Source organism: Methylibium sp. (genome assembly GCF_035762065.1).
GTDB lineage: Bacteria > Pseudomonadota > Gammaproteobacteria > Burkholderiales > Burkholderiaceae_C > Methylibium.
The window spans coordinates 1-99,757 of record NZ_DASTPW010000021.1 but is presented as its reverse complement, the minus strand read 5'-3'; the positions used below and the strand labels follow the sequence as shown (position 1 = coordinate 99,757).

Genomic DNA, 99,757 nt, shown 5'->3' with positions numbered 1-99,757 from the left:
GGCGCAGGACGACATGCGGCGCTTTCGCGTCACCACCGCGAGCAGCGACAACGACCTGATCGACCTGTTCGGCTTCCACGTCGCGCGCGAGCAGATCAGCCTGCGGCCCTGGAGCGGCGAGCGCGTCGCGCCCGGCTACGGCTTCTATCCGAAGGCGCCCGGCTCGCCGGTCCAGGAGGAAGACAAGGGCTGGGGACTGTTCGAAGACGCGCCCGGCGCGCCCGGCACGCAAGGCGCCGCGACGACCGCCGCGCCCGCCGCGGCGCCGGCCGCGGCCGCACCCGCCGCGAACAAGCCGGCTGCGCCGAAGGCCGACGCGAAGGCGCCCGCCGCCGCGCTCGACAACGCGACGATCCGCGTCTCGGTCGAGAAGGTCGACCAGCTCATCAACCTGATGGGCGAGCTCGTCATCACGCAGGCGATGCTGGCGCAGAACAGCGCGCAGCTCGACCCGACCGTCTGCCAGAGCCTGCTGTCGGGCCTGGCGGCGCTCGACCGCAACACGCGCGACCTGCAGGAAGCCGTGATGTCGATCCGCATGATCCCGATGCAGACGGTGTTCAGCCGCTTCCCGCGCATGCTGCGCGACCTGGCCGCCAAGCTCGGCAAGGAAGTCGAGCTGGTCACGCAGGGCGAGGCGACCGAGCTCGACAAGAGCCTCGTCGAGAAGATCACCGATCCCCTGACGCACCTGGTGCGCAACAGCTGCGACCACGGCATCGAGATGCCGGCCGATCGTCGCGCCAAGGGCAAGCCCGAGTGCGGCACGATCACGCTGGCCGCGAGCCACCAGGGCGGCAGCATCGTCATCGAGGTCAAGGACGACGGCAAGGGCCTGTCGCGCGAGAAGCTGATCGCCAAGGCGCGCGAACGCGGCCTGCACGCTCCCGATTCGATGACCGACGCCGAGGTCTGGGGCCTGATCTTCGAGCCGGGCTTCAGCACCGCCGAGGTGGTGACCGACGTCTCCGGCCGCGGTGTCGGCATGGACGTGGTCAAGAAGAACATCGCCGCGCTCGGCGGCACGGTGGAGATCGACTCCGCCGAGGGCTACGGCATGCGCGTCGCGGTGCGCCTGCCGCTGACGCTGGCGATCATGGACGGCATGAGCGTGGGCGTCGGCGGCGAGGTCTACATCCTGCCGCTGTCGAGCGTCGTCGAAAGCTTCCAGACCGAAGGCGAAAGCGTCAAGACGATCGGCGGCTCGGGCCGCGTGGTCGAGGTGCGCGAGGAGTTCATGCCGGTGCTGGAGCTCGAGACGCTCTTCCGCGTGCCGCGCGCGCAGGCCGCGCCGGCGCAGCCGATCATGATCGTGGTCGAAGCCGAAGGCGGGCGCATCGCGCTGCTGGTGGACGAGCTGCTCGGGCAGCAGCAGGTCGTCGTCAAGAACCTCGAAGCGAACTACCGCAAGGTCAGCGACATCTCCGGCGCCACGATCATGGGGGACGGGCGCGTGGCGCTGATCCTCGACGTCGGCTCGCTGGTGCGTCGTTCGCGGCACTGAGCACCCAGCCAAGGCAGCCATGACACGCCGTTTCGATCAGAACGACAAGCCGGTGCTGGCCGCGACGGCCGTCGTCTTCCTCGGTGCCATCGCGTACGCGGCCTCGCTCGGCGGGCTGGCCACGGTCGCGGTGATCGGCCTCGTGCTGCTGGCCCTCGCGACGACGGTCGCCCTGCATTCGCGCGGCGGCCGGGCCGCGATGCTGCTGCTGCCGGTGCTCGGCATGGGCATGGTCGCGCTGCTGATCCACGCGGCGCGTGGCCAGACGGTCGCGCACTTCGCGGTGTTCGCCTTCCTCGCCTGCACCGTCATCTACGGCCACTGGCTGCCGGTGGTGGCGGCCAGCACCGCCATCGCGGTGCACCACCTGAGCTTCAACCAGCTGCAGCAGATGGGCTGGGGCGCGATCTGCTTCGTCGAGCCGGGCTTCGGGCAGGTCCTCGAGCATGCGGCCTACGTCGTCGGCGAAGCGGGCGTGCTGCTGATGCTGGTGGCGCGCCGCACCGTCGACCTGAAGACCGCCTCGGAGCTCACGTCCATCGTCGACCAGCTCGTCGACGAGCACGGCGTGATTCATCTGCGCGAAGCGCGGCCAGCGACCACCGACCCGACCACCCTGAAGCTGATCTCCGCGCTGAATCAGCTCGACGGCATCGTCCGCCAGGTCCTCGACAGCGCGCGCTCGATCAGCACCGCCTCGGCGGAGATCGCGACCGGCAACCAGGACCTGAGCACGCGCACCGAGCAGACGGCGTGCAGCCTGCAGCAGACCGCGAGCTCGATGGAGCAGCTGACCGGCACGGTCAAGCAGACGGCCGACTCGGCGCGCACCGCCAACCAGCTGGCGTCGTCGGCGCAGTCCACCGCCGCCAAGGGCGGCGAGGTCGTCGCGCAGGTCGTCGCGACGATGGAAGGCATCAACAGCTCGTCGAAGAAGATCGCCGACATCATCGGCGTGATCGACGGTATCGCCTTCCAGACCAACATCCTCGCGCTGAACGCGGCCGTCGAGGCGGCGCGGGCCGGCGAGCAGGGCCGCGGCTTCGCGGTGGTCGCCGGCGAGGTGCGCAGCCTCGCGCAGCGCAGCGCGCAGGCGGCCAAGGAGATCAAGGGCCTGATCGGCGCGAGCGTCGAGAAGGTCGAGTCGGGCACCGGGCTGGTGACCGATGCGGGCCGCACGATGAACGAGATCGTGCAGTCGGTGCAGCGGGTGAGCGACATCATCGGCGAGATCACCGCGGCGGCATCGGAACAGAGCGAAGGCATCCATCAGGTCAACGGCGCGGTCACCACGCTGGACCGGATGACGCAGCAGAACGCCGCGCTGGTCGAGCAGAGCGCGGCCGCGGCCGAAAGCCTGAAGGACCAGGCGGCCAAGCTGTCGGCGTCGATGTCGATGTTCAAGATTCCGGCCTGAGTGCCGAAAGACCGTCCGAGAGCCTGCTCCCTCCGATCCGGCCCGTTCCTCCCACGATCTCACCGAGCCCTGCCGCCATGGACACCCTGAAGGACGCCGTCGCCGCCCCCCGCACTTCCGCCGCTGCCGCGCCCGCGCCGCAGGGCATGCGCGCCCGCGCGCGCAGCGAAAGCAAGCCGCAGCCCGGCCGCGAGTACCTGAGCTTCCGCCTCGGCGCCGAGGAGTACGGCATCGACATCCTCAAGGTGCAGGAGATCCGTTCCTACGAAGCGCCCACGCGCATCGCCAACGCGCCGGGCTACCTGAAAGGCGTGATCAACCTGCGCGGCGTGATCGTGCCGATCATCGACCTGCGCCTGCGCTTCGGCTGCGACGCCGAGATCGGCCCGATCACCGCGGTCATCGTGCTGGCGGTCAAGGGCCGCGTGATCGGCACGGTGGTCGATGCCGTCAGCGACGTGCTGCAGCTGCCGCACGAATCGGTCAAGCCGCCGCCGAGCATGGGCTCGGTCGTGGACACCAGGCACCTGATCGGCATCGCGACGCTGGCCGAGCGCATGCTGATCCTGATGGACATCGAATCGCTGATGTCGAGCGCCGAGCTCGGCATGATCGACGCGGTCGTCTGAGCGCGTCGCCGGCGCGCCGGCCTCAGGTGATCGTCGGCGGCTCGCCGCATACCAGGCGCGTCACGTCCTCGGCGATCGACAGCGCGCCGGTGAGTCCCGGCGATTCGATGCCGAACAGCTGCACGATGCCGAGCGCGCCGTGCTCGCGCGGGCCGGCGATCGCGAAGTCGGCGTGTCCGCCCGGCCCGTGCAGCTTCGGCCGCACGCCGGCATAGGCCGGCTGCAGCGCGCCTTCGGGCAGGCCCGGCCAGTAGCGGCGGATCGCCGCCGCGAAGCGCCCGGCGCGCTGCGGATCGACGTCGTAGTCGGGCGCCTCGACCCATTCGACGTCGGGCCCGAACTTGGCCTGCCCGCCCAGATCGAGCGTGAGGTGCACGCCCAGCCCGCCCGGCTCGGGCACCGGGTAGATCAGCCGCGAGAACGGCGCGCGGCCGGCCAGCGCGAAATAGCTGCCCTTGGCGAAGTGCGCGGCCGGCACCTGCGCCGGCGGGAAGCCGTGCATCGCGCGGGCCAGGCGCGGCGCGTCGAGCCCGGCGGCGTTGACGATCGCCTGCGCCTGCAGCGTCAGCACCTCGCCGTCGGCGCTGCGGGTCTCGACGCGGCCGCCACCGGCGTCGATCAGGCTCGCGCCGAGCACCTGCGTGCGCAGGGCAAAGAGCGCGCCGGCCGCTTCGGCGTCGCCTTGCAGCGCGAGCATCAGGCCGTGGCTGTCGACGATGCCGGTGTGCGGGCTCCACAGCGCGGCGGTGCAAGACAGCGCCGGCTCCATCGCGCGCGCTTCGGCGGCGCTCAAGGCGCGCAGGCCGTGCGCGCCGCTGGCGGCGGCGCGCTCGCCGATGGCGTGGAGCGCGGGCGCTTCCTCGTCGCGCGTCGCGACGACCAGCTTGCCGCAGCGCCGGTGCGCGACGCCGCGCTCGGCGCAGTAGGCATACAGCAGCTCGCGGCCGCGCACGCAGTGGCGCGCCTTGCGCGAGCCCGGCTCGTAGTACAGGCCGGCGTGGATCACCTCGCTGTTGCGCGAGCTGATGCCGCTGCCGATGGTGGCCGCGGCCTCCACCACCAGCACCTCGCGACCCGCCCGCGCCAGCGCGCGTGCGCAAGCGAGGCCGACGACGCCGGCGCCGATCACGAGCGCGTCGATGCGGTCCATCGCGGCAGTATCCGGTGCGGTCGGCCCGTCGCGGGGCTGCGGCGGCCTGCGCCTCGGTGTATCTCCGGCCGGCGAATCACGAATTTCTGGAGGCGCTGCCGGGCGCGCGCTGGCTAGAGTCGCGCGCGCTCCGCGAACCCTTGGTGCCGACCGATGAACCCGACCCGCTCCAGCCGCTTCACCCGCCCGTCCCCCGTGGCCGCCGCCGCGCTCGCCGTCCTGGCGGCGAGCGCCGTCGCCCAACAGCCACCCGTGCCCGAGCCGGCGGCCACGACGCTCGCGCCGGTGGTCGTCACCGGCAGCGGCTTCGAGCAGCGCGCCTTCGAGACGCCGTACTCGATCGGCATCGTCGACCAGGAGGAACTGCGCCGTGCCGGCCCGATGGTCAACCTCAGCGAAGCGATGGCGCGCGTGCCGGGCCTCACGGTCGCGAGCCGCAACAACTACGCGCAGGACCTGCAGATCAACTCGCGCGGCTACGGCGCGCGCGCGAGCTTCGGCGTGCGCGGCATCCGCCTCTACAGCGACGGCGTCCCCGCGACCGGCCCCGACGGCCAGGGCCAGGTCTCGCACTTCGACCTGGCCGGCGCGCAGCGCATCGAGGTGCTGCGCGGGCCGTTCTCCGCGCTGTACGGCAACAGCTCGGGCGGCGTCATCGCGCTGGTGAGCGCGCCGGTGCGCGAGCGCTATGGCGAGCTCGGCGTCGACGTGGGCAGCTTCGGCTTGCGCCAGGGCCGCGTCACCGTGCAGGCGCCGTTCGGCGAGGCGCCCGGCAAGGGCTTCGACCTTCGCTTCGGCGCCAGCTACTTCGAGTCCGACGGCTTCCGGCCGCACAGCAGCACCGAGCGCACCCTCGGCAACCTGCGGCTCGGCTGGGGCGGCGAGCGCGACACGGTGATCGTCGCGATCAACGCGGTGGACCAGCCGGCGGAGGATCCGCTCGGGCTCACGCGCGAGCAGTTCAACGCCGACGCGCGCCAGACCGCCGCGGTCGCCACGCAGTTCAACACCCGCAAGACGGTCGACCAGCAGCAGGCCGGCATCACCTGGCGCCACCGCTTCGCCGAGGGCACCGCCTTCGGCCTCGCCGAGAGCGCCGTCAGCAGCTACTACGGGCAGCGCTCGGTGACGCAGTGGCAGGCGATCCCCGTGGCGGTGCAGACGCCGATCACCCAGCCGGGCGGCGTGATCGACTTCGCGCGCGACTACGCCGGCGTCGATGCGCGGCTCGTCTGGCGCTGGGCGCTCGGCGGCGACCGCGCGGCGCAGCTCGTCGCCGGCGGCGCCTACGAGACCGCGAGCGAAGACCGCTTCGGCTACCTCAACTTCATCGGCACCGGCGCCGGCCAGCAGCTGGGCGTGGCCGGCGCGCAGCGGCGCAACGAGAAGAACGAGGTGCGCACCGCCGACGGCTACGCGCAAGGCGAGATCGAATTCGTCAAGCACTGGATCGCGACGCTCGGCGTGCGCTCCGGAAGCGTGCGCTTCGAGAGCCAGGACCGCTTCATCTCGGGCGCGAACGGCGACGACTCCGGCGCGCTGAAGTTCAGCTACACCAACCCGGTCGCGGCGATCCAGTACCGCGGCCTGCCCGACTGGAACTTCTACGCGAGCGCCGGCAAGGGCTTCGAGTCGCCGACCTCGAACGAGCTCGCCTACCGCGCCGACGGCGGCGCCGGCTTCAATGCGGCACTGCGGCCGCAGACCAGCCGCAGTGTCGAGCTCGGCGCCAAGTGGCGCGACGAGGCGCGCGGCCTCAACGCCGAGGCCGCGGTGTTCGACGCGAGCACCTCGAACGAGATCGGCACCGCGACGAACGCGGGAGGCCGCTCGACGTTCCAGAACGTCGGCTCCACCACGCGGCGCGGCGTCGAGCTCGCCGGCGGCTGGCAGGTGCGGCCTTCGCTGCGACTGGCCGCCGCCTTCACCGTGCTGCACGCGACCTACGACGACAGCTTCGTCACCTGCACCGCCGCGCCCTGCAACGCCGCGAACCCCGGCAATTCGGCGGTCGTGCCGGCCGGCAACCGCATCGCCGGCACCAGCCCGCGCAGCGCCTTCGCCGAAGTCGCGTGGAAGCCCTATGCCTCGATGCGCACCGAGTTCGCCGCCGAATGGCGCGCGATGGACCGCATCGCGGTCAACGACCGCAACACCGATTTCGCCAACGGCTGGAGCACCTGGGCGCTGCGCGCGACGCACACCATCCCGCTCGGCGCCGACAGCCGCATCGACGCACTGCTGCGCGTGGACAACGTCTTCGACAAGACCTATGCCGGCAGCGTGATCGTCAACGAAGGCAACGCCCGCTTCTTCGAGACGGGCATGCCTCGGAACTGGCTGCTGGGGGTGAAGTGGCGGCAGGCGTTCTGAACGCGGCGCGCCGCCCGGGCCGCGTTGCGCCCCAGCGTCGCGAGCCTGGCATGAGCGCGGGCGACGGCCTGCTGCGCCGCCGCGGCTTCCTGGCCGCTGCGGCGCTGCCGTGGCTGGCCGCTTGCGGCACGCCCTTGCCGCTGGTCGGGCGGCCCGAGGGCGCCGACCCTGCGGGCGCGGCCCGGCTGCTCGAAAGCGCCCAGGCCCACGGGCTCGAGGCCTACCGCCGGCTCGCCGACATCAACGTGGCGTACGAGGGCGAATGGCGGCCCCTGATCGACCGCATCCAGCCGGTCGTCGTCGACAAGGGCTTTCGCGGCAGCTCGCAGGAGCGCCTGCTTCCGGCGGCCGGCGTGGTCGCGCAGGCCTACACCGGCGCCAGCGGTCGCAAGCAGGTGTTCTGGCAACGCCGGCCGCTGCCTGAACCCGGCGAGGTGGCGGTGTGGTTCAACGGCGCGCGCGCGTCCGACGCCGGCGTGCAGGCCGCGGCGGCGCTGGTGGCCGAGGCTTACGGGCTGTTCCTGCTGGGCCCGCTGTGGATCGCCGGCCGCGCACAGGGCGCGCGGCTCGCGGGCACCGAGCGGGTCGACGGCCGGCTCTGCGACGTGGTGGAGGTGGCGCTGGCGCCCGGCCTCGGGCAGGCAGCGCTCGATCGCGTCGCGCTGTGCATCGATCGCGGCGATGCCGTCACCCGCCGACTGCGCTTCACCCTCGAGGGCTACGCGAACACGCAGGGGGCGGTCGCGGAGGTGGACACCTTCGAGCACGAGCGCCGCTTCGGCGTGCTGTGGCCGCGCCGTTCCTACGAGCGCGTGGTCCATCCCTTGCGGATCCCGGCGCACGACTGGCGTCTGGTCGGCCTCGACGTGAACCGCGGCTACGGCGCCGAAGCCCTGCGAGGGCCGGTCTTCGCAGGCGCCGCCGCCGCGCCGGCCACGCCGCTCTGACGCTCGCTGCGGCCGGCGACGCGCCGGCCGCCAGCGCGACGGGCGAGATGCCGCACGGATACTTTCCGCGTGCCCCTCACCGCCGTCGCGCTCGTCCTCCTCGCGGCCCTCGGCCACGCCCTCTGGAACCTTGCGGCCAAGCACGCCGGCGGCGATCAGCGCTTCGTGCTGCTGACGGCCTTGATCATCGCGGCGATCTGGGCGCCCGTCGGCGTGTGGGCCGGGTGGGACGAGGTGCCGAGGTGGGGCGCGCTCGAATGGGGCGTCATCGCGGCAAGCGCGGTCACGCACGTCGCCTACTTCACCGTGCTGCTGCGCGGCTACCGGGCGTCGGACCTCACCGTCGTCTACCCGGTCGCGCGCGGCAGCGGCCCGCTCGTGAGCGCGATCGGCGCGCTGTGGCTGCTCGACGAACGGCTGGGCGCGCTCGGTGCGCTCGGCATCGCGGCGATGGCGCTCGGCGTGTTCCTCCTCGCCGGCGGGCCGACGCTGGTCGCGGCCCTGCGCGGCGGGGCGGCGCGGGCGGCGATCCCGGCCGAAGCGCGCGCGGCGCGGCAGCGCGTGCGCCTGGGCATCGGCTACGGCCTGGTGACCGGCATCGCGATCGCCGGCTACACGCTGATCGACGGCTACGCGGTCAAGGTGCTGCTGATCTCGCCGCTGCTGGTCGACTACTTCGGCAACCTGCTGCGCATTCCGATCTCGCTGCCCTTCGCGCTGCGCGACCCGGCGGCGACGTTCGCCGCGTGGAAGGCGCATTGGCGCTGGGCGCTGGTGGTCGCCGTGCTGAGCCCGACCAGCTACGTGCTGGTGCTCTACGCGATGACGCTCGCGCCGCTGTCGCACGTGGCGCCGCTGCGCGAGGTCTCGATGCTGTTCGCGGCGATGCTCGGCGGCCGGCTGCTCGGCGAAGGCGATCGCGCGGCGCGCTTCGCCGGCGCGGCCTGCATCGCGCTCGGCGTCACCGGGCTCGCGCTCGGTTGACGCTCAAGGCGCGCCGAGCAGGAAGTTGCCCCGGTCGCCGGCGGCTTCGAGCGCCGCCGCCTGGTCGTCGCGCTCGTCCTTGAGGCCGATGCCGGTGAGCTGCAGGCGCCGCGCGTCGGCGAGCAGCTGGTGCAGCTTGCCGGCGGCCGCGTCGATCGCCAGGCCCGCCGCGCGCACGTTTGAGATGCAGTTGCGCGCCGAGTCCGCGAGCCCGACGCGCGGCGCCCAGCTCAGGTAGATGCCGAGGCTGTCGGGCGAGCTCAGGCCCGGCCGCTCGCCGATCAGCACCGCGACGCAGCGCGCACCGAGCGCTTCGCCGATCTCGTCGCCGATCGCGACGCGGCCCTGCTCGACCAGCGCGATCGGCGCGAGGCGCCAGCCGTCGAGCCGCGCGAGCGTCGCCTCGATCAGCGGCAGCGCATGGCGGTGGATCGCGAGCGCGGAAAGCCCGTCGGCGACCACGATCGCGAGATCGACTTCGCGCTTCTCGCGGCCGGCCAGCGCCGCGCGCGACGCCTTGTCGAGCCGCCGGCCGAGGTCGGGCCGCTGCAGGTAGGCGGCGCGATCCGGCGCGGCGCTGCGCAGCCGCAGCGTCTCGAGCCCCCGCGCCTTCAGCGCAGCGTCGATCGCGTCGATGTCGAAGGCGAGATGCACCGCGTCGCGGGCCTGCGCATGCGCGATCGCGAAGTCGAGCTGGGCGGTCGTCGGCAGGCTGCGCCCGGCGCGGCCCAGCGCGATGCGCGCGTCGGTGTGGCGGCGCAGGAAGCGCCAGCCCTGCGGCGTGACCGGCAGCGTGCGCCCGTCGTCGGCGTCGCTCATGCCGGCCCCTCGATGCGCTTCAGCGCGGCCGCGAAGGCCTCCGGCACGCGCGCCGCGAGCCGCGGCGGCGCGCCGTCGCGGCCGCCGCGCTCGACGATGCCCACGCGCGCGAGCCAGTCCTCGAACTCCGGCGCGCAGCGCAGGCCGAGCAGTTCGCGCATCGCGAGCGCGTCGTGGAAGGAGCTGCTCTGGTAGTTCAGCATGATGTCGTCGGCGCCCGGCACGCCCATCACGAAGTTGCAGCCGGCGGCAGCCAGCATCGTCAGCAGCGCGTCCATGTCGTCGCCGTCGGCTTCGGCATGGTTCGTGTAGCAGACGTCGATGCCCATCGGCAGCCCGAGCAGCTTGGCGCAGCAGTGGTCCTCCAGCCCGGCGCGCGCGATCTGCTTGCCGTCGTACAGGTACTCGGGGCCGATGAAGCCGACGACGCTGTTGACCAGCAGCGGCCGGAAGCGCCGCGCGACCGCGTAGGCGCGCGCCTCGATCGTCTGCTGGTCGCAGCCGTGGTGCGCGCCGGCCGACAGCGCGCTGCCCTGGCCGGTCTCGAAGTACATGACGTGGTCTCCGATCGAGGCGCCGCCGTCCGGTTCGCCGAAGCGCGCGCCGCGCTTCAGGGACAGCGCGGCCTCGTGGGCCTCGCGCAGCAGCGCGAGGTCGATGCCGAAACCGAGGTTCGTGCCCTCGGTGCCGCCGATCGACTGGAACACCAGATCGACCGGCGCGCCGCGCTCGATCGCCGCGATGGTGTTGGTCACGTGCGTCAGCACGCAGGACTGCGTGGGGATCGCGTAGCCCGCGATCACGCCGTCGAGCATCTGCAGCAGGCGCGTCACCTGCGGCAGGTTGTCGGTCGCCGGGTTGATGCCGATCACCGCATCGCCGGCGCCGTGCAGCAGGCCGTCGAGCAGGCTCGCGGCGATGCCGGCGGCGTCGTCGGTCGGGTGGTTCGGCTGCAGGCGCGTGGCGAGCCGGCCGGGCAGGCCGATCGTCGAGCGAAAGCGCGTCGCGACGCGGCACTTGCGCGCGATCAGCATCAGGTCCTGCAGCCTGCACAGCTTGCTCACCGCGGCAGCCATCTCGGGCGTCAGGCCGGGCGCCAGCGCGGCCAGCGTCGTGGCGTCGGCCGCATCGCTCAGCAGCCAGTCGCGCCATTCGCCGACGGTGAGCGAGGCCACCGGCGCGAAGGCCGCGGCGTCGTGCGTGTCGACGATCAGCCGGGTGACCTCGTCGTCCTCGTACGGCACGACGGCTTCGTGCAGGAAGCGCGCGAGCGGCACCTCGGCCAGCGCGCATTGGGCCGCGACGCGCTCGCGCGCGCTGCGCGCCGCGACGCCGGCGAGCTGGTCGCCCGAGCGCAGCGGGCTCGCGCGTGCGAGCAGCGTGCGCAGGTCGGCGAAGACGTGGCGCTCGGCGCCGAGGCTGTGGGCGTAGGGCATCGCGCGGCATCTTGCGCCGGCGGCATGACCGACGGCGCTGCGCGGGCTTCGAGGCGACGCGAAGGCAACATTGCCGCCATGGACCTCTCGACGACGCTGATCGGCGTCGACTTCACCAGCGCGCCGACGCTCCGCAAGCCGATCACCTGGGCGCAGGGCCGCGCGATCGCCAGCACCGGGCTGCTGCGGCTCGAAGGCATCGAGCGCCTGCCGCACTTCGCCGCCTTCGAGGCCGCGCTCGCACGCCCCGGCCCCTGGCTCGGCGCCTTCGACCTGCCCTTCGGCCTGCCGCGCGAGCTGGTCGAGCAGCTCGGCTGGCCGCGCGACTGGGCCGGCTGCATCGCGCACTACCGCCGCCTCGACCGCGCCGAGATCCGCGCGCGCTTCGCGGCCTTCTGCGCCGCTCGGCCGAAGGGCGCGAAGTTCGCGCACCGCGCCACCGACGGGCCGGCCGGCTCGAGCCCTTCGATGAAGTGGGTCAACCCGCCGGTCGCCTTCATGCTGCATGCGGGGGTGCCGCGGCTGGTCGATGCCGGCGTCACCGTGTCCGCGCTGCACGCCGCGGACCCGCGGCGCGTCGCGCTCGAGGCCTACCCCGGCCTGCTCGCGCGCGAGCTGATCGGCCAGCGCTCCTACAAGAGCGACGACCGCGCGAAGCAGACGCCCGAGCGGCTCATCGCCCGCAAGGACCTCGTCGATGCGCTGGAGCAGGGCCGCACGCGGCTCGCGATCCGCCTCAAGCTCAGCCACGCGCAACGCGACGAGCTCGTCGCGGACGCCAGCGGCGACACGCTCGACGCGGTGCTGTGCCTGGTGCAGGCCGCGTGGGCCGCGGGCCAGCCAAACCACGGGCTGCCGGCGGGCATCGATCCGCTCGAAGGCTGGATCGTCACCGCGCCCCCGATCGGCGCAACGCGGTGAACCGACGCAGCAGGAGCCGGCCGGCAGGGCGCTCTGCGCAGCGAAATAAAGGAGGAGGCCCGGTACGCCGGGCCGGGGGACATCCGCGGAGCAGAGTGCCCTACCGGCCGGCTCAAGCGCCGAACGACGACCCCCGCGCCACACCCTCCGCCGAGTCCTCGTCGCCTCGTTGCGTCAGGCCGAGTACCACCGCCTCTCGATCCGCCGCCGGCCGGTTCTGGCTCAGCTTGAACTTGCCTTCGAGCCGCGCGATCGGCAGCTCCAGCCCGACGATCGCGCGGCGCATCGTCGCGAGGTAGTCGGCCGGCGCGTCGTCGACCCGCCACGCCGCCGCCGCATCGACGCCGCGCCGCGCGAGCTGCTCGCGATGCGCCGCCTCGTGGTGATCGGTCAGCCGCTCGACCAGCGCGTGCAACCAGGCGTCGCCCTCGGGCGTGTCGCCGGTGATCCAGCGCGGCGCACCGTGCGCATGCACGACCGCGTAGTTCCATGTCGGCACCACCTTGCCGTGCTCGCGCTTGCTCGCATACCAGTTCGGCGTGACGTAGGTCTGCGGACCCTGGAAGACCGCGATCGCCTCGCCGCGCGCGGCCGCCTGCCACACCGGGTTGGCCCGCGCGACGTGGCCGACGAGCAGCCCGAATTCGGCATCGAGGTGCAAGGGCAGGTGGTTGATCTCCAGCCCCGCCGTCGTCGGCACCACCAGCGTCGCGAACGGGTGGGCCCGCATCAGCGCGTGCAGCGCCGCGATGTCGTCGACGCGAAAGTGGCTCGGCTGGTACATCGTGCGATCCCGACAACGAAGAAGGGCTGCCGAGTTTGGCAGCCCTTCGTTCCGCCCGGGCCTCAGCGCGCGGCCGGCAGCTCCGGCGCGCGGCCGCGCGTCTTGAGCAGCGAGACCACCACGCCGCCGGCGAGCAGCGCGAAGGTCACGCCGAGCGAGATCGCCGGCGGCAGGTGGCCGACCACGCCGACCAGCAGGATCTTCGCGCCGATGAACACCAGCACGAGCGCCAGCGCCACCTTCAGGTACTTGAAGCGATGGATCATCGCGGCCAGCGCGAAGTACAGCGCGCGCAAGCCCAGGATCGCGAAGATGTTCGAGGTGTAGACGATGAAGGGGTCGGTCGTGATCGCGAAGATCGCCGGCACCGAATCGACCGCGAAGATCAGATCGGCGAACTCGATCATCACCAGCGCCAGGAACAGCGGCGTCGCGAACCACACCAGCTTGCCGCTGCCGTCCGGCGCCGGCTGCTTCACCCAGAAGGCGTTGCCCTGCAGCTTGGAGGTGATGTTCAAGTGACGGCGCATCCACTTCAGCGCCGGGTTGCCTTCCAGGTCGAGCGGCTTCTCCTTCACGAACAGCATCTTCACGCCCGTCGCGAGCAGGAAGGCGCCGAACAGGTACAGCACCCAGGCGAACTGGCTGATCAGCGCGGCACCCAGGCCGATCATGATCGCGCGCAGCACGATCACGCCCATGATTCCCCAGAACAGCACGCGATGCTGCAGCTCGCGCGGGATCGCGAAGAAGCCGAAGATCATCGCGATCACGAACACGTTGTCCATCGACAGCGACTTCTCGATCACGAAGCCGGTGAAGTACTGCATCGCCGGGTCGGCACCGAGGAAGCGCCACACGCCCAGGCCGAACAGCAGGCCCATGCCGATGTAGCCGGCCGACAGCAACAGGCTTTCGCGGATGCCGATCTCGCGCTCTTCCTTGTGCAGCACGCCGAGGTCGAAGGCCAGCAGCGCGACGACGATCGCGATGAAGGCCAGCCACAGCCAGGTGGGCGTGCCGAGCAGTTCGGCGGTGAGGAACGTGGTGAGGGCTTCCATGGCTCGAAGATCCGGTCGGTGGTCGAAGCCTGCAGTCTCCGGATTGCGGCGCCTGCCGTAAATTCGTATCTCCCGCGCCGTCGATTCGCAAAAACCGCATCGGCAGTCAGCCGGGGAACCGAGGTCCGGGCCGATGAACTACAAGCACCTGCACTACTTCTGGGTCACCGCCCGGGCCGGCGGCATCGTGCGCGCGGGGCAGCAGTTGCACACGACGCCACAGACGCTTTCCGGCCAGATCAAGCTGCTCGAGGCGCGGCTCGGTCGCGCGCTGTTCCGCCGCCGCGGCCGCAACCTCGAGCTGACCGACGACGGCCGCCTCGCGCTCGGCTACGCCGACGAGATCTTCGCCCTGGGGCACGAACTCGAACGCGCGCTGCGCGGGCCGCAGGCGGCGCTCGCGCGGCCGGTGGAGTTCAGCGTCGGCATCGTCGACTCGCTGCCGAAGTCGCTCGCCTACCGGCTGATGCAGCCGGCGCTCGACCGGCCCGAGGCGATGCGCCTCGTTTGCCACGAAGGCAAGTTCGAGGCCTTGCTCGCGCAGCTCGCCGTCCACAAGCTCGACCTGGTGCTGGCCGACGAGCCGCTGCCGCGGCACGTGAGCGTCAAGGCCTTCAACCACCTGCTGGGCCGCAGCGGCCTGAGCTTCCTGTGCACGCCGGCGCTCGCCGCCTCGCTGCGCCCGGCCGCAGCGCGCGCGCGGCGCGGCAAGGCGCGCGACGACGACCGCTTTCCGCGCGTGCTCGATCGCCTGCCGATCCTGATGCCGGGGCCGCAGACGCCGCTGCGCCGCCCGCTCGAAGCCTGGCTGGCGCGGCACGATGTGCATCCTCGCGTGGTCGGCGAGTTCGACGACTCGGCGTTGCTGAAGGCCTTCGCGGCGCAGGGGCGCGGCGTTGTCGTCGCGCCGAGCGTGCTCGATGCCGAGGTGCGCGCGCAGTACGGCCTGGTGCCGCTCGGCCGAAGCGGCGGCGACGGGGAGGACGACGACCTGCAACAGGACTTCTACGCGATTTCGGTCGAGCGGCGCATCACGCACCCGGGCGTCGCCGCGGTGACCGAGGCCGCGCGCGATCACATCTTCGGCGCATGACCACGCTCCAAGCCGCCGAAGCCTGGTTCGCGCGCCGCGACTGGCAGCCCTTCGCGTTCCAGCGCGAGGTCTGGGCCGCGATGGCCGCCGGCCGCGACGGCCTGCTGCACGCGACCACCGGCGCCGGCAAGACCTACGCGGTGTGGTTCGGCGCGCTCGCGCGTGCAGCCGACGTCGGTCATGCCGGAGCCTCGCCTGCCGCGGCCGGAGAGGGTGGGCAGCGGCGAGCGGCCCTGTCCGCGCAAGCCCGAGCACCGGCCCTGCAGGTGCTCTGGCTCACCCCGATGCGAGCCTTGGCCGCCGACACGCTGAAGGCCATCGCGCTGCCGCTCGCCGAACTCGCGCCGCGCTGGAGCTGCGGCCTGCGCACCGGCGACACGCCGCCGGCCGAACGCGCGCGGCAGGACCGCCGGATGCCGACCGCGCTGGTCACCACGCCCGAGTCGCTGACGCTGATGCTCACCCGCGAGGCGGCGCGCGACGAGCTCGCCGGCATCCACACGGTGATCGTCGACGAGTGGCACGAGCTGATGGGCAACAAGCGCGGCGTGCAGGTGCAGCTCGCGCTCGCGCGGCTGAAGCGCTGGAACCCGCGGCTCGCGGTGTGGGGGTTGTCCGCGACGCTCGGCAACCTCGAACAGGCGGCCGAGGTGCTGTGCGGCCACGCGAACGCGCAGCTGGTGCGCGGGCGCATCGACAAGCAACTGGTGATCGACACGCTGCTGCCGCACGAGCCGGGCCGCTTCTCCTGGGCCGGCCACCTCGGCGCGCAGATGCTGCTGCCGCTGATCGACGAGCTGGCGCAGTGCAGCACCGCGATCGTCTTCACCAACGTGCGTTCGCAGGCGGAGATCTGGTACCAGCTGATCCTGCGCGAGCGGCCCGACTGGGCCGGCAGCGTCGCGCTGCACCACGGCTCGCTCGACAAGGCGACGCGCGAATGGGTCGAGGCCGCGCTGAAGGCCGGAAGCCTCCGCGCGGTGGTCGCCACGTCGTCGCTCGACCTCGGCGTGGACTTCCTGCCGGTCGAGCGCGTGATCCAGATCGGCTCGGCCAAGGGCATCGCGCGCCTGCTGCAACGCGCCGGCCGCAGCGGTCACCAGCCGGGCCGCCCGAGCCGCATCACGCTGGTGCCGACCAACACGCTCGAACTGGTGGAGGCCGCCGCGGCGCGGCATGCGGCACAGGCCGGCCGCATCGAGAAGCGCGAATCGCCGCAGCAGCCGCTCGACGTGCTGGTGCAGCACCTGGTGTCGATGGCCATCGGCGGCGGCTTCGAGGCCGAGGCGATGTACGACGAGGTGCGCGGGGCCCACGCGTACCGGGACCTGCCGCGCGCCTCGTTCCAGTGGGCGCTCGACTTCGTCGAGCGCGGCGGCGCAAGCCTGGGCGCCTACCCGGAGTACCACCGCGTGCGGCTCGAAGGCGGCGTCTATCGCGTGCCCGACCGCGCCGTCGCCCGCCGGCACAAGCTCGCGATCGGCACCATCGTCAGCGACTCCTCGATGCTGGTGAAGTGGATGACGGGCGGCACGATCGGCACGATCGAGGAGGGCTTCATCGCGCGGCTCAATAAGGGCGACTGCTTCGTCTTCGCCGGCAAGCTGCTCGAGTACGTGCGCACCCAGGACATGGCCGCCTACGTGCGCAAGCCCACGCGCAAGAGCGGGGTCATCACCAGCTGGGCCGGCAGCAAGATGCCGCTGTCCACCGAGCTGGCCGACGCGGTGCTGGAACGCATGCAGGCCGCCGACCAGGGCGACTTCTTCGAGCCCGAGCTGCAGGCGGCGCGGCCGATGCTCGCGACGCAGGCGAAGGTCTCGAAGCTGCCGACGCCTTCGACGCTGCTCGTCGAACGGTTCGATTCGCGCGACGGCCACCACCTCTACCTGTACCCCTTCGCCGGCCGGCACGTGCACCTCGGGCTCGCGTCGCTGCTCGCATGGCGCCTGTCGAAGCAGCAGCCGAACACCTTCAGCCTCTCGTACAACGACTACGGCTTCGAGCTGATGAGTGCCTTGCCGATCGACATCGCGAGCGTCCTCGACCATTCGGTGTTCGCGACCGGCGCGCTGCTCGAGGACGTGCTCGCCTCGCTGAACAGCAGCGAGCTGGCGCGGCGGCGCTTTCGCGAGATCGCGCGCATCTCGGGCCTGGTGTTCAGCGGCTATCCGGGCGCGCCGAAAAGCCTGAAGCAGGTGCAGGCCTCGAGCAGCCTGTTCTACGAGGTCTTCCGCAAGTACGACGCGAACAACCTGCTGCTGAGCCAAGCCGAAAGCGAGGTGCTGAGCCAGGAACTCGACATCCGCCGGCTGCGCGCCAGCCTGCAGTCGATGGCGGGCAAGCGCATCGAGCTCGTGACGCTCGCGATGCCGAGCCCGCTGTGCCTGCCCTTGATGGTCGAACGCTTCCGCGAACAACTCACCACCGAGAAACTCAACGCCCGACTCGAACGCATGCTGCAAGAAATGAACGCCGCCATCGATGCCCCGCCGTCCCCGCGCAAGACCGCGCGCCGCAGCGCGCCGCGAAAGGTCGCGCGATGAACCTGCGCCGCCTGCTCGGCGCCGCGAACCGCGCGCGCCTGTCGGTCTACCTGCTCGCGCTGTGGAAGCTGTTCAAGCATCCGCAGACGCCGCGTGCGGCCAAGTGGATCGCGATCTTCGTCGTCGCCTACGCGCTGAGCCCGATCGACCTGATCCCCGACTTCATCCCGGTGCTGGGGATGCTCGACGAGTTGATCCTGCTGCCGCTGGGCGTGGCGCTGGTCGTCAGGCTCACGCCCGCCGCGCTGTGGCAGGCACGGCTCGCCGAGGCCGAGGCCAGCCGCGAGCGGGTGCCACGGCTGCTGTGGGGGCTGGCGATCGTCGTGGCGGTGTGGGCCGTGCTGCTTGCGCTGCTGGGCTGGTGGGTCTGGGCGACCTGGGGCGCGGCTTGAGCCGCGGCCTCGGGCGCGGCGTCCTGCTGGTCGTCGCGCTGCTGATCGGCGCGGCGGCGCGCGCCGCGCCGGCGGAGAGCTTCACCGGCACCGTCACCCACGTCACCGACGGCGACACCGTCTGGGTCCGGCCGGAGGCGTCGAGCGCGCGCTCGAAGCCGATCAAGCTGCGGCTCGTCGGGATCGACGCGCCCGAACGCTGCCAGGCGCACGGCGCCGAGGCCGGCGCGGCGCTGGCGGCGGCGGTGTTGCATCGCCGGGTCGAGATCCGCCGGCGCGCCACCGACGACCACGGCCGTGCGCTCGGCACGCTCTGGCTCGACGGCGAGGACGTCGGCGCCCGGATGGTGCGCCAGGGGCATGCATGGTCGGCGCGCTTCCGGCGCGACGCGGGACCGTACGCCCGCGAGGAGCAGCAGGCGCGCGCCGCAGGCCTCGGGCTGTTCGCGCACGCCGCGCCCGAGTCGCCGCGCGACTTCCGCCGCCGCCACGGGCCCTGCGACGCGCGGCCCTGAGCGGCGCGCGGCGGCTCACGCAGCCGGGCAGCGCGGCACCGCCGCGAACGCCGGGCCGTCGAGCGTCGCCGACCACAGCGCGCGCCACGGTGCCCAGTCGTGGCCGCCGGGCACCGCGAGCACCTGCGGCGCGGGCAGCGCCGCGGCGAGCAGCCGGTGACCTTCGGCCAGCCGATCGCTGCGGCCGTAGCCGAGCCACAGCTCCGGCGCGCGGCGCTCGCCGGCCTGGCCGAGCCAGCGCCACAGCGCGCGGGCGGCTGCGTCGCCGTCGCGCTCGCGCCGGTCGCCGCCGGCCGCGAGCCAGGGCGCGACGCCACCGGCTCCCGCGATCTCGCCGACGAGTTCGCTCGGCCCCAGCCAAGGCGCGAGCGCGACCACCGTGCTCACCCGATCGGGCCGCGTGCTCGCGCACAGCAGCGCGCCGAAGCCGCCGATCGAAATGCCCGCCAGCACGATCGTGCGGTAGCCCTCGGCACGCGCCGGCGCGAGGACATCGGCATCGAGCCGGTCGAGGATGCTGCGTTCGCGGTAGTGGCCGAGGTGGGCATCGACGAGCCACACGTCGAGCACGAGCCGGCGCTGGCGCACCGCCTGCACGAAGCCCTGTCCGACCAGGTCGGCCGGGTCGTCGTAGGCGCCGGGCAGCAGCACCAGCAGCGTGTCCGCGCGCATGGCGCAAGCGGCGCGATCGACGATGCGCGCCATCGGCCCGGCCGTCGAACGCCGCGGCAGGCAGCCGCCGAGCGCCAGCGGCAGCGCAAGGCCGGCGGCCGCGAGCAGCGCGCGCCGGCTCGGCCCGGCGCTCAGATGCGCTCCCACATGGCACATCGCGCCGCGGGCGCCGCAGGCCTGGCGTGTCGCGCCGCAGGCGGCGCCGTGCAGGCATCCGCTTCCGTCATGGGTGCACACGGTCCGGCGCGGTGCACATGGCCGGCCGCTTCAACGCGCCGGCGGCAGCTTGCGCAAGCTCCGCGGGTCGGGCGCGTCGGGGTCGTCGCCGCAGGGCGAGCGCCATTCCCGCAGCAGCAGTTCGAGCTGCGCATCGCCGTGTTCCCGGGCCCGGGCGATCAGCGCCTCGACGTTGTCGTCGGTGACGCGGTCGCGGCCCAGGCCGCGATGCAGGTCGCGGTAGACCGCGTCGATCTGTTCCTCGCGCGACGAGGTGGCCGCGGTGTCGCGCACCGCGTCGCTCATCGCGCGGCCGAGCGATTCGAGCAGGCTCTCGTCGCCCCGCTGCGGCCTGGTCGCGGGGCGGGTGGGGTCGCGGGTCGGGTCCATGCCAGCCATGAGGGTCTCCTGATGCGGCCTGCGACGTCCGCCGCCGTGGCCTTGATCATGGTGCGCGGCAAGGACTGTGCCTCGCGGAACAGGGTGCCGGTATGCCGGTTGCCGCTTGCAGCCCGCGAGCCGGGGCGCATACGGCGCCCTTCGAGCCCGCGACGACCGAAGGACACGCGATGAACGCCATGAACCTGATGCGCCGCCTGCAACTCGCCGACCAGCGCCGCGGCAGCCTGCCCGGCGAGCACTGGGCGACTTTCGGCCTCGGCCTGGGACTGCTGCGCGCGGCGCGGCGCAGCCGATCGCCGCTGTTGCGCGCGGCCGGCTGGGTCGGCGCCGGCCTGCTCGTCGCGCGCGCCGCCAGCGGGCGCGACGGCCCGCTCGCGCGCTGGGGCAAACGTTGATCGCGTCGGCTGCGGCGGCCGCGGGTCGCCGCGATTGCGCGTGACGCAGCGCTTCGACGCGCTGGTTGTCGGCGGCGGCCCGGCCGGGCTGGCCGGCGCGCTCTACCTCGCGCGCTTCCGGCGCAGCGTGCTGGTCGTCGATGCCGGCAACAGCCGCGCCTCGTGGATCCCGCGCTCGCACAACATCGCCGGCTTCGCGGGCGGCATCGCCGGCGACCGGCTGCTGGAGGTGATGCGCCAGCAGGTCCTTGACGTCGGCGGGCGCATCGTCAAGGCGCGCGTCGAGACGCTGCAGGCGGAGGAGGGCGGCTTCGTCGCGCAGGTCGACGCCACCAGCGCGCTGCACGATCTGCACGACCGCATCCATGCGCGCACCGTGCTGCTCGCGACCGGCGCGCTCGACGTCGAACCTTCGATGCCCGACCTCGACCAGGCGCTCGACCGCGGCGCGCTGCGCTACTGCCCGGTGTGCGATGGCTACGAAGCCGCAGGCCAGCAGGTCGGCGTGCTGTGCAACTCGGCGGCCGGCGCGACCGAGGCGCTGTACTTGCGGCACTTCACGCCGCACCTGCAGGTGTTCGTCACCTCGGCCGGGATCGACTTCGCGCCCGAGCAGCTGGCGCAGCTCGCGGCCGCCGGCATCCGCCTGAACGCCGAGCCGGTGCAGCGGCTGCGCCTGGCCGACGGCAAGGTGCAGCTCACCCACGGCGGCCGGCGGACGACCTGCGACTCGGTCTACTCGGCGCTCGGCATCGAGGTGCACTCGCAGCTGGCCGCGACGCTCGGTGCCGAGCTCGATGCGGACGGCTACGTCACGACCGACCGCCACCAGCACACTCGCGTCGATGGACTCTTCTGCGCGGGCGACGTGGCCAAGGGGCTGAACCAGATCAGCGTCGGCATCGGCGCCGCGGCCCTCGCGGCTTCGGCGATGCACCTGCGCCTGGCGGGGCGGCGATGAAGTCGGGGGCCTTGCCGGCGGCCGTCTCGGGCGAGCACGTCCAGTTCGACGGCCCGGCCGGCCGGCTCGGCCTCTACATCGCCGGCGAAGGCGAGCCGCTGCTGCTGGTGCACAGCGTCAACGCCGCCGCGTCGGCCGCCGAGCTGCGGCCGCTGCACGAGCACTACGCGCACGCGCCGCTCGCACGGCGCTGCGTCTACTCGCTCGACCTGCCGGGCTTCGGCAGCGCCGAACGCAGCGACCGCGCCTACACGCCGCGCCTGATGACCGAGGCGCTGCACGCGGCCGTGGAATGCATCCGCCGGCGCAGCCGCTTCAGCGGCGCGATCGATGCGCTCGCGCTGTCCTTGTCCTGCGAATTCCTCGCGCGCGCCGCGGCCGAGTCGCCGGCCGACTTCCGCAGCCTCGCGCTCGTCAGCCCCACCGGCTTCAGCGGCCTGCACCCACGCCGCGGCGCGCCCGGCAGCACGCTCGGCAAGCCCGCGCTGCTGCGCGCGCTGCGCGGCCCGCGCGACCTGTGGGGCGAGGCGCTGTTTCGCGGCCTGACGCGGCCGAAGGTGATCCGCTATTTCCTGCGCCGCACCTGGGGCGCGCGCGAGATCGACGAAGCGCTGTGGCGCTACGACGTGATCAGCGCCCGCCAGCCCGGCGCGCATTTCGCGCCGCTGCACTTCCTCGCGGGTTGTCTGTTCAGCGCCGACATCCAGGCCGTCTACGAGTCGCTCGTGCAGCCGGTATGGATGAGCCACGGCATCCGTGGCGACTTCACCGATTACCGCGGCGCGCGGATCGTCGAGGGGCGCGACAACTGGCAGATCCAGGTCTTCCCGACCGGCGCCTTGCCGCATTTCGAGGTGCTGCCCGGCTTCACGGCGTCGTACGACCGCTTCCTCGCGAAAGCGGGCCGGGTGGCAGCGGTGGAAGCGGCGCGCGCTACCGGCTCGCCCGGCGCGCGGCGGCGAGGCTCGTCGGGCGGGTGAGCGCCCAAAAGAAGACGCCCGGCGCGGGCCGGGCGTCGTCGAAGCGGTTGGTGCCGGTGAAGAGAGTCGAACTCCCGACCTTCGCATTACGAATGCGAGGCGACATGCTGGGACGATCCACACCTTTCAGCGCTCGTCTATGAAAATCTCTCTCGGAATCTACCAAGAGGCGTCGATTCCTATCAAGGATCAGCGCCGTGGCTGTCCCAAAAATGTCCCGGCGCGCGGTCGCCCTAGTGCGACCGCGCGCTGGTGCCGACGGTCGCGGCCCAGTTCGACATCTGTACTCTCATGCGGACCAGATCCGCGGGTAGAACCGCTTCTTCCAGCGAGATCGTTCGGACGCCGAACTGGGTAAGCGTTCGGCGATAAGCCCGTCTGACCTTTGCGAAGTTCGACTTCAGGTTCTCGGGCGCTTTGAAAGTCGGCCAGGGATAGCCGCGCTGAGCCAACGTCACGGCTTGACGCAGGCCGCCCCCGCTCCCAACGAGAAGCAGATTGCGGGCCGTGTCGGACGCCTCGTTGACGTGCCAGCGGCCAGGCCACGACCTAATGCCTTCATCCAAAAGGACGGAAGTCGCCCATCTTGCGGCGGCAAGATCAAGCGCGAACGCGTGCAACAGCGGCGTGTCGAGCTGTTCGGAACGTGCCGCGACCGCTAGAAGGTACTGAAGCACGGTCCAAGGCGCTTCGGGTACGAACTGCATGGAGACGTCGCGACCGACCTTGGCCCCGAACTGCGAGGTTGCTGTTGGACGCGAACTCGACGGTGACCAGACATGCGCGGTGAGCGTCAGTAGGCGCTGCGCAGTAGGTAAGCGCGAGCCCTCCCGCTCGCTAAGCCTTGCCGCAATGTCGAGGGCAGCGACGTGACGTGACCACGAGCCGGCGATCGTCGGCAGATGCGAGTAGTCAAGCGGCGAACTCATGAGGGCGTCCAGAAAGCGGCTGCCGCACGAGGGTAGTCCAAGGTCACGGCCCGACGAAGCAGCGAAGGCCGGTTCGACCGACCTTGCGATCGAGTGCTGCACCCGCTTCTTGAGGTTCGCCCATGCCATCAGCGTCCGCGTGTCGGGCACGCCGTCGTTCGACGCATTCGAGCAGTGTTTCTGCGCGTCGGCTAATGCTGCAGCAAGTGCTGCTGCTTCGTGATGCTCGTGTCGTGGCGAACTCACAAGAGACCGCTTGAGGAAGCAGTACGCGACTCGTTGTCCGACCCAAGCCGCCGGCGACTCTGCGGGACGCGATCGAGGCACGACATGCACGAACGCGCCTCTCTTTCGATCGAGTCGTGCATGTTCGGGCGCGCCCGACGGACCTAGCCTTTCGACATCAAAAGCCATCACGTTGACTCCACGTCTTGCCATGGATCGCATTCTCGTTTTTTCGGAGCTGTGCGACTACCTGCGCATCTCCGCCGCCACGCTCTACAGGCTCGAAGCAGCTGGCGAAGGGCCTCCGGTCGTCCGTCTCAAAGGCGGTAAGCGCTACAGCCAGACGGCGGTCGATCAGTGGTTCTTGGCGCGATCCATGGCCACTGCCCGAGAGCCGGCTCCTACGGAAGAAAGGCCGGCGCAACCACGTCGTGGCAGGCCGCGGCGCGAGCTCAACAGCGTCAGCGATGCGCTGCGCAGTGCTCGGGTTCGGGCATGACCGTCATCCGTGTCGACCTCGGTGCAGGAGGCTGGAAGGCCATCCCGATGGCGCTCGCGCGCAACGAGGAACTCACGCTTCGGGCCAAGGCGTTCGCGTTCCGGCTCGCGATGATGTCGGACGGCTGGGAGGTCGTTGCCGCGGCGGTACCGCGATTTTTGAGTTCGAGGCACGAGACGATCGGGCGCGACCTGGCCCGTGCTCTGATCCGTGAGTTGGAGGATGCCGGTTACCTGCACCGGCGGCGGACGAGAGACGACGCTGGACGATGGAAGTGGGAGTCGGTGTTCACGCCCGTGCCGAGCAGCACCATGCCCGTCGTTGCCGTAGATGGTGAAGCCATGCCCGCGTTTGCCGGGCATGGCGTTGCCGTCGACCGTTGCGCCGTCGGCGGCATGGCCGGCGATCTACAGAAGACTCGAGTTGAACGAAGAGTTGAACAACTTCAGACAACAACGACGACAGACGAGCAGGTCGTTGTCGTAGGGTTGGACGAGCCATCGCTGCTTTCCCACAGAAGCTCGATTCTTCGCTCGCTTTCGGTCTGCCCCTTGGCGCTGAGACAGGCCGTGGTCGACGAAGCAATTGGCATCGCGCGAGCCGGTCGAGTCCGGGCCAACGTGGGCGCACTCGTGCGCAAGCTGGTCGACACCGCGACTGCTGGCACTTTTGAGCCGGCGGCCGGCATCTCTGTCGCGGCCGAGCGAGAGCGATGCGATCTCGAGCGAGAACAACGGGCTGCCGAAGCAGAAGAGCGTCGGCGCCGCAACACCCCGGAGGCACGGGCGGCGTCGAAGGCTGCTGCGGATGCCGCACTTCAACGTTTGGCGGGGCTTCGAACACGCTCGGCTTCGTCGTGCTCTTCTTCCGTAGCAGTCCGATCTGCGTGCGCCGGAGGTGACCAATGAACTGGTCGCTGGTGTTGGAGAGATGGCAGGAAACGTGTGTGAGCGCCATTCGAGTCGATTTGTTCGGCATCCCGAACACTTCGGAGGCGGCATGAAGGAGCGCGTGCAGCTCTACCTCGCATCCGACATGGCCGACCGTCTACGTGCCGGTGCTCGCGTGCGCCGCATCACGGTCAGCTCGGCGGCAAGGAAGGCCGTGATCGCTTGGCTCGCGTCGAACGATACGACCGGGCCGGAACGGCCGCAGGAGCCACGAAACGACGAGCGGGCTCCGAGAGCCCGCCGCCTCCACGTTCGTGTCTCTGACGCCGTTCTGGCGCGTCTGCAGGCCGTCGCCGACGACCACGGGCAGACCGCGGCCGGCTGGACGGCAGCGCTGCTCGCGCACATCCTGCTCGAGCAACCCCTTCAGCGCCGTGACGAGTTGCTCGCGCTACGCGAAGCGACCCGTCAGCTCTGGGCAGCCGGCACGTTGCTCAACCAGATTGCTCGGGCCTGCAACACGCAGGCAAAGACATCCGGGCGGGTCGATGGGAGCACGGTTCCGGCCGAACTTCTCGAGCGCTGCAGTGCCGAGATCCGCTCCACTTCCGCGGCGGCGCATGCGCTCATGGATTCGAACCGGCAGGCGTATCGCCGCGCTGTGGTCGCCGGCACGGATCTGAACCAGGAGGCGCGACGTGCCTAAGTCCGGTCCCTTCAAGGTGCTCGACTTCGAGCCTCTCGTCGGCCTGTCGATTCCGGGCTCGTCCGGCCGGGCTGGGCCGGTCGCCAAGCGTGCGCGCTTCGAGACCCAACGCGCCGTCTACGAGCGCATCGCCCGCAACGTCGGCGGTCATGCGCAGGTGATGGTGAAGATCACCAGCAAGGGCTACAACCACGGCCAGGCGGGAGCGCACGCGAGCTACATCACGCGCCACGGCAAGCTCACCGCGGAAGACGAGCTGGGCTTCGTGCTCGGCGACGCCGCCGCAGTGCGCGAGAAGCTCGATGGCTGGCGCCTCACGCGCGACACGATCTTCCTCGATGGCACACGCAGGCTCAGGCAGACCTTGCACTTCACGTTGGGCATGCCCGCCGGCACTGACCCGTCGAAAGTGCTCGAAGGCGCCAGACGGTTCGCGCAGCGCGAGTTCGCGGGGCATCAGTACGTCATGGTTCTGCATGAGCCGCAGTCCGATCCGAAGCCCGGTGCGCCCGCGCATCCACACGTGCACCTGGCGCTGCGCGCCTTGAGCGAGGACGGGTACCGCATCAGTGTCGACAAGGAAGACCTGCTGTACTTCCGCTCGGCCTTCGCCGAGCAGATGCGCTTGCTCGGCGTGCAGGCGAATGCGTCGCGGCGCATTGAGCGCGGCGAGACGAAGCGGTCGCGATCACGTGCGCTGCAGGAGGTCATTAAGCGCGACAAGACAGCGGCGAAGCTTTGGCGCGCGCGCCGCCTTCCAGACCTGTCGCTCCCGCCGGGCACTTCGATGAATGAAGCGCTGCGTATGGCCAAGGACGACTACCGGCTGGTCGTCGACCAGTTGAGCCGCTCGAACCGCGAAGCCGACCTCCAGTTCGCTCGCGCAGCTCGCCATTGGGTCGATCAGTTTCCGATCGTGCGCGCAACGCGCGAACTGATGGACGAGCGCGCCCAGCTGCTCGAGCAGTCGTTGTCGCAGGAAGCACCATCCCGACGCGCGAAGCGCAACGACGAAAGGAGCCGATGATGAAGATGGCGGAGCAATTGGCGAGGGCGCGTCTGTGCGGCGACCCCCGCGGCGGTTCTCAACCGGTGATCACTGATGCGGAGATCGTGTCCGCAGTGCTGAGGGCGACTGACGTTCAGTGCATCACCGAGGAGATGCGCTTCGCCGGCCTGACGCTGCCTGCCGGCCTGCGGTGCGCCTTCGACTTGTTCGTTGACGGCCTTGCAACGCTCGACCAGGTCCAAGCCTATCTCGATGCCCATCTTTCGGCGCCCGTCGCTTCGCTCTCGCCACCCCAACTCTCGGAGTTCCGCCATGCATAAGTCGCTCTTCTCGTTCGTCTTCGCCGTCCTGGTCGGCCTCGCCCCGATGCACGCCCGCGCGGGCATCCCGGTGATCGACGTGACCGCGGTCGCCAACCTGATCCAGCAGATCGCGTACTGGCAGCAGCAGATCCAGGGCATGACCAACCAGCTCAACCAGCTGCGGTCGCAGTACGCGGCGATCACCGGTGGGCGCGGGATGGAAGCTCTCGTGCCGATGACCAACGCGGCGCGCAACTACCTGCCTCCCGATTACCAGCAGCTCATGGACGTGCTCAACGGCACCTCGAGCGCCTATGCGGGGTTGTCGGGACAGATCCAGTCCGCGCTGAACGCGAACGCCGTGTTGTCGAACGCCTCGTTGGCCAGCCTTTCTCCTGAGCAACGGCGCATCCTTGAGGACGGACGCCGCTCGGCCGCCTTGGCGCAGACCATGTCGAGGTCGGCATACCAGAACACGAGCCAGCGCTTCGCAGTCTTGCAGCAGCTCGTGACCGCGATTGGCAGCGCCGGCGACGCCAAAGCGATCGCCGATCTGCAAGGCCGCATCGGCGCCGAGCAAGCCATGCTGTCGAACGAGCAGAACAAGCTCGCGCAGCTTGCTCAGGTCATGCAAGCCGATCAGCTCGCACAGGCGCAGCGTCGGCGCGAGTTGGCCATCCAAGGCATCGGCGATATCGATGCGCTGCGCCCCGTCAGGTACTAATGATGGGAACGACTCTCAGGCTAGTGATCGCCATCGCTACCGTCGTGGTGCTCGGCGCCGGCGGACTGATGCTGTACCAGAGCCAGCGCATCGAGGTACAGGTTCAGGCGCCGCCGGTGCCGGCCTCGAGCCCCGAGCCGAAGCGCCGCAACATCGGCGACGTCGACTCGCTGCCTCCGGTGGTCTATCCGGACAACCGCACGCCGGCGCAGAAGGCCGCCGATCCCAAGCGCTGAAAGGCGAGCCATGGGCTTCTTCGCTCAGTTCTTCACCTGGCTGCAGGGCCAGCTCGCTGCGTACGTCGGCACCAACGCCGCCGTGGTGGCTGCCGCGATCGAGCCGGCTGCATTCACGCTGGGCACGTGCTACGTGATGATGTGGGGCTTTCTCCAGCTCAGCGGACGGGTGCAGGAGCCGATGTGGGAGGGCGTCAAGCGCATGCTCGTACTGGTGCTGATCTTCGGCATCGCGCTGCGCTTGTGGCTCTACAACGCGGTCGTCGTCGACACGTTCGCCAACGGGCCATCGCAGCTCGCGGCGGCCATCCTTGGGGCTTCCAGCCCGGTCGCGCTCGTCGATCGCATCTGGAGCGACGGCAACAAGGTCGCGCAGGCGCTCACCGCGCAGGGCGGCTTGACCGACGTCAGCTTCTTGCTGGCAGCGGCGGCTGTCTACGTGCTGGTGGGCCTGCTGTGCGTCGCGGTGGCGGCGCTGCTTGCGATCTCGCAGATCGCGGTCGCGATCCTGCTGGCGCTGGGGCCGCTGTTCATCGTCATGCTGCTCTTCGACTCGACGAAGCGCTTCTTCGAGCAGTGGATGGGGCTGCTCACGAACTACGCGCTGATCACCGTGTTGATCGCGCTGATCGCGGCGATGCTGCTCGGTGTCGTGCGGGCACATGCGGCCGAAGCCGTGGCATCCGGCGCGGCCGTGACGATCGCCGAGGCGGCGCGCTTGTGCGTCGTGTGCGTGTTGGTTGCGTTGCTCGTCAAGCAGGTCCCGAGCATGGCGGCGGGGCTCGCCGCCGGCGTCGCGTTGAGCACGTACTCGGCCGTCAGCCGCGGCGTGAGCTGGGGCCTCGGAGCCGCGCGGAGCACCGGCTACCAAGGCATGCGTGGCGTGATGGACGGGCTGCGGGGCGAGCCGACCAGCCGATGGGATTCGCTGCGTCGCAGCGGCGGCAACCTCATCGGCAGCGGCGTGCGCCGGCTGCTCGGCGGCAGCGCCAGGGCCGAGGGCGGCACCTTGGTGCCGAGAGATCGCGCGATGCCGCCGCCACACCGGCGGTGAACAGGAGTCTTTGATGGAAGCGAGCAAGCGCATGAGCGTCACCGCGATGGTGGCGGCGGTCCCTTCGATGCCGATCGTCTGGCTCGTCAGCGTCGGCGCCGTCATCTGCATGTGGCTGCGGCCGGCGACGCGTGCTCGCGGCTGCGCGCAGTTCGCCAAGTGGGGCGGCTGGCGGAACCTGCCCGTCTCAGCGGGCCGGTCAGCCTGGCGATTCCTAAGCGACCAGCCGTATGCGGTACTCATCGTCGCAGGCTTCGTATCGCTGGTGTCGATGCTCATCGGCTTCGGCACGCGGTACCTGACCTTGTCGCTGAGCGTCGCGGTGATCACCGCCATGGTGATACCGACCTTCGAAGACGAGATCACCAGGTGCTTTGGCGAGCGCAACAGTCGTCGACGATAGACCGCGGCTCCCGCGGCTGCTACGGAAGAAGATCAGCGCCGGGCGAGCTGGGCTTGTCGTTGCCGTGGACACTTGGAGCCGGCGATGGCGGCAGCCGTCCCGCACGCACATGCGCCGCATCAGCGTCGAAAGCGGCCTTCGATGCAACCTCGGCCAGCAACTTGTGCGACTGACCGAAGATGGGCGGCAAGCGCTCGCCTTCGGTCGCCGCTGGCAATAGATTCTCGTTTGAAACCTTGCTACGCAATGCGTCGGAGACGCCGAAGGTCGACGAGAGCAAGCTGGGCTCGGACGGTGAGCGTTCGATCGTCATAGCGGCTAATCGTAGAGCCTTCTGCGCAAGCTTGCCGAGACTTGGCTGAAGGATTCCCGGCTCGCTGTGCGCGGACCGATGGCCGCCCGGCGGCAAGCCAGGTTGTTTGGGTGACGGGTCACTGCAAGAAGACGCCAAGTTGCCGCCGGCGGATTCGGGTTGATCGGGTGACGGGTCGAAGCGCCTTTCGGGATGTTTGGGTGACGGGTCAGGGAGTTCGACCCTAGGCGGGGAACTGCGAGTACATCCTTTCGCGTGTCTCGATGCGTCCCCATCGTTTGATTTTCACCGGCCACGGCTCTACAATGTAGAGACTGCGACTACTTGGACCAACCCATGAACGTTGAAATCCAGAAGTGGGGCAACAGCGGCGCGATCCGCTTGCCGGCCGCGATCATGAAGCAACTCAACGTCGCCTTGGGCGACCAGCTCGATCTGAAGGCCGAGGATGGCAAGATCGTCCTCGTTCCCGCCGCGCGGGAATATCGGCTCGAAGAGTTGGTCGCAGGCATCACGACGGCGAATCGTCACGCCGCTGTCGACTTCGGCGCGCCGGTCGGCCGCGAAGCATGGTGACGAGAATGTCACGTCGGTTGGCTGCGCCCGAGCAGGGAGATGTCGTTTGGCTCGACTACGACCCTCAGGCGGGCCACGAGCAGGCCGGCCGGCGGCCATCGCTAGTGCTGTCGCCCAAGGCCTACAACGCCGCGACCGGTCTTATGCTTTGCTGCCCGGTGACCAGCCAGGTTAAAGGCTACCCCTTCGAAGTGGAACTCGTCGGAGTCAAGGGGGTGACTGGTGTTGTTCTCTCCGACCAAGTGCGCAACCTCGACTGGGAAGCTCGCCGCGCCGATCGAGTGGGCAAAGCAGCCGACGATGTGTTGGCCGATGTGGTGGCGAAGGTCACGGTGTTGTTGCCTGTCCGCTGACGTACTGCTATGCCGACTACCGAACAGATTCAGCCTCTCAATTACTGCGCGCACGCGATCGAGGATCTTCTCGAGTTCGCTCGCGGGGTGCAACCGATGGCGCCGAAGTCGGCGCATGTGCACGATCGTCTGGTCGACATGCTTTGCAACAGCGTGAAGTTCCTTCTTCCGAACTGCTGCGATCTGATCGACCCCGACGACATGAAACAGGCGCACCTCGATCTAGTGCGCCTGCCGTTTCCCTGCGTCGCCTTCGAGGCGCCTTGGGACAAGGGCGACGACGGGGTGCTGGACCTCGGCGATTTTCCGCAGACTCCAGCCACCAAGCGCATCGCGCTGTGTTGGGAGGCTCGGCCTGAATACGAGCTGCTGCCTGGCCTGAACGACATCCTCGAAGCCTTTCCCGAGGGCGGCATCTTCGTCATGCCGATCTATTGGGGGCCAGAGTACAAGCGATGGACGGCTGCCTTGGGCGGCTCGTTCGTCCCGTACGACAACGAAGTGCGCTCCATGACACTGGAGCAGTCGCTCCCTGCAAGCCGGATCGCAAACGCGGCGGCGATCGAGGCCGGCTTGGCGAAGCCACACGGCAAGCAGTTCCGTGCTGAGCCCTTCTACCTGTTGCCGGAGTTCTACGAGCAGATGCTCGCCGGCTTCGGCGGCAACCTCGAGAAAGTCTTCGCGCAGATCATGCTCGACTCTCGCGATGAGACGATGATGCTGGTCCAAGCATGCAGCGTCATCAACTGCGCGAACGTCGGGACTGCGACGATCGAGCCGGCCGCCGCTCTCAACAAGAAGCGCCTGGCGAGCGGCAAGCAGCCGTTCTTTACCTACAAAGTGCTTCAGCTAACAGGCGAAGGTAAGGCTGCGGAGCACTCCGGCGCCGGCGGCACTCATGCAGGCCCGCGTATGCACCTGCGCCGCGGCCATCTGCGGCGCCTGCAAAGCAAGGTCATCTGGGTACGCCCCACGATGGTCGGCGCATCGTCTGAAGCAGGCTTCGTTGTGAAGGACTATGCGATCGGCGCTGCAGCAACTTCCCGTAGAGCGTGACCATGGTGCTTTTCGGCCGAAACCAATCTAGAGCTTCGCGGTCGCTCGGCGATGCACAAAGCAATGAGGCTGCGCCTCGCGGCGCAGCCTCTCGAGCGAGCGTAGAACTTGAAGCTGACTCACAGCGACGGCCATGCCCACGATTGAAGACAACGACCAAGCTGTCAGCGAAGTGCCGCGAACCTTGCTCGAAGCGGTGGAAGCGTTGCCCGACACCGGCGACATCGACTACGAGCCACCGAGGATCGACGACTTTCTTCGGCCGGCCGACCTCGCATAGAGGTTAGGTGCATCACCACGCCGGCGGTGCGTACCAGCGCCCTAGGCCGACTCCTCACCCCAGCTTCTTGGCGAGCAGTTCGGCCTGCGCGTGCGTGTAACGCATCAGCATCCGCACGTCCTTGTGCCCCGTCACTGCCGCGGCCTCGAGCTGATGCAGTCCACGATCGAAGAGCCGACTCGTAGCTTCGTGGCGGAGATCGTGGAAGCGCAGATCGGCCAGCGGCGCATGACCATTCGGCGATCGAAGCAAGTCGCCGGTGAGCTGGCTCCGAGCGCGGCTCACGGCTCGCGCGAACGCGCGCGAGACGCTGTCGGGCTGCATCGGAAAGACCAACCCTTTCGGCGCCGTGCCGGCCGCATCGCGCACCTTGCGTAGCAGCCGTACCGCCTTCTTCGAAAGCGGCACATGCCGACCCGTGTCGTTCTTCGTGTCGGGCAGCCACAGCCACTGCTTGTCGAGGTTGACGTTCTCCCAGCGGATCGAAATCAGCTCGCCGCGCCGCATTGCCGACTCGACCGCCAGGCGCACGAGCGCCGCGAGGTGCGGCGATTCGCTCGCCTCGACGATCGCGTCGATCTCTTCCTCGGTCACGCGGCGTGAGCGGCCGTTCGGTAGCTTCGGTTTGCGGACGACCTGCAGGGGGTTCGACAGGTTCTCCATACCCCACTCGCGCCTTGCGACGTTGAAGACGTGCGAGAGGATCGCCAGGTCTCGCTGCACCGATGCCGGCCCGACTCGCTGCAGCTGATCATCACGGAACACGGCCAGGTCGGCGCCGCGGATGCCGGCCATGAACTTCTTGGCCAGCGGGTGCTTCTGCAGGTTGCGGATGCGGCTCGTCTCCTGCACGCGCCCCTTCTTGTGCGGCGTGATTTCGGCCAGGTAGCGTCCGAGGCACTCGTAGAGCGTGGTCTGCTCCGACTCTGCGCGCGAGACGAACGCTCCGCGCTGCATCTCGGATTCGATGTCGGCGGCCCATGACTCGGCGACCCGGCGGGCCTGCCGCAGCGCGGCTTGTGACGACCCGTTGACGTCAAACGAGCGGCTGACCTCGGGGAAGCCGCGCCGGCGGATCTTCACGCGCAGCGTGATGACTTGACCGGCGCGGTCCCGACGTTCTTCGAAGGTAGGCATGCAGTGATCTCCGACCAGGCCAAGGACGTCCGAAGATGTGCCAGGATTGTCCCAAAGTCGTCGATCACCGCCGCCTGACAGCTTGCGATCCCTCGCAAACCCGCTTGTTGACTGGTGCCGGTGAAGAGAGTCGAACTCCCGACCTTCGCATTACGAATGCGCTGCTCTACCAACTGAGCTACACCGGCGTTTTCGTGGACCCTGCGCGCGCTCCCGTGCGGCAGGCGGCGGAGTTTAGCGTCAAGTACCGGTGCGGGATTCGCGGTGGTAGGCCGTGACCCGCTCGACCTCGTTCTTCGAGCCGAGCACCACGCTCACGCGCTGGTGCAGCTCGGTCGGCGCGAGGTCGAGGATGCGCTCCAGGCCGTTGGTCGCGGCGCCGCCGGCCTGCTCGACGATGAAGCCCATCGGGTTCGCCTCGTACATCAGGCGCAGCTTGCCGGGCTTCCTGGGTTCGCGCTTGTCCCAGGGGTACATGAAGATGCCGCCGCGGCAGAGGATGCGGTGGACGTCGGCCACCATGCTCGCGATCCAGCGCATGTTGAAGTCCTTGCCGCGCGGGCCGTCCTTGCCGGCGAGGCATTCGTCGATGTAGCGGGTGACCGGCGCGTCCCAGTGGCGCCGGTTGCTCATGTTGATCGCGAACTCCTTGGTGTCCTCGGGGATGCGCACGTCGATGGCGGTCTGCACCCACGAGCCCTGCTCGCGATCCAGCGTGAACATCGCGACGCCGTGGCCCAGCGTCAGCACCAGCGTGGTCTGCGGGCCGTAGACGCAGTAGCCGGCCGCGGCCTGCTGGTGGCCGGGCTGCAGGAAGTCCTCGGTGCTCACCCCCGGGTGATCGGCCGACTTCTTCAGCACCGAGAAGATCGTGCCGATGCTGACGTTGACGTCGATGTTCGACGAGCCGTCGAGCGGGTCGAACAGCAGCAGGTACTCGCCCTGCGGGTAGCGGTTGGGCACGACGTGGATCGAGTCCATCTCCTCGCTGGCCATCGCCGCAAGCGCGCCGCCCCATTCGTTGGCCTCGATCAGCACCTCGTTGGCGATGATGTCGAGCTTCTTCTGCACCTCGCCCTGCACGTTCTCGCTGCCGGCCGAGCCGAGCACGCCGCCGAGCGCGCCCTTGTTGACGCTGATCGCGATGCCTTTGCAGGCGCGCGCGACCACCTCGATCAACAGTCGCAGCTGCGCCGGGATGTGGCCGTGCTCGCGCTGCTGTTCGATCAGGTACTGGGTGAGGCTGATGCGGTGGCTCATGGCGGTCTCGAAGAAGGGTCAGTCGGCCAGCGCGCGGGTGACGATCTCGTGCGTGTCGTCCGACAGGGCCGGACGCTCGGCGACGCGCTGGATCGCCTCGCGCGCTGCCGAGCGATAGGGCTCGGCCAGGCAGCGCCAACGGTCGAGCGCGCGGGCCAGGCGCGAGGCGAGCTGCGGGTTGAAGCCGTCCACCTCGATCACCTTGTCGGCCCAGAAGCGGTAGCCGGCCGCGTCGGTGCGGTGGAGCGCAGCCGGGTTGCTCAGCAGCAGCGTGGCCAGCACGCTGCGCGCGCGGTTGGGGTTCTTCAGCGAGAAGTCCGGGTGCGCGAGCAGCGCCTTCGCGCGCGCGAACACCTGGCCCGCGCGCGCGCCGAGCGGCTCGCTCGCGCCGGCCTGCAGCGCGAACCACTTGTCGATCACCAGCGGCTCGTCCTTGAACATCGCATGGAAGCGTTCGAGCGCCGGCGTGGCCAGCTCGGCGTCGGCCTGCACCAATGCCGCGAGCGCGCCGAAGCGGTCGCTCATGTTCGAGGCGTCCTTGAAGCGCTGGTACGCGCGGCCGGGCCAGATCGCGTCGCCTTGCAGCGTCGCGTCGAGCACCAGCATCGCGAGCGCCAGGTTCGCGAGCGCACGCTGGCCGCTGCCCTGGGCGTCGGGCCGGTAGCCGCCGGCGGGCTGGTGGGTTTCGAAGGCCCAGGCCCAGTCGTCGCGCAGCGCGCTCGCGAGCTGGCGCTTCATCGACTCGCGAGCGGCGTGCACGCGCTGTGGATCGACGTCCTTGCCGATCCGCTCGGCGACGTAGCTCTCGCTCGGCAGCGTCAGCACCAGCTCCTTGAACGCGGCGTCGAGGCCGGGCTCGCGCAGCAGGCGGCGCAGCGCGTCGAGCAGCGTCGCGTCGAGCGGCTGGCCTTGCACCAGCCGCTCAAGCATCAGCTGCTGCGCGGCCTCCCAGCGGTTGAAGGGATCGCTGTCGTGCGCGAGCAGCGTCAGCCGCTGCGCATCGCTCAGCTCGGCATCGAGCACCACCGGCGCCGAGAAGCCGCGCAGCAGCGACGGCACCGGCTGCTCGTCGAGGCCGACGAAGACGTAGCGCGCGCTCGACCCCTCGAGCACCAGCAGGCGCTCGGTCGCCCGGCTCCCGGTGCTGGCGTCGGCGACCGGACCCGGCTCGCCCTCCAGCTGCAGCGGCAGCGGGCGGCCGTCGGCGCCGAGCAGCGCCATCGCGACCGGGATCAGCCACGGCTGCTTGTCCGGCTGGCCGGGGGTCGGCAGGCCGTGCTGCGCGAGCGTCAGGGTGTAGCTGCGTGCCTGCGCATCGTAGGCGCCGCGCGCGGTGAGCCGGGGCGTTCCGGCCTGCGCGTACCAGCGCTTGAAGACGTCGAGCTTCGCGAAGAGCGCGCTGCGCGGGTTCGCGTCGGCGATCGCCTGCGCGAAGTCGTCGCAGGTCACCGCCTTGCCGTCGTGGCGGTGGAAGTAGAGCTTCATGCCCTTCGCGAAGCCCTCGCGGCCGACGAGCGTGTGCATCATGCGCACGACCTCGGCGCCCTTCTCGTAGACGGTCGCGGTGTAGAAGTTGTCGATCGCCTGGTAGGCGTCGGGCCGCACCGGGTGCGCCATCGGGCCGGCGTCCTCGGGGAACTGCACCTGCCTGAGCATGCGCACGTCGTCGATGCGCTTGACGGCGCGGGCCGACGCGCTGCCCGCCATGTCCATCGAGAACTCCTGGTCGCGAAAGACGGTGAGGCCTTCCTTCAGCGACAGCTGGAACCAGTCCCGGCAGGTGATGCGGTTGCCGGTCCAGTTGTGGAAGTACTCGTGGCCGACGACGCTCTCGATGTTGGCGAAATCGACGTCGGTCGCCGTCTGCGCGTTCGCGAGCACGTACTTGGTGTTGAACAGGTTCAGGCCCTTGTTCTCCATCGCGCCCATGTTGAAGTCGCTGACCGCGACGATCATGAAGCGCTCCAGGTCCAGCGGCAGCCCGAAGCGCGCCTCGTCCCAGGCGACCGACGCGATCAGCGAGTTCATCGCGTGCTCGGTCTTGTCGAGATCGCCCGCGCGCACCCACACCTGCAGCAGGTGCTCGTTGCCGGAGCGCGAGACGATCTTCTGCTCGCGCGCGACCAGCTTGCCCGCGACCAGCGCGAACAGATAGCTCGGCTTCGGGAAGGGGTCGTGCCAGATCGCGAAGTGCTGGCCGTCGGGCAGCGGCCCCTGCTCGATGAGGTTGCCGTTGGACAGCAGCACCGGGTACTTCTTCGCATCGGCACGCAGCATCACCGTGTAGACGGCCATCACGTCGGGCCGGTCGGGGAAGAAGGTGATGCGCCGGAAGCCCTGCGCCTCGCACTGCGTGAAGAAACCGCCGCCCGAGGTGTAGAGGCCCGAGAGCTGCGTGTTCTTCTCCGGCGCGCAGGTGTTGCGGATCTCCACGGTGAACGGCCCGCCCGGCAGCAGCGCGGCGCTGTCGACGACCATCTGGCCGTTCTCGATCCGGAAGCTGACGCTCTCGTTGTCGATCAGCACGCGGGTGACGTTCAGGTCCTCGCCGTCGAGCCGCAGCGGCTGCGACGCGACGCGCGGGTTGCGCTCCATCTGCATGCGGTTGATGACGCGGGTGTTCGCCGGATCGAGGTCGAAGGTCAGATCGACCCGCAGCACCCGGTAGGCCGGCTCGGCGTAGTCCTCGCGGCGGACGATGGGAGCGGTGCCTTCGCGCAGATTCATGCTGTTCTCCTGCTTCTTCGCTTCAAACGCCCTGCTTCAGGCTGGCCTCGATGAACGCATCGAGATCGCCGTCGAGCACCTTCTGCGTCGCGCTGACCTCGACGCCGGTGCGCAGGTCCTTGATGCGGCTGTTGTCGAGCACGTAGCTGCGGATCTGGTGGCCCCAGCCGACGTCGGTCTTGCTGTCCTCGAGCTTCTGCTGCGCTTCCTGGCGCTTGCGCATCTCGAAGTCGTACAGCCGCGAGCGCAGCCGCTTCCACGCGACGTCGCGGTTGCTGTGCTGGCTGCGGCCGTCCTGGCACTGCACGACGATGCCGGTCGGGATGTGGGTGAGCCGCACGGCCGAGTCGGTCTTGTTGATGTGCTGGCCGCCGGCGCCGCTGGCGCGGTACGTGTCGGTGCGCACGTCGGACGGGTTGATCTCGATCTCGATCGAGTCGTCGATCTCCGGGTAGACGAACAGCGACGCGAAGCTGGTGTGCCGCCCGCCGGACGCATCGAAGGGACTCTTGCGCACCAGACGGTGCACGCCGGTTTCGGTGCGCAGGTGGCCGAAGGCGTAGTCGCCCTCGACCTTGATCGTCGCGCTCTTGATGCCGGCGGTGTCGCCTTCGGTCTCGTCCTCGACCGTCGCCTTGAAGCCCTTGCGCTCGCAGTACTTCAGGTACTGGCGCAGCAGCATCTGCGCCCAGTCGCAGGCCTCGGTGCCGCCGGCGCCGGCCTGGATGTCGACGAAGCAGTTCGACGGGTCGGCCGGGTTGTTGAACATCCGGCGGAACTCGAGCTGCTCGACCTGCGCGGTCAGCTCCCGCGTCTCGGCCTGCAGCGCGGCGAGGCCGTCGTGGTCGCCTTCTTCCTTGCTCATGTCGAAGAGCTCGGTGTTGTCGGCGAGGTTGCGATCGAGGCTCGTGATCGTCTCGACCACCGCTTCGAGCGCCTTCTTCTCCTTGCCCAGCGCCTGCGCGTTCTTCGGGTCGTTCCAGACGGCGGGGTCTTCGAGCGCGGCGTTGACCTCGCTCAGGCGGCGCGACTTCTCGTCGAAGTCAAAGATACCTCCGGAGATCGGCCGTCCTGGCGCGCAGGTCGGTGAGCGTCGAGCCGAGGGCGTTGATCTGTTCGGTGTCCATGGGGTGTCCTTCGAAGGCGGTGGCGCGAGCGACGCAGAGCGCGCGTCGCGAAGCCGCGGATTTTCTCACCGTGCGCTGCGCGCGCTCAGTCCCGGTCGAGAAAGGCTTCGAGATGCGCCGCCAGCCGTTCGGGCTGGTCGTGATGGAGCATGTGCGCGCAGTCGTCGAGCACGACGCGCGCAAGACGCGGCACGACCGCGATGCGCGCCTCGAATTCCTCGCGCGGATAGCGGCTGCCCCAGAACTTCGCGACGTCGGTCTGCGCGCCTTCGGCCCACAGCACCGGCGCCTCGATGCGCTGCCAGCAGGCCAGCGCTTCCTCGACCCGGTAGAGCACCGGGTTCGTGCGCTTGTGCGCCGGATCGCCCTGGATCACCCAGCGGCCGCTGGCTTCGTCGAGCCGCGACCAGTGCGGCGCGAGCCAGGCCGCGCGCTCGGGCGAAAGCCGCGGGTTGTTCTTGCGCAGACGTTCGGCCACTTCGTCGAGGCTCGCGTAGTCGCGCAGCCGCTGCGGCGTCTTCAGTTCGTCGAGCCACTGCGCGATGCGTTTCGGCGCGGCCTGCGGCGTGCTTGCGGGCAGGCCGAAGCCTTCGAGGTTGACGAGCCGGCGCACGCGCCGCGGGCGCACGCCGGCGTAGCCCATCGCGACGTTGCCGCCCATGCTGTGGCCGAGCAGGTCGACCGGGGCGTCGGGGCTGACGGCATCGAGCAGCGCGTCGAGGTCGCCGAGGTAGTCGGGGAACCAGTAGGCGTCGGTGCCGGCGGGCGCGATCGAGCCGCCGAAGCCGCGCCAGTCGGGCGCGATCACGTGGCGATCGGCCGCTAACGCATCGACGACGAACTGGAACGAGGCGCCGACGTCCATCCAGCCGTGCGCCATCACGAGCGTCGGTCGCGCGGGCGTCGCGTGGCGGGCGTCGCCCCATTCGTGCACGTGCAGGCGCAGTCCGCGCAGCTCGAAGAACTTCGAGCGCGCGGCGCGGCGTCCGATCGGGGCGCCCGACGCAGCCATCACGCCGGCGGCGCCTGGAAGCCGCCCGCGCGGTAGGTCAGCACCAGCGTGTCGCGCGTGCCGCGCTGGCCGGGTGCTTCGGGGTCGGCCGGCTGGATCGGCGTGCTCTCGTGGATCACGCGCTCGTCGTCGAGCAGCAGGGTCGTCCACGGCTGCTCGAGCGTGAAGCGCACGCCCAGCGGGCCGTCGGCCTCGAACACGCGGCTCTCGCCGCCGCGCACGCCGTGGCGGCCGACGAAGACGACCGCCACGAAATCGACGCCGTCGCGGTGCGCGCCCTCCGGCGTCGGCCGGCCGACGCCCTGCGCGGTGTCGATGCGAAACGGGTGGGCCTCGACGTACCAGCGCCCGCCCTCGGGCGCACGCAGCCGCGCGAACAGCTCGCCGAACTCCAGGATCAGCGCACGCCACGGCGCGGTGCGGACCAGCCCCGGCGGCAGCGGCTCGAACCAGCGCTCCATGCCGCCGTGCAGCGCGTTGTAGGTGGTGGGCTGCCAGTGCGCGCGGTGCGGCACGGCCTGCAGCGCCTGCGGCTCCAGCGTCTGCACGAAACAGCCGTGGCGGCGAAAGCGGTAGGCGCCGCCGTCCTTCAGATGCGCATCGGGGGGCAGGCCGTCCCAGTAGGCGCGCATCGGCTCGAAGTCGTCGATGTCCAGGCCGGTGAGGCTTTCGATCGCGCTCGGCGTCAGCACGCAGAAGCCTTGAGCGCGCAGCCGCTGCAGCGCGGTCGCGCGACCCAGCGGGAGTTCGATGTCGACGTGCATGGCCAGAGAGAAAACGCGGGCGCGGAAGGGTCTCGAGGCAGCCTAGCATGCGTCGCGCAGCCGGCTGTAGACCGACGCTTCCGGAACCGAGCATGAGCGACGAGCCCGACTTCCACGCGCCGGATTTCCATGCGCACCTGCATGCGTCCTTCCGCTGGCGGGTGCCGCGGCACCTGAACTGGGCCGAGCTGTGCTGCAACCGCTGGGCGCGCGATGCGGCCACGCGGGACCGCACGGCCTTGATCTTCGAGGCAACCGACGGCGCCGTCACCCGCCTGAGCTACCGCGAGCTGCAGCAGCGGGCCGACCGGCTTTCGCATGCGCTCGAGCGGCTCGGGCTCGCGCGCGGCGAGCGCATCGCGCTCGTGCTGCCGCAGCGGCCGGAGACGGCGGTCGCGCACATCGCGATCCAGCAGCTCGGCGCGGTCGCGGTGCCGCTGTCGATGCTGTTCGGCCCCGAGGCGCTGCGATCGCGCCTCGCCGACAGCGGCGCGCGCGCGGCGATCGTCGATGGCGCGGCGCTCGACGCGGTGCGCGGCGTCCGCGCCGGCTGCCCGCAGCTCGAACGGCTGGTCGTCGTCGATGCAGCGCAGCCGCTCGCCGCCGACGAGCACGACTGGGCCGAGGCGCTGGCCCGCGAGTCGGCCTGCTACGCCGCGCTCGCCACCGGGGCCGACGATCCGGCGCTGATCATCTACACCAGCGGCACCACCGGAGCGCCGAAGGGCGCCCTGATTCCCCAGCGCGCGCTCGTCGGCAACCTCACCGGCTTCGTCTGCAGCCAGAACTGGTTCGATGCCTCGATCGACGCTGCGTCGAGCAGGCGCCCCGCCCCGGGGCGGCGAAAGCAGGGGTCCGGCGGCATCGAGGCGGGGCGCGGCCCTGCCGCCGGCGAGCAGAAGCCGGAGGTGTTCTGGTCCCCGGCGGACTGGGCATGGACGGGCGGCCTGATGGATGCCTTGCTGCCCACGCTCTACTTCGGCCGCACCCTCGTCGGCAGCGCCGGCCGCTTCGATCCGGTGCGGGCGTTCGCGCTGATGGAGCGCCATCGCGTCACGCACAGCTTCCTGTTCCCCACCGCGCTGAAGGCGATGATGAAGGCCGTGCCGCGCCCACGCGAGCGCCACGTGCTGCACCTGCGTGCGGTGATGAGCGCCGGCGAGGCCGTCGGCGACGCGGTGTTCGCCTGGTGCCGCGACGCGCTCGGGCTCACGGTCAACGAGATGTTCGGCCAGACCGAGATCAACTACGTGGTCGGCAACTGCGGCGCGTGGCGCGATGCCCGGGGCCGCGCCCATCCCGGCTGGCCGGCGCGCCCCGGCAGCATGGGCCGCGCCTACCCGGGCCACCGCGTGGCGGTGATCGACGACGCGGGCCGCGAGTGCCCGCGCGGCACGCCGGGCGACGTGGCGGTGCACCGGCGCGACGTGCACGGCGAGCCGGACCCGATCTTCTTCCTCGGCTACTGGCGCAACGAAGCCGCGACCCGCGCCAAGTTCACCGGCGACCCGGCCGATTCCTGGTGCCGCACCGGCGACACCGCCGTGATGGATGCCGACGGCTACCTCTGGTACCAGGGCCGCAGTGACGACGTGTTCAAGGTCGCCGGCTACCGGATCGGCCCGAGCGAGGTCGAGAACTGCCTCGTCAAGCACGCTGCGGTCGCGAACGCGGCCGTCGTGCCGAAGCCCGACGCCGAGCGCGGCGCGGTGGTCAAGGCCTACGTGGTGCTCGCGGCCGGCGTCGAAGGCAGCGACGCGCTCGCCGCCGAACTGCAGCAGCACGTGCGAACGCGGCTCGCGCCCTACGAGTACCCGAAGGAGATCGAATTCATCGACGCGCTGCCGATGACGACCACCGGCAAGGTGCAGCGGCGGCTGCTGCGGCTTCAGGAAGAAGCAAGGGCGCGGGCGCGCAGCGGCTGAGGCGCGCAGCCCTCACCGCTGTACCGCCGATGCCGCCGCGTCGGGCGATGACGCCTCGGCGCTGCGCAGCCGCTGGCGCTCGCGCTCGTAGCGGTCGTAGGCTGGCAGCGGCGTGGTCTGCGGCACCGCCGCAGCGCCGCTGCGGCGGGCCGCCTGGTCGTTGCCCTGGCGCAGGCCCTCGTAGAAGCCACGTTCCCAGGGGATGCCGGCGCAGGCGGTGCAGGCGAGCGCGAGGGCCGCGGCCAGCGCGGCGGTTTCAGTCAGGCGATGCATCGGGGTCTCCTTGGGTGGAAGCGGGTGGCGCGTCGTCGCCGGCCTCGTAGTCGAGCAGTTCGCCGGGCGTGCATCGCAGTTCGCGGCAGATGCGCGCCAGCGTGTCGAAGCGCACGCCGCGCACCTTGCCGGACTTCAGCAGCGACAGGTTCTGCTCGGTGATGCCGATGCGCTCGGCCAGCTCGCGCGATCGCATCTTGCGGCGCGCGAGCATCACGTCGAGCCTCACGATGATCGGCACGGCACGGGCCTCGCGTTCAGACGAAGCCCTCGTTCTCGCGCTGCAGCCGGGCGCCCTCGGCCATCGCCCAGGCGATGGCCCACAGCAGCCCGCCGGCCAGCAGCAGCGCGTAGCCGTTCGAGCTGAAGCCCAGCACGAGCCGGCGTTGCCCCGGCGGGTTGTTCGCGGTCAGCACCAGCACCACGATGGTCTGCACCAGCGGCTGCAGGAAGGCCGAGGCGACGAGCGTCGCACCGAGGCGGCGAAGTCGCCGAGTCGGCTCGCTGCCGAAGACCACGCCGCGGCCGTAGGCGGCGAACAGTTGCCAGAGCTGCCACAGCCCGTAGAGCCCGAGCAGCACGCCCGGCAGCGAAGCGATCGCTGCGATCCAGTGCATCGGCAGCGGCGGCGTGAACGGCCCGTTGCCCGGCCTCACGCCGTGCAGCCAGGCGAGCACCTGCTGCGGCTCCTGCCCGACGATCCACAGCGGCATGCAGGCGAGCGCCAGCGCACCGATGCCGACGAGCACGCGCATGGCGCGCGAAAGGCGCCGCAGGCGCTCACGCGGCGTGTCGGCGAGGCGGTTCATCGGTCGCGGCATGCGGCGCTCCATCGAATGGCGGGGTGAGCGCGATGCTCGCAGAATTTCGCCGCTCCGGGCAAAAAACTTAACGTCAAACAGCAATTCGCGCTGCGGCAGACTTTCGTGATGCCTCGCAAGGACCACGCCTCCCAGACACCCGCAACCGCCTGGCTCGAGCGCGAGGGCTTCGTGCACAGCGAGCACCTGTACGACTACGTCGAGCGCGGCGGCACCGCCGAATCGGCGAAGCAGCTCGGCGTCGACGAACACGCGGTCGTCAAGACGCTGGTGATGCAGGACGAGCATGCGAAGCCGCTCGTCGTGCTGATGCACGGTGACCGGCAGGTGAGCCTCAAGGCCCTGGCGCGCGAGATCGGCTGCAAGAAGGTCGAGCCCTGTGCGCCGGAAGTGGCGCAGCGGCACAGCGGCTACCCGGTGGGCGGCACCTCGCCGTTCGGCACGAAGAAGCCGATGCCGGTCTATGTCGAGGCGAGCGTGCTCGCGCTCGAGCGCATCTTCATCAACGGCGGGCGGCGCGGCTACCTGGTCGGCCTCGCGCCGCGGCCGGTGCTCGAGCGCCTGGGTGCCCGGCCGGTACGCTGCTCCACCTGATTGCGACGGCAGAATCACCGCGATGGATGCCGCCGCCTCGCCACTGAACCCGCTCGCACTCGCCGTCGCGGTGCTGCTGGCTTACCTGCTCGGCTCGTTGTCGTTCGCGGTGATCGTCAGCCGCGCCTTCGGGCTGGCCGACCCGCGCAGCTACGGCAGCAAGAACCCCGGCGCGACCAACGTGCTGCGATCGGGCAGCAAGCCGGCGGCGATCGCGACGCTGCTGCTCGATGCGTTCAAGGGCGCGCTGCCGGTGCTGCTGGTGCGCGCATTCGGCACGCGCCTCGGGCTCGGCGCCGACACCCAGGCGGCCGAGGCCACCGTCGCGCTGGCGGCCTTCGCCGGCCACCTCTGGCCGGTGTTCTTCGGCTTCAAGGGCGGCAAGGGCGTCGCCACCGCGGCCGGCGCGCTGCTCGCGCTGAACCCGCTGCTCGGCCTGGCGACGCTCGCGAGCTTCGCGCTGATCGTCGCGTTCTTCCGCTACGTCTCGCTCGCGTCGATCGTCGCCGCTGCCTTCGCGCCGTTCTACCAGCTGCTGATCTGGGGAATGGGTCCGCTGGTGCCGGCGATCGTCGCGATGAGCCTGCTGCTCGTGTGGAAGCACGGGCCGAACATCCGCAAACTGCTCGACGGCAGCGAGAACAAGCTCGGCCAGAAGTCCGCTGCCGCCGCGGCGCCAACAAGGAGACCCACCCGATGAACATCCAACGCTTCGACGTCTGCGCGCGCCTGTCCGAGATGGCGGTGCACCACGGCACCGTCTACCTCGCCGGCCAGATCGCGGCCGACGGCACGCAGGACATCCGCGGCCAGACCACCCAGGTGCTGGCCGCGATCGACGCCCTGCTCGCGCGCGCCGGCAGCGACAAGCGCAAGCTGCTGATGGTGCAGATCTTCCTCGCCGATCTCGCCGACTTCCCGGTGATGAACGAGGTCTACGAGGCCTGGGTCCCGGCCGGCTGCGCGCCGCCGCGGGCCACGGTCCAGGCGAAGCTGGCCAGGCCGGAATGGAAGGTCGAGATGGTGGTGACGGCGGCCTTGCACTGAGCCGGCGGCGCGCTCAGGCGAGCCCCAGCGCTGCCGGATCGCCGCGGCCGCGCCGAACCACCGCCGGCTCGTCGCCGCTCATGTCGATCACCGTCGTCGACTGCATCGGGCAGGCGCCGGCGTCGACGACCGCCTGGATCTGCTTCTCGAAGCGCTCCCGGATCTCGTGCGGGTCGTTCAGCGGCTCGGCTTCGCCGGGTGGGATCAGCGTGGTCGCGAGCAGCGGCTGGCCGAGGACGCCCAGCAGCGCCTGCGTCGCCGCGTGGTCGGGCACGCGCAGGCCGATCGTGCGGCGCTGCGGATGCGAGACGCGCCGCGGCACCTCCTTCGTCGCCTCCAGGATGAAGGTGAAGGGCCCCGGCGTCGCCAGCTTCAGCAGCCGGTACTGGCGGTTGTCCACGCGCGCATAGGCGGCGAGCTCGCTCAGGTCGCGGCACAACAGCGTCAGGTGGTGCTTGTCGTCGACGCCGCGCACGCGGCGCAAGGCCTCCGCGGCGGCCTTGTCGTCGAGGTGGCAGACGAGCGCGTAGCTCGAGTCGGTCGGTATCGCGGCGAGCCCGCCGGCATGCAGGATCTGCGCGGCCTGCTTCAGCAGACGCGGCTGCGGGTCCTGCGGATGGACTTCGAAGTACTGCGCCATCTCGTGTTCCGGGCCGCGCGCTGACGGCCGCGCGCTCAGGGCCGCACGACGCGTTCGCCGATCGCTTCCCACACCGGCGTCAGCCGCCCCGGCAACCAGGGCAGCGAGCCGAGGTCGGCGCGGCTCTCGCCGGGCGCGTGGAAGTCGCTGCCGCGCGAGGCCCAGAGGTCGAACTCGATCGCCATGTCGGCGTACTTGAGGAAGTCCGCCTCGCCGTGGCTGCCGGTCACCACCTCGACGCCGCGGCCACCGTGCTGCACGAACTCGCTGAACAGCGCGTACTCCTCGGTCGGCGTGAGCTTGTAGCGGCCCGGGTGCGCGATCACCGCGGCGCCGCCGGCCTGCGTGATCCAGCGCACCGCGTCGCCCAGGCCGGCCCAGCGCGTGGGCACGTAGCCCGGCTTGCCTTCGACGAGGAAGCGCCGGAACACCTCGTGCGTGCTGTCGCACACGCCGCTGTCGACGATGTGGCGCGCGAAGTGCGTGCGCGAGATCAGCTGCGGGTTGCCGACGTAGCGCAGCGCGCCTTCGTAGGCGTCCTTGATGCCCACCTTCGCAAGCTCGGCGCCCATCTCGCGCGCCCGTGCCTCGCGCCCGCCGCGTGTTCGCGCGAGGCCGGCGGCGAGCGCCGCGTCGTCGATGTCGAAGCCGAGGCCGACGATGTGCACCGTCGTCCCCGCGAAGCTGACCGAGATCTCGGTGCCGCTCAACCACGCCATGCCGTGGGCGAGCGCGGCGTCGCGCGCCGCGTGCAGGCCGCCGATCTCGTCGTGATCGGTCAGCGCCCACAGCTGAACGCCGCGGGCCTGCGCGCGCTCGGCCAAGACCGCGGGCGCGAGCGTGCCGTCGCTCACGTTCGAGTGGCAGTGGAGATCGGCGTTGAGCAGGTCGGCGGGCACGGCCCGGATTATCCGAGCCGCTCCGAGGCCGCGCTGCCCGCGGGGCGACGGCGCTTCAGCCGTCGATGCGCAGCACCCGGCCCTCGTCCTCGTCGGTCAGCAGGTAGAGATGGCCGTCGGGGCCCTGGCGCACGTCGCGCACGCGCGCGTCGACTGCATGGCGGTGCTCGCGCACGACGCGGTTGCCGTCGAGTTCAAGCCGCAGCAGCTGCTGAGCCTTCAGGGCGCCGATCAGCAACTGGCCGCGCCAGGCCGGATGCCGGTCGGTGGTGACGAAGGCCATGCCGCAAGGCGCGATCGACGGCACCCAGGTGGCGAGCGCCGGCTCGACGTCGCCGCGGGTTTCGCCTTCGCCGATCTTGAGGCCGGTGACGTACTCGCGGCCGCGCGTGACCACCGGCCAGCCGTGGTTGCGCCCGGCGCGCGCGATGTTGAGTTCGTCGCCGCCTTGCGGGCCGTGCTCGTGGGTCCACAGCTCGCCGGTCGTCGGGTGCAGCGCGGCGCCCTGCACGTTGCGGTGGCCGTAGCTCCAGATCTCGGGCAGCGCGCCGGGCTTGCCGACGAAGGGGTTGTCGGGCGGCACGCCGCCGCTGTCGGTGATGCGCACGACCTTGCCGTGGTGGGTGCCGAGCGTCTGCGCGTCGTCGCGGCGGGTGAAGCGGTCGCCGAGGGTGACGAACAGCGTGCCGTCCTTCGCGAACACCATGCGCGAGCCGAAGTGCGCGCTCGACTCGAACTTCGGCTGCTGCCGGAAGACGATCTGCACCTCGCCGAGCGTCGCCGCGTCGGCGTCGAGCCTCGCGCGCGCCACTGCCGTGCTGTTGCCGCGCTGGCCCTGCGCGGCAGGCTCGCTGAAGCTCAGGTAGACGAAGCGGTTGCGCTCGAAGTCGGGGTGCAGCGCCACGTCGAGCAGGCCGCCCTGGCCGCGGGCGACGACCGCCGGCACGCCCCCGATCGGCTTCGAGATGCGGCCGTCGCGCGTCACCAGCCGCAGCCGGCCGGCCTTCTCGGTGACGAGCATGCGGCCCGCATCGGCGGAGTTCGCCTCGAAGCCGGGCAGGAAGGCGAGCGCCCAGGGCGCCTCGAGCCCGCGTGCGACGACGGTGGTGCGCAGCGGCGTGCTGCTCTGGGCGAACGCGGCGCCGCCGGCGGCGAGCAGGCCGGTGGCGACGAAGAGGCGGCGGGTCGGGTCGAACGGCGTGGTCGGGTGCATCGGCCGCAATGTAGGCCGCGCGCCATAGGCCTGTGGCGCAGTCGGCCGGGCTCAGTCCAGGCGCAGCAGCCGGTCGGCGTTGCCGCCCTGGTCGGTCAGCAGGAAGACATGGCCCTGCGGGCCTTGCCGCACGTCGCGGATGCGCAGGTTCAGGTTCTTCACCAGCGGCACCTCCGAGCAGTTGCTCGGCGCCTGGCCGCCGGGTGGCGTGCAGGCGATGCTGCCGCCGTTGTCGATGTCGAAGCGCCAGAGGGTCCGTCCCGAGAGCGCACCGGCGAACAGCTTGCCGGTCCACGCGCCGAAGCGGCTGCCCGTGTAGAACATCAGGCCGCTCGGCGCGGTCGAGTAGGGCACCCAGTGGGCGAGCGGCTGTTCCATCGCGGGCGCCGACGTGGCGCCGCCCACGGGCGTGCAGCGGTCGGCCGGCGTCGCGCCGTACTCGCAGCCGTGGCTGATCAGCGGCCAGCCGAAGTTGCGGCCGGCACGCACCACGTTCAACTCGTCGCCTCCCTGCGGGCCGTGCTCGACCGACCACAGCTCGCCGGTCGCCGGATGCACCGCCGCGCCCTGCGGGTTGCGATGGCCGTAGCTCCAGATGTCGCTGCGCGCGCCCGCCGTCGCGACGAAAGGGTTGTCGGCCGGGATCGTGCCGTCGGCGTGGATGCGCGCGACCTTGCCGTGGCCGCGCGACAGGTCCTGCGCGTAGCCGCGCTCGCTGTCGTTCTGCCGGTCACCCATGGTCACGAACAGGTGGCCGTCGCGGCCGAAGGCGATGCGGCCGCCGAAGTGGCCGCTGCTGCCGGCGACCTTGGGCGTCTGCCGCAGGATCACCTGCACGTTGCCGACGCTCGCGCTGGCGAGGTCGAGCACGCCGCGCGCGACCGCGAGCCCGTTGCGGCCGGCCTCGGCGCCGCTGCCCGCCTCGTTGTAGCTCCAGTAGATGCGCTGGTTGCTCGCGAAGGCCGGGTCGAGCGCGATGTCGAGCAGCCCGCCCTGGCCGGTGGCCTGCACGGCCGGCAGGCCGCTGATCGTCGTCAAGCCGCCGCTCGTGGAGATAAGGCGCAGCCGGCCCGCGCGCTCGGTGACGAGGAAGCGGCCATCGGGCAGGAAGGCGAGGCCCCAGGGGTGGTCGAGCCCGGAGGCGACGGTCGCGACGGCCGTCGGCGCGCTCGGCGCCTGCGCCGGCGGGGACGGCGACGGGCTCGGCGCCGCCGCCGGCCCGGGGGCCGGCGAGGGCGCGCCGGCGACCGGCGCTGGCGCAGGCGCCGCGGCATCGCCGCCGCCACCGCAGGAGGCGGCCAGGCCTGCCGCGCACAGCGCCAGCCAGCGCAGCCGGCGCTCGGCCGTGCGCCTGCCGGATCGAGGTTCGGGGCTCGCGTTCATCGACATCTCCTTGGCGAAGCGGTCGCAGTCTGAACCCCCGAAGGCCGCGGCGCGGCAACCGGATGCAACCCGCGGCCGCGGCGGCCGGCGCGGCGCCCGGCGGGGGGCGGCGTCACTCCGCGAGCGCCTGCACGATCACCTGCACCCGCTCGCGGCCCTGCCACGCATCGACCGCGAGGCGGAAGGCGAGCCGCGCGCGATCGGGCACCGGCTCCTGGCGACCGAACCAGATCGCATCGCGCGTCTGCTCGGCACACGCGGGGCCCGCATGCCGCAGCCCGAGCTTCAGGTGCTGGCCCTTCGCCGGGTCGCCGACGAGTCGCTGGCTCAGCACCTCGAAGTCGTCGCAGAACAGCGGTGCGTCGAAGGCCTGGCCCCAGACCTCGCGGTCGAGCGCGTGCACCGTCGCGGCGTCGAACCATTGCGCGTCGAGCGCGCCGTCGGTCGCGAGCCGGCGCGCCAGCGTTGCGGCATCGAGCCATTCGCCGGCCACCGCCTCGAAGGCGGCGGCGAAGCGCGCGAAGTCGGCTTCGGCCAGCGTCGCGCCGGCCGCCATCGCATGGCCGCCGAAGCGATGCAGCAGATCCGGATGGCGCTTGCTCACCAGGTCGAGCGCGTCGCGCAGATGAAAGCCGGCGATCGAGCGGCCCGAGCCCTTCAGCAGCCCGTCACGCCCGCGCGCGAATACGAAGGTCGGCCGGTGCAACCGGTCCTTCACCCGTGCGGCGACGATGCCGACGACGCCTTCGTGGAACGCCGGGTCGTAGAGCGCAACGGCGTTCGGCGCCGCGGCCTCGTGGCCGCCCAGCCGCGCGAGCATCGCCTCGGCCTGATCGCGCATGCCGGTCTCGACTTCGCGGCGCTCGCGGTTGATGCCGTCGAGCTGCGAAGCGAGTTCGCGTGCGCGCTGCAGGTCGTCGGTCAGCAGGCATTCGATGCCCAGGCGCATGTTCTCCATCCGCCCGGCCGCGTTCAGCCGGGGGCCGACCGCGAAGCCGAAGTCGAAGGCCGAGGCGCGCGCCGTCTCGCGACCCGCGGCCGCGAACAGCGCCGCGACGCCCGCATGCATGCGCCCGCTGCGGATGCGCTTGAGCCCCTGCGCGACCAGGCGCCGGTTGTTCGCGTCGAGCCGCACCACGTCGGCCACGGTGCCGAGCGCGACGAGGTCGAGCAAGGCATCGAGCCGCGGCTGGTGCTGCGCCTCGAAGCGCCCGCGCGCGCGCAACTCGGCGCGCAGCGCGAGCAGCACGTAGAACATCACACCGACGCCCGCCAGCGACTTGCTCGCGAAGCCGCAGCCCGGCTGGTTCGGATTGACGATCACGTCGGCCGCCGGCAGCCGCACCGCGCCGTCGTGCAGCGCCGGCAGGTGGTGGTCGGTCACCAGCACCGAGAAGCCGCGCGCCTTCGCGTGCGCGACGCCCTCCAGGCTCGCGATGCCGTTGTCGACCGTGACCAGCAGCGCCGACGGCCCGGCGGCCTCACCGGCCAGGTCGACGATCGCCGGCGTCAGCCCGTAGCCGTGGCGTCGGCGGTCTGGGACGACGTAGGCGAGCCTGTGCTCCGCCGCGCCGAGCCGCGCCAGCCCGCGCAGCGCGACCGCGCAGGCGGTCGCGCCGTCGCAGTCGTAGTCGGCGACCACGACGATCGGCCGGTGCTGCTCGATCGCATCGGCCAGCAGCCGCGCCGCGGCCTCGGCGCCGAGCAGCTGCGAAGGCGGAAGCAGCCGCGCGAAGCCGTCGTCCAGGTCGTCGGCCGTCGTGATGCCGCGCGCGGCGAACAGCCGCGCGAGCAGCGGATGCACGCCGGCCTGCTCGAGCGCCCACACCGTGCGCGGCGGCACGTCGCGGACGGTGATCCGCATCGCGCTCACAGCGTCGCGAGCGCGGCGGCGACGCTGCGGTCGTCGCGCCAGCGCTGCGTCATCGACGCGAGCCGCGCGCCGAAGCCCGGCGCGCGGCTGCGCAGCCCGAGCGCGTGGCGTTCGCCGCACAAGGTCAGCTTGACCGGCTCGCCGCGCTTGTCGGCCGCGAGCGCCTCGCGCAGCGGGCCGGCGTCGAGCTCGCGCCAGGCCTCGCGCCACGCGAGCCAGTCGCCGCGCAGCGCGGGTGCGCGCAGCGCCTCCAGCAGCCGCGGCGGATCGCCGCGGTCGAGCTGCGGCAGGCCGCAGCCGCTGAGCCAGAAGCTGTTCAGCGCGAGCTTGCCGGCCGCCTCGCGCGCCGCGTTCCGCGGATGCGTGTGCAGCAGCATCTGCACCTCGCTCTGCAGCCGCTTCACCGCGCGTGCGGCCGGGTGGTCGGGCATCCACAGATCGGGGTTGCGGCCGATCACGCGGTCGAGCGAGGCGGTCGGCACGCCGGCGAGCGATTCATGCTGCACGTACCAGCGCGTCGGCGCGCGCCACACGAAGACCCAGCCTTGTTCGCGAAACAGGTGCTGCACCGCCTCGAAGAAGGCGCGCGACTCGTCGGGATCGAGCTCGAGGTCGTCCGGGTCGCCCATCGTCAGGTGCTCCCGGCCCACCTGCCAGTGCACCGGGCTGATCAGCCCCCAGGCCTTTCGGCTGCGATCGACGTTGACGCCGTCCATCGCCGCCGAGCGCGCGGCCCAGGGCAGCGTGCCGTCCTCGCCGACCCAGCCGAGCGCGAGGCCGAGCACCCGCTCGTGCGGCATCGACAGCCGGTACTCGTCGCCTTCCCAGCGCGATGCGGTCTCCAGGCGGCGCAGCAAGGCTTCGAGGTGAGGCAGCGCGAGCTCGGCCCAGGCGGCCTGGCCGGCCTCGGAAAGCGAGGCGGCGTGCGGGATCAGCAAGTGCATGGGCCGCGATTATCGGAAGCCCGCTGGCATCATCGCGGCCCATGTCGCTCCCCTACGAACTCCAGGTCGGCTGGCGCTACACCCGCGCCGGCCGCGGCGGCCGGCGCAACGCGTTCATCTCGTTCATCTCGGGCGTGTCGATGCTCGGCATCGCGCTGGGCGTGGCCGCGCTGATCATCGTGCTGAGCGTGATGAACGGCTTCCAGAAGGAGGTGCGCGACCGGATGCTGAGCGTGGTCGCGCACGTCGAGCTGGTGCAGGGCCGCGGCGAGGCGCTGGGCGACTGGCGCGCGGTCGCGGCCGAGGCCGCGCAGCATCCGCAGGTGCGCGGCGCCGCGCCCTTCATCGCGACGCAGGTGCTGGTCGCCCGCGGCGACGCGATGCGCGGCGCGATCGTGCGCGGCATCGATCCGGCCGAGGAGCCGAAGGTCACGCCGCTCGCGGCCGAGCTGAAGGACGGCGTGTTCACCCAGCTCCGGCCCGGCGCCTGGGGCATCGTGCTCGGCAGCGAACTCGCGCGCTCGCTCGGCGTGCGCAGCGGCGATGCGATCACGCTGATCGCGCCGAACGGCCAGGTCACGCCCACCGGCGTGGTGCCGCGCATGAAGCAGATGACGGTGCTCGGCACCTTCAGCGCCGGCCACTACGAGTACGACAGCGGCCTCGCGCTGATCCATCTGCAGGATGCCGAGAAGCTGTTCCGCCTCGAAGGCCCGGCCGGCGTGCAGCTGCGGCTCGCCGATCCGCAGGACGCGCGCCAGGTCGGCGACGAACTCGCCGCGCGGTTCGCGAACCTCCCGACCGCGGCGAGCGAGCCGGTCGACGTGCGCGACTGGACCCGCACCAACCGCAACTGGTTCGACGCGGTGCAGATCGAGAAGCGGATGATGTTCATCATCCTCACGCTGATCGTCGCGGTGGCGGCCTTCAACCTGGTGAGCACGCTGGTGATGACGGTGACCGACAAGCAGGCCGACATCGCCATCCTGCGCACGCTCGGCGCGAGCCCGCGCTCGGTGATGGGCATCTTCATCGTGCAAGGCGCGATGGCCGGCGTGATCGGCACGCTCGGCGGCCTGGGGCTCGGCCTCCTGATCGCCTTCAACATCGACGTGATCGTGCCGGCGCTCGAGCGGCTGTTCAACGCGAGCTTCCTGCCGGGCAGCATCTACCTGATCAGCCGCATGCCAAGCGAGCCGCAATCGAGCGACATCGTCCCGATCGCGGTGATCTCGCTGGTGCTGGCCTTCGTCGCGACGCTCTACCCGAGCTGGCGCGCGAGCCGCGTGCAACCGGCGCAAGCGCTGCGCTATGAGTGATGCGCTGGTGCTGCACGCCAGCGATCTCCACAAGCGCTACACCGAAGGCGGCCTCGACGTCGCGGTGCTGCAGGGCGTGAACCTGCGCATCGCGCGCGGCGAGGTCGCGGCGATCGTCGGCGCCTCGGGTTCGGGCAAGAGCACGCTGCTGCACCTGCTCGGCGGGCTCGAGGCGCCCAGCACCGGCCGCGTGATGCTGATGCAGCGCGATTTCGCGACGCTCGGCGCGGCCGAGCAGGGCGTCTGGCGCAACCGGCACCTCGGCTTCATCTACCAGTTCCACCACCTGCTGCCCGAGTTCAGCGCGCTCGACAACGTCGCGATGCCGCTGGTGATCCGCCGCGTCGAGCGCGCGGCGGCGCGCGAGCAGGCGATGCAAACGCTCGCGGCGGTGGGGCTGCGCGAGCGGCTCGCGCACCGGCCGGCGGAGCTGTCGGGCGGCGAGCGCCAGCGTGTCGCGGTCGCGCGGGCGCTCGTCACGCGGCCGGCCTGCGTGCTGGCCGACGAGCCCACCGGCAACCTCGATCGCGGCACCGCCGACGCGGTGTTCGCGCTGCTGCTGGAACTGGCGCGCTCGCACGGCAGCTCGGCGGTGATCGTCACGCACGATGAATCGCTCGCGGCGCGCTGCGACCGCGCGCTGCGGCTCGACCGCGGGCGGCTCGACGGCTGAGGCGTGCGCCGTTTGTCGCGCGCGCAGGCAGCGGCCGGCGCCGCTGCGCGGCGAGGCCGGTGGGCGGCTGCGTCGTCCGGCGCGATCGCGCCGAGCGCTCAGAACGTGCGCCGCAGCGCCAGCTGCACGCCGCCGCTGCGGGTCCGGATCGACATCCGGTAGCCCGAGTCGAGCTGCACGCCCAGCCGCCCGCCGTCGAAGCCGAAGCGCGACTTCGCGACCTTCCACTCGACGCCGGCCTTGGCGTTGTAGCGCGGCAGCTCGTCGTCGCTGCCCCACGGGCGCGCGGCCGTCGCGGCGGCATAGAGCTGCGAACTGCCCGTGACGCGGTAGCGCCATCCGACCGAAACGCTGGGTCGGCTCGGCTGCCAGGCCGCAGCGTCCGACAGCCGCGACACCGGTTCGACCTGCAGCGCCTGCACGCCGAAGCCGACGCCGAACGCGGCGCGCCCCCAGCCCAGCCAGACGCGGTTCGACACGTCGACGAGCGAGGTGGAAAGGCCACCCTGCACCGGCCGCGGGCGCAGCCCGTTCACCGTGCCCGAGCGCCCTTCGAGCGAGAGACGAAGCGCGCCGGGGTCGAGGAGGCGCAGCTCGGCGAGGTTCACGGCCGCGCCGGCTTCGCTCGCCTCGCCTTCGGTCGTGTCGGCGGCGCGAGCCGCTGTCGCGGCAACGCCGCAAGCGAGGACGGCAGCGAGTGCGACGAGTCCGGCGACCATGGCAGCGAAGCGGCGTGGCAGGTATGAGGCGTGGCAGTCGTCGATGCGAGTCACCGCATCGCGACGCGATGGTCCGCAGGCGCCGCGTGCGACGGCATCGGCCGGCGCCGAAGCGCGCTGTCGGACGAAGCCGCATCCGCGCGGGCCATGGCCCGGGGCCACGCGCATCCGTTCGCTGCCGCCAGTCGCGTGCTGCCTCAGCGGCGAACGGCGGCATCCGGTGACGGGCGTGATCGCCAAGCCGCCGAGCGACGACGCCATGGCCCCCTGGGCGTCGGCCCCCGGGGCGTGACCGGCAGCATTTCAGTAGCCGCTGCTGCTCTTCGGCTTCACGCTTGCGAAGTGCTCGTCGTAGCGGTGCACGAAGTCCTTCGCCTGGCCCAGCGGCGCGTGACAGGCCCGGCAGCCGGCCGCCGGGTCGGGCGCCCGGTCGCCGTTGGCGAGGAAGGCCGAGTAGATCCAGTTGCCGTTCTTGAGCCCGTCCGGCACGTCCTGGCCCCAACCGGGGTTCTTGCCCATCACGAAGACGCGCAGCAGATCGCCCTTGACGAGCTTGCCGTCGGCGCCGGTCGCGAGCGTGCCGTCGGTGTTGGCCTTGGCTGCGTAGTTCTCCATCACGAACAGCGTGCCGTTCGGGAAGCCCGCCGCGGCGCTGCCCTTCTCGGCGGCCGGGTTCATGTAGATCTCGCGCACCTGCTTCGCATCGGGGCGCTGCACCGCGCTGAGGAACTTCGGCCAGGTCTTGTAGCCCACCGGCACGCCGAGCTCGCCGTCCTTCAGCAGCGGCGGCGGCGCTTCGCGGGTCGAGGCGCAGCCTGCCGCGAGCAACGCGGCCGCGAGTCCGGCCGCGAAGATGGTCGGGCGTCGGCGAGGCTTGACGGGGATCTCCATCTGGCATCCTCCTCGAGGTGTTCGAACGACGCACGATGCTAGAGCTGCAGCTGCGCGCCGACCTAGCGCTTTTGCAGGCACGGCGCTCAGGGTTTGCGTGGTGCATCCAGCCGATGCCGGGGTGCGTGCGCCGCTTGCCCAGCGCTTGTCGAAAGCCTTGATCGATGTGGATCGACACCCATTGCCATCTCGACGCGCGCGAGTTCGCGGAGGACCGCGACGCGGTGGTCGAGCGCGCGCGGGCGGCGCTCGTGCAGCAGGTGCTGCTGCCGGCGGTCGACCCGTCGAACTTCGACGCGGTGCGCGAGCTGGCGCATCGCCATGGCCTCGCCTATGCGCTCGGCATCCACCCGCTGTGCGTCGGCTCGATCGGCGACGACGCGCTCGAGGCCTTGCGCGCGGCGCTCGAACGCCATCGCGACGACCCGCGGCTGGTCGCCGTCGGCGAGATCGGCCTCGATCACTTCGTGCCGGGGCTCGACCGCGACAAGCAGCAGCGCATCTACCTCGCGCAGCTGAAGCTCGCGCGCGACGCCGGCCTGCCGGTGCTGCTGCACGTGCGGCGTTCGGCGGACCCGCTGCTCGCGGGCCTGCGTCGCGTCGGCGGCATCACCGGCATCGCGCACGCCTTCAACGGCAGCCGGCAGCAGGCGGAGGCCTTCGTCGCGCTCGGCTTCAAGCTCGGCTTCGGCGGCGCGATGACGCACGAGCGCGCGCTGAACCTGCGCCGGCTCGCGGCTGAACTGCCGCTCGAGGCGATCGTGCTCGAGACCGACGCGCCCGACATCCCGCCGGCCTGGATCTACAAGACCGCGGCCGAGCGCGCGGCCGGCGCGCCGCAAGGGCGCAACGAGCCGGCCGAGCTGGCACGCATCGCGGGCGAGCTGGCGGCGTTGCGCGGCATCGCGCCGCAGGCGCTCGCCGAAGCGAGCTGCGCGAATGCCCACGCGGTGCTGCCGCGGCTGCAGGCGCTCGCGGCGTGAGCGCTGCGCCGCGCCATGCCGGCCTGCCGCCGGTGCTCGCCGAGGGCACGCGGCTCGTCGTGCTGGGCAGCTTCCCCGGTGCCGCCTCGCTCGCGCAGCAGCGCTACTACGGCCATCCACGCAACCACTTCTGGCCGCTGCTCGGGGCGCTGTGGGGCATCGACCTCGTCGCGCTCGACTACCCGCGGCGGCTCGACGAACTGCGCGCGCGCGGGCTCGGACTGTGGGACGTCTACGCGAGCTGCGAGCGCGAGGGCAGCCTCGACGCGTCGATCCGCGAAGCGCGCCTCAACGACCTGGCGGCGCTGAAGCGGCAGGCACCGGCGCTCGAGGCGGTGGCGCACAACGGCGGCGAATCGGCACGGCATGCGCGCCACACCGCGGCGCTCGGGCTCGTCGTGCACCGGCTGCCGTCGACGAGCCCGGCCAACGCCAGCTGGTCCTTCGAGCGCAAGCTCGAGGCCTGGCACGCGGTGTTCGCGCAGCACGGGCTCGCGCGATGAGCGCGAAGCCGCGCAGGCAGACGCTGGCCGCGGCGACCGTCGCCGAAAGCGACGGCGTGCGCACGCTGCATCTCGGCACGCCGTGGGTGCAGGGCGCGATGCGCATCGGCAAGCCGCAGGCGATCGAGCTCGAATACGTGCAGCGGATGATGGCCTGGCTGCTGCTCGTGCCGCTGGAGCCGAAGCGCCTCGCGCCGCACGCGGTGCAGCTGGGGCTTGGCGCCGGCGCGATCACCAAGTTCTGCCATCGGCAGCTACGCTGGCGCTGCACCGCGGTCGAGCTGAACCCGACGGTCATCGGCGCCTGCCGGCTGTGGTTCAAGCTGCCGCCGGACGATGCGCGGCTCGCGGTCGTCGAGGCCGACGCGGGCGCCTGGGTCGCCGATCCGCGGCACGCGCGGAGCGCCGATGCGCTGTGCGTCGATCTCTACGATCACCACGCCGCCGCGCCGGTGCTCGACGACGAAAGCTTCTACGCCGGCTGCCACGCGGTGCTCGCCGACGGCGGCGCGATGAGCGTCAACCTGTTCGGCCGCGACGTGAGCTTCGGCCGCAGCGCCGAGCGCATCGCGCGGGTCTTCGGGCCGCAGCGCGTCGCGATGCTGCGGCCGACGCGCGAGGGCAACACCATCGTGCTCGCGTGGAAGGGCGAAGCGCTGCCCGCGCGTGACGAACTCGCGCGCCGCGCCGAGGCCATCGAGCGCGGCCTCGGCCTGCCGGCGCGCAAGTGGCTGAAGCTCTTGCAGAATCGCCCGACGCCCACGCCGACTGCCGCATGAACGCCCGCGCCGCCACCGACCGTGCCACGGCCAGCACCGCGCCTCCCGCCGGGAGCGCCCGTGCCGCGGCGCTCGCCGAGCGGCCCACCGGCGCGCTGCACTGGCGCCAGCTCGTCACCTGGCTGCTCGCCGACGGCGTGATCTCGCTCGACGAAGGCAAGCGCATCGCGCAGCGCTTCGGCGCCGGCGACAGCGCGCAGCACCCGCTGGTGCGCCTGGGCGGCGCCGGCCTCGTGCATGCGAAGACCGGCGAGGTCTTCGACGTCGAGACGCTGACCGAGTGGCTGGCCCGGCATTGCAAGCTGCCCTATCTGCGCATCGATCCGCTGAAGGTGGACGTGGCGCGCGTGGCCGACGTGATGAGCGTCAACTACGCCGAGCGCCGCCACGCGCTGCCGGTGCAGGTCGGCCTCACCGAAGTGGTGATCGCGACCTGCGAGCCCTTCGACACCGCCTGGCTGCCCGAGATCGAGTCGCACACGAAGAAGACCGTGCAGCTCGCGCTGGTCAGCCCGCCGGAGCTTGCGCGCTACACGACCGAGTTCTATTCGCTCGCGAAGTCGGTCCGCTCGGCGCAGAAGAACGGCCAGCTCGCCGGGCCCGCCAGCTTCGAGCAGCTGGTCGAGATGGGCAAGTCGAGCAAGCAGCTCGACGCCAACGACCAGGGCGTGGTGCAGATCGTCGACTGGCTCTGGCAATACGCCTTCGACCAGCGCGCCTCCGACATCCACCTCGAGCCGCGCCGCGAGATGGGCGCGATCCGCTTCCGCATCGACGGCGTGCTTCACACCGTCTACCAGGTGCCGCTGCAGGTGATGGGCGCGATGACGAGCCGCGTCAAGCTGCTCGGCCGCATGGACGTGGTCGAGAAGCGCCGGCCGCTCGACGGCCGCATCAAGACGCGCCGGCCTGTGCCCGAAGGAGGAACACCGGGCGCCACGCGTGACGTCGAGATGCGCCTCTCGACGCTGCCCACCGCCTTCGGCGAGAAGATGGTGATGCGCATCTTCGACCCCGACAACGCGGTCAAGCCGCTCGCAGGGCTCGGCTTCGCGCCGCACGAAGCGCAGATGTGGGAGCAGCTGGTGACGCGGCCGCACGGCATCGTGCTGGTCACCGGCCCCACCGGCTCGGGCAAGACGACGACGCTGTACTCGACGCTCAAGCGCCTGGCGACCGACGAGGTCAACGTCTGCACCGTCGAGGACCCGATCGAGATGATCGAGCCGGCCTTCAACCAGACGCAGGTGCAGGCCAGCATCGACCTCGGCTTCGCCGAAGGCCTGCGCGCGCTGATGCGGCAGGACCCGGACATCATCATGGTCGGTGAGATCCGCGACCTGGAGACCGCCGAGATGGCGATCCAGGCCTCGCTGACCGGCCACCTCGTCTTCAGCACGCTGCACACCAACGATGCGGTCGCGTCGATGACGCGGCTGATCGACCTTGGCGTGCCGCCGTACCTCGTCGGCGCGACCGTGATCGGCGTGCTCGCGCAGCGCCTCGTGCGCACGCTGTGCCCGAGCTGCCGGCAGCCGCAGGACGCCGACAAGCTCGCCGCCGAGCGCGCCTTGCTCGACGAGGCGATCAAGCCCTGGCAGCTGAAGGGCGAGTACCGACCGTACAAGCCGGTCGGCTGCCTCGAATGCCGGCACACCGGCTACCGCGGCCGCGCCGGGCTGTATGAACTGATGGAAGTCGGCGATGCGCTGCAGGGCCAGATCCATCCGCGCTTCGATGCGCCCGGCCTGCGTCGCGAGGCCGCGCGGCTCGGCTTGCAGCCGTTGCGCGTGGCGGGCGCGGCGAAGGTCGCGCAGGGACTCACCACGCTGGACGAGGTGCTGCGCGCGACGCCGCGCTGGGAGTCCTGATCGCCTGGCTTGCACGAAGCCGTCGGACGCGGCGGCGCGCGGGTGTCCTAGGAATTAACCCGAGAGGCGTCGATAGGGCGCTCCCTAGAATTCGCCACCCGCGTGTCTCCACTTCGCGGCTCGAAGAAGCGCATCCCGGCGCGCGACCAGCAGAGGAGAACTCCTTGAAGATCAAGAGTCAGCGCGACTTCGTGTCGGGCTTGATGTTCGTGGCCGTGGGTGTCGGGTTCGCGTTCGGCGCGACCCACTACCAGTTCGGCGTCTCGGCACGGCCAGGACCCGGCTACTTTCCGCTGCTGCTCGGCGTGATCCTCGCGATCCTCGGTGCCGCGGTGCTCTTCAAGGCCCTGACCGTCGAGACCGACGACGGCGAGCCGATCGGCGCGATCGAATGGAAGCCGCTGGTGACGGTCCTCGCCGCTGTCGCGATCTTCGGCTTCCTGCTGCCGCGTGTGGGCATGCTGATCTCGGTGCCCCTGCTCGTCGGGCTGTCGAGCCTTGCCGGCCACGAGTTCCGCTGGAAAGGCGTGGTGATCACCGCGGTCGTGCTGACGTTCTTCAGCTGGCTGGTGTTCGTCAAGGGACTCGGCCTGGTGATTCCCGTGCTGCCGGCGGCCTTCGTCAGCTGAACGAAAAGAGGCTGCGATGGAACTGATCAACAACCTCCTGCTCGGGTTCTCGACCGCGCTGAGCATCCAGAACGTCGCCTACGCGCTGTTCGGCTGCATCCTCGGCACGCTGATCGGCGTGCTGCCCGGCCTCGGCCCGACCGCCACGATCGCGATGCTGCTGCCCAGCATCTACGCGCTCGACGCGACGCCGGCGTTGATCATGCTGGCCGGCATCTACTACGGCGCGCAGTACGGCGGCTCCACCACCGCGATCCTGATCAACGTGCCCGGCGAGAGCAGCTCGGTCGTCACCGCGCTCGACGGCTACCAGATGGCGCGCCAGGGTCGCGCCGGCGCGGCGCTCGCCGCCGCGGGCCTGGGCAGCTTCTTCGCCGGCAGCATCGGCACGCTGATCGTCGCCGGCTTCGCGCCGCCGCTGACCGAACTCGCCTTCAAGTTCGGCCCCGCCGAGTACTTCAGCCTGATGGTGCTGGGGCTGATCGGCGCGGTGGTGCTGGCCTCCGGTTCGCTGATCAAGGCGATCGCGATGATCATCCTCGGCCTGCTGATCGGGCAGATCAACACCGACGTCATCTCCGGCGTGCCGCGCTACAGCTTCGACGTGCCCGAGCTGACCGACGGCATCGGCTTCGTCGCGATCGCGATGGGCGTGTTCGGCTTCGGCGAGATCATCGCCAACCTCGGCCGGCCGGCCGAGCACCGCGAGGTCTTCACCAAGGACGTGAAGGGCCTGTGGCCGACCAAGCAGGACGTGAAGGACGCCTTTCCCGCGGTGCTGCGCGGCACCTCGCTCGGCTCGGTGCTCGGCGTGCTGCCCGGCGGCGGCGCGCTGCTGGCCTCGTTCGCCGCCTACACGCTTGAAAAGAAGAGCCGCGGCCGCCCCGGCGAGCCGGCCTTCGGCAAGGGCAACATCCGCGGCGTCGCCGCGCCGGAAAGCGCGAACAACGCCGGCGCGCAGACCAGCTTCATCCCGATGCTCACGCTCGGCATCCCGCCGAACCCGGTGATGGCGCTGATGGTGGGCGCGATGACGATCAAGGGCATCCAGCCCGGCCCGCAGGTGATGACCGCCAACCCCGAGCTGTTCTGGGGCCTGATCGCCAGCATGTGGCTGGGCAACCTGATGCTGGTGATCCTCAACCTGCCGCTGATCGGCATCTGGATCAAGCTGCTGACGGTGCCCTACCGCTTCCTGTTCCCGGCGATCCTGGTGTTCTGCGGCATCGGCCTGTACACGCTGAACAACAACAACTTCGACGTCTACGTCGCGGCCGGCTTCGGCATCGCGGGCTACGTGTTCTACAAGCTGCAATGCGAGCCGGCGCCGCTGCTGCTCGGCTTCATCCTCGGGCCGATGATGGAAGAGAACCTGCGCCGCGCGCTGCTGCTCAGCCGGGGCGACTGGAGCGCCTTCGTCACGCGGCCACTGTCGGGGGCGCTGCTGCTGGCGGCGCTCGCGTTGATCGTGATCGTCTCGCTGCCGTCGATCAAGCGGCAGCGCGAGCAGGCGTTCCAGGAAGCGGATTAGTGGTTGACCACCCCGTTGCGGCTTCGCCCCTCCCCTCAAGGGGCGCCGCTGGCGGACCGGCGAAGCCGGCTCCGCGGCGGCTGCTGGGTCAACGAGAACGGCCTGCGCGAGCAGGCCGTTTTGCTTGCGGCTACAGATCCCATCGAAGCTCGGCGTGGAAGGTCCGCTGCGGGTAGGGGTGGAAGGCCCAGTAGCTTTCGTCGGTGAGGTTGTCGATGCCGAGGGCCAGCGACCATGGCCCGCCCGGCCGGTACTGCAGGCGCAGGTCGGCGACGGTGAAGCGGCTGAAGCCGGTGTAGGCGAAGTCGTTCGGGTCGCCGTTGTCGAGCGCCCCGAACTGGCGGCCGCCGTGGCGCACCCCAAGGCTGGCGCTCCAGCCGTCGCTCAGCTCGTAGCTCGCGAGAACGCTCGCACGCCATAGCGGCACGCGCGGTTGGCGCTTGCCGACGCTGGCCGGGTTGCCGGCGTTCGCCGCGATGATCGAGTCGGCATAGGTCAGGCTGCTCTGCAGCTCGAGCCCGCGCAAGCCCGCGTCCTCCGCGAGATGCGCGAGCTCGATGCCGCTGGTGCGGATCGCATCGACGTTCTGGACCGTCATCGTCGTCGAGTCGGCGACGCTCGACTGCGAGTACAGCGCGTCCTTCGTGCGTTCGAAGAACAGCGTGCCGCGCAGCAGGCCGGCCGCGCCCAGCTCGGCCTCGGTGCTCAACTCGGCGGTCCAGGACTTCTCGGGCCTGAGGTTCGGATCGGCATTGACGATCGTGCCGCTGCCGGCCACCGAGCCCTGGAACAGCTCGCTCACCGTCGGCATGCGCACCGCGCGGCCGAGCGAGGCCTTGAGCGTCAGCGTCTCGCTCGCCTGGTACGAAAGGGCGGCCTTCGGCGAGGTGGTGGACTCGCTGCGGTCGGCGTAGTCGGCGCGCACGAAGGCGGGCGCCGGCGTCGGTGCGGCCGGGCTCGCGGGCGGCGTGACCGATGCGGCGCGATAGCCGTTGGCGGCTTGCCAACGCTCCTGCCTCAGGCCCAGCACCGCGCGCCAACGCTCGGCGAAGCGCCAGGCGTCCTGCACCCAGAAGCTGGTCAGCGTGGTGTTGCCGCCGAAGCCGGAAACGCTGGCGTCGGCATCGCCGCCGATCCAGTCGGCCGTGCCGTTGACGCGCGTGCGCAGCTTGAACGCATCGCGCTGCAGGCCGAACTCGACGATGTGCTCGCCCCGCTCGCGATTCGCGCCGCCGGGCCGCCAGATCCCCTTGGCCGCGAGCGTGTTCCAGCCGGTGCCCTTGCTGTCGGCGATGGTGCCGGCGCCGCCGGCGTTCGACGCGGGCAGCGGCGTGGTCGCGGTGCGGACCCGGTCGCGCCGGAAGTCGTAGACGCTCGCGGTCGCTTCCCAGTCCCAGCGGCCCGAGCTGTTCGACTTCAGCCCGAGCGCATGGGTCGTGTGGACGAGATCGGCCTTGCCGCGCGCGAAGTCGCTGGCAGCGAGCGTGTAGCTGCGCCCGTCGATGTTGACGGTGCCCGCATACACCGCGTTGCCCGCGGCGTCGCGCAGGAAGGTGTCGTGCCGGCGGTCGACCTCGTTGCTCCACGCGCCGAAGGTGTAGCTCGCGCGCAGCGTGGGCGTCAGGTCGTAGGCGAACTTCAGCTTGGCGTGGTCCTGCTCGGTGCGGGTCTCGTTGGTGGCGCCGAGCAGCAGCCAGGGCTGCATGCGTGGGTTCGCGCCCGGCACCGCGCCGGTCACCGGCGTGCCGGCGTTGCCCGCCGTGCCCTGCGACAGCAGCCGGTTCGCGTAGGTGATGGGCTGGCCGGTGTTCACGAGCCGGTTCACGTTGAACCACCACGAGAAGTCGCCCGACTTCGAGCCGATCGAGGCGCTGCCTTGCCGGCCCGAATAGCGATCGCCGTCGCCGTAGAGCGCGTGCTTCTGCGTGAAGCCGGAGAGCTTCAGGTGCGCTTCGAGCCGCGTCGGCATGCGCGTCACGTAGTCGACGATCGCACCGGCCGAGTTGCCCGAGTACGCCGCGGAGAACGGGCCGTAGAGCACGTCGACACGCTCGATCTCCTCCGGCGTCACCAGCCCCCAGCGCGGCGTGAAGCTCGCACCGTTGCCGAGCAGGTTGCTCAGCAGCACGCCGTCGGCATAGACGAGCGAGCGCGCGCTGTTGCCGGTACCGCTCGCGCGGGTGGCCAGGACCGCGTGGTCGTGGTCGCCGACGTAGCGCTTGCGCACCAGCAGGCTCGGGAAGTACTTGAGCGCGTCCTCGGCGTCGGTCGCGTTGATGCGGCGCTCGATCTGCGCGGCGGTGATGCCTTCGGTGGTGGTCGGGATCTCCACCGGCAGCGTCGAAGGCCGCCCGCCGCGCACGGTGACGCGGTCGAGTTCGGCGCCCTGGTGCACCGCGAGCCGCACCGGCTCGGATTGCGCGGCGGCCGCCAGCGGCAGCGCCGAGCACAACGCGGCCGTTCGCAGCCGCGAAAGTCGAAAGAGGGCAGACACGGGATTCGTCCTGGAACGGGCGGGGCCGGGCACACCGGCCGCAACCCTCGACACGAAGGCGGCGCGGCGCCGCCCGCGAACGCCGCGTCGACGGCGACGGTTTCAGGCGAGGTGCGGCGGGCCGTGCTTCAGCTGCGCGACCCAGGCGGCACAGGCGTCGGGCGCCGGAGGCCGGGGTTGCGCCGGCGTCGGCAGCACGGTGCAGGACTCGAGCGCGAGCCGCCCGGCCGGCGGCGCGTGCGGCGCGCCGCCGAGCAGCAAGCCGCCGAGCGCGCAGTGCTCGGGGCCGTGGGTCGCGTGCTCCGCGGGCGCGGAATCCCCTGCGTCGAGCGCCACCATCTCGACGCCATAGACGGTGCAGACCTCCACCAGCGTGCGGCCCTGCGCCTCGGCCGCCGCGCCGGCCAGCATCGGCACCGCCGCCTTCAGCAGCAGCGCGAGCGCGAAGACCCAGGCGGTCCAGCGTGCGATGGTCGGCGGGCGGCGGCTGCGCATCGGGCGATTTTGCGCGCGGCTTGCGTCGGATCGCCACGGCCGGCCCGTGATCTGCAAGCGGATGCAGCGCAGGTGACTGGCCGCCGCGCCGCGCGTTTCCATAATCGGCCGATGACGCAAGCCACCTTCGACCACCGTCTCGGCTACCCGAGCCGCCGCCTGCCCGTGTTCGCGCGCAACCTGTGCGCGACCTCCCATCCGCTTGCGGCCCAGGCCGGGCTGCGCATGCTCGGCGCCGGCGGCAACGCGGTCGATGCGGCGGTGGCCGCGGCGGCGGTGATGACGCTGGTCGAGCCCTGCTCGAACGGGCTCGGCTCCGACGCCTTCTGCATCCTGTGGGACGGCCGGCAGCTGCACGGCCTGAACGCCTCGGGGCGCGCGCCGGCCGCGTGGACGCCGGACTACTTCCGCCGCCGGCACGGCGGCGATCGCACGGCCCCGCCGGTGCGCGGCTGGGACAGCGTGACGGTGCCGGGCGCCGTGGCCGGCTGGGTCGCGCTGAGCGAGCGCTTCGGCAAGCTGCCCTTCGGCGACCTGCTTGCGCCGGCGATCGAGATCGCCGAGCGCGGCTATGCGGTGCCGGTCGTCGTGCAGGAGAAGTGGGCGGCGGCGGCGGGCGTCGACGAACTCGTGCGCCAACCCGGCTTCCGCGAAGCCTTCCTGCCGCGCGGCCGGGCGCCGGCGGTCGGCGAGCTCTTCAAGCTGCCCGGCGCCGCAAGGACGCTGCGCGCGATCGCCGCGACGAAAGGTGCCGCCTATTACGGCGGCGAGATCGCCGAAGCGCTGGCGCGTGCCTCGAAGGCCGGCGGCGGCGCCCACACGGTGGCCGACTTCGCCGGCTACCGGCCCGAATGGGTCGAGCCCATCTCGACGGCCTACCGCGGCTTCCGGCTGCACGAGATCCCGCCGAACGGGCAGGGCATCGCGGCGCTGATCGCGGCCGGCATCGTCGAGCAGTTCGACATCGCGTCGATGCCGCTCGACGGCGTCGCATCGACCCACCTGCAGATCGAGGCGATGAAGCTGGCCTTCGCGGACGTCTACCGCTACGTCGCCGAAGCGGACTGCATGGAGTGCACCGCGGAGCAGTTGCTCGATCCCGCCTACCTCGCGAGTCGCGCGAAGCTGATCGACCCGAAGCGCGCGCAGGACTTCGGCTGCGGCAATCCTGTCAAGGGCGGCACGATCTACCTCACCGCGGCCGACGCGAGCGGGATGATGGTCAGCTTCATCCAGAGCAACTACATGGGCTTCGGCAGCGGCGTCGTGCTGCCCGAGTGGGGCCTGAGCCTGCAGAACCGCGGCCATGCCTTCAGCCTCGATGCGGCGAGCCCGAACGTCGTCGCGCCGGGCAAGCGGCCCTTCCACACCATCATCCCCGCCTTCCTCACCGACGCCGACGGCGCGCCGCGGATGAGCTTCGGCGTGATGGGCGCGAACATGCAGCCGCAGGGCCACCTGCAGACGCTGGTGCGGATGGTCGATTACCGCCAGGATCCGCAGGCCGCCTGCGATGCGCCGCGCTGGCGCTTCAACGCCGGGCTGGAGATCAACGTGGAGGCGGGCATGCCGCCGTCGACCGTGCAGGGCCTCGCCGAACTCGGCCATCGGATGGAAGTGATCCAGGACAGCTACCAGGACTTCGGCGCCGGCCAGTTCATCTGGCGGCTCGGCGACCCGGCGGTCGAGGGCTACGTCGCGGCGAGCGATCCGCGGCGCGACGGCCTGGTCGCAGGCTCTTGACGACCCGCCCGGTCGGCGCCGGGCTCGCGCTCGCGGCGGCCGGCGCGGTCGCCTTCTCCGGCAAGGCGATCCTCGCCAAGCTGCTGTACCGCGAGGGCCTCGACGCGGTCGCGGTGCTGATGCTGCGGATGCTCTTCGCGCTGCCGTTCTTCCTGCTGATGGCCTGGTGGGCCGGGCGCGGCAAGCCCGCGCTGACGCCGGCCCAGTGGCGGCGGATCGCCGTGCTCGGCTTCACCGGCTACTACCTCGCGAGCTTCCTCGACTTCCTCGGGCTGCAGTACGTCAGCGCCAGCCTCGAGCGGCTGATCCTCTACCTGAACCCGACGCTGGTGCTCGCGATCGGCATCGCCTTCCACGGCTTGAAGGTCACGCGCGGCCAGTGGCTCGCGGTGGCGATCAGCTACGTCGGCGTGCTGCTCGTCTTCGGGCAGGAAGTGGGCGAGCAAGGGCCGCACGCGCTGCTCGGCAGCCTGCTGGTCTTCGCCAGCGCGGTGAGCTACGCCGTCTACCTGGCGCAGAGCGGGGCGATGGTCCGCGAGCTGGGGTCGATGCGGCTGGTCGGCCTCGCGAGCACCGTGGCCTGCGTGCTTTGCATCGGCCAGTACTTCGTGCTGCGGCCGGCCGAGGCGCTGTTCGCGATCACGCCGACGGCACTCGGCCTGTCGCTCCTGAACTCGGTGGCCTGCACCGTCGCGCCGGTGATGATGGCGATCGAGCGCATCGGCCCGGCGCTCGCCGCGCAGACGGGCATGGTCGGCCCGATGAGCACCGTCGTGCTCGGCGTCGTCGTGCTCGACGAGCGCTTCACGCCGGCGATGGCGCTCGGCACCGGCCTCGTACTGGTCGGCATCGGGATGCTGGCGCGCAAGCGCTGAGCTCGCGGGCACGAGAGTCGTCGCGCGTGCACCGCGGCGACAAAGGCGCCGCTGCGCCGAGGACTGTCCTCTTTTGGACCGCTGTTCTGCGGTTGAACGGCCGTCCTGGCTCGCCAGACTCGGCGGTCACATCGTTCCATTCAATGCGGGCCCCGCCCCGGCGGCCCACGACGGGAGTCATCGTGCCCTCGAACCTCATCGACCTTCATGCCGACGCCGCGCTTGCCGAACTGGCGTGCCGGTATGCCGCCGAGCAGCTCCTGCTGATCGCCTTCGACGCCGCCTCGTGCCGGGTGACCGGCGTGAACCGGGCCGTCGAGACCTTGCTCGGCGAGGACGCCGTGGCACTCGCGGGCCGGCCGATGGCGGCCTTGTGCGGCATGAGCGAGGTGGATCTCGCGGCCTTCGTCGACGAGCCGGGCGCGGTGCGCACGCTGGCGCTGCGCGGCGGCGGCGGGCGTCAGCGCTGGGTCGAGGCGCGCGTCGGCCGTGCCGAGCAAGGCCCGCCGATGCTGATGGCACGCGATGTCTCCGACGAGCGCCGCAGCCGCGCCGAGCTCAGCGGCAAGGCCATGGCGATCGACCGTGCGCAAGCCGTGATCGAGTTCGATCTCGACGGCAAGGTGCTCACGGCCAACGACCACTTTCTGCACCTCATGGGCTACTCGCTCGCCGAGGTGAAGGGCCAGCATCACCGGATGTTCTGCGAGGACGCCCTGGCCGACAGCGCGGACTACCAGCTCTTCTGGACGCGGCTGCGCGCCGGCGAGTACGAGAGCGGCGAATTCAAGCGCCTGGGCCGCGGCGGCAAGGAGGTGTGGATCCGCGCGACCTACAACCCCGTGCTCGACGAGGACGGCAAGCCTTTCAAGGTGGTCAAGTTCGCGCTCGACGTCACCGCCTCGAAGGCGCGCAACGTCGAGTTCGAAGGCAAGGTGCAGGCGATCGGCCGGGCGCAGGCGGTGATCGAGTTCGACCTGAACGGTGTGGTGCTCCATGCCAACCGCAACTTCCTCGACCTGCTCGGCTACTCGCTCGACGAGGTGCGCGGCCAGCACCACCGCATGTTCGTCGAGGCGGAGGAGGCGCGCGGCGGCGCCTACCGCGCGTTCTGGCAGAAGCTGGGCCGCGGCGAGTACGACGGCGGCGAATACAAGCGCGTGGGCAAAGGGGGCAAGGAGATCTGGATCCGCGCCACCTACAACCCCATCTTCGACCTCAACGGCAACCCGGTGAAGGTCGTCAAGTACGCGATGGACATCACCGAGTCGAAGATGCGCAACGCCGAGTTCGAAGGCAAGGTGCGCGCGATCGACCGGGCACAGGCCGTCATCGAGTTCGATCTCGAAGGCCGCGTGCTCATGGCCAACGAGAACTTCCTGAAGACGCTCGGCTACACGGTGGACGAAGTGCGCGGCAAGCATCACCGTCTGTTCGTCGAGCCGGGTTATGCGGCGAGCGAGGCCTACCGCGAGTTCTGGCAGAAGCTCTCGCGCGGCGAGTTCGACGCCGGCGAATACAAGCGCGTCGGCAAGGACGGCCGCGAGGTCTGGATCCAGGCGACCTACAACCCGATCTTCGACCTCGAAGGCCGGCCGCTGAAGGTGGTGAAGTTCGCCACCGACGTGAGCGCGAGCAAGCTGCGCAACGCCGAGTTCCAGGGCAAGGTGCAGGCGCTGGAGCGGGCGCAGGCGGTGATCGAGTTCGACCTCAAGGGCAACGTCGTCCACGCCAACCAGAACTTCCTCGACGCGATGGGCTACCACCTCGAGGAGATCCGCGGCAAGCACCACCGCATGTTCTGCGACAAGGTCTTCGCGCAGAGCGACACCTACGCGAACTTCTGGGAGAAGCTGGGCCGCGGCGAGTTCGAGTCGGGCGAGTACAAGCGGCTCGGCAAGGGCGGCAAGGAGGTCTGGATCCAGGCCACCTACAACCCGATCTTCGACATGGAAGGCCGGCCGATGAAGATCGTGAAGTTCGCGACCGACGTCACCGAGACCAAGCTGCGCAACGCCGAGTTCGAGGGCAAGGTCACCGCGATGAGCCGGGCGCAGGCGGTGATCGAGTTCGACCTCGACGGCCACGTGCTTGCGGCCAACGAGAACTTCCTTCGCACCATGGGCTACTCGCTGCGCGAGGTGCTCGGCCAGCACCACAGCATGTTCTGCACGCCCGACTACATCACCTCGGCCGAGTACCGCGACTTCTGGCTGCGGCTGTCGAAGGGCGACTTCCTCTCCGGCCGATTCCAGCGCACCGGCAAGTACGGCCGCGAGGTCTGGCTGCAGGCCAGCTACAACCCGATCCTCGACCTGAAGGGCGAGCCGCTGAAGGTCGTCAAGTACGCCTACGACGTGACCGAGCAGGTCGCGATGGAGCAGCAGATCACGCAGAAGACCGGGACGATGACCGTCTCGGTCAAGACGCTCGCCGAGTCGATCGAGCAGATCACCCAGAGCACGCGCTTCGCCTCCGAGCTCGCGGGCCAGACGCAGCACAACGCCGAGAGCGGCTTCGAGGCGCTGAAGAAGTCGATCGAGTCGATCGGCCTGATCCAGAAGTCGTCGAGCGAGATCGCCGACATCGTCAAGGTCATCGGCGACATCGCGAGCCAGACCAATCTGCTCGCCTTCAACGCGGCGATCGAAGCGGCACGCGCGGGCGAGCACGGCGTCGGCTTCTCGGTGGTGGCCGGCGAGGTGCGCAAGCTCGCCGAGCGCGCCGGCGACGCCGCGCGCGAGATCAGCAAGCGCATCGACGAATCCACCAGCCGCGTGGCGCAGGGCTCGCAGGTGTCGCAGCAGGCGAAGGACGCGTTCGAGCGCATCGTCGCGAGCGTGGGCAAGACGACCGAGTCGATCCGCCGCATCGCCGACAGCACCGAGCAGCAGCAGGCCGCTTCGCGCGCCGTCGCGGAGCAGATCCGCGAGCTCGGCAGCGTCGCCAAGAACTGATCCGCGCCGTGCGATGAACGGCTTCACCGGCAAGCTCGCGGCACCGGCGGGCGCCGACCACAGCTTCGGCGTGCTGCAGCTCGCCGATGCGCAACTCGGCGTGTCGCTCCAGGCGCTGCGCGAGGTGATCCCGAAGCCGGCGCGCTTCGCCGGGTTGCCCGCCGCGGCGCCGGGCTTGTGCGGCGCGGTCAACCTGCGCGGCAAGGTCGTGCCGGTGGTGGACCTGCGCGCGGTGCTCGGCCTGCCTGCCGGCGCGGTGGCGAATCCGGTGGTCGCGATGCTGAGCCACGAGCGGCGGCTGATCGGGCTGCTGGCCGACGGCGTGCGCGGGATCACGCGGCCCGCGCCCGAGGCCGTCTTCCCGATGCGCGCCGCCGGCGGCCTCGTATTCACCGGCGGCTTCGAGCGGCCCGAGGACGGCAGTGTCGTGAGCGTGCTGGATCCCGCCGCGGTGCTCGCCCTGCCCGGCCTGCCGGCGCTGCACGAGCGCGAGGACGAGCGGCACGACACGGCGGCCCAAACGCGCGCCGCGCGCCGGCCGCTGATGCTGGTGCGCTGCGGCGACGTGGGGCTGGCGGTCGACGTCACCGACATCCACACGACGCTGCCGCGTGTCGATCTGAAGCCTTCGTGTTTCGGGGGCCGGGTCTGCCGCGGCGTCGTGGAGCACGGCGACGTCGAGCTGCCGGCGGTAGACCCGCTCGCCTTGCTGGGCCTGGGCGCACTGCCGCACGAGGGCACGTGCCAGGCTCTGCTGTTGCGCTTGCCGGCCGGGATGGTCGCGCTGCTGGTCACGCGGGTGATCGACATCGCGCAGGTCGACGAGTCCGAGCTGCTGCCGCTGCCCGCGGTGGCGCTGCAGCGGCCGGAACTCTTCCGCGCGCTTCTGCACGTGGCGGGCCACGGCGAGCATCTGGTGATCGAGGCGGGCGTGCTGCAGCGGCAGCCCGACGTGCTGGCGATGGCCGGCATGAACACGCGGCGTGCCGGCGCGGCCGCCGCCGAGGAACAGGCGGCGCAGGGCGGGCGGTCGCACGGCCGCCCGGTGATCACCTTCGACGTCGGCGTCGAGGCCGCGACGCTGCTCACCGAGGTGCGCGAGATCGTGCCGCTGCCCGCCGGGCGGCTGCGCAGCGAGGCGCGGCACCCGGCCGTCCTCGGCCTCGGCAGCCACCGGGGCCAGGCGGTGACGCTGCTGTGCCTTGCGACGCTGACCGGCCGCACCGCGGCGCTCGACGAGCACGACGCGCGCGTGCTGCTCGTCGAAGAGGGCGGCGCGATGTTCGGCTTCGTCGTTCCCCGGCTCAGCCATATCGAATCGACCTTGTGGGAGCAGCCGGCACAGAGCGAGCGCGAGGCGCGGCATCCGCTGATCGAAGTGGGCGCGGCAGGCCAGCGGCGCACGCTGGCGCTGATCGACCTGCACGCGATGGCGCGCTCGCTCGCGGCCGGCGACGACGCCGAGGCCGCGGTGGCCTCGGCACGCCGCGGCGCCCGCCAGGTGGCCGCGTTGTCCGCGGTGTGATCGTTCGCTGAACAGAATCGCCGCTCGCGAAGGTCCGGCGGCCTTCGAGAAGGACGGCGATGGCGGCAGGGACACCGAAGGCGGCCGACGGCGGCTCGCATCTGCTCTACGGCGCGCGCGGTTCGGGCTCGGCGGCGATCGAGGCCGCCCTGACGTGGACCGGCGTGCCGTTTCGCATCGTCGAGGGCGCGACCTGGGAGCCGGGCGAAGGCTTCGAAGCGCTGAAGGCGACGAGCCGCCTGCACCAGGTGCCGACCCTCGTGCTGCCCGACGGCACGGTGATGACCGAAAGCGCGGCGATCCTGATCCACCTCGGCCTCGCGCATCCGGCCAGCGGCCTGTTGCCTGCCGACGCACCGCGTCGCGCGCGGGCCTTGCGCGGGCTGGTGTACGTCGCGGCCAACTGCTATGCGGCGATCGGCGTGATCGACTACCCCGAGCGCTGGCTGCCCGCGAGCCGCAAGCCGGCGCGCGACGCGCTGGTCGCCGGCGCGCGCGAGCGGCTGCATGCGCTGTGGTCGGTGTTCGCCGAGACCTTCGTCGAGGGCGATGCGCGCTACCTCGGTGGCGAGGCGCCCGACGCACTCGACCTGCTGGCGGCGGTGGTGTCGAAATGGTCGGGCGCGCGGGCGTACCTCAAGGCCAAGCAGCCGGCGCTTTCGGCGATCGTCGAGCGCCTCGACCAGCACCCGAAGCTGCAGCCGGTGTTCGCGAGGCACTGGTCCTGAAAGCGCGCGGCCGCGGCCCGCGCTGCGGCGCGGCTCAGCCGCGCTTCGCGTGCCGCAGCGCCCAGGCGCGCAGCCCGGCCTCGGGCAGCGGCTCGGACAGCAGCAGGCCCTGGAACTCGTCGCAGCCGAGTTCGCGCAGGAAGCTCTGCTGCGCCCGGGTCTCGACGCCTTCGGCGACCACGCTCATCCCCAGGCTGTGCCCCAGCTCGACGATCGCCCGCGCGATCGCGCAGGCGTCGGGCCGGTGCGGCAGGTCCTGCACGAAGGAGCGGTCGATCTTCACGCGGTCGATCGGGAGGTCCTTCAAGTGGCCGAGCGAGGAATAGCCCGTGCCGAAGTCGTCGATCGCGATGCGGATGCCCATCGCCTTGATGCGACCGAGCGCGGCCTTCACCTCGGCGAGGTCGTCCATCAGCATGCGCTCGGTCAGCTCCAGTTCGAGCGCGGTGCCTTCGACCTGCTCGTGCTCGAGCAACTCGGCCAGCGCCTCGACGAAGCCGCGCTGCTGGAACTGCATGTTCGACAGGTTCACCGCGATCGGCAGGTGCAGGCCCTCCGCCTGCCAGCGCCGCGCGCAGCGCATCGCTTCGCACAGCACCCACTGGCCGATCGGCAGCATCAGCCGGCGCTGTTCGGCCACCGGGATGAACTCGTCGGGCAGCAGCAGGCCGCGCACCGGGTGGTGCCAGCGGATCAGCGCCTCGACGCCCACCAGCGCACCGTCGCTCGCGCGGATCTGCGGCTGGTAGTGCAGCTCGAAGGCGCCGGCTTCGAGTGCGTGGGCGAGTTGGCTTTCCACGACCAGCGCGTCGTAGGCCTCGCTCGCGACCGCGGGGTCGAAGAACTGCACCGTCGCGCGGCCGCGCGACTTCGCGAGGTACATCGCCGCGTCGGCGTGCTGGATCAGCTCGGCCGGCGTGTGGCCGTGCTCGGGAAATACCGCGACGCCGATCGACGGCGACACCGAAATCAGCCGCCCGGCCAGCTCGACCGGCTGCTCGATCGCGATCAGCAGCTTGTCGGCGACCTGCTGGATCACCTCGCGGTCGGCCGCGCCGGTGAGCAGCACCATGAATTCGTCGCCGCCGAAGCGCGCGACCAGGTCGCCGCCGCGCAGGCCCGCGGTGATGCGCGCGGTCACGGTCTTGAGCAGCTGGTCGCCCGCGAGGTGGCCGAGCGAATCGTTGACGCGCTTGAAGTGGTCGAGGTCGATGAACAGCAGCGCGATCGGGGCGTCGCCCGCACGGTGCGTGAGCGTGAGCTGTTCGAGCTGCTGGATGAACGCGGTGCGGTTCGGCAAGCCGGTCAGCGCGTCGTGGTGGGCGAGATGGTGGATGCGCGCCTGCGCGGCGAGGCGCTCGCGGATGTCGCGCACGATCACCAGCCGCAGCTTTTCGCCGCCGCGCTCGATCGAGCGGGTGATCAGCTCGACCGCGATGCGCTCGCCGGCCTTGGACATCACGACGCTCTCGAAGGCCGTCTCGGCGCCGGTCTTGAGCACCTGCAGCGCGACGTCGAACTGGTCGGGCGCGACGAAATCGGTGCTGCGCCGTCCGATCGCCTCGTCGCGGCTGTAGCCGGTCAGTTCGAGGATGGGGCCGTTGACGTCGATCACCGTTCCGTTGCGATGGAACAGGATGCCCTCGACGCTGGCATCCATGAACTTCGCGAGGCGCTCCTCGGATTCGCGCACCGCGCGCTCGGCGAGGCGGTGTTTGGTGATGTCGGTCACCCGCACGAAGGCGCCGTAGAGCTCGCCGTGCTCGCCGAGGTTGGGCAGCACGTCGACCTCGAGCCACTGCGGCTTGCCGTCGGCGTCGAGCATCTCGCGTTCGTAGGACACCTGCCGGCGCGTCTCGACCACCGCCTCGATGTAGGGGCGGATCTGCGCCCAGCCGCGCTCCCCGACGATCTCGGCCGCGGTCCGCCCGACGATGTTCTCGGTGGTCCAGCCGAGCGCTTGCGCATAGCGGCGGTTCGCGAAGCTGCAGCGGAAGTCCTGCGCGTCGTAGTAGGCGATCAGCGCCGGCACGTTGTCGGCCAGCACGCGCAGCTGCGTCGTCTGTTCGAGCAGCGCGACCTCGGTGCTCTTGCGGGCGGTGATGTCGTGCAGCACGCACAGCCAGGTCTGGCTGTCGGCGTTCCAGCGGCCGTCGCATGCGAGCCAGAGGTTCGCGCCGTCCGGCCGTTCGAGGTGGAGTTCGAGGTCGAGCGAGCCGTGGCCGTCGGCCGCGTTGGCGAGCGCCGAGCGCACGCCGGAGTGCAGATCGGCATCGAGCGTGTCGAGCCAGTCGGCGCTGCCGCGGCGCCAGCCGCAGCGCAGCGCGAGCGGCTCGTTCAGCGCGACCAGCCGCGCCTCGGGCGTCACCGCCATCATCATCCCGGGCAGGCGGTCCCAGTCGTGCACCGACGGGATCGCCAGCGCGCGGGCGCTGGGATCGAGGGCGACGGCGGCGGTGGTGATGGCGGTCATGAGCGGCTCGGTCTGCATCGATCATAGTGAGCGCAAGGTGCGCCGATGCTCGCGCAGCGCACTGTCTCCCCCGAGCGAACGTGCGCGCTTCCACTGGGCGACGGACGCCGCCGCGTGCATTGCGTCACGACCCGCGCCGTGCTTCAGCGCCGTGCCGACGAGGCGACGATGCCGGCGACGATCAACCCGAACGCCGCCGCATGGAACCAGCGCGGCGGGTCGCCGAGCAGCGCCGCCGACAGCAGCGCGGCGAACACCGGCGTCAGGTTGCTGAAGAAGGCGGCGGCCGTCGGCCCGGCCGCGGTGACGCCCAGTCCCCAGCAGCGGTAGGCCACCAGCGAAGGGCCGATCGCGATGAAGGCCAGCGCAGCCACGACGCCCATGCTCCAGTGCAGCGGCGCCGCGCCGAGCGCCTGTTCGGCCAGCGCGGCACTGCCGGCGCCGACCAGGCCGAAGAGGATCTGCACCAGCAGCATCTCGGACCAATCCCAGCCGCGCTCGCCGCCGGCCGTGCGCACGCGCGGCGCCGCGTCCGCGCGCATGTGTGCGGGCGGGGCCGCGAGCATCCAGCTGTAGAAGGCCCAGGCGATCGCCGCGACCACCACGTACAGGTCGCCCACGACGAACTGCACCCGCGCCAGCGCCGCGACGTCGCCGCGCAGCACCACCAGCGCGACGCCGGCCAGCGACAGCGCCGCGCCGGTGATCTGCCGACGCTGCGGCCGCACGCCGTAGGCCAGCGCGCCGACCGCGAGCATCCACACCGGCATGCTCGATGCGATCAGCGTCACGTTGATCGGCGTCGAGCTGACCAGCGCGAGGTACTGGAAGGCGTTGTACGAGCCGACGCCGAGCGTGCCGAGCAGCAGCAGGTGCGGCCAGCGCGCGAGCAGCTCGCGTGGCGCGCCGAGCACGCGCCAGGCGACCGGCAGCAGCAGCGCGAAGGCCAGCAGCCAGCGCAGCGCGTTCAGCGTCAGCGGCGGTACCTGGCCGACGAGCAGCCGGCCGACGACCGCGTTGCCGGCCCACATCAGCGGCGGCACCGAGAGCAGCAGCGCGGCGCGCGCCGTCAGCCGGCTCATGCGCTCGTGCGCTCAGGCCGGCCGGGGCATCGGCGCGCCGCAGTTCCAGCACTGCTCGAACAGCCCCTCGACCGGCTCGCCGCAGGCGGTGCACACCCAGCGGCGCTCGGGCGAGCGCTCCAGCGCCTCGAGCAGCGCCGTCGCGCGCGCGTGCTGCTCCTCGTGGCGCACCCACAGCTCGGGCAGCGCCTGATCCGGCGGGATCTGGCCGGCCAGACCGCAGGCAAATTCGCGCTGCACCGACACCGCGATGCCCGCTTCGCGCAGCAGATCGGCCCACAGCGTGGCGATCGCGAGGTTCGGGGCGGGGCGGAGGCGGCGCATGCGGAGGGTTCGAGCGGCGTTCGCCGGACGCTGGCACGATAGCCGAGCGCTGTCGCCTTGCCTCCGGAGTCCGAACCATGCCGATCACCGCCCGTGTCGTCCAAGTCGCCCGAGCCGGCGGTGCCGATGCGATGAAGCTCGTCGATGTGCCGCTGCCGAACGGCGGCGAGCCGGGCCCCGGCGAACTGCGCATCCGCCATCACGCCTGCGGGCTCAACTACATCGACGTCTACCAGCGCAGCGGCGTCTACCCGTTGCCGATGCCGCTGAGCCTGGGCATGGAGGGCTCCGGCGTCGTCGAGGCGGTCGGCGCCGGCGTCACGCACCTGCAGCCCGGCGACCGCGCCGCCTACGCAAGCAACCCGCCCGGCAGCTACAGCAGCCTGCGCGTGATGCCGGCGAAGTGCGTGGTGAAGCTGCCGGAGGCGATCGACTTCGAGTGCGGCGCCGCGATGATGCTGAAGGGCCTGACCGCGCAGTACCTACTCAAGCGCACGCAGCCGCAAGGCGGCCTCGCGGCCGGCGACTTCGTGTTGTTCCAGGCGGCGGCCGGCGGCGTCGGCCTGATCGCCTGCCAATGGGCGAAGGCGCTCGGCCTGCAGCTGATCGGCACCGCCGGCAGCGACGAGAAGTGCGCGCTGGCGCGCGAGCATGGCGCGGCGCACGTCATCAACTACCGCAGCGAGGACTTCGCCGCGCGCGTCAAGGAGATCACCGGCGGACGCGGCGTGAAGGTCGTCTACGACTCGGTCGGCAAGGACACCTTCGAGAAGTCGCTCGACTGCCTCGCGCCCTTCGGCCTGATGGTGAGTTTCGGCAATGCCTCGGGCAAGGTGCCGCCCGTCGACATCGGCCTGCTCGGCGCGAAAGGCTCGCTGCACCTGACGCGCCCGACGCTGTTCACCCACATCGCCACGCGCGAGGCCACGCAGGCGATGGCCGACGACCTGTTCGCGACGGTGCGGTCGGGCGCGGTAAAGATTCCCGTCGAGCGGCGCTATGCGCTGGCCGACGTGGCGCGCGCGCACGAGGATCTGGAGGCGCGGATCACCGTCGGCTGCAGCGTGCTGATTCCCTGACGCCGCTGCGCCTCAACCTCTGCGAACGCGCCTCACCTCGTCGAAGATCAACAGCGCCGCGCCCAGCGTGATCGCGCTGTCGGCGGCGTTGAACGCGGGGAAGTGCCAGCCGGCCCAGTGGAAGTCGAGGAAGTCGACGACGTAGCCGTGCAGCAGGCGGTCGATCACATTGCCGAGCGCGCCTCCGAGGATCAGCGACAAGGCGCACGCGAACAGCTTCTGCTGCCCCTGCGTGCGCAGCATCCAGACGATGAAGCCGGACGCGGCGATGCCAAGGCCGACGAAGAACCAGCGCTGCCAGCCGCCCGCGCCGGCGAGGAAGCTGAAGGCCGCGCCGGTGTTGTGCGCGCGCACGAGGTTGAAGAACTCGGTGATGCGCATCGAGTCGCCGAGCCGGAAGTGGCCGATGACCAGCGTCTTGGTGACCTGGTCGATGACGATGATGACGAGGGCGAAGCCGAGCCAGGCGAGGAGGCTCGGAGCACTGCGGTTGGAACCGTTGTTGGACATGGGAGGAGGGGTCGACCGCCGTGCAGTCGGCTGCGCAGGGCGCGGGGGTTGGTCAAGTGCTGCCGACCTGCTTCGATGACGAGATGCTCGTCGTCGAAGCGGTACGGCAGGCCAGACGGGATGCGACGCCGCAGGCCGGCAATCAGGCGACTGTACGGACTTCGCCCGCGCCGTAGAGGTTGCCGACGCAGCGCCCGCAGATCGTCGGGTGCTCGGCGTGCGAGCCGACGTCCTCGCGGTAGTGCCAGCATCGTTCGCACTTCGTGGCGGTGCTGGCTTCGGGCACGACGCGGAAGTCTTCGGCCTCGTCGTGCGCCAGCGGCTCGAGCTCGGCCCGCGACGTGATGAGCACGAACTTCAGCGCATCGCCGAGGCTGGCCAGCATCGCGTGCAGCTCCGGCTTCGCCGACACCACCACGTTCGCCTGCAAGGAGGAGCCGACCTTGCCGAGGCCGCGCAGCACCTCGATCCGCTTGTTCGAATCGTCACGCAGTTCGCGGATGCGCCCCCACTTCGCCAGCAACGCCGCATCGGGCACGTCGAAGCGGCTGTAGGTCTCGGTGAAGATGGTCTTCGACGCCGATCCCGGCGCCAGCACCGCCCAGGCCTCCTCCGCCGTGAAGCTGAGGAACGGCGCCATCCAGCGCAGCATCGCGTGCGCGATCCGGTGCAGCGCCGTCTGGGCGCTGCGCCGCGCGAGGCTCTTCGGCGCCGTCGTGTAGAGCCGGTCCTTCAGCACGTCGAGGAAAAACGCGCCGAGGTCCTCGCTGCAATAGACCTGCAGCTTCGCGACGACCGGGTGGAACTCGTAGACCTCGTAGTGCGCGAGGATCTCCGCCTGCAGCTCTGCGCAGCGCGCCAGCGCGTAGCGGTCGATCTCCAGCAGCTCGTCGTCGGCGACCGCGTCCTCCGCCGGGTCGAAATCGCTGGTGTTCGCGAGCAGGAAGCGCAGCGTGTTGCGGATGCGCCGGTAGGCATCGACCACGCGGGCGAGGATCTTGTCGTCGATGTTCAGGTCGCCCGAGTAGTCGGTCGAGGCGACCCACAGCCGGATGATCTCGGCGCCGAGCTTGTTGCTCACCTCCTGCGGCTCGACGCCGTTGCCCAGGCTCTTGCTCATCTTGCGGCCCTGGCCGTCGGTCGCGAAGCCGTGCGTCAGCAGGCCCTTGTAGGGCGCGCGGCCCTCGATCGCGCAGGCGATCAGCAGCGACGAATGGAACCAGCCGCGGTGCTGGTCGTGGCCTTCGAGATAAAGGTCGGCTTCGGGGCCTTCGGCGTGGCCGCCGCCCGCGTGGCTCGAGCGCAGCACGTGGAAGAAGGTCGAGCCCGAGTCGAACCACACGTCGAGGATGTCGGTGCTCTTCGCGTACTGCTCGGCATCGGTGCCGAGCCACTCGCGGGCATCGAGCCGCGCCCAGGCCTCGACGCCGCCGGCCTCGACCAGCGCCGCGGCGCGATCCATCAAGGCCATCGTGTCGGGATGCAGTTCGCCCGTGACCTTGTGCAGGAAGAAGGGCAGCGGCACACCCCAGCTGCGCTGGCGGCTGATGCACCAGTCGGGGCGGTTCGCGATCATGTCGTGCAGGCGCGCCTTGCCGTTTTGCGGATAGAAGCTCGTCGCCTCGATCGCTTCCAGCGCCGTTTGCCGCAGCGTCTTCACGGGCCGGTCCGTCGTGAACACGCCGACGCCTTCGTCCATCCGCACGAACCACTGCGCCGCGGCGCGGTAGATCACCGGCGTCTTGTGGCGCCAGCAGTGCGGGTAGCTGTGCGTGAACTGGCTCGACGCGAGCAAGCGGCCGGCGTCCTTCAAGGCCTGCGTGACGTCCGGGTTCGCCTTCCAGATGGACTGGCCGCCGAACAGCGGCAGGTCCGCCGCATACACGCCGTTGCCCTGCACCGGGTTGAGGATGTCCTCGGCCTTCACGCCGTGCGCGAGGCAGGAGACGAAGTCGTCGACACCGTAGGCCGGCGCCGAGTGGACGATGCCGGTGCCCTCGTCCGCGGTCGCGTAGTCGGCGAGATAGATCGGGCTCAGCCGGTCATAGCCCGGATGGACCTGCGCGAGCGGATGGTGGAAGCGCAAGCCGTCGAGCCTCTGGCCGAGCGCGGTCGCGACAACGCGGCCTTCGAGGCCGTAGCGCGCCAGGCACTTCTCGACCAGCGCGCTCGCCAGCAACAGCAACCCGCGCCCGGTGTCGACCAGCGCGTATTCGAGCGCCGGGTTCAGGTTCAGCGCCTCGTTGGCCGGCAGCGTCCACGGCGTCGTGGTCCAGATCACCGCGAAGGCGTCCTTCGCGAGCGGGTCCAGGCCGAAGGCAGAAGCGAGCTTCTGCGGCTCGGCGCAAAGGAAGGCCACGTCGACCGCGGGCGACTGCTTGTCCGCGTACTCGATCTCGAATTCCGCGAGCGACGAGCCGCAATCGAAGCACCAGTACACCGGCTTCGCGCCGCGGTAGACGAAGCCGCGCTCCATCACCCGCTTCAGGGCGCGGATCTCCCCGGCCTCGTTGCCGAAGTCCATCGTGCGGTAGGGCCGCTCCCAGTCGCCGAGCACGCCCAGGCGCTTGAAGTCGGCCATCTGCTGCGCGATCTGCTCGGTCGCGTAGGCGCGGCTTCGGGCCTGCACCTCGTCGCGGCCGAGGTTGCGGCCGTGCAGCTTCTCGATCTGGTTCTCGATCGGCAGGCCGTGGCAGTCCCAGCCCGGGACATAGAGCGCGTCGTAGCCGGCGAGCTGCCGCGCCTTGACGATCATGTCCTTCAGGATCTTGTTGACGGCGTGGCCGATGTGGATCTTGTTGTTGGCGTAGGGCGGGCCGTCGTGCAGCACGAATTTCGGCGCGCCGACGCGCGCGTCGCGCAGGCGCTTGTAGATGCCCTGTTCGTCCCACTGCCTGACCCACCCCGGCTCGCGCTTGGGCAGGTCGCCGCGCATCGGGAAGGGGGTGTCGGGCAGGTTGAGCGTGGCGCGGTAATCGATGGACTGCGCGGTGGCTCGAGCGGTCGCCTTCACGGGCGCGGCTTGCGGATCGTTCATGCCCCGATTCTGCAAGCCCGGCGCAGTGGCGACCTCAGCGCGCTCCCTCGGCGAACCACGCGCGCGCGTCGCGCACGTCCTGCGCGATGCCGTCGCGCAAAAAATCGAGCGTCGGATAGTGGCGCTCGTCGTGCAGCTTGTGCAGCAGCTCCACCTTCACGCAGCGGCCGTAGCCGCCTTCCATCGGGAGCGTGTCGGGCCAGGCGAGGCAGTGCACTTCGAGCAGCATGCGCCCGCCGTGCTCCACCGCCGGCCGCACACCCAGGCTCGCGACGCCTTCGAGCGCATGGTCGGCCAGCCCGTGCACCCGCGCGACGAAGATCCCCTGCGCCGCCGGCTTCCGATGCGGAAAGCGCAGGTTCAGCGTGCGAAAGCCGTCATCGCCGGCCGGCCCGCAGCCGAGCGTGCGGCCCAGCTTGCGCCCGTGCAGCACGTGGCCGCTGATCGCGTACGGCCGGCCGAGCAGGCTCGCGGCCAACGCCATGTCGCCGGCCGCCAGCGCATCGCGCACCGCCGAGCTGCTCACGCGCAGGCCGTGCACCTCGTAGCTGTTCATCCGCGCGACATCGAAGCCGTGCACCTCGCCGGCCGCATCGAGCATCGCGTAGTCGCCGGCGCGGCGCGCGCCGAAGCGGAAGTCGTCGCCGACCAGCACGTAGCGCGTGCGCAGGCCGGCGAGCAGCACGTCGCGGATGAAGGCCTCCGGCGACTGGCTCGCGAAGCGCTCGTCGAAGCGCAGCACCACCGCGCGATCGACGCCGCAGCGCTCGAGCTCGCCGAGCTTGTCGCGCAGCGTCGCGATGCGGCAGGGCGCGTGCTCGGGCGTGCCGGCGCGCGCGGCGAAGAAGTCGCGCGGGTGCGGCTCGAAGGTGAGCACGGTGCTCGCGAGCCCGCGGTGCCTGGCCTCGTTGGTCAGCAGGGCCAGCATCGCCTGGTGGCCGCGATGCACGCCGTCGAAGTTGCCCACCGTGACGGCCGAGGCGCCGCCCGCCACGAGGGCGGGCGAAGCGAGGCCGCGGAAGACTTGCATCGGCGGGATTATTGCGAGGCCCGCCCGTCGCGTGCACCGATACGCCCCGGAAAGCAGAAAGCCCGCCGGGTGGCGGGCTTTCGTCGAACTGGAAACGCTTCGATCAGCGGTTCGAGATGTACATCGTGATCTCGAAGCCGTAACGCAGATCGGTCGCTTGGGGCTTGGTCCAGGCCATGTCGGTCTCCTTGAAGATGAAGAAACGCTTCGGTGTCGCCGGGCCTGGCGGATTCCAGTCCCGCGGAGCCGGCACCGAAGATCGGCTCGACTCGTGGATGACTGTGCGCTCGCCCGGCACCGGCCACCAGCCGCCGGCCCTTGATTGCGACCTCAAGATTTTCTTGAATCGACCTCCGGGTCGCCCCTCGGTCGGGCCGAGCCGGTACGGGCGCAGCCGCTCGATACCATGCCCTGACATGAGCCTGCGCCTGAAGATCCACCTCATCGTCGGCGTGCTGGTCACGCTGTTCATGCTGGTCGTGATCGGCCTGCAGCTGCGCGGCGCGCGCGACTCGGTGCGCGAGGAGGTCGAGGCCGCCAACCGCGTCGCCTCGCAGCTGCTCAACCGCACCGTGTGGCTGCAAGCGGCGCAGGGCAACCAGGCGATGCTGGCCTTCCTGCACGGACTGGGCCGCGTGCGGGCCAACGAGATCCTGCTCTACGACGCGGCCGGTGCCGAGGTCTACCGCTCGCCGCCGTCGCCCTACAAGTCGGGCCGCGACGCGCCCGAGTGGTTCGAGCCGCTGGTCGCGCCGCCGCCGACCGAGCGCTCGATCGGCTTTCCCGACGGCCGGCTCGCGATCCGCGCCGACCCGTCGCGCGCGATCCTCGACGCCTGGGACCAGCTCGTCGAGCTGACCGTCGTCGCGGCCCTGCTGCTGGTGGCGATCAACGTGGTGGTGCACGGGCTCGTCGGCGGCGCGGTGCGGCCGTTTCGCGACATCGTCGGCGCGCTCGGCCGGCTCGAAGGCGGTGAACTCGACGTGCGCCTGCCACCGCTGGCCGGCAGCGAAGCGGCGACGATCGGGCAGGCGTTCAACCGCATGGCCGCGGGCGTCGGCGAACGCATCGAAGCCGAGCGCCGCGTCGCGCAGGCCGAGCGCGAGCTGTCCGACCGGCGCGACCTGGCCCGCTGGATCGACCGCCATCTCGAACAGGAGCGCAGGCTGATCGCGCGCGAGCTGCACGACGAGCTGGGCCAGTCGGTCACCGGCATCCGCAGCCTCGCGTTGAGCGTCGCGCAGCGCGTCGAACCGCGCGACGCCGACGCCGCGCGGGCGGCGCGCGTGATCGCCGACGAGAGCTCGCGCCTGTACGACGCGATGCACGGGCTGATCCCGCGGCTCGCGCCGCTGGTGCTCGACGTCTTCGGCCTCGCCGATGCGCTGCGCGATCTCGCCGAGCGCAGCCGCGTCGCGCATCCGCAGCTCGAACTCGCGCTCGACGTCGCGCTGAGCCAGGTCGAGCTCGGCAGCGAAGCGACGCTCGCGGTCTATCGCGCCGCGCAGGAGGGCTTGACCAACGCGCTGCGCCACGGCCAGGCGCGCAAGGTCCGCATCACGCTCGCCGCGGCCGAGCGCGGCGGCGAGCCGGGCACCCGCCTCGTGGTTCGCGACGACGGCCGCGGCCTCGCGCCCGACTGGCAGCAACGCGCGCGCACCGACGGCGATCACTACGGGCTGCGCTGGCTCACCGAGCGCGTCGAGGCGCTCGGCGGCGCTTTGGGCATCGCGAACGCCGAAGGCGGCGGCGTGGCGCTCGAAGTCTGGCTGCCTGCCGGCATCGAGGACGAGGAGCCCGCCGCCGTGATGCCGCAGAAGGAAGTCGCATGACCCGCGACGACCATGCCGTCGTGCGCATGGGTTTGGCTGCGCCGAACCCATGAGGAGGTGACATGACCCGCGTGATGCTCGTCGACGACCATGCCGTTGTGCGCATGGGTTTCAGGATGCTGCTCGCGAATGCCGGCGTCGAGGTCGTCGCCGAGGCCGATACCGGCGAGGAAGCCTGCCAGCAGGTGCCGAAGGCCAAGCCCGATGTCGTCGTGATGGACCTCTCGATGCCCGGCATGGGCGGTCTGGAAGCGGTGCGGCGGCTGCTCGCGCAGGACGCCAAGCTGCGCATCCTGGTGCTTTCGGCACACGAGGACACCGCGCATCCGCAGCGCGTGCTGCGCGCCGGCGCGCTCGGCTACCTGGCCAAGCGAGCCGCGCCCGAGGCGCTGATCGCGGCGGTGAGCGCGGTCGCGCGCGGCGAGCGCTATGTCGATGCGCAGACGGCGCAGCGGCTCGCGGTCGCGCAGCTCGACGGCGAGGCCAGCCCAGCCGAGACCCTGAGCGAACGCGAGTTCTCGGTCTTCCTGCACCTCGCCAGAGGCGCGAGCGTCGCGCAGATCGCCGAGACGCTGAAGCTTTCGCCCAGCACCGTCGGCACGCACCTCTACCACATCAAGCAGAAGCTCGGCGCGAGCAACCAGAGCGAGATCACGCTCGTCGCGTTGAGGTGGGGCTTGATCGAGGCCTGAGCGGCGTTTCGCCGACACTGCGGCGGCCTCCGCGGCGCGGGTGCCCGGCTCCCGAAAGCTGGGCTGCCGCGTCGCCGCGCCGGCAACCTTCAGCTCGACCGGGCCGCGCCGCAACAAAAAGACGCCGCGCCGATGTCGATCGGCGCACCGCCGGCGCGTCGTGCCGGTATCGCACCTTCGTGGACACCGCTTCATGAGCTCCACCACTGCCGCCCTGAACCCGCCGCTGCGCGCAGGCCGTCGCGAATGGATCGGCCTGGCCGTCATCGCGCTGCCCTGCCTGCTGTATTCGATGGACCTGACGGTGCTGAACCTCGCGGTGCCGGCGCTTGCGCGCGAGCTGCAGCCCACGCCCTCGCAGCTGCTGTGGATCATCGACATCTACGGCTTCATGGTCGCCGGCATGCTGGTGACGATGGGCACGCTGGGCGACCGCATCGGCCGGCGCCGCCTGCTCTTGATCGGCGCGGCGGCCTTCGGCGTGGCCTCGGTGCTGGCCGCCGCGTCGAACAGCGCCGGCATGCTGATCGCGACGCGTGCACTGCTCGGCGTGGCCGGCGCGACGCTCGCGCCTTCGACGCTGTCGCTGATCCGCAGCATGTTCCACGACCCGCGCCAGCGCACCACCGCGATCGGCATCTGGATCTCGTCGTTCTCGCTCGGCGCGGCGATCGGGCCGGTGGTCGGCGGCGCGCTGATCGAATTCTTCTCCTGGCGCGCGGCCTTCCTGATCAACGTGCCGGTGATGCTGCTGTTGCTCGCGCTCGGTCCGTCGCTCCTGCCCGAGTTCCGCGACCCGCAGGCGCGCCGCATCGATCTGCCCAGCGCCGCGATGTCGATCGCCGCGGTGCTGCCGACGATCTACGGCCTCAAGCGCCTCGCCGAGCAGGGCTTCGTGCTCGATTCGCCGGCCGCGCTGCTGCCCTGGGCCGCGATGCTCGCCGGCCTGGCGGTCGGCGTCGCCTTCGTGCACCGCCAGCGCCGGCTCGCCGAACCGCTGATCGACCTGGGCCTGTTCCGTGCGCATGGCTTCACGCCGGCGCTGGTGATCTACATGACCGGCGGGCTGGTGATGTTCGGCGTGTTCGTGTTCATCGCGCAGTACCTGCAGCTGGTGCTCGGGCTGAACGCGCTGCAGGCCGGCTGGTGGATGGTGCCTTCGGCGCTGGGCTTCGTCGTCGGCTCGACGGTGACGCCGCGGCTGGTCGGGCGCGTCTCGGTCCGCGTGCTGATCGTCGGCGGGCTTGCGATCAGCGCGGTGTCGTTGCTCGTGCTCGCGGCGGCCGGCCCGGCCAGCGGCCCGGCGCTCGTGGTCGGCGGCCTGCTGCTGCAGGCGATCGGCATGGCGCCGGTGTTCACGCTGGCCACCGAGCTGATCGTCGGCAGCGTCGAACCCGAACGCGCGGGCGCGGCTTCGGCCATGAGCGAAACCTGCGCCGAATTCGGCGGCGCCCTCGGCATCGCGATCTTCGGCAGCCTCGGCACCGCGATCTACCGCGTGGCGATGGCCGACGCCGACGCGGGGGCGGTGCCGGCCGGCGCGGCGCTCGACGCCGCCCGCGCCACGCTCGCCGGCGCGGCGAGCCTCGCGCAGCAACCGGGCGGCAGCGCGCTGCTCGGCGCGGCGCACGACGCTTTCGTGCAGGGCCAGCGTGTCACGCTGTGGATCGGCGCCACGCTGCTCGCGGCGACGGCGGTGATGGCGAAGCTCACGCTGCGCTCCGGAACAAGCGCGCCGCACGGCAGCGAGGCGGGGGCCTGAGGCCCGAGCGCGCTGCCGCCTCAGCCGCCCGCTTGCGGCGGCACCGCGTGCAGCACGCCGCCGGGCCGCACGAACTGGCCACCGCCGAGGTGGTGGATGGTCTGCAGCTCGGCGTTGTCGTCGCGAAAGCTCCAGTGGCCGTCGGCGAACACGCGCGGGTCGGCCGCGGCAGCGACGACCTCGCCGAAACAGGTGTCGTAGGCGTCCTCGGTGTGCGGCTCGCGGATCAGCCGGCATTCGAGCCAGGCCGCGCAGCCGCTTTCGACGATCGGCATGCCGAGCACCGGGCCGGCCGCGGCGGCGATGCCGAAGGCGGAGAACTTGTCGTGCTCCCGGCCGCTCGACTGGCCCACCGCATGCGTCACGTCGACCAGCCCGGTGCCTGGCAGGCAGAGGCCGAAGCCCCCGGCGGCCACGACGAGCTCGCGCGTCCACGTCTTCTTGTCGATCACGACCGCGATGCGCGGCGGCGTGAACTCGACCGGCATCGACCACGCCGCCGCCATCACGTTGCGGCGGCCGCCGTGCGCGCTGGTCACGAGCACCGTCGGGCCGTGGTTGACGAGCCGGCTCGCGTGATGGAGCGCGACGGGGCGGAAGTTCGAAGGCATGAAGTGCTCCAGCGGGCGGACGGCAAGTGTGACGAGCCGCGCCGCAGCGGGCCGCGGCGCAGCGCTAAGCCAGCAGACGGCGGCGGTCTTCGCTGCCCAGCCAGCACCACTGGCCCGGCGCGAGCTCGTCGGGCAAGGTCAGCGAGCCGATCGCCGATCGATGCAGCGCCTCGCAGCGGTTGCCCACGGCGGCCAGCATGCGCTTGACCTGGTGGTACTTGCCTTCGCCGAGCGTGAGCCGCAGCGTCGTCGCGCCGGTGCGTTCGGCGGCGAGCGCACGCACCGGCGCCGGGTCGCCGCGCGCTTCGCGCGCCTCGTCACGCAGCACCACGCCTTCGAGCAACCGCGCGATCTGCGCATCGTCGACCGCGTGCTTCGCAGTCACCTCGTAGACCTTCGGCACGTGGTGCTTCGGCGAGGTGAGGCGATGCAGCAGCGGCCCGTCGTCGGTGAGCAGCAGCGCGCCGGTGGTGTCCGCATCGAGCCGGCCGACCGCCTGCACGCCACCCTTGCCGCGCTGGCGCAGCGGTGCCGGCAACAGCGTCATCACGCTCGGATGGGCACCGGGCCTCTGCGAGCACTCGTAGCCGGCCGGCTTGTGCAGCAGGATCAGCGCTCGCTCGTGCCACGGCCACGCGCGGCCGTCAACCTCGAACGCGAAGCCCTCTGCAACGTCGGCCTCGGCCTCGGGATCGTCGATCGCCGCGCCGCCATGGGCCACGCGGCCGCCGGCGACCAGCGCCTCGCACTCGCGACGCGTGCCGAAACCTTGGGTGAAGAGCAGGTGGGACCAGCGCACGTCGGACCTCGCTTGGTGGAGTGCACGATGTTCGCAAAGCCGATGCTGGCTTCGTGCGACCGCCGACGGCTGCCGCGCGGCCTGGGGAGACTGCGTGGCCATCGTTCAGGCGTCGCCTATGAAACGCTCCATCGGCTCTGGGTCGGGTTCGCCACCGCGTTCGCCATCGTCGCCGCCTTCCTCGCCTTCGAGTCCGTCGGCGCGCCGACCCGCATCGCCCGAGTCGCGCAAGCGCCAACGGACTGATGACCTGCCATCGCCGCGCGCAGGATCTTCCACCGCTCAGGCGGACAGCAGGGCATCACCCCCGCGCGCCGCGACTCTCCCGCCCGACGCGCTACACGCATTGCCCTTCGACGCCTACGAGCGGGTCGCCGCCGCACTGCAGGGGCCTGACCTGGCGCAACTGGCGCGGACCGGCAAGTCGCATGCGCTGTGGCTTGGGCCGGATCTGCAGGCCGGCCGGCTCATGCGCGCTGTCGGACAGATCGACACCGCGGCGGCCTTCGAGGCCTTGTTGGGAAGCAATGCGACATCAGGGATGGCCGCCAACACCGTGCTCGCGACGGAGGGCCGGCATCGCTTGCAGACTCTGTCCGGATTGATCGGCCGCATTCCCGCGCTGCCGGAGGCCGACCGGCCGCGCGCCTTTACGGCAAGCCTGGAGGCGGCGTCGTCGATCCCGCCGGCGCAGCAGTCATCGGTGCTGCATGAGCTCGTTGCAGCGGCGGGATCGCTGCCCGCCGCTGCGCTTGCGGCGACCGCTCAGGCGCTGCTGCCGCGCATCGCAAGCCAAGCGGACCCCGAGTTCCGCCAGTCGCATCTGACGGCGCTGTTCGGGCGCGTCGGCGAGTGGCCGATGCAGCAGCGGCAGGCCGGAATCGAAGCCGGCTTGGCCGCGATTGCGCAGCTGCCGCAGATGCGACGCGCGGCGCCGCTGAACGCGCTGCTTGCGTCGGCCACCCAGCCGGACGCGCAGCCCACCGCAGCGACATTCCGGGCGTTCGTCGCCGCGATCGCGACACTTGCGCACAACGACCGTGGCTTGCTGCTCGAGGTGCTGCTGCGCCACATGGGCGCACTGCCGCCCTCCGAGGAAGGAGGCGGTGCGCGGCGGCTCGGAGCTTCGCGAAGCGATGCGCGCGATTCGCCGGGAGATTGCTCGGCCGGGCGAAGCCGCACTCGCCCCGTCGTCGAGCGCTGTGTCGCAGGTTGCCGCACTCCCTGCCACGCCCACCCCCGAGCGGGCTGCGTTGTACGGCTTACTGGCTGAAGCGTTGCCCGCGTTGCCGCTGCACGAGCGCTACTTGGAAATGGCTGCGATACAGGATGCGGTCACGCAGCTTCCGACGCCGATGCAGGCCCCGTTGCTCAATGCGTTGATCTTGCAGATCGACTGGCTCGATCCCACGGTGCGAGCAAGAGCCATGCACGGCCACCTCGCCGGCGCCATCACGGCGACGCTGGCCGCGCAGTCCCAACCGGAGCTGCAAGCAGGGCAGCCGCTACCGCTGGCCGAACTGATCGAGCGCCTTCCAGTCCTGTCGCCGCATGCCCAGCGCGGGCTGCTGCGCGATGCGCATCGGCTGATGCAGCCGCTGTCGGACGCGCAGCAGGCCTCGGTGCTGCCGCTGTTGCTGCGGCCGGACCTGCTGACCGAGCACCGCATCAGCTTCTTTGCCGAGGGGATGGACTGGGTCCAGTCCCTGCCGGGGGCGCTGCGCGGGAACCCGCTGTCCGCGCTCGCGTTTTCGATCGGCTCGCTGCCGCCCGAGGAACGCCCCAGCGCTCGCGATCAATTCTTGCGGCAACTCGCCGACCTGCCCGCCGAGCAGCGTCAGCACCCGCTCGGCACCATGGCGAACGACCTCGCAGTGCTGCCCCAACCCGAACGAGAGGGGGTGGCACAGCTGCTGATGGTGGTCACCGCGGCCCAGCCTCTGGCATACCAGCCGCTGCCGCTGGCGAACCTCGTGGCGAACCTGCCGAGACTGAACTTGGACGCGGCAGCCGAGCTGAGCCGGCAGCTCGCCGCAGCCGTCGCCCTGCAGCCGCCGTCCATCGCGGCTCCGCTGCTGGGCCAGCTGATCCGCAACGTACGGCCTGCGCAAGGAGGCGACCCCGACGATTTGCGTTTCGCGGCGCTGTACCAAGCGATCGCCCCACTCGCGGCGCCGCAACGCGCGGTCGCGTTGAATGTGCTCGCTCGCGAAATCACCGATCCGGACGAAGGTTGGGAAGTACAGGGACAAGCGGCTCGCTTCCGGGCGATCCTGGCAGCGCTGCCCGGCCTGCCCCCGCGAGCCCACGCCGACGTGCTCGAGCGCCTCATCGGCGATCTTGCAGGCATGGACCCGGACGATGAGCAGCTCGCGAGTGTGGCCATCGAGCAGTCGATCGGTACCCTCGGGCCGGAGTACCGCATGCCACTGCAGCAACTCCTGGACGCCCACCGAGCCGGCGCGTCCGACGACGAGGACGGCTGGCACTGACGTTCGACTGGGTCGGACGCGCCCGAGTGAACGGCCGCGTCTCGGGGACGCGGCGTCAGGCGAACACGCCCGCCGTGTCCTGCATCCGCGCGCTGACCTCGCCGAGGTGGTGCACGCTGTCGCCCCAGGCCAGCTCGAGCATCGCCAAACGCTTGAAGTAGTGGCTCGCGACGTACTCGTCGGTCACGCCGATCCCGCCGTGCAGCTGGATGCACTGCTGGCTCACGAAACGCATGCTCTGGCCGAGCTGCAGCTTGGCCTGCGAGAGCGCGCGCCGGCGGGTGGCGCGCGCCTCGCCGAGCTTGAGCGTCGCGAAGTAGCTCATCGAGCGCGCGAGTTCGAGCTGCATCTTCACGTCGGCGATGCGATGGCGCAGCGCCTGGAAGCTCGCGATCGTCACGCCGAACTGCTTGCGCGTGTTCATGTACTCGACGGTGATGGCGAGCAGCTTGTCCATCGCGCCGACGGCTTCGGCGCAGGCGGCGGCGAGGCCGACGTCGGCGGCGTGCTCGATCGTGTCGTGGGCGTCGCGCGCGATCAGCGCCGCGGGCGTCGAGGCGAGCGTCAGGTCGGCGGCACGGGCGCCGTCCTGCGTCGGGTAGGCGCGCAGGGCCGAAGCTTCGGCGCCGCGCTCGACGAGGAAGAGCGCGATGCCGGTCGGATCGTCGTCGTCGCCGGTGCCGGCCGCGTGGGTGCGCGCGGGGACGATGAAGGCATCGGCTTCGTCGCCGGCCGGCACGAGCTGCTTGGCGCCGCTGAGTCGCCACGTGCCGCCGGCTTCGACCGCACGCGTGGTCACGTGCGCGAGCCGGTAGCGGGCCGCGCGCTCCTGGAGCGCCGGGACGACCAGCGCGGAGCCGTCGGCGATGCGGGCGCACCAGGCTTCGCGCAGCCTTTGAGGCGCCTTCGCGAGCAGCGCCGGCGTCACCAGCGCCGCCTCGGCAAAGGGCGCATTGACGAGCCCGCGGCCGAGTTCCTCCATCACCACCATCGCCTCGACGGCGCCGAAGCCCATGCCGCCGTCGGCCTCGGGCAGCGCGAGCGCGGCGAGGCCCAGCTGGGCCAGTTCGCCATAGACCTCGCGCGTCTTGCCGCCGGCCTTGGCCAGCGCATGCCGCCGCTCGAAGCCGAAGCCCTTGTCGACCCAGCGCGCGACGGCGTCGCGCAGCGAGTTCTGGTCGTCGGTGAAGTCGAAGTCCATGCTCAGCTTCCCAGGACGGTTTGCGCGACGATGTTCTTCTGCACTTCGTTCGAGCCGCCGTAGATCGTCGTCTTGCGAGTGTTGAAGTAGGTCGAGGCGAGCGGCGCCAGGTGCGCGGCCCCGACGTGGTCGCCTTGCCAGCCGGCTTCCATCGCCTCGAAGACGAAGGCACGCACCAGCGGCCCGCCGATCAGCATCATGAGCTCGGTGTACTGCTGCTGCAGTTCGGAGCCGCGGATCTTCAGCAGGCCGGCGACGTCGAGGCTCTGCTTGCCCGACTTCTCCGCGCTGAGCACGCGCAGCACCATCATCTCGAGCGCCACCACATCGACCTCGACCTGCGCGATGCGGTCGCGCCAGCGCAGGTCGTCGCTGCCGTTTCCCATCAGGCCCTCGGCTTGCGCGACGCGCTTGAGCCGCTCCAGCTCGCGCTTCGCGCGGTTCACGTCGGCGATGTTGGTGCGCTCGTGCGCGAGCAGGTACTTGGCGTAGGTCCAGCCCTTGTTCTCCTCGCCGACCAGCTGGTCGGCCGGCACCTCGACGTTGTCGAACCAGACCTCGTTGACCTCGTGCTCGCCGTCCATCGTGATGATCGGCCGCACGCTGACGCCCGGGCTTTTCATGTCGATCAGCAGGAAGCTGATGCCCGTCTGCGGCTTGCCGCTGGTGTCGGTGCGCACGAGGCAGAAGATCCAGTCGCCGTGCTGGCCGAGCGTGGTCCAGGTCTTCTGGCCATTGACGATGTACTTGTCGCCGCGTCGCTCGGCCTTGCACTTGAGCGAGGCGAGGTCGGAGCCCGAGCCCGGCTCGCTGTAGCCCTGGCTCCACCAGACCTCGCCGCTCATGATCCCGGGCAGGAAGCGCCGTTGCTGCTCGGGCGAGCCGAAGGCCATGATGACCGGCGCGACCATCACCGGCCCGAAGGGCACGATGCGCGGCGCGCCGGCCAGCGCGCATTCCTCTTCGAACAGGTGGCGCTGCACCGCGTTCCAGCCGGGGCCGCCGAAGGCCTTGGGCCAGGCCCAGCCGTGCCAGCCCTGCTTGCCGAGGATGCGCGCCCAGCGCTGGTGGTCGCTCTTGTCGAGCCGCAGCGCGTGCTTCACCTTGAAGGAGATGTCCGCGGGCAGGTTGGCCGCCACCCAGCCCCGAACCTCGTCGCGGAAGGCCTGTTCCTCAGGCGTGAATCGAAGGTCCATCGCACGTCTCCTGCAGCGGGCGCACAGGTTTAGCACGACCGTTCGAAGAAGGTCTGTCCCGGCGACGACAGACCCACGAGCGCCGCCGCTCCGGCATCGCCGCCGGCTCGGCCGCGCGCGGCCGAGGAGCGCAGGGCGGTCAGAACCGGCGTTCGAGCGTGAGGGTGTCGTTCTCGCGCTTCATCTGGAAGCGGTTGAGGTAGCTGTTGCCGAGCAGCACGTAGGGCATCGGCATCGGCGCGACGGTGGCCTCGACGTTGAACACCTCGACGTCGCCGATGCGCACCGAATTCAGCTGCACCCGGTAGGCGGCCGTCACGCCGTTGGCGGTGCTCACGCCGATGCGCTGGCCGTTCTTGTAGGTGATGCCCAGGCGCTGCGCTTCGTCCTCGCCCATCGCGACCGTGGTGGCGCCGGTGTCCACCATCATCCGCACGCCGCGGCCGTTGATCTGGCCGTTGGCGATGAAGTGGCCGCGGCCGTCGCTGGACAGCGACACCGTGCTGCCGTTCGAAGCGCCGCCGTCGCCGCCGAAGCGCACCGCGGCTTCGCCCAGACGCACCGTGCGGCGCTTGCCGTCGATCTCGACCACCGCCTGGTTCGCATCGACCGACAGCAGCCGCACGCCCTGCACGCTGGAGCCGACGGCCAGCACCCTGGGCGCGGCGCCGTCGATCGAAAGCAGCGCCTGCCGGCCCATCTGGCCGGTCAGCGCGACGCTGCGGCCTTCGGCCTGCACCGCGGTGGAGACGAGGGCTGACAGCAGCGCGGCGATCGGCAGGGCAGACGGTTTCATGCGCCGCATGTTCGGCCAGAGCCGAGGCGTCGCGCTGCCGACGGCGGCGCCGCGACAGCACTCGGTCACAGAAACCCCGGTGAAGCCGGGCGCCGGTTCGCCTGGGCATCGAACGCTTCGCCGCCCGGGTGCGGCCGACGTGCGGCGTTCGCACACTCGGTTCACGCCATTCGCTTGCCGACATGAAACGCACCATCGGGTCCATCTCGGGTTCGTCGCCGCCGGCGAGCCCGCCGCGCCAACGCCCGACGTCGTCGTCGGGCGCCGGTCCGAGCCGACGTGCGACGAGCCCCGACGGCCTGCAGGCACGGGACTCGGCGTCGCCGTCGTCTCCGGGCGGCGCCGACGCGCCGCGGCCGCCGCGCACCACGCTCCTGCCGCCGCCTGCCGCGATCGTGCTGCCGCCGCCTCGCGGCGCGCTGGCCGATCTGCCGAACGACGCCTTCGAGGCGCTCGGCAGCCGCCTCGGCCCGCGCGCACGCGCGGCCCTCGCCGTGGCCTCGAAGTCGTTCGCGGCGAGCGAGGCGCCCGAGTTGCAGGCCGATCGCGTGATGCTCGCCACCAGCCGCGTGCAGACGGCGCAGGGCTTTCGCGAACTGCTCGGCGACCCTGCCGCGCCTGCCCGGGGCACCGTTCTCGCGCTCGACAGCCGGCCGCGGTCGCGGGCCTTGCAGGCCCTCATCCCGCGCATGGCCGAACTGCCGGCGCCGCAACGGCTGCCGGCTTTCCTCGCAAGCCTGGAGCAGGTTGCGGAGCTGCCGCGACCGCTGCGCCCCCGGCTGCTGAGCACACTGACGCAGCAGGCGTGGCTGTCGCTGCCGCCGCAGCAGCTCGGCGCAGCCTGGCCGGCGCTGCTGACGCAGGTCGAACGCGAGCCCGCGCCGGTGCGGGGCATGCTGCTGCCGGCTCTGCTGACAGTCCAGCAGCGCATGCATCCGGCGCAACGGCACGCCGCCCTGAACGCGAGCTTCGCCGCGGTCGATCGCCTGCCGCCGGACCGCCGCACGACGTCGATGCAGGCGCTGCTCGGATCGCTTCGCAACGCGCCGCCCGTGCTCGAGCTGCGCCGAATCGCCACCGGCCTGGCGGCCGTCGCCGAGTCGCCCGCACACCAGCGCCCGGCGATGCTGGTGTCGCTGGCGCTCGGCATCGCCGCGCTGCCGCCCGAGGGCGAGGAGGCGCAACCGACCCCCGCCGATTCGCAGCGCCGCCAGGGCATGCGCGGGGTCCGCGACGCGGTCCAGGCACTGCCGCTGGCCGAGCGGGCCGAGCCCTTGCGCGCGCTGGCCGGCATGCTGCCGCATTTGCCGCTGCGGGAGCGGTCGTGGGAGACCTTCGCGCTCAGGCATGCCATCGAGCAGCTGCCCGAAGACGCGATGGCGCCGGCGCTCACCGCGCTGTTCAACCAGGCCCGTTTCCTTCCGGCGGCGGACCGGCCGCGGGCCTTGATGGAGGACTTGCCCCGGGCCGTCGCGCTGGCCGGCCAGGGCGGACCGATCCATCAAGCGCCGATGACCGCCTGGGTGGCGCGGATCGCCGACATCCCGCCTCACATGCAGCTCGACGCCCTGCGCTCCGCGCATCAGGCCCTGCAGGCGCTGCCGGAGCCGCAGCGGGCCGAAGTTCTCGTGCGGCTGATCGCCCCGCAGGTGTTCGCGCGGGAGCGCGGCGACGTCGTCCGCGAGGGCATCGGGTGGGCGAGCGCCTTGGACGCCCAGCATCGCCCGCCCGTGCTGGCCGCGCTAGCGCGCGCCATCCCGGCCGTGGCGCCGGCCGAGCGCGCCGAGCTCACGCAGCAGCTGTTGACGACGATCGCGGGCCAGCCGGCGGACCTCGGCGCGGCGCCCATGCACCACCTCCTGACGACCTTGGGCTTGCTGGCCCAGAACGACGATTTCGCCAACGGCTTCGACGTGCTGCGCGAGGGCATCGCCCAGTTGCCGCGTCCGCAGCGAGCCATGCCGCTGCGCGCCTTGGCCGACGACATCGCGCAGTGGCCCGCCGGCGGTCAGCCGCAACGATTCGCCGCGATTCGCGCCGCCATGACGGACCTGCCCGACGCGGACCAGGCGCAGGTACTGGGAAACCTGATCGACAACTTCGAGAGCCTGCTCGTTGCGGACCAGCCACAGGAAAGGGCCGCCTTGCGTGCCGCCATCGAGGGATGGGCGCGGAACACACTCGCCGTGGACGACCCGCTGCCGGGACGGACCGCGCGCGATGTCCGGCACTGGCGTCGAAGTGAGCGCAACGACATGCTCGACCGTCTGAACGGCTTGTAGCGAGCCGGCCGAGCTGCCGCGCGCGGCAGCGCGCGCTCAGTCGCGGAAGTTCGTGAACGTGAGCGGCGCGTCGGCCGCTTCCTTCTTGATCAGCGCCATCGCCGCCTGCAGGTCGTCGCGCTTCGCGCCGGTCACGCGCACCGTGTCGCCCTGGATGGCCGCCTGCACCTTCAGCTTGCTGGCTTTCACCGCCTGCTGGATCTTCTTCGCGGTGTCGCCGTCGATGCCGGCCTTGACGACGATCTTCTGCTTGAGCTTGTCGCCGCCGATCTTTTCGGGCTTGGCGCTGGTGTCGAGGAAGCGCGCATCGACGCTGCGCTTGGTGAGCTTGGCCATCAGCACGTCCATCACCTGGGCGAGCTGGAAGTCGCTGTCGCCGTAGAGCGTGAGCTCCTTGTCCTTCAGCTCGGCCCTGGCCGACGTGCCCTTGAAATCGAAGCGCGTGCCGATCTCCTTGCCGGCCTGATCGACCGCGTTGCGCACCTCGACGAGGTTGGGTTCGAGCACGGTGTCGAAGCTGGGCATGGCGGTTCCGTGACGATGGTGTTCGGGTGGATCGACTATCTTCGGGGCGGAAAAAATTCTGCCATGTCGGCCCTGCCTCAACGACCCCACGACCCTGCCGCCGAGCCCGCGGTGCGCCTCGAAACGCGCGTGAGCCTGAGGCCCTACAACAGCTTCGGCCTGCCGGCGATCGCCGAGCGGCTGGTGCGCGTGAGAAGCGAAGCGCAACTGCGCGCGGTGCTCGCCGACCCGGCGCTGGCGCGCTGGCCCAGGAAGCTGCTCGGCGGCGGCAGCAACCTCGTGCTGACGCGCGACCTCGACGCGCTGGTGCTGAAGATCGAGATCGCCGGGCGCCGGCTCGTGCGCCGCGACGAACGGCTCGCGATCGTCGAAGCCGGCGCCGGCGAGAACTGGCACGGCTTCGTCGCGTGGACGATGGCGCAAGGCCTGCCGGGGCTGGAGAACCTGGCGCTGATCCCGGGCAGCGTCGGCGCCTCGCCGGTGCAGAACATCGGCGCCTACGGCGTCGAGCTGAAGGACCGCTTCGACTCGCTCGATGCGATCGATCTGGAAACCGGCCAGATGCGCGTGTTCGGCAAGAGCGACTGCCGCTTCGGCTACCGCGACAGCGTCTTCAAGCACGCGTGGGCGGGCCGCCTCGCGATCACCCGCGTGCGCTTCGCGCTGCCGCAGCCGCCGGTCGCGGAGGTCGGCTACCTCGATCTGCAGCGCCGCATCGCCGAGACCGGCATCAGCCATCCGAGCCCTCAGCTGGTGTTCGACTGGATCTGCGCGATCCGCCGCGCCAAGCTGCCCGACCCTTCGGTGATCGGCAACGCCGGCAGCTTTTTCAAGAACCCGGTGGTCACGCCCGAGCAGTGCCGCGACATCATCGCCCGCGACCCTTCGGTCGTGCACTACCCGATGCCCGACGGCAGCTTCAAGCTCGCCGCCGGCTGGCTGATCGAGGCCTGCGGCTGGAAGGGCAAGACGGTCGGCCAGGCGGGCGTCTACGACAAGCAGGCGCTGGTCCTCGTGAACCGAGGCCAGGCGATCGGCGGCGAGATCGTCACGCTGGCCAAGGCGATCCAGGAAAGCGTCTACGGCCGTTTCGGCATCCGCCTCGAACCCGAACCGGTGGTCTGGTAAGGCCGCGAAGGAGAACGCGATGACGCAGTGGCACAACGGCATGCGAAAGAGCGGTGCGGACGAGGTCTACGCGCCCGAGGAGGTCGCCGCCCGGCTGGCCGCCGAGCTGCCGCACTGGACCTACGAGGACGGCTGGATCCGCCGCAAGTACAAGACGAGCGGCTGGAAGGCGACGCTGATGGTGGTCAACACCGTCGGCCACCTTGCCGAGGCCGCCTGGCACCACCCGGACCTCGCCGTCAGCTACGCCTTCGTGATCGTCAAGCTGGTGAACCACGCGGCCAAGGGCGTGACGGAGAAGGACTTCGCGCTGGCGAAGAAGATCGAGGAGGTCGTCCAGTGGCAGCCCGCGAAGGAAGCGGACGCGGCGCTCGAGGGCACGCCGAACGACGACGCGCGGTTCAAGTACCTCAAGTACGACGCCTGAGGCGCGCGGCCGGCCGGCGCGCAGGCGCCGCGCAGCAAGAAGGCACGCGCATTGCCCGTGCGTCGCTTACCAGTCGTCACGACCGTGCTGCATCCCGCGGCACCGGGCTGCCGTACCTACGCTCTCAGAAACGACGGACGTCGTCACTTCCCGCAGCAACACCATGTCCTCATCCGGTACGCAAAGGGCCGCGTCGCCGAACGATGCCCAGTGGCTCACCGAGCAGCTGCGCTCTTCGCGGCTGACCGTGCTGTGCGGCGAGGCCGGCGACTCGATGACGGAACTGCTGACCTCCGGCGTGCTGCCGCAGCTGCAGCGCCGCGCGGTCGACCGCCAGCCTCCGCCGCCGCCGAGCCGGACGGCCCAGGTTCTGCCGTTCCCTGATCGTCGGGCGGCGCGCAGCGAAGCGGCCGAGGTCTGCATCTATTTCGATCATTGGGGCGAATCGCCGCGGCACGCGCTCGTCGAGCGGCTGCTCGACGCGATCGGCGACCGCGCCCGCCGCGCGGCGGCCGGCGACGGCCTGCCGGTGCGGCTCGGCGAGAAGCTGTCGGCGCTTTCGCAGCGCTTCGGGCTGCGCATCCTGCTCGTGCTCGACCGCTTCGACGAATGCCTGACCGCGCCGGCCGAACGCCCCGACCTGCGCGCGCTGCGCGACGAGATCCTCGCGGCGATCAACCTGGTGCAGTCGCCGGTGCAGTTCCTGCTGGTGCTGCGCGAGGACGGCGAGCCGCTGCTGCACCAGCTGCGCCGGCGCATCGAGGGCTTCGACGCGGTGCGCAAACCGCTTCCCGGCACCCAGGCGAGCGTGCGCGGGCCGGCTGAGTTCTCGTCGATCGCGGCCCAAGCGCCGCAACCTACCCAGCCGCCCGACGCGCGGCCGACGGGGCGCACCGAGGCGGTCTATGCGTCGATCGCCGGGTGGCTCGAGCGCAGCGCGCGCACCCGGGCGCCGCAGGCCGCGGCGCCGGCGGGGCCGGCCAAGCCGGTGGACGAAGCGGCGCCCGAGCCGTTCGACGGCGGCGCGCCGCCCGCGGCCCAGGCGATCGAGCTGCCGGCATTCGCGGGCGAGCCGCGGGGCGCGGCCCCGGGTCTGGAGTTCGCCGCACCGCTGCGCGAGCCGGTGACGCTCGAGCCGGCCGGCGCTGCAGCGCGCGAGCCGGCACAGGCGGCCCAGCGGCCGCAGCGCGCGGCCGCCGCGGCCCCACCGTTGCCCGGCGCCGCCACGGCGCCACCGGCCGTGCAACCGCTGCATGCCGTGGCCGTGAGCGGGCCGGTGCCGCCGGCCACATCGAGCGAAAGCCCGGCAGGGTTGGAGCGGATCGCCGCCGAGGTGGCCGACGACGTCCAGACCTGGGCCGAGCACGACGACGAGCCGGGCGAGTTCCATGCGCTCAGCGTCGTCGTCCCCGGCGAGCCGGACGCGCCGACGATCCCGCGGCCTGCGGCCGAAGTGCCGGCAGAAGCCGAGCGGGAGGCGCCGTCGCAGGTGCAGGCCGAGGCCATGCAGGTCTCGTCAACCGACGCCGCGCAGACCGCGCCGACCGAAGCCGTGCAGGCCGCGCCCGCAGAAGTCGAGCCGACAGCACGGCCCGAACCCGAGCCCGCAGTGCCAGCCACGCTGGTCGAAGCCGAGCCCACCGCGCCGACCGAAGCCGTGGCGGGTGGGTCGATCGACGCGGTGCTGGCCCCGCCAGCGCCGCAGCCCTCGGGCATGGAAGCCGTCGCGACGGCCGGCGACGCCGGGCAAGCGCTGGCTTGGGCCGGACGTGCCGAAGAAGACGACGCGCCGGACGCACCCGCGGGCCGCCATCCCGAGGAGGTCGGGCTGCCTGCTGCCGAGCCGGCCGAAGCCGAAGCGGCCGACGCCGAGCAGGTGCGCGCCGGGCCGGCCGCCGGCACTGCGCCACGGCAGGCCGAGGCGGTGCCCGGCGCATCCGACACGGCGCCGAGCGCGTCGGACGCCGCGCCGAATCCGGCCGCCGCCGTGCCGAGTGCAGCCGAGACCGCGCCGCCGCGCGTTCATGCCGCGGCCCCGATCACCTTCGCAGCCGAGCCCGCCGACCTTGCGCCGCAAGCGTCCGACTCGATGCCGCCGCGCGCCATGGCCGAGCTCGACGCCGAAGCGCCCCTCGACGCGGGGGCGTCGGCGGCAGCGGAGCCGGCGAACGCGGGCACCGCGGCCACGCCCGACCGCGAAGCCGAGGCGGAGCAGGCCGACGAGCCACCGCAGCGCATGCGCTACGACGAGCACCCTTTCGAGCCGGACTCCTCGCTGTTCGCCGACACGCGCCCCGGCCCGGATCACCCCGACGACGAAGCGCCGACCGCACCGCTCGCGCGCGATTTCGCGGCCGACGATGCGGCGGCTTC

General features: G+C 71.2%; 96 protein-coding genes and 1 tRNA gene. 55 read left to right on the top strand and 42 right to left on the bottom strand.

Going from position 1 to position 99,757, the window contains the following annotated elements:
• The 3 genes from VFR90_RS06975 to VFR90_RS06965 all read left to right on the top strand — a co-directional run.
• Positions 1-1,504: chemotaxis protein CheA (locus VFR90_RS06975; RefSeq protein ID WP_326405379.1), on the top strand; the 1,504-nt coding region annotated here is incomplete at its 5' end.
• 19 nt (positions 1,505-1,523) lie between these two features.
• Complete coding sequence (locus VFR90_RS06970) at positions 1,524-2,921, top strand: methyl-accepting chemotaxis protein (protein WP_326405378.1); 1,398 nt, start codon at positions 1,524-1,526, stop codon at positions 2,919-2,921.
• Between the two features lie 146 nt (positions 2,922-3,067).
• Complete coding sequence (locus VFR90_RS06965; RefSeq protein WP_326405384.1) at positions 3,068-3,550, top strand: chemotaxis protein CheW; 483 nt, start codon at positions 3,068-3,070, stop codon at positions 3,548-3,550.
• A 22-nt stretch (positions 3,551-3,572) separates the two neighbouring features.
• On the opposite strand, the gene VFR90_RS06960 is transcribed toward VFR90_RS06965, so the two are convergent.
• Positions 3,573-4,700, bottom strand: coding sequence for an NAD(P)/FAD-dependent oxidoreductase (locus VFR90_RS06960; protein WP_326405377.1), 1,128 nt, complete (start codon positions 4,698-4,700; stop codon positions 3,573-3,575).
• Between the two features lie 153 nt (positions 4,701-4,853).
• On the opposite strand from VFR90_RS06960, the gene VFR90_RS06955 reads away from it, so the two are divergent.
• The 3 genes from VFR90_RS06955 to VFR90_RS06945 all read left to right on the top strand — a co-directional run bounded on the left by VFR90_RS06955 (position 4,854) and on the right by VFR90_RS06945 (position 9,004).
• A complete protein-coding gene (locus VFR90_RS06955) occupies positions 4,854-7,073 on the top strand; it encodes a TonB-dependent receptor family protein (RefSeq protein ID WP_326405376.1) in 2,220 nt (739 codons plus the stop codon).
• 50 nt (positions 7,074-7,123) lie between these two features.
• A complete protein-coding gene (locus VFR90_RS06950) occupies positions 7,124-8,020 on the top strand; it encodes a hypothetical protein (protein WP_326405375.1) in 897 nt (298 codons plus the stop codon).
• Positions 8,021-8,089: 69 nt separating this feature from the next.
• Positions 8,090-9,004, top strand: a complete 915-nt coding sequence (locus VFR90_RS06945) for an EamA family transporter (protein ID WP_326405374.1) — start codon at positions 8,090-8,092, stop codon at positions 9,002-9,004.
• A 3-nt stretch (positions 9,005-9,007) separates the two neighbouring features.
• Here the strand turns inward: VFR90_RS06945 and eutC are convergent, their stop codons facing one another.
• Together eutC and VFR90_RS06935 are read right to left on the bottom strand one after the other, a co-directional pair.
• Positions 9,008-9,823, bottom strand: coding sequence for an ethanolamine ammonia-lyase subunit EutC (gene eutC / locus VFR90_RS06940; RefSeq protein WP_326405373.1), 816 nt, complete (start codon positions 9,821-9,823; stop codon positions 9,008-9,010).
• Positions 9,820-11,259, bottom strand: coding sequence for an ethanolamine ammonia-lyase subunit EutB (locus VFR90_RS06935; protein ID WP_326405372.1), 1,440 nt, complete (start codon positions 11,257-11,259; stop codon positions 9,820-9,822). Before VFR90_RS06935 ends, eutC begins: the two co-directional genes overlap by 4 nt.
• A 78-nt stretch (positions 11,260-11,337) precedes the next feature.
• Between VFR90_RS06935 and VFR90_RS06930 the strand changes: the two genes are divergently transcribed.
• On the top strand, positions 11,338-12,180 hold the full coding sequence (locus VFR90_RS06930) for a DUF429 domain-containing protein (protein WP_326405371.1): 843 nt from the start codon (positions 11,338-11,340) through the stop codon (positions 12,178-12,180).
• 112 nt (positions 12,181-12,292) lie between these two features.
• On the opposite strand, the gene VFR90_RS06925 is transcribed toward VFR90_RS06930, so the two are convergent.
• The gene (locus VFR90_RS06925) at positions 12,293-12,964 is read right to left on the bottom strand and encodes an FMN-binding negative transcriptional regulator (protein WP_326405370.1); all 672 of its coding nucleotides are present in this window, start codon (positions 12,962-12,964) and stop codon (positions 12,293-12,295) included.
• Between the two features lie 62 nt (positions 12,965-13,026).
• On the bottom strand, positions 13,027-14,025 hold the full coding sequence (locus VFR90_RS06920; RefSeq protein WP_326405369.1) for a TerC family protein: 999 nt from the start codon (positions 14,023-14,025) through the stop codon (positions 13,027-13,029).
• Between the two features lie 133 nt (positions 14,026-14,158).
• Between VFR90_RS06920 and VFR90_RS06915 the strand changes: the two genes are divergently transcribed.
• Genes VFR90_RS06915 through VFR90_RS06900 form a run of 4 tightly spaced genes read left to right on the top strand, consistent with a single transcriptional unit; the run spans position 14,159 to position 18,571 of the window.
• A complete protein-coding gene (locus VFR90_RS06915; RefSeq protein WP_326405368.1) occupies positions 14,159-15,118 on the top strand; it encodes a LysR family transcriptional regulator in 960 nt (319 codons plus the stop codon).
• A complete protein-coding gene (locus VFR90_RS06910; RefSeq protein WP_326405367.1) occupies positions 15,115-17,664 on the top strand; it encodes a ligase-associated DNA damage response DEXH box helicase in 2,550 nt (849 codons plus the stop codon). Before VFR90_RS06915 ends, VFR90_RS06910 begins: the two co-directional genes overlap by 4 nt.
• Complete coding sequence (locus tag VFR90_RS06905) at positions 17,661-18,056, top strand: YkvA family protein (RefSeq protein WP_326405366.1); 396 nt, start codon at positions 17,661-17,663, stop codon at positions 18,054-18,056. Before VFR90_RS06910 ends, VFR90_RS06905 begins: the two co-directional genes overlap by 4 nt.
• Positions 18,026-18,571, top strand: coding sequence for a thermonuclease family protein (locus VFR90_RS06900; RefSeq protein ID WP_326405365.1), 546 nt, complete (start codon positions 18,026-18,028; stop codon positions 18,569-18,571). Before VFR90_RS06905 ends, VFR90_RS06900 begins: the two co-directional genes overlap by 31 nt.
• Before the next feature lie 15 nt (positions 18,572-18,586).
• Here the strand turns inward: VFR90_RS06900 and VFR90_RS06895 are convergent, their stop codons facing one another.
• Both VFR90_RS06895 and VFR90_RS06890 read right to left on the bottom strand, forming a co-directional pair.
• Positions 18,587-19,390: an alpha/beta hydrolase-fold protein gene (locus VFR90_RS06895; protein ID WP_326405364.1), complete on the bottom strand. Its 804-nt coding sequence runs from the start codon at positions 19,388-19,390 to the stop codon at positions 18,587-18,589.
• 120 nt (positions 19,391-19,510) lie between these two features.
• Positions 19,511-19,858 carry a hypothetical protein gene (locus VFR90_RS06890; RefSeq protein ID WP_326405363.1) on the bottom strand — a complete coding sequence of 116 codons (348 nt, stop codon included), beginning with the start codon at positions 19,856-19,858 and terminating at the stop codon, positions 19,511-19,513.
• Positions 19,859-20,028: 170 nt separating this feature from the next.
• Here VFR90_RS06890 and VFR90_RS06885 point away from each other — a divergent pair, with 170 nt between their 5' ends.
• The 3 genes from VFR90_RS06885 to VFR90_RS06875 are packed head-to-tail and all read left to right on the top strand — an operon-like array spanning position 20,029 to position 22,197.
• Complete coding sequence (locus VFR90_RS06885) at positions 20,029-20,256, top strand: hypothetical protein (protein WP_326405362.1); 228 nt, start codon at positions 20,029-20,031, stop codon at positions 20,254-20,256.
• 40 nt (positions 20,257-20,296) lie between these two features.
• Complete coding sequence (locus VFR90_RS06880; RefSeq protein WP_326405361.1) at positions 20,297-21,217, top strand: NAD(P)/FAD-dependent oxidoreductase; 921 nt, start codon at positions 20,297-20,299, stop codon at positions 21,215-21,217.
• The gene (locus VFR90_RS06875; RefSeq protein WP_326405360.1) at positions 21,214-22,197 is read left to right on the top strand and encodes an alpha/beta fold hydrolase; all 984 of its coding nucleotides are present in this window, start codon (positions 21,214-21,216) and stop codon (positions 22,195-22,197) included. The genes VFR90_RS06880 and VFR90_RS06875 overlap by 4 nt, the downstream gene beginning before the upstream one ends.
• 233 nt (positions 22,198-22,430) lie before the next feature.
• On the opposite strand, the gene VFR90_RS06870 is transcribed toward VFR90_RS06875, so the two are convergent.
• A complete protein-coding gene (locus VFR90_RS06870; protein ID WP_326405359.1) occupies positions 22,431-23,540 on the bottom strand; it encodes a hypothetical protein in 1,110 nt (369 codons plus the stop codon).
• Positions 23,541-23,562: 22 nt separating this feature from the next.
• Here VFR90_RS06870 and VFR90_RS06865 point away from each other — a divergent pair, with 22 nt between their 5' ends.
• From VFR90_RS06865 to VFR90_RS06825, 9 genes are all read left to right on the top strand, one after another.
• Positions 23,563-23,850 carry a helix-turn-helix transcriptional regulator gene (locus tag VFR90_RS06865; RefSeq protein WP_326405358.1) on the top strand — a complete coding sequence of 96 codons (288 nt, stop codon included), beginning with the start codon at positions 23,563-23,565 and terminating at the stop codon, positions 23,848-23,850.
• On the top strand, positions 23,847-24,758 hold the full coding sequence (locus VFR90_RS06860; protein ID WP_326405357.1) for a hypothetical protein: 912 nt from the start codon (positions 23,847-23,849) through the stop codon (positions 24,756-24,758). Before VFR90_RS06865 ends, VFR90_RS06860 begins: the two co-directional genes overlap by 4 nt.
• Before the next feature lie 91 nt (positions 24,759-24,849).
• A complete protein-coding gene (locus VFR90_RS06855) occupies positions 24,850-25,446 on the top strand; it encodes a molybdopterin-binding domain-containing protein (protein ID WP_326405356.1) in 597 nt (198 codons plus the stop codon).
• 16 nt (positions 25,447-25,462) lie between these two features.
• Positions 25,463-26,473 (top strand): relaxase/mobilization nuclease domain-containing protein, encoded by a 1,011-nt coding sequence (locus tag VFR90_RS06850; RefSeq protein ID WP_326405355.1) that lies wholly within the window; start codon positions 25,463-25,465, stop codon positions 26,471-26,473.
• Entirely contained in the window at positions 26,470-26,775 is a 306-nt protein-coding gene (locus VFR90_RS06845; protein ID WP_326405354.1) for a hypothetical protein, read from the top strand. The genes VFR90_RS06850 and VFR90_RS06845 overlap by 4 nt, the downstream gene beginning before the upstream one ends.
• Positions 26,768-27,481, top strand: a complete 714-nt coding sequence (gene virB5, locus VFR90_RS06840) for a P-type DNA transfer protein VirB5 (RefSeq protein ID WP_326405353.1) — start codon at positions 26,768-26,770, stop codon at positions 27,479-27,481. The genes VFR90_RS06845 and virB5 overlap by 8 nt, the downstream gene beginning before the upstream one ends.
• Before the next feature lie 23 nt (positions 27,482-27,504).
• The gene (locus tag VFR90_RS06835) at positions 27,505-27,717 is read left to right on the top strand and encodes a hypothetical protein (protein ID WP_326405352.1); all 213 of its coding nucleotides are present in this window, start codon (positions 27,505-27,507) and stop codon (positions 27,715-27,717) included.
• Between the two features lie 10 nt (positions 27,718-27,727).
• Complete coding sequence (locus VFR90_RS06830) at positions 27,728-28,771, top strand: TrbL/VirB6 family protein (RefSeq protein WP_326405351.1); 1,044 nt, start codon at positions 27,728-27,730, stop codon at positions 28,769-28,771.
• Between the two features lie 13 nt (positions 28,772-28,784).
• Entirely contained in the window at positions 28,785-29,174 is a 390-nt protein-coding gene (locus tag VFR90_RS06825) for a hypothetical protein (RefSeq protein WP_326405350.1), read from the top strand.
• A gap of 19 nt (positions 29,175-29,193) precedes the next feature.
• On the opposite strand, the gene VFR90_RS06820 is transcribed toward VFR90_RS06825, so the two are convergent.
• Positions 29,194-29,487 (bottom strand): hypothetical protein, encoded by a 294-nt coding sequence (locus VFR90_RS06820; protein WP_326405349.1) that lies wholly within the window; start codon positions 29,485-29,487, stop codon positions 29,194-29,196.
• 336 nt (positions 29,488-29,823) lie between these two features.
• Between VFR90_RS06820 and VFR90_RS06815 the strand changes: the two genes are divergently transcribed.
• From VFR90_RS06815 to VFR90_RS06800, 4 genes are all read left to right on the top strand, one after another.
• The gene (locus VFR90_RS06815; RefSeq protein ID WP_326405348.1) at positions 29,824-30,063 is read left to right on the top strand and encodes an AbrB/MazE/SpoVT family DNA-binding domain-containing protein; all 240 of its coding nucleotides are present in this window, start codon (positions 29,824-29,826) and stop codon (positions 30,061-30,063) included.
• A gap of 17 nt (positions 30,064-30,080) precedes the next feature.
• Positions 30,081-30,416, top strand: a complete 336-nt coding sequence (gene mazF, locus VFR90_RS06810; RefSeq protein ID WP_326405347.1) for an endoribonuclease MazF — start codon at positions 30,081-30,083, stop codon at positions 30,414-30,416.
• A 9-nt stretch (positions 30,417-30,425) separates the two neighbouring features.
• The gene (locus VFR90_RS06805; RefSeq protein ID WP_326405346.1) at positions 30,426-31,472 is read left to right on the top strand and encodes an AcrVA2 family anti-CRISPR protein; all 1,047 of its coding nucleotides are present in this window, start codon (positions 30,426-30,428) and stop codon (positions 31,470-31,472) included.
• Positions 31,473-31,605: 133 nt separating this feature from the next.
• On the top strand, positions 31,606-31,752 hold the full coding sequence (locus tag VFR90_RS06800) for a hypothetical protein (RefSeq protein WP_326405345.1): 147 nt from the start codon (positions 31,606-31,608) through the stop codon (positions 31,750-31,752).
• 54 nt (positions 31,753-31,806) lie between these two features.
• Here VFR90_RS06800 and VFR90_RS06795 read toward each other — a convergent pair whose 3' ends face one another.
• From VFR90_RS06795 to VFR90_RS06765, 7 genes are all read right to left on the bottom strand, one after another.
• On the bottom strand, positions 31,807-32,889 hold the full coding sequence (locus tag VFR90_RS06795) for a tyrosine-type recombinase/integrase (protein WP_326405344.1): 1,083 nt from the start codon (positions 32,887-32,889) through the stop codon (positions 31,807-31,809).
• A 112-nt stretch (positions 32,890-33,001) separates the two neighbouring features.
• Positions 33,002-33,077 (bottom strand) — tRNA-Thr (locus VFR90_RS06790).
• A gap of 52 nt (positions 33,078-33,129) precedes the next feature.
• A complete protein-coding gene (locus tag VFR90_RS06785; RefSeq protein WP_326405343.1) occupies positions 33,130-34,149 on the bottom strand; it encodes a class 1 fructose-bisphosphatase in 1,020 nt (339 codons plus the stop codon).
• 18 nt (positions 34,150-34,167) lie between these two features.
• The gene (gene pepN, locus VFR90_RS06780; RefSeq protein ID WP_326405383.1) at positions 34,168-36,870 is read right to left on the bottom strand and encodes an aminopeptidase N; all 2,703 of its coding nucleotides are present in this window, start codon (positions 36,868-36,870) and stop codon (positions 34,168-34,170) included.
• A gap of 28 nt (positions 36,871-36,898) precedes the next feature.
• Positions 36,899-38,003 (bottom strand): peptide chain release factor 2 gene (prfB, locus tag VFR90_RS06775; protein WP_326405342.1). Its coding sequence is split into 2 segments (ribosomal slippage): positions 36,899-37,921 and positions 37,923-38,003, totalling 1,104 coding nucleotides; the frame shifts between segments, so codons are not numbered across the junction.
• An 85-nt stretch (positions 38,004-38,088) separates the two neighbouring features.
• Positions 38,089-39,015, bottom strand: coding sequence for an alpha/beta fold hydrolase (locus tag VFR90_RS06770; RefSeq protein ID WP_326405341.1), 927 nt, complete (start codon positions 39,013-39,015; stop codon positions 38,089-38,091).
• Entirely contained in the window at positions 39,015-39,779 is a 765-nt protein-coding gene (locus VFR90_RS06765; protein WP_326405340.1) for a 2OG-Fe dioxygenase family protein, read from the bottom strand. Before VFR90_RS06765 ends, VFR90_RS06770 begins: the two co-directional genes overlap by 1 nt.
• Before the next feature lie 92 nt (positions 39,780-39,871).
• On the opposite strand from VFR90_RS06765, the gene VFR90_RS06760 reads away from it, so the two are divergent.
• Positions 39,872-41,704: an acetate--CoA ligase gene (locus VFR90_RS06760; RefSeq protein ID WP_326405339.1), complete on the top strand. Its 1,833-nt coding sequence runs from the start codon at positions 39,872-39,874 to the stop codon at positions 41,702-41,704.
• A 12-nt stretch (positions 41,705-41,716) separates the two neighbouring features.
• On the opposite strand, the gene VFR90_RS06755 is transcribed toward VFR90_RS06760, so the two are convergent.
• From VFR90_RS06755 to VFR90_RS06745, 3 genes are read right to left on the bottom strand one after another with little or no spacing between them, the layout of a single operon-like run.
• Entirely contained in the window at positions 41,717-41,977 is a 261-nt protein-coding gene (locus VFR90_RS06755) for a hypothetical protein (protein ID WP_326405338.1), read from the bottom strand.
• Positions 41,961-42,218, bottom strand: a complete 258-nt coding sequence (locus VFR90_RS06750; protein ID WP_326405337.1) for a helix-turn-helix domain-containing protein — start codon at positions 42,216-42,218, stop codon at positions 41,961-41,963. Before VFR90_RS06750 ends, VFR90_RS06755 begins: the two co-directional genes overlap by 17 nt.
• Before the next feature lie 16 nt (positions 42,219-42,234).
• A complete protein-coding gene (locus VFR90_RS06745) occupies positions 42,235-42,798 on the bottom strand; it encodes a DUF2975 domain-containing protein (protein ID WP_326405336.1) in 564 nt (187 codons plus the stop codon).
• A gap of 108 nt (positions 42,799-42,906) precedes the next feature.
• On the opposite strand from VFR90_RS06745, the gene VFR90_RS06740 reads away from it, so the two are divergent.
• From VFR90_RS06740 to VFR90_RS06730, 3 genes are read left to right on the top strand one after another with little or no spacing between them, the layout of a single operon-like run.
• Positions 42,907-43,392, top strand: a complete 486-nt coding sequence (locus VFR90_RS06740; protein WP_326405335.1) for an aminoacyl-tRNA deacylase — start codon at positions 42,907-42,909, stop codon at positions 43,390-43,392.
• Positions 43,393-43,435: 43 nt separating this feature from the next.
• Positions 43,436-44,092 carry a glycerol-3-phosphate 1-O-acyltransferase PlsY gene (gene plsY, locus VFR90_RS06735; protein WP_414676503.1) on the top strand — a complete coding sequence of 219 codons (657 nt, stop codon included), beginning with the start codon at positions 43,436-43,438 and terminating at the stop codon, positions 44,090-44,092.
• Entirely contained in the window at positions 44,089-44,439 is a 351-nt protein-coding gene (locus tag VFR90_RS06730; protein ID WP_326405333.1) for a RidA family protein, read from the top strand. Before plsY ends, VFR90_RS06730 begins: the two co-directional genes overlap by 4 nt.
• Positions 44,440-44,452: 13 nt before the next feature.
• Here VFR90_RS06730 and VFR90_RS06725 read toward each other — a convergent pair whose 3' ends face one another.
• The 6 genes from VFR90_RS06725 to VFR90_RS06700 all read right to left on the bottom strand — a co-directional run bounded on the left by VFR90_RS06725 (position 44,453) and on the right by VFR90_RS06700 (position 51,391).
• Positions 44,453-45,079: an L-threonylcarbamoyladenylate synthase gene (locus tag VFR90_RS06725; RefSeq protein WP_326405332.1), complete on the bottom strand. Its 627-nt coding sequence runs from the start codon at positions 45,077-45,079 to the stop codon at positions 44,453-44,455.
• Positions 45,080-45,114: 35 nt separating this feature from the next.
• Positions 45,115-45,978 carry a 3',5'-nucleoside bisphosphate phosphatase gene (locus VFR90_RS06720; protein WP_326405331.1) on the bottom strand — a complete coding sequence of 288 codons (864 nt, stop codon included), beginning with the start codon at positions 45,976-45,978 and terminating at the stop codon, positions 45,115-45,117.
• A 55-nt stretch (positions 45,979-46,033) separates the two neighbouring features.
• Positions 46,034-47,191 (bottom strand): PQQ-dependent sugar dehydrogenase, encoded by a 1,158-nt coding sequence (locus VFR90_RS06715; RefSeq protein WP_326405330.1) that lies wholly within the window; start codon positions 47,189-47,191, stop codon positions 46,034-46,036.
• 51 nt (positions 47,192-47,242) lie between these two features.
• Positions 47,243-48,574 carry a PQQ-dependent sugar dehydrogenase gene (locus VFR90_RS06710; protein WP_326405329.1) on the bottom strand — a complete coding sequence of 444 codons (1,332 nt, stop codon included), beginning with the start codon at positions 48,572-48,574 and terminating at the stop codon, positions 47,243-47,245.
• 112 nt (positions 48,575-48,686) lie between these two features.
• A complete protein-coding gene (recJ, locus tag VFR90_RS06705) occupies positions 48,687-50,438 on the bottom strand; it encodes a single-stranded-DNA-specific exonuclease RecJ (protein WP_326405328.1) in 1,752 nt (583 codons plus the stop codon).
• A gap of 5 nt (positions 50,439-50,443) precedes the next feature.
• The gene (locus VFR90_RS06700) at positions 50,444-51,391 is read right to left on the bottom strand and encodes a hypothetical protein (RefSeq protein WP_326405327.1); all 948 of its coding nucleotides are present in this window, start codon (positions 51,389-51,391) and stop codon (positions 50,444-50,446) included.
• Between the two features lie 41 nt (positions 51,392-51,432).
• Here VFR90_RS06700 and VFR90_RS06695 point away from each other — a divergent pair, with 41 nt between their 5' ends.
• Both VFR90_RS06695 and VFR90_RS06690 read left to right on the top strand, forming a co-directional pair.
• Complete coding sequence (locus VFR90_RS06695) at positions 51,433-52,710, top strand: lipoprotein-releasing ABC transporter permease subunit (RefSeq protein WP_326405326.1); 1,278 nt, start codon at positions 51,433-51,435, stop codon at positions 52,708-52,710.
• Positions 52,703-53,383 carry an ABC transporter ATP-binding protein gene (locus VFR90_RS06690; protein WP_326405325.1) on the top strand — a complete coding sequence of 227 codons (681 nt, stop codon included), beginning with the start codon at positions 52,703-52,705 and terminating at the stop codon, positions 53,381-53,383. The genes VFR90_RS06695 and VFR90_RS06690 overlap by 8 nt, the downstream gene beginning before the upstream one ends.
• Before the next feature lie 98 nt (positions 53,384-53,481).
• Here the strand turns inward: VFR90_RS06690 and VFR90_RS06685 are convergent, their stop codons facing one another.
• Both VFR90_RS06685 and VFR90_RS06680 read right to left on the bottom strand, forming a co-directional pair.
• Positions 53,482-54,102, bottom strand: a complete 621-nt coding sequence (locus VFR90_RS06685) for a hypothetical protein (RefSeq protein ID WP_326405324.1) — start codon at positions 54,100-54,102, stop codon at positions 53,482-53,484.
• 303 nt (positions 54,103-54,405) lie between these two features.
• Entirely contained in the window at positions 54,406-54,993 is a 588-nt protein-coding gene (locus VFR90_RS06680; protein ID WP_326405323.1) for a cytochrome P460 family protein, read from the bottom strand.
• Between the two features lie 164 nt (positions 54,994-55,157).
• Between VFR90_RS06680 and VFR90_RS06675 the strand changes: the two genes are divergently transcribed.
• The 6 genes from VFR90_RS06675 (at position 55,158) to VFR90_RS06650 (ending at position 61,289) form a co-directional block, all read left to right on the top strand.
• Positions 55,158-55,976 carry a TatD family hydrolase gene (locus VFR90_RS06675; protein WP_326405322.1) on the top strand — a complete coding sequence of 273 codons (819 nt, stop codon included), beginning with the start codon at positions 55,158-55,160 and terminating at the stop codon, positions 55,974-55,976.
• Positions 55,973-56,479, top strand: a complete 507-nt coding sequence (locus VFR90_RS06670) for a DNA-deoxyinosine glycosylase (protein ID WP_326405321.1) — start codon at positions 55,973-55,975, stop codon at positions 56,477-56,479. Before VFR90_RS06675 ends, VFR90_RS06670 begins: the two co-directional genes overlap by 4 nt.
• Positions 56,476-57,258, top strand: a complete 783-nt coding sequence (locus VFR90_RS06665; RefSeq protein ID WP_326405320.1) for a class I SAM-dependent methyltransferase — start codon at positions 56,476-56,478, stop codon at positions 57,256-57,258. Before VFR90_RS06670 ends, VFR90_RS06665 begins: the two co-directional genes overlap by 4 nt.
• Entirely contained in the window at positions 57,255-59,129 is a 1,875-nt protein-coding gene (locus VFR90_RS06660) for a GspE/PulE family protein (RefSeq protein ID WP_326405319.1), read from the top strand. The genes VFR90_RS06665 and VFR90_RS06660 overlap by 4 nt, the downstream gene beginning before the upstream one ends.
• 164 nt (positions 59,130-59,293) lie before the next feature.
• Positions 59,294-59,758: a tripartite tricarboxylate transporter TctB family protein gene (locus tag VFR90_RS06655; protein WP_326405318.1), complete on the top strand. Its 465-nt coding sequence runs from the start codon at positions 59,294-59,296 to the stop codon at positions 59,756-59,758.
• 16 nt (positions 59,759-59,774) lie between these two features.
• The gene (locus VFR90_RS06650; protein WP_326405317.1) at positions 59,775-61,289 is read left to right on the top strand and encodes a tripartite tricarboxylate transporter permease; all 1,515 of its coding nucleotides are present in this window, start codon (positions 59,775-59,777) and stop codon (positions 61,287-61,289) included.
• A gap of 130 nt (positions 61,290-61,419) precedes the next feature.
• Here VFR90_RS06650 and VFR90_RS06645 read toward each other — a convergent pair whose 3' ends face one another.
• Both VFR90_RS06645 and VFR90_RS06640 read right to left on the bottom strand, forming a co-directional pair.
• Positions 61,420-63,783 carry a TonB-dependent receptor gene (locus VFR90_RS06645; RefSeq protein ID WP_326405316.1) on the bottom strand — a complete coding sequence of 788 codons (2,364 nt, stop codon included), beginning with the start codon at positions 63,781-63,783 and terminating at the stop codon, positions 61,420-61,422.
• A 102-nt stretch (positions 63,784-63,885) separates the two neighbouring features.
• Positions 63,886-64,278: a DUF2946 family protein gene (locus tag VFR90_RS06640; protein ID WP_326405315.1), complete on the bottom strand. Its 393-nt coding sequence runs from the start codon at positions 64,276-64,278 to the stop codon at positions 63,886-63,888.
• A 111-nt stretch (positions 64,279-64,389) separates the two neighbouring features.
• Between VFR90_RS06640 and VFR90_RS06635 the strand changes: the two genes are divergently transcribed.
• From VFR90_RS06635 to VFR90_RS06615, 5 genes are all read left to right on the top strand, one after another.
• The gene (locus tag VFR90_RS06635; RefSeq protein WP_326405314.1) at positions 64,390-66,021 is read left to right on the top strand and encodes a gamma-glutamyltransferase family protein; all 1,632 of its coding nucleotides are present in this window, start codon (positions 64,390-64,392) and stop codon (positions 66,019-66,021) included.
• Entirely contained in the window at positions 66,018-66,896 is an 879-nt protein-coding gene (locus VFR90_RS06630; protein WP_326405313.1) for a DMT family transporter, read from the top strand. The genes VFR90_RS06635 and VFR90_RS06630 overlap by 4 nt, the downstream gene beginning before the upstream one ends.
• A 182-nt stretch (positions 66,897-67,078) precedes the next feature.
• On the top strand, positions 67,079-69,853 hold the full coding sequence (locus VFR90_RS06625; RefSeq protein WP_326405312.1) for a methyl-accepting chemotaxis protein: 2,775 nt from the start codon (positions 67,079-67,081) through the stop codon (positions 69,851-69,853).
• Between the two features lie 13 nt (positions 69,854-69,866).
• Positions 69,867-71,378 (top strand): chemotaxis protein CheW, encoded by a 1,512-nt coding sequence (locus tag VFR90_RS06620; RefSeq protein ID WP_326405311.1) that lies wholly within the window; start codon positions 69,867-69,869, stop codon positions 71,376-71,378.
• 59 nt (positions 71,379-71,437) lie between these two features.
• Complete coding sequence (locus tag VFR90_RS06615) at positions 71,438-72,106, top strand: glutathione S-transferase family protein (protein WP_326405310.1); 669 nt, start codon at positions 71,438-71,440, stop codon at positions 72,104-72,106.
• Positions 72,107-72,140: 34 nt separating this feature from the next.
• Here VFR90_RS06615 and VFR90_RS06610 read toward each other — a convergent pair whose 3' ends face one another.
• The 3 genes from VFR90_RS06610 to VFR90_RS06600 all read right to left on the bottom strand — a co-directional run bounded on the left by VFR90_RS06610 (position 72,141) and on the right by VFR90_RS06600 (position 75,985).
• Complete coding sequence (locus VFR90_RS06610) at positions 72,141-74,579, bottom strand: sensor domain-containing protein (protein ID WP_326405309.1); 2,439 nt, start codon at positions 74,577-74,579, stop codon at positions 72,141-72,143.
• 143 nt (positions 74,580-74,722) lie between these two features.
• The gene (locus tag VFR90_RS06605) at positions 74,723-75,661 is read right to left on the bottom strand and encodes a DMT family transporter (protein WP_326405308.1); all 939 of its coding nucleotides are present in this window, start codon (positions 75,659-75,661) and stop codon (positions 74,723-74,725) included.
• A 12-nt stretch (positions 75,662-75,673) separates the two neighbouring features.
• On the bottom strand, positions 75,674-75,985 hold the full coding sequence (locus tag VFR90_RS06600; protein ID WP_326405307.1) for a putative signal transducing protein: 312 nt from the start codon (positions 75,983-75,985) through the stop codon (positions 75,674-75,676).
• Between the two features lie 77 nt (positions 75,986-76,062).
• Here VFR90_RS06600 and VFR90_RS06595 point away from each other — a divergent pair, with 77 nt between their 5' ends.
• Positions 76,063-77,064, top strand: coding sequence for a quinone oxidoreductase family protein (locus tag VFR90_RS06595; RefSeq protein WP_326405306.1), 1,002 nt, complete (start codon positions 76,063-76,065; stop codon positions 77,062-77,064).
• Positions 77,065-77,076: 12 nt separating this feature from the next.
• Here the strand turns inward: VFR90_RS06595 and lspA are convergent, their stop codons facing one another.
• The 4 genes from lspA to pqqA all read right to left on the bottom strand — a co-directional run bounded on the left by lspA (position 77,077) and on the right by pqqA (position 81,819).
• Positions 77,077-77,574, bottom strand: coding sequence for a signal peptidase II (lspA, locus tag VFR90_RS06590; RefSeq protein ID WP_326405305.1), 498 nt, complete (start codon positions 77,572-77,574; stop codon positions 77,077-77,079).
• 142 nt (positions 77,575-77,716) lie between these two features.
• Positions 77,717-80,611 carry an isoleucine--tRNA ligase gene (gene ileS / locus VFR90_RS06585; protein ID WP_414676501.1) on the bottom strand — a complete coding sequence of 965 codons (2,895 nt, stop codon included), beginning with the start codon at positions 80,609-80,611 and terminating at the stop codon, positions 77,717-77,719.
• A 34-nt stretch (positions 80,612-80,645) separates the two neighbouring features.
• Positions 80,646-81,641 carry a bifunctional riboflavin kinase/FAD synthetase gene (locus VFR90_RS06580; RefSeq protein WP_326405304.1) on the bottom strand — a complete coding sequence of 332 codons (996 nt, stop codon included), beginning with the start codon at positions 81,639-81,641 and terminating at the stop codon, positions 80,646-80,648.
• A 103-nt stretch (positions 81,642-81,744) separates the two neighbouring features.
• Complete coding sequence (gene pqqA / locus VFR90_RS06575) at positions 81,745-81,819, bottom strand: pyrroloquinoline quinone precursor peptide PqqA (protein WP_326405381.1); 75 nt, start codon at positions 81,817-81,819, stop codon at positions 81,745-81,747.
• Between the two features lie 238 nt (positions 81,820-82,057).
• Between pqqA and VFR90_RS06570 the strand changes: the two genes are divergently transcribed.
• From VFR90_RS06570 to VFR90_RS06560, 3 genes are all read left to right on the top strand, one after another.
• Positions 82,058-83,473, top strand: a complete 1,416-nt coding sequence (locus tag VFR90_RS06570; RefSeq protein WP_326405303.1) for an ATP-binding protein — start codon at positions 82,058-82,060, stop codon at positions 83,471-83,473.
• Between the two features lie 62 nt (positions 83,474-83,535).
• Positions 83,536-84,165 carry a response regulator gene (locus VFR90_RS06565; RefSeq protein WP_326405302.1) on the top strand — a complete coding sequence of 210 codons (630 nt, stop codon included), beginning with the start codon at positions 83,536-83,538 and terminating at the stop codon, positions 84,163-84,165.
• Between the two features lie 193 nt (positions 84,166-84,358).
• Positions 84,359-85,927, top strand: coding sequence for an MFS transporter (locus VFR90_RS06560; RefSeq protein WP_326405301.1), 1,569 nt, complete (start codon positions 84,359-84,361; stop codon positions 85,925-85,927).
• Between the two features lie 20 nt (positions 85,928-85,947).
• Here VFR90_RS06560 and VFR90_RS06555 read toward each other — a convergent pair whose 3' ends face one another.
• Both VFR90_RS06555 and VFR90_RS06550 read right to left on the bottom strand, forming a co-directional pair.
• Entirely contained in the window at positions 85,948-86,538 is a 591-nt protein-coding gene (locus tag VFR90_RS06555; RefSeq protein WP_326405300.1) for a flavin reductase family protein, read from the bottom strand.
• Positions 86,539-86,602: 64 nt separating this feature from the next.
• Entirely contained in the window at positions 86,603-87,337 is a 735-nt protein-coding gene (locus VFR90_RS06550; RefSeq protein WP_326405299.1) for a 16S rRNA pseudouridine(516) synthase, read from the bottom strand.
• A 27-nt stretch (positions 87,338-87,364) separates the two neighbouring features.
• Between VFR90_RS06550 and VFR90_RS06545 the strand changes: the two genes are divergently transcribed.
• The 3 genes from VFR90_RS06545 (at position 87,365) to VFR90_RS06535 (ending at position 89,829) form a co-directional block, all read left to right on the top strand.
• Positions 87,365-87,583, top strand: a complete 219-nt coding sequence (locus VFR90_RS06545; protein WP_326405298.1) for a hypothetical protein — start codon at positions 87,365-87,367, stop codon at positions 87,581-87,583.
• Between the two features lie 100 nt (positions 87,584-87,683).
• A complete protein-coding gene (locus VFR90_RS06540; protein ID WP_326405297.1) occupies positions 87,684-88,610 on the top strand; it encodes a hypothetical protein in 927 nt (308 codons plus the stop codon).
• A 13-nt stretch (positions 88,611-88,623) separates the two neighbouring features.
• Positions 88,624-89,829 carry a serine/threonine-protein kinase gene (locus VFR90_RS06535; protein WP_326405296.1) on the top strand — a complete coding sequence of 402 codons (1,206 nt, stop codon included), beginning with the start codon at positions 88,624-88,626 and terminating at the stop codon, positions 89,827-89,829.
• Positions 89,830-89,884: 55 nt separating this feature from the next.
• Here the strand turns inward: VFR90_RS06535 and VFR90_RS06530 are convergent, their stop codons facing one another.
• The 3 genes from VFR90_RS06530 to VFR90_RS06520 form a co-directional block, all read right to left on the bottom strand.
• A complete protein-coding gene (locus tag VFR90_RS06530; RefSeq protein WP_326405295.1) occupies positions 89,885-91,030 on the bottom strand; it encodes an acyl-CoA dehydrogenase family protein in 1,146 nt (381 codons plus the stop codon).
• 2 nt (positions 91,031-91,032) lie between these two features.
• Positions 91,033-92,226, bottom strand: coding sequence for an acyl-CoA dehydrogenase family protein (locus tag VFR90_RS06525; RefSeq protein ID WP_326405294.1), 1,194 nt, complete (start codon positions 92,224-92,226; stop codon positions 91,033-91,035).
• 139 nt (positions 92,227-92,365) lie between these two features.
• Positions 92,366-93,022: a retropepsin-like aspartic protease family protein gene (locus VFR90_RS06520; RefSeq protein ID WP_326405293.1), complete on the bottom strand. Its 657-nt coding sequence runs from the start codon at positions 93,020-93,022 to the stop codon at positions 92,366-92,368.
• Between the two features lie 182 nt (positions 93,023-93,204).
• Between VFR90_RS06520 and VFR90_RS06515 the strand changes: the two genes are divergently transcribed.
• Positions 93,205-95,304, top strand: a complete 2,100-nt coding sequence (locus VFR90_RS06515) for a hypothetical protein (protein WP_326405292.1) — start codon at positions 93,205-93,207, stop codon at positions 95,302-95,304.
• 36 nt (positions 95,305-95,340) lie between these two features.
• Here VFR90_RS06515 and VFR90_RS06510 read toward each other — a convergent pair whose 3' ends face one another.
• Positions 95,341-95,829 (bottom strand): YajQ family cyclic di-GMP-binding protein, encoded by a 489-nt coding sequence (locus VFR90_RS06510; protein ID WP_326405291.1) that lies wholly within the window; start codon positions 95,827-95,829, stop codon positions 95,341-95,343.
• 63 nt (positions 95,830-95,892) lie between these two features.
• Between VFR90_RS06510 and murB the strand changes: the two genes are divergently transcribed.
• From murB to VFR90_RS06495, 3 genes are all read left to right on the top strand, one after another.
• Entirely contained in the window at positions 95,893-96,957 is a 1,065-nt protein-coding gene (gene murB / locus VFR90_RS06505; protein ID WP_414676500.1) for a UDP-N-acetylmuramate dehydrogenase, read from the top strand.
• A gap of 19 nt (positions 96,958-96,976) precedes the next feature.
• Complete coding sequence (locus VFR90_RS06500; RefSeq protein ID WP_326405290.1) at positions 96,977-97,384, top strand: 4a-hydroxytetrahydrobiopterin dehydratase; 408 nt, start codon at positions 96,977-96,979, stop codon at positions 97,382-97,384.
• A 163-nt stretch (positions 97,385-97,547) separates the two neighbouring features.
• Positions 97,548-99,757 (top strand): nSTAND1 domain-containing NTPase (locus tag VFR90_RS06495; RefSeq protein WP_524538610.1); only part of this gene is annotated, 2,210 nt, incomplete at its 3' end.

Bases quoted from the DNA above. Each gene is read 5' to 3' on its own strand.
- VFR90_RS06970 (WP_326405378.1), top strand. From the start codon at position 1,524: ATGACACGCCGTTTCGATCAGAACGACAAGCCGGTGCTGGCCGCGACG.
- VFR90_RS06965 (WP_326405384.1), top strand. From the start codon at position 3,068: ATGCGCGCCCGCGCGCGCAGCGAAAGCAAGCCGCAGCCCGGCCGCGAG.
- VFR90_RS06960 (WP_326405377.1), bottom strand. From the start codon at position 4,700: ATGGACCGCATCGACGCGCTCGTGATCGGCGCCGGCGTCGTCGGCCTC.
- VFR90_RS06955 (WP_326405376.1), top strand. From the start codon at position 4,854: ATGAACCCGACCCGCTCCAGCCGCTTCACCCGCCCGTCCCCCGTGGCC.
- VFR90_RS06950 (WP_326405375.1), top strand. From the start codon at position 7,124: ATGAGCGCGGGCGACGGCCTGCTGCGCCGCCGCGGCTTCCTGGCCGCT.
- eutC (WP_326405373.1), bottom strand. From the start codon at position 9,823: ATGAGCGACGCCGACGACGGGCGCACGCTGCCGGTCACGCCGCAGGGC.
- VFR90_RS06935 (WP_326405372.1), bottom strand. From the start codon at position 11,259: ATGCCCTACGCCCACAGCCTCGGCGCCGAGCGCCACGTCTTCGCCGAC.
- VFR90_RS06930 (WP_326405371.1), top strand. From the start codon at position 11,338: ATGGACCTCTCGACGACGCTGATCGGCGTCGACTTCACCAGCGCGCCG.
- VFR90_RS06925 (WP_326405370.1), bottom strand. From the start codon at position 12,964: ATGTACCAGCCGAGCCACTTTCGCGTCGACGACATCGCGGCGCTGCAC.
- VFR90_RS06920 (WP_326405369.1), bottom strand. From the start codon at position 14,025: ATGGAAGCCCTCACCACGTTCCTCACCGCCGAACTGCTCGGCACGCCC.
- VFR90_RS06915 (WP_326405368.1), top strand. From the start codon at position 14,159: ATGAACTACAAGCACCTGCACTACTTCTGGGTCACCGCCCGGGCCGGC.
- VFR90_RS06910 (WP_326405367.1), top strand. From the start codon at position 15,115: ATGACCACGCTCCAAGCCGCCGAAGCCTGGTTCGCGCGCCGCGACTGG.
- VFR90_RS06905 (WP_326405366.1), top strand. From the start codon at position 17,661: ATGAACCTGCGCCGCCTGCTCGGCGCCGCGAACCGCGCGCGCCTGTCG.
- VFR90_RS06890 (WP_326405363.1), bottom strand. From the start codon at position 19,858: ATGGCTGGCATGGACCCGACCCGCGACCCCACCCGCCCCGCGACCAGG.
- VFR90_RS06885 (WP_326405362.1), top strand. From the start codon at position 20,029: ATGAACGCCATGAACCTGATGCGCCGCCTGCAACTCGCCGACCAGCGC.
- VFR90_RS06875 (WP_326405360.1), top strand. From the start codon at position 21,214: ATGAAGTCGGGGGCCTTGCCGGCGGCCGTCTCGGGCGAGCACGTCCAG.
- VFR90_RS06870 (WP_326405359.1), bottom strand. From the start codon at position 23,540: ATGGCTTTTGATGTCGAAAGGCTAGGTCCGTCGGGCGCGCCCGAACAT.
- VFR90_RS06865 (WP_326405358.1), top strand. From the start codon at position 23,563: ATGGATCGCATTCTCGTTTTTTCGGAGCTGTGCGACTACCTGCGCATC.
- VFR90_RS06860 (WP_326405357.1), top strand. From the start codon at position 23,847: ATGACCGTCATCCGTGTCGACCTCGGTGCAGGAGGCTGGAAGGCCATC.
- VFR90_RS06855 (WP_326405356.1), top strand. From the start codon at position 24,850: ATGAAGGAGCGCGTGCAGCTCTACCTCGCATCCGACATGGCCGACCGT.
- VFR90_RS06845 (WP_326405354.1), top strand. From the start codon at position 26,470: ATGATGAAGATGGCGGAGCAATTGGCGAGGGCGCGTCTGTGCGGCGAC.
- virB5 (WP_326405353.1), top strand. From the start codon at position 26,768: ATGCATAAGTCGCTCTTCTCGTTCGTCTTCGCCGTCCTGGTCGGCCTC.
- VFR90_RS06830 (WP_326405351.1), top strand. From the start codon at position 27,728: ATGGGCTTCTTCGCTCAGTTCTTCACCTGGCTGCAGGGCCAGCTCGCT.
- VFR90_RS06825 (WP_326405350.1), top strand. From the start codon at position 28,785: ATGGAAGCGAGCAAGCGCATGAGCGTCACCGCGATGGTGGCGGCGGTC.
- VFR90_RS06820 (WP_326405349.1), bottom strand. From the start codon at position 29,487: ATGACGATCGAACGCTCACCGTCCGAGCCCAGCTTGCTCTCGTCGACC.
- VFR90_RS06815 (WP_326405348.1), top strand. From the start codon at position 29,824: ATGAACGTTGAAATCCAGAAGTGGGGCAACAGCGGCGCGATCCGCTTG.
- VFR90_RS06805 (WP_326405346.1), top strand. From the start codon at position 30,426: ATGCCGACTACCGAACAGATTCAGCCTCTCAATTACTGCGCGCACGCG.
- VFR90_RS06800 (WP_326405345.1), top strand. From the start codon at position 31,606: ATGCCCACGATTGAAGACAACGACCAAGCTGTCAGCGAAGTGCCGCGA.
- VFR90_RS06795 (WP_326405344.1), bottom strand. From the start codon at position 32,889: ATGCCTACCTTCGAAGAACGTCGGGACCGCGCCGGTCAAGTCATCACG.
- VFR90_RS06785 (WP_326405343.1), bottom strand. From the start codon at position 34,149: ATGAGCCACCGCATCAGCCTCACCCAGTACCTGATCGAACAGCAGCGC.
- VFR90_RS06770 (WP_326405341.1), bottom strand. From the start codon at position 39,015: ATGGCTGCGTCGGGCGCCCCGATCGGACGCCGCGCCGCGCGCTCGAAG.
- VFR90_RS06765 (WP_326405340.1), bottom strand. From the start codon at position 39,779: ATGCACGTCGACATCGAACTCCCGCTGGGTCGCGCGACCGCGCTGCAG.
- VFR90_RS06760 (WP_326405339.1), top strand. From the start codon at position 39,872: ATGAGCGACGAGCCCGACTTCCACGCGCCGGATTTCCATGCGCACCTG.
- VFR90_RS06755 (WP_326405338.1), bottom strand. From the start codon at position 41,977: ATGCATCGCCTGACTGAAACCGCCGCGCTGGCCGCGGCCCTCGCGCTC.
- VFR90_RS06745 (WP_326405336.1), bottom strand. From the start codon at position 42,798: ATGCCGCGACCGATGAACCGCCTCGCCGACACGCCGCGTGAGCGCCTG.
- VFR90_RS06740 (WP_326405335.1), top strand. From the start codon at position 42,907: ATGCCTCGCAAGGACCACGCCTCCCAGACACCCGCAACCGCCTGGCTC.
- VFR90_RS06730 (WP_326405333.1), top strand. From the start codon at position 44,089: ATGAACATCCAACGCTTCGACGTCTGCGCGCGCCTGTCCGAGATGGCG.
- VFR90_RS06725 (WP_326405332.1), bottom strand. From the start codon at position 45,079: ATGGCGCAGTACTTCGAAGTCCATCCGCAGGACCCGCAGCCGCGTCTG.
- VFR90_RS06715 (WP_326405330.1), bottom strand. From the start codon at position 47,191: ATGCACCCGACCACGCCGTTCGACCCGACCCGCCGCCTCTTCGTCGCC.
- VFR90_RS06710 (WP_326405329.1), bottom strand. From the start codon at position 48,574: ATGAACGCGAGCCCCGAACCTCGATCCGGCAGGCGCACGGCCGAGCGC.
- recJ (WP_326405328.1), bottom strand. From the start codon at position 50,438: ATGCGGATCACCGTCCGCGACGTGCCGCCGCGCACGGTGTGGGCGCTC.
- VFR90_RS06700 (WP_326405327.1), bottom strand. From the start codon at position 51,391: ATGCACTTGCTGATCCCGCACGCCGCCTCGCTTTCCGAGGCCGGCCAG.
- VFR90_RS06695 (WP_326405326.1), top strand. From the start codon at position 51,433: ATGTCGCTCCCCTACGAACTCCAGGTCGGCTGGCGCTACACCCGCGCC.
- VFR90_RS06690 (WP_326405325.1), top strand. From the start codon at position 52,703: ATGAGTGATGCGCTGGTGCTGCACGCCAGCGATCTCCACAAGCGCTAC.
- VFR90_RS06685 (WP_326405324.1), bottom strand. From the start codon at position 54,102: ATGGTCGCCGGACTCGTCGCACTCGCTGCCGTCCTCGCTTGCGGCGTT.
- VFR90_RS06680 (WP_326405323.1), bottom strand. From the start codon at position 54,993: ATGGAGATCCCCGTCAAGCCTCGCCGACGCCCGACCATCTTCGCGGCC.
- VFR90_RS06675 (WP_326405322.1), top strand. From the start codon at position 55,158: ATGTGGATCGACACCCATTGCCATCTCGACGCGCGCGAGTTCGCGGAG.
- VFR90_RS06665 (WP_326405320.1), top strand. From the start codon at position 56,476: ATGAGCGCGAAGCCGCGCAGGCAGACGCTGGCCGCGGCGACCGTCGCC.
- VFR90_RS06660 (WP_326405319.1), top strand. From the start codon at position 57,255: ATGAACGCCCGCGCCGCCACCGACCGTGCCACGGCCAGCACCGCGCCT.
- VFR90_RS06650 (WP_326405317.1), top strand. From the start codon at position 59,775: ATGGAACTGATCAACAACCTCCTGCTCGGGTTCTCGACCGCGCTGAGC.
- VFR90_RS06640 (WP_326405315.1), bottom strand. From the start codon at position 64,278: ATGCGCAGCCGCCGCCCGCCGACCATCGCACGCTGGACCGCCTGGGTC.
- VFR90_RS06635 (WP_326405314.1), top strand. From the start codon at position 64,390: ATGACGCAAGCCACCTTCGACCACCGTCTCGGCTACCCGAGCCGCCGC.
- VFR90_RS06620 (WP_326405311.1), top strand. From the start codon at position 69,867: ATGAACGGCTTCACCGGCAAGCTCGCGGCACCGGCGGGCGCCGACCAC.
- VFR90_RS06615 (WP_326405310.1), top strand. From the start codon at position 71,438: ATGGCGGCAGGGACACCGAAGGCGGCCGACGGCGGCTCGCATCTGCTC.
- VFR90_RS06610 (WP_326405309.1), bottom strand. From the start codon at position 74,579: ATGACCGCCATCACCACCGCCGCCGTCGCCCTCGATCCCAGCGCCCGC.
- VFR90_RS06605 (WP_326405308.1), bottom strand. From the start codon at position 75,661: ATGAGCCGGCTGACGGCGCGCGCCGCGCTGCTGCTCTCGGTGCCGCCG.
- VFR90_RS06600 (WP_326405307.1), bottom strand. From the start codon at position 75,985: ATGCGCCGCCTCCGCCCCGCCCCGAACCTCGCGATCGCCACGCTGTGG.
- VFR90_RS06595 (WP_326405306.1), top strand. From the start codon at position 76,063: ATGCCGATCACCGCCCGTGTCGTCCAAGTCGCCCGAGCCGGCGGTGCC.
- lspA (WP_326405305.1), bottom strand. From the start codon at position 77,574: ATGTCCAACAACGGTTCCAACCGCAGTGCTCCGAGCCTCCTCGCCTGG.
- ileS (WP_414676501.1), bottom strand. From the start codon at position 80,611: ATGAACGATCCGCAAGCCGCGCCCGTGAAGGCGACCGCTCGAGCCACC.
- VFR90_RS06580 (WP_326405304.1), bottom strand. From the start codon at position 81,641: ATGCAAGTCTTCCGCGGCCTCGCTTCGCCCGCCCTCGTGGCGGGCGGC.
- VFR90_RS06570 (WP_326405303.1), top strand. From the start codon at position 82,058: ATGAGCCTGCGCCTGAAGATCCACCTCATCGTCGGCGTGCTGGTCACG.
- VFR90_RS06565 (WP_326405302.1), top strand. From the start codon at position 83,536: ATGACCCGCGTGATGCTCGTCGACGACCATGCCGTTGTGCGCATGGGT.
- VFR90_RS06560 (WP_326405301.1), top strand. From the start codon at position 84,359: ATGAGCTCCACCACTGCCGCCCTGAACCCGCCGCTGCGCGCAGGCCGT.
- VFR90_RS06555 (WP_326405300.1), bottom strand. From the start codon at position 86,538: ATGCCTTCGAACTTCCGCCCCGTCGCGCTCCATCACGCGAGCCGGCTC.
- VFR90_RS06545 (WP_326405298.1), top strand. From the start codon at position 87,365: ATGTTCGCAAAGCCGATGCTGGCTTCGTGCGACCGCCGACGGCTGCCG.
- VFR90_RS06530 (WP_326405295.1), bottom strand. From the start codon at position 91,030: ATGGACTTCGACTTCACCGACGACCAGAACTCGCTGCGCGACGCCGTC.
- VFR90_RS06525 (WP_326405294.1), bottom strand. From the start codon at position 92,226: ATGGACCTTCGATTCACGCCTGAGGAACAGGCCTTCCGCGACGAGGTT.
- VFR90_RS06520 (WP_326405293.1), bottom strand. From the start codon at position 93,022: ATGAAACCGTCTGCCCTGCCGATCGCCGCGCTGCTGTCAGCCCTCGTC.
- VFR90_RS06515 (WP_326405292.1), top strand. From the start codon at position 93,205: ATGAAACGCACCATCGGGTCCATCTCGGGTTCGTCGCCGCCGGCGAGC.
- VFR90_RS06510 (WP_326405291.1), bottom strand. From the start codon at position 95,829: ATGCCCAGCTTCGACACCGTGCTCGAACCCAACCTCGTCGAGGTGCGC.
- murB (WP_414676500.1), top strand. From the start codon at position 95,893: ATGTCGGCCCTGCCTCAACGACCCCACGACCCTGCCGCCGAGCCCGCG.
- VFR90_RS06500 (WP_326405290.1), top strand. From the start codon at position 96,977: ATGACGCAGTGGCACAACGGCATGCGAAAGAGCGGTGCGGACGAGGTC.